The sequence below is a fragment of the Falsiroseomonas oleicola genome, assembly GCF_019029495.1.
GTDB classification, from domain to species: domain Bacteria; phylum Pseudomonadota; class Alphaproteobacteria; order Acetobacterales; family Acetobacteraceae; genus Falsiroseomonas; species Falsiroseomonas oleicola.
The window spans coordinates 186294-297009 of sequence record NZ_JAERQM010000004.1 but is presented as its reverse complement, the minus strand read 5'-3'; the positions used below and the strand labels follow the sequence as shown (position 1 = coordinate 297009).

Sequence of the window (110716 nt, the reverse complement as noted above, 5' to 3'; positions counted from 1 at the left end):
GAAACGCTGGTATGAGGAACGGCTCTCCGTGCCGGTCCATTCCATCACCTCCCCCACCCCGCGCCGGCTCTGGCTCGATCCCCGCATCCTGGACCGGCTGGCGGGGCGGCGCGTGCTGCTGGTGGATGATGTGATCTCCACCGGGACCTCCGCCTTGGCGGGACTCGATCTGCTGGCCGCGGCCGGCGTCACGCCCGTGGGGCTGCTGGTCGCCATGGCACAGGGCCATCGCTGGCAGGCCACCTGGCCGGTCACCATCCCGACCCGCGCCGCCTTCGCCACCCCCATCTTCCGCCCCTCCCCCGCCGGCTGGCTGCCGGAGGCCGGGACGGTGCCGCATCACCTTTGCCTGCCCCTTCCCGCCGAGGACCACGCCGCATGATCCGCCAGCTTCGCGCCGCTTTGCTCGGCACCGCCCTGATCGCCACCCCGGCCTTGGCGCAGGACAATATCCGCATCGGCGTGGAGGCCGGGCCGACCAGCCTCGATCCGCATTTCGCCAGCCTCATCACCAACATCGCCTTCGCGCGCCACGTCTTCCAACCGCTGATGGAACAGGACGCGAAGCAGGACCTGCGTCCGGCCATCGCCGAATCCCTGCGCCCGATCGACGAGCTGACCTGGGAGGTGAAGCTCAACCCCGCCGCCCGCTTCCATGACGGCGCGCCGGTGACGGCGGAGGATATCGCCTTCACCATCAGCCGCGCCGGGGACGTGCCGAACTCCCCCTCCTCCTTCCGCTACGCCACGCGGCCGATCACGGCGGTGGAGGCGGTGGATGCGACCACCATCCACATCCGCACCAGCCAGCCGACACCGCTGCTGCCGAACTTCCTGGCGCTGGTGATGATCGTCTCCAAGCGGCATGGGGAGGGTGCGAGCACGGCGGACTACAATGCCGGCCGCGCCATGGTCGGCACCGGGCCGTTCCGCCATGTCTCCTGGCAGCCGGGCAGCCCGGTGGTGATGGAGCGCAACCCCGCCTTCGCCGGCGCCGCCCCCGCCTTCCAGCGCGTGGAATTCCGCCCCATCCCCAATGCCGGCGCCCGCACCGCCGCGCTTCAGGCCGGCGATGTGGACATGATCGAGATCGTGCCCTCCGACGCCTTCACCCGCTTCAAGGCCGATACGGCGCGCTTCGCCACCGCCGAAAGCCCCTCCAACCGCCTGATCTTCCTGACGCTGGACAGCGACCGTGTGGACAGCCCCTTCATCCGCGGCCGCGACGGCGCGCGCATCGACAATCCGCTGCGCGACCCGCGTGTCCGCCGCGCCCTGTCGCTGGCCATCAACCGGGATGCCATCGTCAGCCGCACCATGCAGGGTCAGGCGCTGGCGGCCGGCGACCTCGGCCCGCCCGGCTATTTCGGCACTTCCCCCGATATGACGCCGCCGCCCTTCGACCTGGCGGAAGCGCGGCGCCTGCTGACCGAGGCAGGCTATCCCAACGGCTTTGCCGTGCAGATCAACGGCCCGAATGACCGCTACCCGAATGACGAGCAGGTGGTGCAGGCCATCGCCCAGATGTGGACCCGCCTCGGCCTGGCGACCACGGTGGAGACCAAGACGCGATCCATGTGGCTGAGCGAGGCGGCGCAGTTGCGCTATTCGGTGAACCTCGCCGGCTTCTCGCCCAATCCGGAACTGCTGGGGATGCTGGAGACGCAGATCCATAGCTGGAACACGACGCTCGGCCTCGGCACCGCCAATCGCGGGCGGTTCAGCAACCCCGAGATCGACGCCATCATCCAGCGCGCCCGCACCACCATCCATGACGACCAGCGCCGCGCGCTGACGCAGCAGGCGACGCGGATGGCGCTGGTCGACCAGACGGCGCTGATCCCGCTGTACTTCCCGGTGAACACCTGGGCGCTGCGCCGCGGCTTCACCTATGAGGCGCGGACCGATGAGATGACGCTGGCCTTCAGCGCCGGGCGCGCCGCGCGATGAGCGAGGCCGTCGATCCCGCCATCCGCGCCCGCGCCGTCCAGGCCGCGCGCGGCTCGGCGCCCTTCGACCTGCTGCTGGTGGGCGGCATCCTGGTGGATGTCGCGACGGGCGAATTGCGCGCGGCGGATGTGGGCATCGTCGGGCCGCTGATCGCCTCCGTCCATCCGCCCGGCGAGCGGGCCGATTCCGCCCGAGTGGAGGATGTGGCGGGGCGCTTCCTGGCGCCGGGCTTCATCGACAGCCATCTGCATTATGAGAGCAGTTGCATGGCGCCGGCGGATTACGCCGCCGTCGTGGTCCCCGCCGGCACCACCACCTGCGTCTGGGACCCGCATGAACTGGCCAATGTTCTGGGCGTGGCGGGCGTGCGCTGGGCCGTCGAGGCCTCCCGCGACCTGCCGCTGCGGACGCTGGTCGCGGCGCCGTCCTGCGTACCCTCCGCCCCCGGGCTGGAACTGGCCGGCGCGGATATCGGCGCGGCGGAAATGGCCGAAATGCTGTCCTGGCCGGAGGTGGTCGGGGTGGCGGAGGTGATGGACATGCCCGGCGTACTGCGCGGCACGGCGCATATGACGGGCATCGTCGGCGCCGGCATGGCAGCGGGCAAGAACGTCAACGGCCATGCGCGCGGGCTGCTGCATGCGGACCTGCAGGCCTATGTCACGGCCGGCGTCACCTCCGACCACGAGATCACCGCCGCCGAGGATTTTCTCCAGAAACTGCGCGCGGGGCTGACGGTGGAGCTGCGCGGCAGCCACGACCAGGTGCTGCCCGGCGCCGTCGCCGCACTGGCCACCCTGCCGCTGCTGCCGGTGAACCTCGTGCTGGCGACGGACGACATTTTTCCGGACGAACTGGTCGCCAAGGGCGGGCTGCGCGACACGATTGCCCGGGTCATCGCACGCGGGTTGTCGCCCATCTCGGCGATCCGGCTGGCGACGTTGCATGCGGCGATGCGGTTGAAGCGCGACGATCTCGGGCTGGTGGCGCCAGGGCGGCGCGCGGACATCGTGGTGCTGTCGGACCTCGCCACGGTCGCGGTGGATCGCGTGCTGGTCGATGGCGTGGTTGTCGCGCGCAGCGGCGCGCTGGTGACGGCGCCAGCGCGTCGCGTGGATGCGCCCACGCATACGATGAAGCTTGCGCCGCAGACGCCGGATGCCTTTCGGCTGCATGTGAAAGGCGTCCGGAATGGCCAGGCGAGGCTGCGCCGCATCATCGGGTCCCGCTTCACCGAATGGGGCGAGGCGGCGGTCAAGGTGACGGATGGCGTGGCCGAAATGCCGCCCGGCCATGCCGTGCTGACCATCATCCACCGCCATGGCCGCGCGCCGGCACTCCCAAAAACCTGCCTGACGGATGGCTGGGGCGCGATGCGGGGCGCCATCGCCACCACCATTGCCCATGACAGCCATAACCTGCTGGTGCTGGGCGACACGGCGGAGAACATGACCGCCGCCGCCAATGCCGTGATCGCGGCGGGCGGCGGCATGGCGGTGGCGCAGGACGGCGCGGTGACGGCGCTGCTGCCGCTGCCCATCGCCGGCCTGCTGGCCGAGACGCCCCCCGCCCTCACCGCCCGCAATTTTTCCGCCCTGCGCGCCGCGGCGGACCGCGTCTGCGACTGGCAGCCGCCCTATCGCATCTTCCGCGGCATCACCGGCATTTCGCTCGCCTGCAATGCCGGGCCGCATCTGACCGACATCGGCCTGACCGATGGCGGCACCGGGGAGGTGTTCGATCCGGCCGAGCCGCTACTGGAAGAAGGCTGACGACATGGAGCATCTCATCGTCCTGGGCGGGATCGCGGGCGTGTTCCTGCTGGCCTGCCTGAGCCCAGGGCCGGTCTGGGTGGTCATCACCTCCACCTCGATCGCCGTGTCGCGCAAGGCGGGTGTCCTGACCGGCCTCGGCGTCGCCGCCGCCACGATGACCTGGGCGACGGTGGCGATGCTGGGGCTCGGCCTGCTCACCCAGCTCGCCTGGCTGACCATCGCCATCAAGCTTGCGGGTGCGGCCTATCTCGTCTGGATCGGGGTGCAGATGATCGCCGGGGCACGTCGCCCGGCACCGGCGCCCGGTTCGCTGTCCGGCGCGACGCACGGGGGCTGGGCGGCGCTGCGGCGCGGCTATCTGTCCAGCATCACCAACCCGAAGGCGGCGGCCTTCTTCGGCAGCATCTTCGTCGTCATGCTGCCCGGCGACGCGCCCGGCTGGGTGCATGCGGCGGCGGTGCTGCTGCTCGCGATCCTGTCCGCCGGCTGGCATTGCGGCCTGGCCCTGGTGTTCTCCCTCGCCCCCATCCAGGCCGCCTACCGGCGGGCCAAGGCCGGGATCGACACCGTCGTGGGCGCGATCCTGATCGGTCTCGGACTCCGCCTCGCCGCCTCACGCTGAGGCGGTGCGCCGTGCCGGCTGCCGCCGCCGGTCCAGCATGGCGGCGAAGCCGGCCAGCGCCGCGATGCCGGCGGGAATCAGCACCAGTTCCAGCCCCAGGGCGCCGGCCGGGTGCACCGCCAGCGCGGTGGCCACGCCCCAGGACAGGAACAGGCCCAGGCAGAAGACATGCAGGCTGTGCTGCCCGATCAGCGCCAGCACGCGCGGCACCGCGCCGTGCATCCAGGGCGCCTCCCGCGGCACCAGCACCGCCACGAGCCAGGCCAGCGCCAGGGCATGGGCCAGCCGCAGCGGGCCGAGGATCGGCTTGTGCGCCGCATTCTCCAGCAGCGCGGGCGCCGGGATCGTCCAGCCATAATGGCCGAGCTTCACCCACAGGCCCGCGGCCACCACCCCCGCCGCCAGCAAGAACAGCGCCGGATGCCGCGGCAAGGGGGCAGCCCCCAGCAGCGCCCGCCGGCCACACCAGGCGCCGAGCAGGAACAGCACCTGCCAGGCGAAGGGATCGAAGCCGATCTCGGTGCCGCCGAGGCCCGGCGGGGTCAGCCCAAAAATCTGCGTCGCCGCATACAGGCCGAAGGGCGCCAGCAAGGCCCAGTCGCCGATCCGTTCCAGCAACCACAGGAAGGGCGCCAGCATCAGCATGCAGAAAACGAACAGCGGCAGGATATCCATGAAGGCCGGCTGATACAGAAGCACCAGCGTGCCGGCGATGGCGCGCAGCGGGTCCTCCGCCAGCCAGCCCCAGCCCACCGCCTCCGGCGGCACCGGGGAGGTCATGCGCGCCCAGAAGACCATGGCGGCGAACAGCACGAAGACCACCAGATGCGTCAGGTACAGCTTCCGCACCCGCCCCATCAGGTCGCGCAGCGCCGCGCCAAACCCGTCCCGCGCCCGCTTCAGCGTGAAAACGGAACCCAGCGCCAGGCCCGAGAGCAGCACGAACTGCTCCGAACTGTCCGAGACTCCCCAGCTCGCATGGATGCCCCAGAAGAACACCGCGCCGAAGGCATGGGCGATAAAGATGGAGACCTGCAGCCAGCCGCGCAGCACATCCAGCCGCAGGTCGCGCGGCGGGCGCTTCAGGGTGACGGGCGCCATGACGCTCAGGCCGCCTGCGGCAGAAGGCGGGCGCGCATCCAGGCGACGGCTGCGAAAGCTTCCTCGCGATGCGCGAACAACACCAAGGCCGCCATGAACCAGGTGAAGACCGCTTCCTTGAACAGCGTGCCGCCATCGCCATAGGGATCGATGCCGAGCGGGCTGACGACATGGAAGAAGATGGCGCCCGACATGGTGCTGAGTGACAACGCCGCGCCGACCATCCGCGTGCGCGGGATCAGCACCAGGACAGCGCAGAAGATTTCAAGGATGGCGACGAACAGCCGGAACGGCTTCTCGCCCCCCGGGGTGCCGAGCCAGTCGGACAGGATGGTGAAGAGCATGACCGAGCCTTCGTTGCCGGTCAGCTTGAACTGCTGGTACCAGGTCAGCTCATAGGCGATCCAGATCGCCGCCGGCCAGGCCAGCAGTTTCAACAGGCGGTCGGTCGTCATGGCGGGCGGCTCCGAGGAAGGATACCGCCAGCTTCGAAACCGCCCGCCCCTTGGTTACGGCCCCATCTGTGCCAATAGTGCCGGCGAAGGCTCCACGCCGAGGCCCGGCCCGTCCGGCAGGGTGTAGAAGCCCGCCTCGCAGTGCATGTGGCGGCTGCCGGTCGGCTGGGTCAGGCGCAGGTTCGGGTCGAAGATGCTGTGCTGGTATTCGTGCCAGGGCAGTTTTTGCAACGCGCTGGCGGCCTGCAGGCTGGCCGCCATGAACAGCCCGATGCCGATCGCCGCATGCGGCATGATCGCCACATGATGCGCGTGGCACAGCGCGCCAATTCGCAAAAATTCGGTGATGCCGGTATGGCCCATCTCCGGCTGGCCGATGGCCATGCAGCGATGCTGCAGGCGCGGCAGCCATTCGAAGACGGTGCGCAGCTCCTCCCCAAGCGCCACCGGCACGCCGACGCCGCGCGCGACCTCCGCAACGCCCAATATGTCCTCCGGCGCGCAGGGTGCCTCGGCGAAGGCCAGGCCGTGGGGTTCCAGGCGGCGGATCAGGCGGATCGCCTCCGCCGCGCTGTTCTTCCAATGCAGGTCGGCCATGATGCTGGCCTTGGGGCCAAGACCCTCGCGCAGCGCGGAGATCTCCGCCTCCGCCCCATCATCGGCGACGACGGCGGCGAATTTGAAACCCGCGAAGCCGCGCGCCTGCCATTCCCGGGCAAAATCCACCCGCTCGGGCAGCGTGGCGCGCGGCAGGCCGGAGACATAGGCGGGAATGCGGTCATGCCGCCTGCCGCCAAGCAGGGTGGAAACCGGCACGCCAAGCCGCCGCCCCAGCAGGTCCCAGAGCGCGATATCCACCGCCGCCAGCGCATCCAGGTAAAAGCCGCCGAAGAAGCCCCGCACGTGCATGAGGTCATAGAGATCCTCATGGATCACCGCCGGCGCCGAGGGATCGCGCCCTTCCAGCACCGGCGCCAGCACGTCGTCGACAATGGCCCGCACCGCCTCCGGTGCCACGATGCCATAGGTCTCGCCCCAGCCGGTCAGGCCCTGTTCCGTGTCGATGCGCAGCACGATGCTGCGGTCCTGGGTCGGGTAGAGCGTGCGGTTGCCGAGGCGGACAATATAGCCCGCGCGATTGACGAATTCTCCGTCCCGCAACGGTCCAAGATAGGGCACGTCGCGCGGGATTTCGATGACATACGCGGTGACGCGCGTGATACGGTCAGCACGCATCATCGCGGCTTGTGCATCGTCATGCAGGTGGCGGCAGTGGCGATCAGCTCCCCGATCTCCGCCAAGTCGCCCGCATCGAGCTTCGGCCCGGCCGCGCGCGCGCCGGTATGGTCCAGAAGGCCGCGCCGCTTCAGCACTTCCTTGGTCGCGCGCACCCGGAAGGTCATCTGGAACAGCAGAAGCGGCAGCGTCTCGGTATAGATGCGCCGCGCCTTCGCCTTGTCGCCGGACTGCCAGGCCTTCCACAGCGCCGCATGGGCATCGGCGAGTTCCAGCGCCGGCATGGTGCCGTTCGCATCCCGCGCCAATTCGTCCAGCACGAAGCGCGCCCCCGCCCCGCCCATCACGCCGTCCAGCCCACCGGAGGCTGCCGCCAGAATTCGGGAAACGTGCTGGCCGCAGGGCAGCGTTTCCTCCTTCACGTAGCGGATCGCCGGCACGCCGGCGGCCACAGCGGCCACGGCCTCCGGCGACAATGCCGCGCCGTTCGGCGCCGGGGCGTTCTGCAACATGATGACGAGGCCCGGCGCCGCTTCCGCCACCGCTGCGTAATAGGCGATGTGCCTGGCCACATCCTGCCCCGCCTGGGGCGGCGCCATGATCATCGCGGCGACGGCGCCCGCCGCCATGCCTTCCCGCGCACGGGCGGCGCTTTCCGCCGGATCGGCATGGCTGGCGCCGACGATGAAGGTCAGGCGGCCGGCGAGCTGTTCGCCCAGCACCGCCACCATCTGCCCACGCTCCGGCGCGCTCAGCGTCTCCACCTCGCTCGCCATGCCCGGGAAGACCACGCCATCGGCGCCGGATTCCACGGCGAAGTCGATCAACCTCCGAAACGCAGCCTCATCCACCGCATTCTCGGCCGTGAAGGGCGTCGGCAACACCGGAAACACGCCGGACAGCTTGGTCATGACGGACAAAAATCCTCAGCCGTGGAAGGGGGGTTCGGGCAGGCCATGGGCGCCGCCGGTCTCGATGGCGAAGACGGAGCCGGAGAGGGGCGCCTCCGCCAGCTCCGCCGCGGAAAGGCGCACCCGGGCGCTGGTGACGAACAGGGTCGCGAGGCCCGGCCCGCCAAAGGCGCAGCTCGTCGGCCGTGGCACCGGCAGGTTCAACACGCGGTCCAGCCGGCCATCCGGCGTGTAGCGGGCGACGCGCCAGCCATCCCAGAGCGCGACCCAGACCCCGCCCGCCGCATCCACCGTCAGCCCATCCGGCACGCCTTCGCCTTCCGCGAAGCTGACGAAGGGGCGGCGATTGGCGAGAGTCCCGGCCGCGAGGTCGAAGTCGAAGACATCGATGCGCCGGCGGCCGCTATCGGCCAGGTACAGCCGCGCATCATCCGGGCTGAAGCCGATGCCATTCGCCACATGCAGCCCGGCCTGCATCACCCGCGCCGTGCCATCGGCGCCGATGCGGTGCAGCGCGCCCGCATCCGGCGTGGAATCCAGCGCCAGCGAGCCCACCCAGAAGCGCCCCGCCCGGTCGCATTTGCCGTCATTCAGGCGCAACGCCGCACCCTCCGCGATCGGCGCCGCCAGCACCCGGCCGAGGCCCGACCCGTCCAGCAGGCGAAGGCCAGAGCGCGAGGCCGCGACCAGCCCGCCATCCCGGCGCGGCGCCAGGGACGCCACCAGCTCCTCCACCGGAATTACCTGGTCGGTGCCGGACTCCGGATCGCTGACATGCACGGCGGGGGCGAGGATATCGACCCAGTGCAGCCGGCCCTGGTGCCAGAGCGGCCCCTCCCCCAGCAGCGCCTCCGCCCGCACCGCCAGCCGCACGCCTTCGGACACGGTGGAGGGTCGCGGCGCCACGGTCAGGGTCATGGCGGATTGCGCGGCATTGCCGGAGATGCGGCGCGCCGCCTCCATCACCTCCCGCCCCAGCGCATGCAGGCGTGGCTCGTCCAGGCGGAAGGCGGGGCCGACCAGGCAGATGGCGCCGAGCGGCCGTGCCCGCCGATCCAGCACCGCCGCCGCCACGCCATTCACCCCCGCGGCGGCCTCCTGCAAGGACAGGGCGTAGCCCCGCACGGCCGAGAGCGAGAGGTCGCGTTCCAGCGCCGCCACATCGGTGACGGTGCGCGGCCCCGGGGCGGCGAGCGGGGACAGCGCCTCCAGCAGCGCCTGGCGTTCGGCGGCCGGAAGCTGCGCCAGCATCGCCTTGCCGCAGGCGCTGGCATGCGGCAGGGCGCGGGCGCCGACGCGGTTGACCAGCCGCACCGCCTCCTGCTCCGCCTCCCGCTGGTCGACATAGAGCACGCCGTCGCCATCCAGCACGGCGAGCCGCGCCGTTTCGCCGGCCAGCCGCGCCAGCCGTTCCAGCTCCGGCGCCGCCGTGGCGCGCAGGTCGAAACCGTCCCAGACGCGATGCGCCATTTCCAGGAAGCGGGAGCCGAGCGCGTAGGTCTGGCTGCTCGGTTCGTGGCGCAGCAGGCGCGCCTCCACCAGGGCGGCCAGGATGCGATGGGCGGTGGGGCGGGCGAGGCCGGCGCGGTCGGCGATCTCGGCGAAGCGCAGCGGTGCGGGCGCGTCGGCGACCAGGCCGAGCAAAGCGATGCCGCGTGTCAGCGCCTGGGTACCGGGCACCGCCGCCGCTTCCTCCTCCACCTCGATCGCCCTGCTGCGCGCCATGCCTCTCCCCGATTGACCGATTTCGTTCGTGTCCATATCGTGGAACCAAGTTCCAAGTCACGCAAGACACCAAGGAACAGGAGGATCAGCCCATGCGCCTCAGCCGCCGGCAGCTCGCCGCCACCACTCTTGCCGTCCTCGCCGCGCCCGCCCTCGGGCAGGCGCAGCCCGCCTGGCCCAGCCGGCCGGTGCGCTTCATCATCCCCTTCCCGCCCGGCGGCGCGGCGGACCTCGTCGGCCGCATGCTGGCGGCGCATTTCCAGCAGGCCCTCGGCCAGGGCTTCGTGGTGGAGAATCGCGGCGGCGCCGGCAGCGCCATCGGCGTGGATGCGCTCGCCAAGGCGCCGGCGGATGGCACGGCGGTGGGCATGATCAACATCGCCGCCAACGCCATCCTGCCGGCGGTGCGCAAGCTGCCTTTGCCCTACCGCCCGATCGAGGATTTTGCGCCGATTTCCAACCTGGCGGTGACACCTGCCCTACTGCTGGTGAACCCGCGCAAACTGCCGGATGTGCGCAACGTCGCGGACCTCGTCGCCGCGGCGAAGGCCCGGCCGGAGGCGATCAACTTCGGCTCCTCCGGCGTCGGATCGTCGCTCCATCTCGGCATGGAGCTGTTCATGGCCAAAGCCGGCATCCGCATGACCCATGTGCCCTTCAACGGTGGCGGGCCGCTGCTGCAGGCGCTGCTGGCGGGCACGGTGGATGTCTCGCTCGACGTCGCCGCCACCACCACGCAGCTGATCCGGGATGGGCAGATCCGGGCGCTGGCCACCACCGCCCCGGCCCGCATGGCGATCTACCCCGACCTGCCGGCGCTGAACGAGACCTATCCGGGCGCCGAGCTCGCCTCCTGGCATGGCCTGGCCGCACCGGCCGGCACGCCGGCGCCGATCCTGGCGCGGCTGGCGGCGGAAACGCAGGCCTTCCTGCGCGCGCCCGACACCCGGCAGCGCTACAGCCAGCTCAACCTGGACATGCCGCAGCACACCACGCCGGAAGCCTTCCGGGACTTCATGACCCGCGAGATCGCCACTTTTCGCGACCTCGCCCGCGCCCAGAACATCGTGGTGGAATGACCATGACGACCCGTCGCCTGATCCTCGCCGCCGGCCTCGCCGCGCCTTTCGCCGCCCCCTTTGCAACACGGGCCCAGGGCAGCTTTCCCGAACGCCCGGTGACGCTGGTGGTGGGCTATGGCGCCGGCGGCGCCACGGACATCATCGCCCGCAGCTTCGCCGAGCGTATGGCGCCGCTGCTCGGCCAGCCCATGGTGGTGCAGAACCAGCCCGGCGCCGGCGGCACCATCGCCTCCGACCGCGTCGCCAAGGCGGCGGGCGATGGCTACACGATCATGCTGATCGCCAATGCCCATGCGGTGGCGCCGGGGCTCTATCCGCGCCTGCCCTATGACACCGCGGCGGATTTCGCGCCGGTCTTCTTCGCCGGCCATTCCGCCAATGCGCTGGTGGTGCCCGCCACATCGCCCGACCGGGACCTCGCCGCGCTGGTGGCCCGGGCGCGGGCGGCGCGGCAGCCCCTGCAGACCGGCAGCGCGGCACTGGCCGGCTGGCAGCCGGCGCATCAGATCATGAAGGAGGCCTACAGCCTGACCTTCGAGCATGTGCCCTACCGGTCCGGCCCCCAGGGCCAGGCGGATCTGATCGCCGGGCGGCTGGATTTCATGGTGAGCAATGTGCTGGAGGTGGCGGAGCATGTCCGCGCCGGCCGCCTGCGCGCGCTGGCCGTCACCAGCCCGACCCGCAGCCCGATGCTGCCGGAGGTGCCAACCTTCGCCGAGTTGGGCGTGGCCGAGCTGCAGGCCGATAGCTGGTTCGGCTTCCTCGCCCCCCGCGCCGCGCCGGATGCGGCGCTCGACCGGCTGCATGCCGCCTTCACCCAGGTGGCGACGGTGCCAGAGGTTCGGGCGCGGCTGGAAGGCCTCGGGCTGATCCCGGCGCCGCTGGGGCGCCAGGATTGGGGCCGGCTGTACCTGGCGGAGGTGGAGCGCTGGTCCGCCGTGCCGCGGCGGGCGAATATCCGGGTGGAGTAGTACCGCCGCTCAGTCGAGATCCATCTCCAGGAAGATCGGCAGGTGGTCGCTGCCCTTGGCATCCGTGTCGATGCCGGCGCTGCGGAAGGCCGGCACCAGGCTGGGATGCAAGAAGGCGTAGTCGATCCGCGCGCCTTCCTCGCCCTTCCATTCGGCCAGCGTGTAGCCGGACATCTCGGCGTTGCCGGCCAGCACCCAGGAATCGGCGAACTGGCCACGCACCGCCACGCGCCCCCGGCGGCGTGTCGGGTCGCCCACCAGCATCGGGTATTCGGGGCCATCCGGGCGCAGGTTGAAGTCGCCGAACAGGATGCAGGGCTCCGGCGGCGCGGGCTCGGCCCAGCCCTCGGTCCAGTCGTCGTCGCGGCCATTGGCCCAGGCCATGCCGTCGCGCGGGGCGCTGGCCACCATCGCCTTCAGCGCCTGCACCTGCGGGATGCGGGTGCCGGGCGTCAGATGCGACAGGTGGATGGAATAGACGCGAAGCGGCCCGCCGGGCAGGTCGATCACCGCCTCCACCGCGCAGCGCTGCACATCCTGTTCCTCGGCCGGCGGCAGGAAGGGCAGCGGCAAGGTGCGGGTGGAGCGGATGGGGAAGCGGGAGAGCACGGCATTGCCGAAACGCCGCCGCCGGTTGACCAGCCGGCCGGATTCGTCGCGGTAGCTCGCATCCACGTCATAGGTCGCGCCGAAGACCATGTGCCGGCCCAGCCGCTCCGCGAACCAGGCGGCCTGATCGACGAAACCGCTGCGCGCGAAGCCGGAGGTGACCTCCTGCATGGCAATGACATCGGCGGATTCGACCTCCCGCGCGATGCGCTCCAGGTCATAGAGGCCGTCCTGGCCCTTGCCGTATTGGATGTTGTAGCTGGCGAAGCGGATGGTCACGGGCGGTTCCCTCTCGGCAGGGGGCGGAAACTGCCGCCGCGGCCCGCGCCGCGTCGAGGGTCGGAATGATGACAGTCGTCACTCCGCGATCAGATCCACCCCCACCGTCAGCTTCTGCCGCCCGCCCCCCAGCAGAATCCCCGTCACCGGGCTGACATCGCCGAAGTCGCGCCCCCAACCGAGCAGCAGATGCTCGTCGGACACCACCAGGTCATTGGTCGGGTCGAGGTCCACCCAGCCATGCTGCGGACCCATCCAGGCGCCCACCCAGGCATGGCTCTGATCCGCCCCCTGCCGGCGCTTCTGGCCCGGCGGCGGGCGGGTGCGGACATAGCCGGAGACGTAGCGCGCCGGCAGGCCGAGCGCGCGCAGCCCGGCGATCATCAGATGCGCGAAATCCTGGCAGACGCCCGCGCGCTGGGCCAGCACCTGGCTGACGGGGGTGGAGATGGTGGTGACGCCCGCCTTGAAGGCGAAATCCCGCCGGATGCGCGAACACAGTTCCCGCAGCCCGGCCATGATCGGGCGGCCGGGCGGGAAGCTCTCGGCGGCATAGACGCCGGCGGCGCGTTCGGCCGGGGCCATGGCGCTGGGCAATGCGAATTCCGCCGCCTCCCAGCCCTCCGGCCGCAAAGCGGCGGCGCGCACCTCCTCCCAGGGCAGGGTCTCGTCGGCGGGCGGCGGCGGCGGGAAATCGACCTCCACCTGCGCCTCCAGCGTCACCTCGAAGGCGTCATGCGGCGTGCCGAGGAACAGCCAGGTGACGCCATTGCCGAAATGATCCTGGCCGTCGCGGCGCTGCCCTTCCGCCGGCAGCACGGTGATGCCCGCCTGCCGCACCACCTGCCCCGGCACCACGCGCGGCGACAGGTGCAGAAGATGCGAGGCGAGGTCGACCGACCGGCCGTAGCGATAGGCGGTGCGGTGCGACAGCGTATAGCGCGTCATTTAATCGGCGGTTCCGGATTCACTCTCGCCCAGCATATGGGTGCGGACATGGCTGACATAGCGCCGCGCCACGGCGTCGGACAGGGCGGCCGTCTCCGCCTCCAGCGCATGCAGCGCCGCCGGCAGCGCCGCCGCCGCCGCATCCATGTCCGGCGCCACCAGCACCTGGTCGACCAGCGCCTGCGGCCGGGCGGCGAGGCTGGCCGCGGTGGCGGCCAGGGTGTCCTCGGCCCCGGCGATCTCCGCCAGCCGCTCCGACACGGCGGTGAGCTGGAAGGCCAAGGCGCGGGGATTGCCCGGATCGGCCAGCACCAGGTCCAGCACCGGCGCCGGCTGCACGGCCGCCAGGTAGCGGGCGCGATAGGTCAGCGCGCTGTCGCAGATCTCCAGCGCCAGCCGCAGCCCCGCCTCCAGACGCTGCGGCGGCTGGTCCAGCGCATGCGCCAGGTTGCGCGCCGTGCCCGTCGCCCGCTCGATCCGCCGGCCCAGATCGAGGAACATCCAGGCGCCGCCGCGCACCATGTTCTCCGCCGCGATGCCGGACAGGGTGGCGCAGAAGCGGATGATGGCGGTCACCGCCTGGGACAGCGCATCGACCCCCTCCACACCCAGCACCAGTCGGGCGCGGCCTTCCTGGATCAGATGCGCGAAGGCGGCCCACATGTCATGGGTCAGCCGGTCCCGCACCGCCACCTGCGGCCGCTCCACCGCCTCCAGCAGGCCGAGCAACGCACCGCCCGGTCCGGCGGCGGCCAGCAGCGCGCGCGGCAGGGCCTTGCCATCGGCCGGGCTGGCGGCGGCTTCCGCCTCGATCACGCCGGCGGCGTGCAGGCAGCGGGCCAGCGTCTTGATCTCCGCGATCTCCCGCGGCATCGCCGCGCCGCGCAGCAGCCGCGCCAGCAGGGCCCGCAGCAGCCGCGCCGCCGCGTCCAGCCTCTCGACATAGCGGCCGAGCCAGTACAGGTCGTCCGCCACCCGGCTGGGCAGGTCGCCGGAGGAACGGCGGATGTCGAGCCGTGCGCCACGGGGCATGGCCGGGCCGACGATGTCGTCCTCATCCTCCGCCAGCACCCAGACATCCTTGGCGGTGCCGCGGCGCGGCGGCGGGCCGGCGATGGCACCGCCGCCCTCCAGCAGATGGGCGAGGCCGCCGGGCATGGCCTGCCAATTGCCCATGGCGTCGCGCGCCAGGAACATGCGCAGCACCACCGGCGCCGGTTCCAGCCCCGGCCCCACCAGGCGCGGTGCGCCCGAAGGTGGCAGCGGGCGGGTGGCGGCGAACATCCAGGGCGCGGCGCTGCCCTTCTCGGAAAACACCTCCAGCGCCCCGAGCGGGGTGGATTCCCCCGGATCGAAGGCGGAGCGCAGGCGCCAGGCCTCGGGCGCCGCCTCGACCCGGGCGCGCGAGGCGGGATCGCCCATCCAGAGGGTCTCCAACCCCTGCAACTCCAGCTCCTCGTGCAGCAAGGCGCGGGCGCAGGCGGGCAGATAGGGCGCCGCGCCGGGCATCTCGGCCAGCATGGAGCCGAGCACATTCACCACCCGGACGGCGCCATCGCGCATGGTCTGCATCAGGCCCGGCACGCCGCCGCCGCCGTCGAATTCCAGCGGGTCCGACTTCTCCCCCTTCACCCGCCGCAGGATGACATCGACGCGGCGCAGCCCGCGCAGGGTCTTCAGGTAGACATGGCCGTCGCGCACCGTCAGGTCGCCGGTCTCGACCAGTTCCAGGCCGAGTTCGCGCGACAGGAACAGATGCTCCAGCCAGGTCTCCTGCTTGGCACCCGGTGTCAGCAGTGCGAGACGCGGATTGTCCACGCCGGAGGGCGCCAGGCTTTGCAGCGAGTCCAGCCAGGTGTCGAAGAAGGGCCGCAGGGAGCGGACCTGCACGGCGCGAAACGCCTCGGGCAGCACGCGGGCCAGCAGGTTGCGGTTCTCCGCCGCGAAGCCCACGCCATTGGCCCCGCCGCAGCGATCAGCCAGCACGCGCCAGACACCGTCGGGGCCACGCAGCAGGTCGGCGCCGTAGAAGGTCAGGCGGGGGAAGCTGGGCGGCCCCGGGTCGCGGCAGGGGCGCAGGAAATGCGGATTGCCGAAGACCAGCGTCGCCGGCAGCACGCCTTCCGACAGCAGGCTCTGCGGGCCATAGAGGTCGTCCAGCATCGCCGCCAGCAGCCGGGCGCGCTGGGCCAGGCCGGATTGCAGCGTGGCGAATTCGCGGGCCGAGAGGATGAGGGGCACCGGATCGCAGCGCCAGGGCCGGCGGGTGCGGCTGGCGCTATCGGCCAGCACGGTCGCCACCCCCTCCTCCTCGAAGGCGCGGTCGAGCCGCCGGCCGCGCTCCACCACCGCCGGATAGCCGAGGGAGGAGAAGGCCCCGAGCAGGCCGCGCCAATGCGTGCGGACCTGGCCGCGGCCATCCACCATTTCGTCAAGCTGCGGGGGCTCATGCTCCGCCGGCGCCGGTGCATCCGTCAGGGGGTACGCCTCAGGTCAAGGGTGCGCGGCGTGGCGCGGGAAGGCAGGCTGCGCGGCGCCGGCATCGGGCCGGGGGTGTGGCCGAAGGGCTGGAACAGGGTGCGCCGGCGCGCCTCCGCCTCATTCGCATTGACCGGGAAGGTCTGGTAGTTGCGGCCGCCCGGATGCGCGACATGGTGCTGGCAGCCGCCCAGGCTGCGTCCGGTCCAACTATCCCAGATATCGAAGGTCAGCGGCGCCTGGGCGCGCACCGTGGGATGCAGGGCGCTGGGTGGCGCCCAGGCCTTGAAGCGCACCCCGGCGACATATTCACCCTCCGTCCCCGTCGGCGTCAGCGGCACGGCGGCGCCGTTGCAGGCCAGGACGAAGCGTTCCTCCACCCAGCCGGTGACGCGGGTCTGCAGGCGTTCCACGCTGCTGTCGACATAGCGGGTGGTGCCGGCGGCGGTGGCTTCCTCGCCCAGCACATGCCAGGGCTCCAGCGCATTGCGCAGTTCCAGCTCCATCCCACGCAGGGCGATGTGGCCGACCTTGGGGAAGCGGAATTCGAAATGCGGCTCGAACCACTCGGCCTCGACCGGATAGCCGAGCGCCTTCACCTCCTCGATGACTTCCGAAAAGTCCTGGCGGGCGTGGTGGTGCAGCATGAAGTCGTCATGCAGGCGGGTGCCCCATTTGATGAGCTTCCGCTCATAGGGCCGCTGCCAGAAGCCGGCGACCAGGGACCGCAGCAGCAATTGCTGGGCGAGCGACATGCGCCAATGCGGCTGCATCTCGAAGCCGCGGAACTCCACCAGGCCGAGGCGGCCACCGGCGCGGCCCGGATCATACATCTTGTCGATGCAGAACTCGGTCCGGTGGGTGTTGCCGGTCATATCGACCAGCAGATTCCGAAAGATGCGGTCGGTGAGCCAGGGCGGCACATCCGTGCCCATCGGTGGCACCTGGGCCAGCGCCGTCTCCAGCTCATGCACCGCATCGCCGCGCGCCTCATCCACGCGGGGATGCTGGCTGGTCGGGCCGATGAACATGCCGCTGAACAGGTAAGAGAGCGACGGGTGGTTGTGCCAGAAGCCGACCAGCGACTTCAGCAGGTCCGGCCGGCGCAGGAAGGGGCTGTCGGTCGGGGTCGCGGCGCCCATCACCATGTGGTTGCCGCCGCCGGTGCCGACATGGCGGCCATCCAGCATGAACTTCTCGGCCGCCAGCCCGATCTGGCGGGCTTCCTCATACAGCGTCTCGGTGCGCGCGCTGGTCTCGGCCCAGCTGGCGGAGGGGTGGATGTTCACCTCGATCACGCCCGGGTCGGGGGTGACGGAGAAGTTCAGCAGGCGCGGATCATGCGGCGGCAGGTAGCCTTCCAGGAAGATCTTGCGCCCGGTCTCCCGCGCCGTCGCCTCGATGGCGGCGACCAGGTCGAGCCAGTCCTGCACCACGGCCAGCGGCGGCAGGAAGATATGGATCATGCCGCCTCGCGGCTCCACGCAGAGCGCGGTACGGACCACGCCCGGCTCCTCCTTCCCCGGCTCCGGCACCGGCTGTTCGACGATGCGGGCACGCGCCGGGCCTTCCTGGCGGGGGCGCAGCGGCTCGCGCCGGGCAAAGGGATCAGGCTCCGGCTCGGCCTCGATGGACTCCTCGGAAGCCCAGGGCAGGCTGTCCAGCGGCAGGCGGTAGCCCATGGGGCTGTCGCCGGGCACCAGCAGCAGCTCGCCATCGCGGAAGGACCATTTGCCGGATTCCCAGGCGCGATCCTCCCCTACGCCCGCGCGGCGCAGCGGCAGGACGGAGCCGACCTCGGCCGCCAGGCCCTGGCTGAACAGCCGGGCGAGGCGGGCGCGTTCCAGCGGGTCCTTCAGCTTGGCATCCTCGGCCACGACATTGGCCGGGAGCATCTTCTCCTTCCACAGGTAGTAGAGAACATCCTCCCGCGCCGGAATGCGCAGCGCGGGGTCGAGGCCGAGGCGGCTGGCCAGGGTCGCGGCGAAGGCGGCGGCGTCCTCGGGGGTGGCGGTGTCGCTGTCCTCGTCGCTGGCGAGCAGGGCCGGGTCGGTCCAGACCGGCTCCCCATCCGCGCGCCAATGGCAGTGCAGGCCCCAGCGCGGCAGCGGCTCCCCCGGATACCACTTGCCCTGGGCATAGGTCAGCGCGGCGCCCGGCGCCCAGAGGGGTTGCAGGCGGCGGATCAACTGGCCGGAGAGCTTGCGCTTGGTGGGACCCAGCGCGTCGGTGTTCCACTCCGCCGCCTCGCGATCGCCATCGGCCACGAAGGTCGGCTCCCCGCCCACGGTCAGGCGGACATCGCCGGCGGTCAGCGCCTCATCGACCCGGCTGCCGAGCGCCATGATCCGCGCCCAGTCCTCCTCCGTGTAGGGCTTGGTCACGCGCGGCGACTGGGCGACGCGGCGGACTTCCATGTGGAAGCCGAATTCGGTCTCGGCCTCATCCACCCCGCCGGTGATGGCGGCGGCCGAGGCGGGCTCCGGCGTCGCGGCCAGGGGGATATGGCCCTCCCCGGCCAATAGGCCGGAGGTGGCATCGAGGCCGATCCAGCCGGCGCCGGGGACATAGACCTCGCACCAGGCATGCAGGTCGGTGAAATCGACCGAGGTGCCGACGGGGCCGGTCACGGATTTCACATCCGGCACGAGCTGGATCAGGTAGCCGGAGACGAAGCGCGCGGCGAAGCCGAGATGGCGCAGGATCTGCACCAGCAGCCAGCCCGAGTCGCGGCAGGACCCCTTGCGGTTCGCCAGCACTTCCTCCGGCGTCCAGACGCCGGGCTCCATGCGGACGATATAGGCGATCTCGGTGGACAGCTTCTGGTTGAGGTCCACCAGGTAGTTCACGGTGCTCGGCGCTTCGCGCGGAATGCCCTTCAGATAGGCGTCCAGCAGCGGGCCGGGCGCGGTGACGCGGCGGAAGGGGGCGAGTTCCTGCGCCAGCACCGGGTCATAGGTGAAGGGGAAGCTCTCGGCCTCCGGCTCCACGAAGAAGTCGAAGGGGTTGATCGTGGCCATGTCGGCCAGCAGATCCACCGTGACGACGAATTCCCGCACCCGCTCCGGAAACACCACCCGGGCGATGAAATTGCCCTGCGGGTCCTGCACCCAGTTCAGGAAATGCGGCTTGGGCGAGATGTCCAGGGAATAGGACAGGATGGGCGTGCGGCAATGCGGCGCCGGCCGCAGGCGGATGAGCTGCGGCGACATGCCGACCAGGCGGTCATAGCTGTAGCTGGTGCGGTGCGTGAGCGCGGCGTGGATGCTCATGGGGCGTGGGGTGTCCGGCCGGGAGATTCACCCTCCGCTATCCCATCGGAACGGTCGGTGCCGCAAGGCCGCACATGGTTCTCCGGTGCCTCACGGGTGGACAGAACCCGCCCGGCCGCTCCACCCTGCCCATCCGATTGGCTGAGGGGGAACGCGAATGACACAGAAATACGCATTGGTGACGGGCGCAGGCTCCGGGGTGGGCCGCGCGGCCTCCCTCGCGCTGGCCGCCGATGGCTGGACCGTGGCCCTGCTCGGCCGGCGCCGCGATGCGCTGGAGGAGACGGCCGGGCTGTGCGAGGGGGGCAAGACCCTGGTGGTTCCCGCCGACGTGACCGAACCGGCCCAGATCGACGCCGCCTTCGCCACACTCGAGAAAGAGTTCGGGCGGCTGGACCTGCTGTTCAACAATGCCGGGAACAACGTGCCCGGTACGCCGTTCGAGGAGCTGACGGCCGAACAGTGGTTCAAGGTGGTGAATGTCAATCTCAACGGCGTGTTCCTCTGCGCCCATGCGGCCTTCCGCATGATGGCGAAGCAGTCGCCGATGGGCGGGCGCATCATCAACAACGGCTCGATCAGCGCCCATGCGCCGCGGCCGGGCAGCGCACCCTATACCGCCACCAAGCATGCGGTGACCGGGCTGACCAAGTCGATGAACCTGGATGGCCGCCGCTTCGACATCGCGGTCGGCCAGATCGACATCGGCAATGCCGCGACCCCGATGGCCGAGCGCATGGCCAAGGGCGTGCCGCAGGCGGATTGGACCATCAAGGCGGAGCCACTGATGAAGGTGGACCATGTCGGCCGCGCCGTGGCGCAGATGGCCGCCTGGCCGTTGGAGACCAATGTGCTGACCATGACCATCATGGCCAGCAAGATGCCCTTCGTCGGGCGGGGCTAGGGAGGAGGCGTCTGCAATGAACAAGCTGGACCTTCAGGGCCGCGTCGCCGTCGTCACCGGCGGCGCGCGCGGCATCGGGCTTGCCGTGGCGCGGCGCATGATCCAGTCGGGCGCCGCCGTCTCGATCTGGGACGCCGACCCGGCCAAGGCCGAGGAAAGCCGCGCCGCGCTGGCCGCCGATGGCGCCGTCTCCGCCCAGGTGCTGGACCTGACGGATGAACTGGCGGTGGCGGAGGCGGCGACCAAGACCGTCGCCGCCCATGGCAAGATCGACATCCTGGTCAACAATGCCGGCATCACCGGCGGCAACATGCCGGTCACCGAGATCCCCGCCGCGCAATGGCGCCGGGTGGTGGAGGTGAACCTGACCGCGCCCTTCCTGGTCTGCCAGGCGGTGGTGCCGCATCTGGTGGCGAATGGCTGGGGCCGCGTGGTCAATGTCGCCTCCGTGGCGGGCAAGGAGGGCAATCCGAACGCCGCGCATTACTCCGCCAGCAAGGCCGGGCTGATCGGCCTGACCAAGTCGCTGGCGAAGGAACTGGCGCAGAAGAACGTGCTGGTGAACTGCGTGACGCCGGCGGCCGCCAAGACCGACATCTTCAACCAGATGACGGAGGCGCATATCGCCTTCATGCTGTCCAAGATCCCGATGGGCCGCTTCGTGGAGGTGGAGGAGATCGCCGCCTTGATCTGCTGGCTGTCCTCGCCGGACTGTTCCTTCTCGACCGGCGCGGCCTTCGATATCAGCGGCGGGAGGGCAACCTTCTGACCTGCTTGATGGTAAAGTGCCACCCGCGGCCAGGCCGCTTTGGCCTGGCCGAGCGCCCGAACGGGCGCCGCCGCTTATGCGGCGAGCCAAGCGCGCGGAGCGCGCGCCCGGCACTTGAGGGCAGCATATGAGGGCGCTTCTGGCGGATATCGGGGGCACCAATGCCCGCTTCGCCCTGCTGGAGGCGGGGGCGGTCAGCGCGCCCTGCATCCTGCCGGTGGCGGGCTACCCGACCGCCGAGGATGCGATGGCGGAGGCGCTGCGGCGCCTGAAGCCCGCCGGCCGCATCGACCGCGCCGTGCTGGCCCTCGCCGGGCCGGTGCTGGAGGAACCGGTGCGTATGACCAATGCGGACTGGTCACTCTCCAGCACCGCCATCGCCGAACGCTTCGGCCTGTCGCGGGTGCGGCTGGTGAACGACTTCCTGGCGCTGGCCCATGCGCTGCCGCATCTGGCGCCCGCCGACCTGCATCGCATCGGCGGCGGCCAGGCGGTGGCGACTGCACCCATGCTGGTGCTCGGGCCGGGCACCGGGCTCGGCGCGGCCGGGCTGGTACCCTCCCCCACCGGGCCCATCGCGGTGCCGACCGAGGGCGGGCATATCGGCCTGGCGGCGGAGACGGCGCGGGAGGATGCGGTGATCGCCGGGCTGCGGGCGCGCTGCGGCCGTGCCGGGGCGGAACAGGCGCTGTCCGGCCGGGGGCTGGTGAACCTGCACGCCATCGTGGCGGCGCTGCAGGGCGCCGAGGTGCCGGAACGCGACCCGGCCGCGATCCTCGACGCGGCCGGCACCTGCCCGGTGGCGGCGGAGACGGTGACGCATTTCCTGGCCTTCCTGGCCGGCTTCGCCGGCGACATGGCGCTGGCCTGGGGCGCCCGCGGCGGCGTGTTCATCGCCGGCGGCATCCTGCCGCGCATGCTCCACCTGATGGATTCGCCGCGCTTCCGCGCGCAGTTCGAATCCAAGCCGCCGATGCGGCATTGGATGGCGGATGTGCCGCTGGCGGTGGTGACGCATCCCGCCCCGGCCTTCGCGGGCCTCGAGGCGCTGGCGCGCTTAACGGCGGATTGACCGGCCGCCCCGCACAACCTCGGGGCGATAACCGCCGCTTGTTTTTCATTTGGCGCCCCCATCAAATTGCTGCAAAGCAGCGAGGTGGCGATGCCGCGCGCCCGCCGACAAGGAGCCGAGAAGCCGATGGATACCCCCACCACCGCCACAGCGCCCGCCGCGAAGCTGGACGATGCGGCGGCGCTGCGCGAGACGATCCTGCACAAGCTGACCTACGATCTGGGCAAGAGCCGCCTTGGCGCGCGCGACCGCGACTGGTTCATCGCCACCTCGCTGGCGGTGCGGGACCGCATCGTCGATCGCTGGATCGACCTGACCCGCGCCACCTACCAGTCCGGCGCCAAGCAGGTATATTATTTGAGCCTGGAGTTCCTGATCGGCCGGCTGCTGCGGGACAATGTCAGCAACCTCGGCCTGATCGGCGCCATCCGCGACGCGCTGGAACCGCTGGGCGTGGACCCCGAGAAGCTGCGCATCGCGGAACCCGATGCGGCGCTGGGCAATGGCGGTCTCGGCCGGCTCGCGGCCTGCTTCATGGAGAGCATGGCCTCCCTCGCCATTCCGGCCTTCGGCTACGGCATCCGCTACGACCATGGCCTGTTCCGCCAGATCATCCGCGACGGCTGGCAGCACGAATTCCCCGAGGACTGGCTGAACTTCGGCAATCCCTGGGAATTCGCCCGGCCTGAGATTTCCCACACCATCGGCTTCGGCGGCATGGTGGAGGCGGTGAACGTCTCCGAGGCCAGCGTGAAGCATGTCTGGAAGCCGGGCGAGACGGTGCAGGCCGTCGCCTATGACATGCCCATCGTCGGCTGGCGCGGCGCGCATGTGAACACGCTGCGGCTGTGGTCCGCGCGGGCGACCGATGCGCTGAAGCTGGAGGCGTTCAACTCCGGCGACCATATCGGCGCGCTGTCGGAGAAGGTGAAGGCCGAGAGCATCTCCAAGCTGCTCTACCCGTCGGATGAAAGCCCGGCGGGGCAGGAGCTGCGGCTGCGCCAGGAATACTTCTTCTCCTCCGCCGCGTTGCAGGATCTCGTGCGGCGGCACATGCGCGTCTATGGCGACATCCGTTCCCTGCCCGACCGCGTTGCCATCCAGCTCAACGATACGCATCCGGCCATCGTGGTGGCGGAACTTTTGCGCATCCTGGTCGATCTACATGACATCGCATGGGACGAGGCCTGGGACATCACGCGCCGCACGATCAGCTACACCAACCACACGCTGCTGCCCGAAGCGCTGGAAAGCTGGCCCGTGCCGCTGATGGAACGTCTGCTGCCCCGCCACATGCAGTTGATCTACCTCATCAACGCCTTCCACCTGGATGAGGTGCGCGGCAAGAATCCGGAGGATGGCCGGCTGCTGTCTTCCGTCTCCCTGATCGAGGAAGGCCATGGCCGTCGCGTGCGCATGGGCCATCTCGCCGTGGTGGGTTCGCACAAGGTCAATGGCGTGTCGGCGCTGCATTCGGACCTGCTGAAGCAGACCATCTTCGCCGATTTCCACCACCTGTTCCCCGGGCGGCTGACCAACAAGACCAATGGCATCACCTTCCGCCGCTGGCTCCAGCAGTGCAATCCGGGCCTGACCGGGCTGCTGATGGAGGCCTGCGGGGCGGAGGTGCTGGACAACCCGCGGGCGCTGGAGAAGCTGCGTCCCCTGGCGACCGATGCGGCCTTCCAGCAGAAATTTGCCGCGGCGAAACGCGCCAACAAGCAGGCACTCGCCAATCTGGTGCGCGACCAGTACCAGTTGAAGATCGACCCCGATGCGCTGTTCGACGTGCAGATCAAGCGCATCCACGAATACAAGCGCCAGCTTCTGAACGTGGTGGAAGCCGTGGCGCTGTATGACGAAATCCGCAGCCAGCCGACCAAAAGCTGGACACCGCGCGTCAAGATCTTCGCCGGCAAGGCGGCCAGCAGCTACCACCGTGCCAAGCTCATCATCAAGCTGGCGCATGACGTGGCCCGCGTGGTGAACAGCGACCCCACGGTGCGCAACCTGCTGAAGGTGGTGTTCCTGCCGAACTACAACGTCTCGCTGGCGGAGATGATCGTGCCGGCCGCCGACCTGTCGGAGCAGATCAGCACCGCGGGCATGGAGGCCTCGGGCACCGGCAACATGAAGCTGGCGCTGAACGGCGCGCTGACCATCGGCACGCTGGACGGCGCCAATGTCGAGATCAAGGAACATGTCGGCGACGACAACATCTTCATCTTCGGCCTGACGACGGAGGAGGTGGCGAAGCACCGCGCCGAGGGTATCCAGGGTGCGGCAGCGATCGCCAGGTCGCGGCGGCTGAAGGAGGCGCTGGAGCAGATCGAGGCCGGTGTCTTCTCCCCGGACGATCCGACGCGCTACCGCGACCTCGTCGCCTCCCTCCGCGGGTCCGACTACTTCCTCGTGAGTGCGGATTTCGACAGCTACTACGACGCCCAGCGCAAGGTCGACGAGCGCTGGCGCGACCCCAAGGCATGGTGGAAATCCGCCGTGCTGAACACCGCCAACATGGCCTGGTTCTCCTCCGACCGCACCATCGCGGAATATGCGGATGAGATCTGGAACGTGCCCGTGAAACGATGAAGAGGTGAAGCGCCCATGATGGAAGCCTGGCGCATGCCGCAGGCCGAGCTGGAGGCGCTGCGCAATGCCCGGCAGGGCGATCCCTTCGCCTGGCTGGGACCACATCCGGTGCAGGGCGGGCTGGTGCTGCGCGCCTTCGTGCCCGATGCAACGCGGCTGGAGGTGCTGCCCGCCACCGGCGGCGCCCCCCTGCCGCTGCAACAGCGCGACGCGGATGGCATCTTCGAGGGCTTCCTGCCCGGCCGCGCCTTGCCCTTCGCCTATCGCCTGCGCGCCGCCAATGCGGGCGGCGAGTGGGAGCTGGAAGACCCCTTCCGCTTCGGCCCCACCCTCGGTGCGCTGGACGACCATCTGCTGGTCGAGGGCACGCATCACAAGCTGCATGAACGGCTCGGCGCGCATGTCGTGCGGCATGAGGGCATGCCGGGCACCCGCTTCGCCGTCTGGGCGCCGAATGCCAAGCGGGTCTCCGTCGTCGGCGACTTCAACGCCTGGGACGGCCGCCGCCACCCGATGCGCAAGCGCGTCGATAGCGGGCTGTGGGAGATCTTCGTGCCCGGCCTCGGTGCCGGCGCGGCCTACAAGTATGAAATTCTGGGCGCCGATGGGCAGGTGCAGCCGCTGAAGGCCGACCCCTTCGGCCGCGCCGCACAGCTACGGCCGGCCACCGCTTCCCTCGTGCTGGGCGACGACGCCTTCGACTGGAAGGATGCGGCCTATCTGGCCCAGCGCGGCGCGAAGCAGTCACCGGGCGCGCCGGTCTCGATCTATGAGGTGCATGCGCCGTCCTGGCGGCGGCATCCGGATGGGCGCTTCTATTCCTGGGACGAGCTGATCACGGCTTTGGTGCCCTATGTCGCCTGGATGGGCTTCACCCATATCGAGCTGATGCCGGTGATGGAGCATCCGCTGGATGAAAGCTGGGGCTACCAGCCGATCGGGCTGCACGCGCCCACCGCGCGCATGGGCGACCCGGCGGGCCTCAAGCGCTTCATCCAGGCCTGCCACGACCAGGACCTCGGCGTGATCCTGGACTGGGTGCCGGCGCATTTCCCGCAGGACCGGCACGGGCTGATCCGCTTCGACGGCCATGCGCTGTACGAACACCCCGACCCCAAGCGCGGCTTCCACAAGGGCTGGGGCACGGCGACCTTCGACTTCGGAAGGCGGGAGGTGGCGGGCTTCCTCGCCTCCAACGCGCTGTACTGGACGCAGGAATTCCATGCCGATGGGCTGCGCGTCGATGCCGTCTCCACCATGGTGCATCTCGACCACGGCCGCGCCCCGGGTGACTGGGTGCCCAACGACGAAGGCGGCACCGAGAACCATGAGGCGGTGGCCTTCCTGCGCCAGGTGAACGCCCTGGTGGCGGAACAGGCGCCGGGTGCGGCGGTGTTCGCGGAGGAGGCGACCTCCTGGCCCGGCGTCACCCATCCGGCCGAGGAAGGCGGGCTCGGCTTCCAGTTCAAGTGGAACATGGGCTGGATGAACGACACGCTGCGCTACATCGCCATGGATCCGCTGCATCGCCGCTGGCACCACAACCTGGTGACCTTCGGCATGATGTATGCGTTCTCCGAGAACTTCGTGCTGCCGATCAGCCATGACGAGGTTGTCCACGGCAAGGGCTCCGTGCTCGGCCGGCTGCCGGGCGATGACTGGCAGCGCTTCGCGACGCTGCGCGCCTATTACGGTTTCATGTGGGGCCATCCCGGCAAGAAGCTGCTGTTCATGGGCTGCGAGATCGCGCAATGGCGCGAATGGTCCGAGGCGCGGGAGCTGGACTGGTGGCTGCTGCAGTTCCCGCCGCACCAGGGCGCGCAGGCGCTGATCCGCGAGCTGAACAGGCTGCATCGTGACCTTCCCGCCCTGCATGCGGGCGATTCGAATCATGAGGGTTTTCAGTGGATCGACGCGGATGACGCCGAGAATTCGGTGTTTTCCTGGCTGCGGATGGACGGGGAAGGTGGTCCGCCCGTCGCCGTGTTGTGCAACCTCACGCCCGTTCCGCGGTTACATCATCGCTTCGGCCTGCCAGAGGCGGGTGTGTGGCGCGAGGTACTGAACACCGATGCCCATGGCTTCGGTGGGTCCGGCATGGGCAATCTGGGGCAGGTCGTGGCGGAGGATGTGCCGCTGCACGGGCTTCCGGCCTCCGCCGTGGTGGTTCTGCCGCCGCTTGCCACCATCTATCTGATGCTGGACCGTGACGAGAATGGATCAAGGGGAGAAGACCATGCCGAACAGCCGTAGCCAGGCCTCCGCGCCGCTGGCCCGCACTGCCATGGCCTTCGTGCTCGCTGGCGGTCGCGGGTCACGGCTGATGGAGCTGACGGATCGCCGCGCCAAGCCGGCGGTGTTCTTTGGCGGCAAGTCGCGCATTATCGACTTCGCGCTTTCGAATGCCATCAATTCCGGCATCCGCCGCATCGGCGTCGCCACGCAGTACAAGGCGCACAGCCTGATCCGCCACCTGCAGCGCGGCTGGAATTTCATGCGGCAGGAGCGGAACGAGAGCTTCGACATCCTGCCCGCCAGCCAGCGCGGCGATGGCCAGAACTGGTATCTCGGCACCGCCGACGCGGTCTACCAGAACATCGACATCATCGAGGATCTGGCGCCGCGCCACATGGTCATCCTGGCCGGCGACCATGTCTACAAGCAGGATTACGAGTTCATGCTGCAGCAGCATGTCGAATCCGGCGCCGATGTGACGGTGGGCTGCATCGCCGTGCCGCGCATGGAGGCGACGGCCTTCGGTGTGATGCATGTCGACAAGGATGCCCGCATCGTCGCCTTCCTGGAAAAGCCGAAGGACCCGCCGGGCATTCCGGGGCGCGAGGACCTCGCCCTCGCCTCCATGGGCATCTACGTCTTCGAAACCAAATTCCTGTTCGACCAGCTGCGCCGTGACGCGGCCGATCCGGACAGCCAGCGCGACTTCGGCCACAACATCATCCCCTACCTGGTCAAGCACGGTAAGGCGGTGGCGCATCGCTTCGAACGCTCCTGCGTCCGCTCCTCGGCGGAGGCCACGCCCTATTGGCGCGATGCCGGCACCATCGATGCCTATTGGGAAGCCAATATCGACCTGACGGATGTGGTGCCGGAGCTCGACCTGTTCGACCGCGACTGGCCGATCTGGACCCATGCGGAGGTCGTGCCGCCGGCCAAGTTCGTGCATGACGCGGATGGACGGCGGGGGGAGGCGATTTCCTCCCTCGTCTCCGGCGGCTGCATCGTCTCCGGCGGCATGGCCCGGCGGTCCCTGCTCTGCACCGGCGTGCATCTGCATTCCTACACCAAGGTGGAGGGTGGCGTGCTGCTGCCCTATGTCGATGTCGCCCGCGGTGCGCGGCTGACCAATGTGGTGGTCGATCGCGGTGTGCGGATCCCGGAGGGCATGGTGATCGGCGAGGACCCGATCGAGGACGCCAAGCGCTTCCGCCGCAGTGAGAAGGGCATCTGCCTGGTGACGCAGGCCATGCTGGACAAGCTGACCGCATGAGCCTCCGCGTTCTCTCCGTCGCCTCCGAATGCGTGCCGCTGGTGAAGACCGGCGGGCTCGCCGATGTGGTCGGCGCGCTGCCGGCGGCGCTGGCGGCGGAAGGGGTTCGCGTGACCACGCTGCTGCCGGGCTATCCGGCGGTGATGGCGGCAATGGGCAATGGCAGGGCGCTGCGGCGGATCGATGACCTGTTCGGCGGACCGGCGCGGCTGCAGCGCGGCGAGGTGGCGGGGATGGACATCATCGCCATCGATGCGCCGCATCTCTTCGCCCGCCCGGGCAACCCCTATCTCTCGCCGCAAGGCGGGGAATGGGCGGATAACGGCGTGCGCTTCGCGGCGCTGGGCGCGGTGGCCGCGCTGGTCGCCACGGGCGGCATCCGCAACCTGAACTTCGACCTGGTGCATGCGCATGACTGGCAGGCGGGCCTCGCCCCGGCCTATCTGCGCTTCGCGGCGAAGCGCGTGCCTTCGGTCTTCACGGTCCACAACCTGGCCTTCCAGGGCAAGTTCCCGCTCGCCTTGTTCCCGCTGCTCGGCCTGCCGCCGCAGGCCCTGTCGGTGGAGGGGGTGGAGTATTTCGGCACCACCGGCTTCCTGAAGGCCGGCCTCTGGTATGCCGACCGCATCACCACCGTCTCCCCCACCTATGCCGCGGAAATCCGCACGCCGGAGATGGGCATGGGGCTGGATGGGCTGCTGCGCGGCCGGGCGGAGAGTGTCTCCGGCATCCTGAACGGCATCGACGAGGCGGCCTGGGACCCTTCCAGGGACAAGCTGCTGCCCGCCAATTTCAGCGCCACCGATGTGAAGCCGCGGGCGGTGAACAAGGCCGCGCTGCAGCGCCGGCTGGGGCTGGAGGAGGATCCGGAGGCGCTGCTGTTCGGCTTCGTCGGAAGGCTGACCTGGCAGAAGGGCGTGGACCTGATTCTCGGTGCGCTCGGCACCATGCTGGGCCAGGGCGCGCAGCTTGCCATCCTCGGCACCGGCGATGCCGAGTTGGAACATGCGGCGCGCGGCGCCGCCTGGGCCAATCCCGGCCGGGTCGGGCATGAGATCGGCTATGACGAGGCCCTGGCGCGACAGATCTATGGCGGCGCCGATGTGGTGCTGGTGCCGAGCCGCTTCGAACCCTGCGGCCTCGCCCAACTCTGCGCGCTCCGCTACGGCGCGCTGCCGCTGGTCGCCCATGTCGGCGGGCTGTCGGACAGCGTGATTGATGCCAATGAGATGGCGCTGGCCGAGGGCCAGGGCACCGGCGTGCATTTCTCCCCGGTGAGCCAGGAAATGCTCCAGGCCGCGGTGCTGCGCATGGCGGCGCTGTGGCGCGACCGACCGCTGTTCCAGAAGCTTCAGGCCAATGCGCTGCGCTGCGACGTCTCCTGGCGTCGCTCCGCCAGCCGCTACGCCGCGCTCTACCGCGACGCGATTTCGCATGCGGCTTGAGGCGGCGCCCGGGCGGGCGGAACCGCTTGGCGCGCGGCTGGATTCGGCGGGGGCGAACTTCGCCTTCCCGGCACCGGGGGCCAGTGCGGTGTTCCTGTGCCTGTTCGATGCGCAGGACCGGGAGGTGGCGCGCCTTCGCCTGCCCGGCCGCAACGGGGATGTGCATCACGGCCATGTCGCCGGCCTGACGGAAGGCCAGCGCTATGGGCTGCGCGTCGAAGGGCCGTTCGAGCCCTGGCACGGCCATCGCTTCAACCCGCAGAAACTGCTGGTCGATCCCTGGGCGCGCGCGCTCGACCGGCCCTTCGCCCTGCATCCGGCGCTGTTCGACACGGGCGATGCGCCGGAGGGGACGGACAGCGCGCCCTTCCTGCCCAAGGCGATCCTCACCGCCTCCCTGCCCGCCTCCCCTGGTCACGCGCCCAGGGGCCCGCAGGTGATCTACGAACTGCATGTGCGGGGCTTCTCGCGGCTGAACCCTGCGGTGCCCGAGGCGCTGCGCGGCACCTTTGCCGGCCTCGGCCATGCGGCCAGCATCGCGCATCTGAAGCGCCTCGGCGTGACGATGGTGGAGTTGCTGCCGGCGGCCGCCTGGGTGGATGAGCGGCATCTGCCGCCGCTCGGGCTGAGCAATTACTGGGGCTACAATCCCGTCGCGTTGCTCGCGCCCGATCCGCGCCTGGCGCCGGGTGGCATGGCGGAGGTGCGCGCCGCCATCGCCGCGCTGCATGAGGCGGGCATCGCCGTGGTGCAGGATGTGGTCTTCAACCATACCGGCGAATGCGACGAGTTCGGCCCGACCCTGTCGCTGAAGGGCTTGGGCAATGCCGCCTTCCACCGGCTGATCCCCGGCGATGCGCGGCGCTATGTGAACGATGCCGGCACCGGCAATACCCTGGCGCTGGACCGGCCCTGGCCGCTGCGGCTGGTGATGGATGCCTTCCGGCATTGGGCGGAACAGGCGGGGCTGGACGGCTTCCGGCTCGACCTCGCCACCACCCTGGCCCGGCGCGATACCGGCTTCGACGGCGATGCGCCGCTGATCCAGGCGATGCGCCAGGACCCGGTGCTGCGCGAGTTGCTCATCATCGCGGAGCCCTGGGATATCGGGCCGGAGGGCTACCAGCTCGGCCGCTTCCCACCCGGCTGGGGTGAATGGAACGACCGCTTCCGGGATGATGTGCGGCGCTTCTGGCGTGGCGATGCCGGGCGCGTCGGCGCGCTGGCCGCGAGGCTGGCGGGCTCGGCGGATATCTTCCCGGGCCGCGCCCTGTCCGACAGCGTGAACTACGTGACGGCGCATGACGGTTTTTCGCTCGCCGACCTCGTCAGCCATTCCGAAAAGCACAACCTCGCGAATGGCGAGGACAACCGGGACGGCACCACGGACAACATCTCGTGGAACAATGGCGCGGAGGGGTCGAGCGACGACCCCGCCATCCGCGCCCGCCGCCAGGGCGATATCCGCGCTTTGCTGGCAACCCTGCTGCTGGCGCGCGGCACGCCGATGCTGGCGATGGGCGACGAGGCCGGGCGCAGCCAAAGCGGCAACAACAACGCCTATGCCCAGGACAATGCGATTGGCTGGTTCGACTGGGCCAGCGCCGATCAGGGGCTGGTCGATTTCACCGCCAGGCTGATCGCCGCCCGCAAGGCGCATCCCGCCTTGCATGATGCCGCGCCGCTGACCGGCACCGCTTCCGGCGGCCTGCCCGACGTCGCATGGCTGCGCCCCGATGGCGCGGCGATGGCGGAGGCTGACTGGCACGACGCGGAAAACCGCGCGCTGCTCGCGTTGCTGCACAAGGATGGCGATCGCTGCCTGCTGGCGCTGAATGCCGGGCCGGCGCGGCCGCTGGCCCTGCCGGCGCCGCGCCCCGGCCATCGCTGGACCCTGCTCGCCGACAGCGCCGATCCAACTCGGAAAGACCTGCCGACCGAATTGCCCGCGCGTGCCGTGCTGCTGCTCGCCGAGGAACGGGCCGCGCCGCTGGCCCAAAGTGATGCGGCGCTGCTCGCCCGCCTGGCCGGCGCCGCCGGAATCGACACGCATTGGTACGCCATTTCCGGTGAGCGGACGGAGGTGCCGGCCGACACGCTGCGCGGCCTGCTGGATGCGCTGGGCCTGCCGGCCCGCAATGCCGCGGCGATCCGCGACAGCCTGGCGACGCTCTCCACCATCCCGCCGCTGCCCGGCGCCTTCAGCCATCGTGGCACGGCGCCCGTGCTGCTGCCGATGCCGCTGGCCGACCGGCCGGTGATGCTGCGCATCGCCTGCGAGGATGGCAGCACCCAGCGTCTGGCCATCCCGCCGGAGGCCGGCACGACCGAACGGCTGCTGCTGCCCGATGGCCGCACCGCCGCCCGGCGCCTCGTCGCTTTGCCCAGCCTGCCGATCGGCCGCCACCTGATCTTCGACGAGGCCGCGCCGGAAGCCGCCTGCCACCTGGCCATCGCCCCCACCACCTGCCACCTGCCGCCGATCCTGGCGGGTGGCGGCCGGGTCTTCGGCGTGGCGGCGCAGATCTACGGCCTACGCGGGGCACAGGACCAGGGCATCGGCGATTTCTCGGCGGTGGCCGAATATGCCCGGATGGCGCAGGACCAGGGCGCCGCCTTCCTCGGCCTCAGCCCGCCGCATGCGCTGTTCCCCACCGACCGCAGCCGCGCCAGCCCCTACCACCCCTCCGACCGCCGCTTCCTCGACCCGATTTTTGTGGATGTCATGGCGCTGCCGGTGATGGCCGATCATGAGGCGGTGCATGCGGCGCTGGCGGCGGCGGAGCCGGTGTTCCAGCGTCTGTCGCAGCGGACATCCGTGGATCACGACGCCGTCTGGCAGGCCAAGCGCGCCGTGCTGCGCGCGGCCTGGGACGCCCTGCCGAAGGACCATCCAGCCTTCGCCGCCTTCCGCCAGGAAGGTGGGCTGGCGCTGGACCAGTTCTGCGCCTTCGCCGCCCTGGCCGAGCGGATCGGCCACAGCGATTCACGCCGCTGGCCGGAAGGCCTGCGCCATGGCGATGATTCCGGCCTGACCGCCTTCCAGGCGGAGGCCGCCGACGCCATCGGCTTCGCCGCCTTCCAACAGTGGCTGGCCGATGCCCAGCTTTCCGAGGCCGGGCAGGCCGGGGCCGGGCTGTATCGCGACCTTGCCGTGGGTGCCGCGCCGGACGGCGCCGAGATCTGGTCCGGCGACAGCCGCTTCCTGCCCGGCTTCTCGGTGGGCGCGCCACCCGACCCCTTCGCCGCCGAGGGTCAGGTCTGGGGCCTGCCGCCACCCGATCCGTGCCACGGCACGGCGGAGGGCCATGCCCCCTTCGCGCGGCTGATCCGCGCCAATATGCGCCACGCCGCCGCGCTGCGGGTGGACCATGTGCTGGGCATGCGCCGCCTGTTCCTGGTGCCGGAGGGCGCCAAGGGGTCGGAGGGCACCTATCTCGCCCAGCCCTTCGAGGCGCTGCTCGGCCAATTGGCGCTGGAAAGCCATCACGCCGGCTGCCTGGTGGTGGGCGAGGATCTCGGCACCGTGCCCCCGGGCATCGGGGAGGCGCTGCGCGCCGCCGATGTGCTGTCCTATCGCGTGCTGTGGTTCGAACGGCGGGGCCGTGCCTTCACCCCGCCCGAGGCCTGGCCGGCCCGCGCCGCCGCCTGCGTCTCCACCCACGACCTGGCGACGCTGGCCGGGTTCTGGGTGGGCGCCGACCTGGTGGAACGCGAATCGCTGGGCCTGCTGGCGGAACCCGAGTCCGCCCGCGCCGAACGCGCCGCCGACCGCGCCGCGCTGCTGGAGGCGCTGGCGGCGCATGGGCTCCTGCCGGAGGATGCGACGGCCGATGGCCCGCTGGACGACGCCCTGGCGGCTGCCATCCATGCCCTGGTGGCGATGACGCCCTCCGCCCTGCTGCTGGTGCAGGCGGAGGATCTGGCCGGGGAGACGGAGGCGGTGAACCTGCCCGGCACGGACCGGGAGCGTCCGAACTGGCGCCGCCGCCTGCCCCTGCCCGCAGGTCCGCTGGCGGCCCTGCCCCGCGCGCAGGCGATCCTGGCAGAACTGCGCCGCCTGCGCGGCTGATCGGTGCGCGACCGCCAGGCCGGGCGCGCTACGCCCCGATGGAGATCACCCGGCGTATCTCGGCGGGCGGCGCTCCGGCAGCACCGGCGGTCGTTCCCGAACTTGCCGAGGCAGCAGAGCCGCTGCCGTGCAGGTCCTGAGGGCCACCGGGGAAGGGCGCCGAAGGTTGATGCGCCGCGTCTGGATGCTGGACGATGGTCCGCCGAGGCAAATCAGCAGCAAGAAGGCGCCGACGATGGTGCATTTTTCCCCTCGAACGAAGAGGCGGAGCATGGTTATGCTGCGCCCATGAAGCGCGGGCCACTCAGAACGCGCATGGCCGAGGAGCGATGGGATGCTTGACCTGGACCGGTTCGCCGACGACTGCCGAGCGGCACTGGCTGAGGATCGAGGCGGGCACCGGGCGGTGCGCGAAGTCGTCGCACGCACGGTGGCCGATCCCAATGCCGTTCTCGCCACGCTCGGCGAGCCGAAGCGGGCTGGCGTGCATAAGCTCTACCATTCGCCCGACCTGACCATCCTGAACCTGGTCTGGGGGCCGAAGATGACGCTCATGCCGCACGACCACCGCATGTGGGCGGTGATCGGCATCTACACGGGCCGCGAGGACAACATCTTCTGGCGACGGCTGGAGGGCGGAAAGGTGGAGGCTGCTGGCGCGAAGGCGCTTGGGGTTGGCGACTGCACGGTGCTCGGCCGCGATATCATTCACTCGGTGACCAACCCGATCCCACGCCTGACGGGCGCGCTTCACGTCTACGGCGGCGATTTCTTCGCCATGGAGCGGAGTGAGTGGGACCCTGAATCACTGGCCGAGAGGCGGTACGACGTGGAGAAGAACATGCGGCTGTTCGAGGAGGCGAACGCAGCCCTTCGCTGAACGCGCAGCATCGGCGGCCGGGCGATGGATGCGCCCGGCCTGCCCGCTGCAAAAGAAGAGGCACGGCCCGGGCGGCTCCTCGCGCGACGATGGAGCCGCTCTGCTGATGCCGGCGCTTCGCGTGGCCAATACGCTCGCAGTCGGCACTGCGGCGCGAGCTGATCCGAATGTCAGGGATGATGAGATATGCAGCCCAACCACGGCGCTGATCGATACAGCGCGTGATCGGCCGGAGAAACATAAGGGCGACCCGGGCGGGGTTCGCTCTTGTGTTCGGAAATGGCGTCCCCTAGGGGATTCGAACCCCTGTTACCGCCGTGAGAGGGGCATGTCTTACTGTCTAAGACTGTATATACATGGCAAAAATCCCCCATAATCCGCCATTTTCTCATCCCGTTTTCCGCCGTTGACGTGGCTTCATGTTGGTTAGATACTGTCTGCGTATCTGTCTGACAGGGCAAGACGGGCATGGCACGCAAGACCGAAGATGCGGCGATCACGACGCGGAAGGACCGGGCCGGCCTCGCGCCCCGCCCCGGCAATCCCTATTGGCGCAGCCTCGGCCGTGGCGAGGCGCTGGGCTACCGGAAGCCCGAGACAGGCGGCGGCGTGTGGGTTGCCCGGTTGCAGAACGACAAGGGGAACTACCGGAAGGCCGTCATCGGCGCTGCCGACGATGCCGAACCATGCGCGACGCCCGGCCTCACCGTCATGGACTTCGGCAAGGCCAGCCGCGCCGCCCATGCCTGGGGCGAACAGCAGCGGAAGGTGGACAGCGGCGAGGCGGCGAGCGCCGCCAAGGCTGCCGCCAAGCCCCTGACCGTCGCCGATGCCATTGAAAGCTACTTCGCCGCCTATGCCCGTGGCCGGACGCGGGGCGGTGGAAAGGGCGCGGATCACGCGATGATGGCGGCGAAGGCACACATCCTGCCCAAGCTGGGCAGCACGCCCCTGGCAAAGCTGACCAATGCGAAGATCACCGCATGGCACGATGCCCTTGCCGACGCGCCGCCTCGCGTCCGCAGTGCGAAGGGAAAGAGCAAGGCGCGCGAAGTTGACATGGATGATGAGGACGTGAAGCGACGCCGCCGCGCATCGGCGAACCGCGTCCTGACCATCCTCAAGGCCGCGCTCAACTACGCCAAGGCGAAGATGGACTATCCGGGGGAAGACACGTGGCGGCACGTGAAACCGTTCGGGAAGGTGGATGCGCCGAAGATCGACTACCTCACCCCTGACGAAATCACCCGCTTCTGCAACGCATGCCCGGCTGACTTCCGCCAGCTTGTCACGGGGGCACTGCTGACCGGCGCGCGATATGGCGAGCTTGCCGCGATGCGCGTGGATGCCTTCGATCCGAACGCGAGCATGATCCACATCCCGCGCAGCAAGAGCGGGAAGGCCCGTCATATCGCGCTGAACGACGAAGGTGTTGCCTTCTTCGAACGGCTGACGGCAGGGCAGCCCGGCAAGGCGCACATGTTCACTCACTTGGTCATGACCAAGCAGGCGACGCGCGACGCCGCCGCCGTGTTCGAGCGCGCCCCGTGGGGCAAGTCGCAACAGGCCCGCCTCATGGCGGCGGCGTGCAAGGCGGCGAGGCTCGGCCGCCTCATTTCCTTCCACATCCTGCGGCACACACACGCTTCGCTCATGGTGCAGCGCGGTGCGGAACTCACCGTCATCGCGGAGCAGCTGGGCCACGCCGATACGCGGGTGACGCATCGGAACTACGCGCACCTTGGCCCGAGCTACGTGAAGGACAGGGTGCGCGCCACGCTGCCCAACATGGGCATCGGCGCAGCCGTGGCGGACAACGTGACGCCGCTGCGGCCGGCGAAGGCATCGGGCGCATGACCTTCACCGCCGATGATGCGCGCGGATGGCTTGCGACCGGCGGCGTGACAGGCGCCGGCACCGCAGATTGCGAAGCCGTGGCTGATCTCCTGAACGCATGGAAGAAGGGGCAGGACGCCCTTTCAGAACTTGACGACATGAACGCCAAGACGAAACTCGCGTTCGATGAGGCCCGCCGCGCCGTGACGACGCTGCGCCGCGAACTTCCAACCGTCCTTGCGCACTTCATGGCCGTCCATCAGACCGGCTCTCTGTTGGGCGGCGATCCCGCCGATATCGTAGCCGAGGGGAAGAAGGTGGCGAACCTTCTCGCAGCGGTGCATGCGGCAGATGTGCGCTGGCCAGAAGTGCCCTTCGTGACCGATTGGCACAATCTGGCGGGCGTGCTGTTGCTGGAATACCAGCGCATCACAGGGAAGGGCAGCACGTCAAAGAACGGCCGAGCCGTTCGCTTCATCCAAGAGGCCCTGTGCGCCGTAGGGGAGGACGTCAGCCTCAGCGCCATCGAAAGCGCCTTTGATGCCCGCAATGGCAAGCCGCCTGCACCCTTCGCAGAGATTGCCGCCCGCAAACGCCATCACTGAGCTTGCGGGCGGACAGCCATGCGCACCGCCGCCATCCTGTCTATCGGCACGGAGCCGGGGGCAAGCCCCGACAAGCCAAGATAGGAGATGCGCAAGTGAGCAAGGCTCGCCTTCTGACCACGACCGCCGACGCTGGGCAGCAGCAGCAGCAGCAGCAGCAGCAGCAGCAAGGCGCCGTAGCCATCGTGAACCCCTATGCCGGACGGTTCATCCCGCTTCCGAAGAACGGGGAACGCTGCCCCATCACGAACCTGTGCCGCGCCAGCCTCTACAACTACGCGGCTCGCGGGCACCTTCGCCTTGTGAAGATCGGCAGCCGCGTCCTGTTGGACGGGGAGCACGCCTTCGCATGGCTGGCGTCGCAGCCCTCGCTTGAAGTGAAGCGCATCCTTCCCGAGACGGCAGCGCGCACCCATGGCGACAGGCCGCAGTCCGCGACGCGCGCCGCCTGACGAAACCGCCGGCTCCCGCCACGTGGCGAGGATCGGCGGCGCCGCTCCCTGTCTCTCGCCCGGAACCCGAGACGATAGGCGCGCGTCACTGGCGCCGCGACGGTGAGTGCTGGCCCGAACTGTGAGGGCTGCGGCCGTGTCGAAAGTTGAAGCAGCCGTTGCCTGGGCGCGGCGGGGCTACCGGGTCTTTCCTGTGCATCCGGACGAAGTTGGCAGGGAGGGCAATGCGCGCCGTGCGAAGAAGCCGATGTGGGAGGGATGGACTTCCTGGGCATCTTCGGATGAAGCGACGATCCGCTCTTGGTGGGGTGCGAACGAGTTCAACATCGGTGTCCTGACAACCGATCTCGTGGTTGTCGATATCGACATGAAGCGCGACCGCGACGGCATGGCGTCGTGGTTCGCACTGTATGGCGGCTTCGATACCCTGACGGTGCGCACGCCCTCCGGCGGGCTGCATCTCTACTACATGGGCGCGAATGTCGCGTTGAACCAAGGCGCGCTTGGCGCCGGCCTCGATATCCGAAGCCATCATGGCTACGTGCTCGCGCCCGGCAGCACGATTGATGGCGTGCCCTATCGTGTCGAGATTGACCAGCCGTTGGCGCATGCGCCGCGCGAAGTCGTGTCGTGCTGCAAGCCGCCGGGCGAGCGCGCGGCGAACGCGCAAGAGATGTTGGTTGATGAGGATGACGCGCGCGCCGTGGCACTCGCGGTTCAGGCCATCGCGGCGACGCCTCCGGCCATCGAAGGGGAGCGCAGCGAAGCAGCCTATAAGCTGGCGTGCAAGGTCCGCGACTTTGGTATCTCGGAAGTCATGTGCCGCAGCCTCATGGCTGCATGGGGCGCCGCCTCCAATGTCGTCGGCGATGATCTTCATAGGCGGATCGGGAACGCCTATGCCTACGCGCAGAACGCCAGTGGGGCGAAGCACCCGGACGTATTGTTCAGCGGGATCACTGTGCCGCCCGCGCCCGATCTGGTGCCGCCCGAAGCTGTCGCGGCCGAACGGGGCGCCTTTGTTGCCCGTGGTGTCCGCCTGCTGTCGCCTGCGGATTGCGCGGACGTGCCGCCCGCCGGCTATGTCGTCAAGCACATGATCGCACCCCGGCAGCATTGCTGCATCTTCGGACTGCCCGGCGCGGGCAAGTCGGTCCTGGCGCCGCATCTGGCCTACGCTGTGGCGCAAGGGCGGCCCGTGTTCGGGCAGCGGACGAAGGCCGGGCCTGTGCTCTACGTCTGCGGCGAAGACGAAACCGGAATGCAACGCCGCATCACGGCACTGCGCGAGCGTCACGGAGACGCGCCGAACTTCCGGCTGGTGGTGGGCTTGCCGTCCCTTCTCGACCCCGCCAGCGGGGGCTTGGCGGCCCTGCAACATATTGTCGAGGAACACCGCCCTGTCTTGATCGTGGTGGACACGCTGGCGGCCGTCTTCCCTGGCCTACAAGAGAACGAACCTGCCGCCATGGGCGGCGCCGTTGCCGCCCTGCGATCTCTCACACGCCACGGGGCGGCAGTCGTCACGGTGCATCATTCCTCGAAAACCGGAGACACCCCGCGCGGGCATAGCGTGTTGAATGGCGATCTGGACTTCTCGGTTCGCGTCGTGAAGGACGACAGCGCGGACGGCCTCGTTGTTGGGCACATGCAGAAGAACCGCCTCGCGCCGTGCGACAGCAGCACTATCGCGTTCCGCATCGAAGGCGCGCCCCTCGGGCGCGACGAAGATGGCGACCTGATCTCCGCGCCCGTATGCACTCCCAGGACCGAAGAAGAAGCGCGCGCCGACAGGAAGGCGAACCTGACGAAGCAGGAAGCCGCCGCCGAGGCGATCATTGTCGAGATGGGCGGGCAGGAACGCGAAGTGCCTATGGACGAATTGATGCTGCGCGCATGCGAGTTCAGCGCCATCAACAAGACCAAGGACGACGCGAACCGAAAGCTTCGCGTGAAGGAAGTCATCAAGCGGCTTCACGACAAAAAGCGCATCTGGATCGGCAAGGCGGGCGGCGTCGAAACCGTCAGATACATGGGCCATGGATACGAGCGCATGGGCGACAAGCCGAAGCCGTGGGAGCCGCCGGCCAACCTGTTCCTGCCCGGTGTCGTGCTGCCCCCGCCCGCGCACGTGCCTTCTATGGCTGAGATGCTGTCCTGAAATCCATGGCAGGGCGTAGCTGCACGTTTTGTCCGAATACCCCTCTCACTCCCCGATCCCCAATCCCCCTCACCCCCGAAACCAGGGTTTTCGGGGATGAGAGAGATCGGGTTGGCGATCCCTTGGGATCACAGTGGGATCGGACTGAGATCGGAGATTGGACATAACGTCGCAAAGCATAGGTGGACGCAATGCCCACACAAGTCCGCCATAACAGAGCCCCGACATAATGTATAATTCGCTGCTCAATGTCCTATGAGGCGGCTTAGGGAAAATAAATATTTCTGTATCAATGGACATCAGTGCGTGCAGATAGACAATAAGACGCGCACAGACCTCGAAATTGCTCGATTATGCCGCCTGCTAAGGCGCTAGTTCTTCTTGACGCGCTCTTATTTATTCGTATTTCATCGGCTTCATGATCGCATTCGACCACCATTCACGGCCTTCGCCCCCGGCGGCTCCCGTGCCCTCTCGGCATTCGGGACTGCCGGCGCGCCCCGCCGTGATGGGCCAACAGCCGGGGCGCAGCGCCCGGCGGGAGGTAGCGCCGTGACCTATCCGCCCCCTCCGGTGCCGATGCCGGACGCTGCGCCGATCCCTGCGGCGCCTCGGAAGCGCGGGCGCCCGCCGGGCGCGAAGAACGTGGCCACCAAGATCGCGGAGGCGGCTGCGCGTGCCGCCTTGGATGGCATCACGCCCGATGGCGGCCCGGCCAGCGCAACCGCCCTGACGCTGCTGCAAACGCTGTATCGAGACGCACGCCTTCCTATCGAAGTGCGCATGCGGGCGGCTGCGCTGGCGGCACCGCTGGAAAGCCCCAAGCCGGCCACGACGCCCGCGCCTCCGAAGCACTTGGCGGACTTGGCGCGTCGCCTTGACGAAGCCTGGGCACGCACCGGCCGGGCGCAGGCTGCGCCTGCCGACCCCGATGAAGCCGAAGCACCCATCGTTGAAGACGCGAAGGCGGCTGCGGATCGGGCATGGCTGCGGGAGCTTTTGTCGTGATCCGCGCCTGTATCTGTCCTGCAAACTGTCTGTCTTGGCCATTCGATGCCGCCAGCGCACCAAACCATCGAACAATATAGATTTTTCGAAACCGCGTTATCGCCCTGATACGGAGGTATGCCCATGACCGACACTGTTCCGACCATCGCGACGGCCGCCACCACGGCAGCGGAGGAAGATGCGGAAATCGTCGCCTTCATCGCCAAGCACCGCGAGCGGGCGGCAGAACTTCGCGACAGGCTCACCGCCGAGCCGATCAATGCACTCGGGCGCCGGAAGCTGCGCGCCGATATCGCCGAGGCCGAGGCCGCGATTGAGGATGGCGAGGAAGCCCGCGCCGCGCTCCGGCCTCGCCTGGACGCGGAACGCGCCGAGGCAGCCTATCAGCGCGCCCGCGATGTCCATGAAGCCGCACTCCGCGACGTGGAAGCCATCGCGGCGCAGGCGCAGCGCATCGGGGAAGTGGCGCAATGGCTGGCCGGCGCCATTGCGACCACCGCCGCGAATATCGAGCGCGTCGCCCATGTCGCGAACTTGCCGCACGAGATGATCTTGCCGGGTGCCCAGCGGTTCGCCGAACACATCGTCGGGCGCTTAGTGCATGCGGGCGTGCTGGAAGTTGATCTTCCATGGCACCTACAGGCACAGGCTGGCGAATACGTCCCCGGCATCGGCAGGACCGAGGCGCGCACCACGGAACAGCTTCTTGCAACGGACATGGGCGACGCGGTGCAAACCCTCGCACTCGCGGTGAAGGCGCATGCGCCGCGCTCGCCCATGCAGCACGCCAACGCCATGGCGGAGCGGGAAGCGCGGCGCCAGCGGGAGGCGGACGAACTGCGGAAGCCCCTGCCCAAGCTGCCGGCGCCGCCGCCTGTCGAGTTCCGTTCGGCACGATGAAGCTGCGCGGCGCGCCGTGCCGTCCGGCGCGCTGTCGCGGAGGCCCCGCCCGTCCGGAACCGGGCGGGGCTGCGTGCGGCGCAATCCATTCTCCGGAGGGTCAAGCCAATGTCCTACTTCCATCGCCAGCGTGTGCCGCAGGATGACTTGGCGCAGATGTTCGAACGGATGCAGCCGCGCAGTCAGGATGCCGCCCGGCACTTCCTGCTTGACGGCATCATGCAGCTATTCGAGGCGGTTTCGGTGATGCGCATGAAGATGGACGCCATGCCTCATGCGCGCCTGTCCGACATCGGCGCAGCATCGGCAGTGCGCGAAGCCTACGTTGCCATCAACGCCGCAGCGCGCGACTACAACGCGATGTGCCAGCGGGCAGCGGACTACCAGCGCACTCCCGGCCTTCCTGCCGACTGGATCAGGTGGGCTGGTGATCGGCTCCGCGAAGCGCATCATCACATCATCGAAGCGCAGGCGCGTTGCGCGCGCGTCGCCGGCATCCCGAGCCTGCCGCCCGGCCCGCCGAACATACTGGACAGGCTCGCCCCACCGGCCCGCCAGCACGCTCCGGCGGCATCTGGTCAGGGCGATATGCGGTCCCTGGCGGATATGCTTCGGTGAACGGCACCACGCACGGCACGCGCCGCCCGCACCGCGCCACGGGACAGCCGCGCGGGCGCCCGCGCGGCGCCACCGGCACAGTGGGTTGGCGAACGCGGCATTGGCTCATTTGCTTCGGACTTCACGAAGCGATGCGCCTCCCACCGGCCGGCGCAAAGACGGCAGCCGCGCTGCAACGCGCCATCGCGGCCGGCATCGCGCCAGAACTTCCGCGCGGGAATGCGCGCACCGGTCGGCCGCGTGGACGGCCGCCCAAGTCCTGCATCATGGAGGGGCAACCCGATGTCCGATGATCTTCCGAGCCTCGCCGCGCGGCTCTACCCGACGCACGGCTCGGCTCCCGCGCCTTCCGCGTCCGCAGCGGCGGCAGCCGAGCCGCGCCAGTCCGTCGCCGATCCTGCCGCCGGCCACGCGCCCGGCGCTGCGAAGCCGGCGGCGCCGGGCGAACCTTGGAGCCGGTGGGGAAGCGAGCGCCCCGACGCGCTGCCGGCGCAGCCCAAGGGCGTGCCGCCGGAGCCTCCGGCAATCGAGGGGGCTGCCCGGCTCTACGCGGCGCCGATCCGCGCCGAGGATGCGCAGCGGATCATGGACGTTCCGTCCAATGAGGCCGAGGCGGACGCCATGGGGTTTCGTGTGGACGATGCTGCCAAGGCAGAACGTCGCGAAGCTGCCGGTGCAATGGCAGAGGCGCAGCTATCGAGCGCCGAAGCATCGGCGGCATGGGCGTGGGGGCAGCGCGCCGCCCATCCCAGCTACCAGCCGCCGACGCGGGAAGCCGGCGAGGCGGCGCTCAAGGCAACCTGGGGGAAGGACTACGCGGCAAACCTCGCCACGGCACAGGCGTTCATGAAGGCGCTCTACGCTCGCAGCCCGGCCATCCGCGACCACGTGACCAGCACCGGCCTATCGAACGATCCGGCCTTCGTCCAAGCGGTGTTCGCGGCGGCGCGGCGACGCGCACGGTAGCTGCCTCTCGCTTCGCGGGGGCGCTGCGGCGCGCATCCGCTCCGCGTGCCGTGCCGCTTGCTGCGCCTCGCCCGGCCCGGCACCGGCCCGGCCGTGCTGCCCGCGCGCGGCGCCCGACCACCCTCCCCCTCGATCTGCCGCGACCCCACCCCTGGGGGCCGGCGACCACCCGCCCGCCTTTCTGCACAGACAGCACTCGCAAGTCTTGATGCCGTGTGCAGGGCATTCCCTGCCCCACCACGTCCACAGTGGACGAAATGCACGAAGCGCCCGGCCCGCCACCCGCCATCGCCAAGCCTGGTTGGACAAAATGGCGCGGTGCATGTGGCGTGTATTCTGGCCCGGATACTCGGCGCGCCCATCCCGCACGCCAGCCCCACCACGCCCTTGCTGCAAAAATTGCGCAATGTCCGAAGGCACTATCCTATCCCGCCTGACACCTCGGGGCGTTGCCACGTCGCCGAGCCGCACGAGGTGTTACCTCGATACGGGGGGCGGCCATCGTGTCTGACTGGCACCCCTCGCACGTGCTACACTTTCCGCACACGTATCGGAGTGGACATGCCGACTTGGCTTACTACGCTTCTGTCCTTCGCTGGCGCCCTGGTGACGCTGTTTATCGGCCTCGTCGGCTGGCGCATTCAGTTGATTGGCAAGCGCCGCACCGAACTCGCCGAAGAAGCCCTTCTCGCCGTCGCGCAGGCGGTGGATGCAGTGAAGGCCATTCGCAGCCCTGCCACGTGGTCGCATGAGCAAGAAGCGGTGCGGAAGGAAGCCGGCAACGCGGTAGATCAGAAGGTGCCGGGCGAGGTGTATCGTGTGACGCTGTGGCGCATCGGCGAGAATCGCGAGAAGTTCAACGCGCTGCGCAAGCTGCAACTTCTGTGTCGCTACCACTTCGGCGACGACGCCGCCCGCCCCTTCGACAAACTTCATGCGCAGGTTCATCACGTCGCACTCGCAGCGAACATGGCCGCAGCAACGGCCCGAGATGAGCCGGAGAATCTTGTATCTTTGCGCCGTGAGATGAAGTGGGAGGCGGCCATATGGGAAGGCTATGGGCAGCCCGATGACGTGGCAGACAAGGTGGATGCCGCTCAGCGCGACCTTGAAGCGATCCTCGCGCCGCACCTGCGCGCCGATGCCGCCTTGCTGCCCATCGCGGGAGGCTGGCGCCGGGTTGCAGCTAGGCTGGCGTTCTGGCGGAAATCGGCCCGGAGCTAGATTCGCCAGCGTTCATCGCGCGGGGTGTGTTCTACACCACGGTAAGGCGCCATCTGCGTTTCCATGATGCTGTTCGCAATCCAGAGTGCTTCGTCGCGGTCAAGATGGCCGAGCGTATCGGGATGCTGTTCGAGATAGGCTTGCGCCGTGTCCGTCAGTTCGTGCGCCGCATAGCCGTCGCGCCGGAGTATCATCACTGGGCCGCGAAGGTGCGCGATGACCTTCTTGTATCGGAGGCCGCGCACGACGGGGTGGTTGCTCTGCACTGTGATCGGGTGGAAGGCTGTCGAAGGGAACATTGACACAAGCGCGGCCTCTTCCTTCGTCAGCCCGCGCAACACCTCGCCCATCTCGGCGACTTCGCGCGCCTGCTTCCGCGCGGCTGCGATGCGCCGCGCGCCGGCACCGAATAGGCTGATGACGGCCATCGCCCCGCGCACAAACAGTCCCGACAGGCCGACGATAAACGCGGCCCAAATCCAACCCCGATTCTGTTCGATCACACTGGCAGCGCCGGGCGGCGTCATAGACGCAGGGAAGTAGAGAAGCGCGGCGCTTGCGAAGGCGATGAACAGAAGAACGCGCACGTCGCCGATGATGCCGAGTGCGGTGTCGAATGCGTCCTTCATGCCGTCACGGCCGCCAAGCTACAGACACACGACCACCGTGCGCACCACGTCAATCGCCGCCGCGAGTGCGGTAGGAAGCCAGGTCTTCGGGCGTGATTTCGCTCGCGGGCACCAAGCGGTAGTGCCGTTCTTCTGCGACCTTCACCATGCCGTCTTCAAGCGTCAGTTCGAACATTGCGATAAGGTCGTTGCCGATGAACTGCGCCGACACAGGACGGCATGTCAGGTCGGGAAATTTTTCGTCGCAGCACGCGATGTCCTGCTTCGTCTGGACTACTGACAGCTTATCGTTGCCGCCCTTCGCCTGGACGGGAACCACGAACTGTTGCCCCTTGCGGTCCAAGGCAACGTAGATTTCGTCGATCTCGATTTGCCCGACGCCCTTGACGGAAGTGCGCAGGTGGTTCTGTAGCGAGTAGGCGACCACGCCCATGAACACGTCGATAAGGCGGTTATAGCGCACCTTGGCGAGTAGGGCCTGTTCGTCAGACAGCGCGTATGCGGCGATGATTTCCGGCGTTGCATCGGGGATCTTTACCGCGACCAAGTTCGGGTTCGGCGCGATGACGTTGAGCGTCACAAGCTGGAACTTATATCGGCCCTTTCCCGCGCCTTGGATCACCCATGTCTGCCCCGCCGGTTGTGTATCCAAGATCGCTTGTGAAAGCCCGCTGCGGTAGCGCGCGTCGTAAACAGGATCGGCGAAGTTCTTCGGAGGGTCGATGCCGAGTTCGGCGACAGCGCGTCGAATGCTGTCGAGTTCGAAGGGTATCTCGACCATGCCGGGCTTGAACGCGCCGTAGTTGCTATCAAAGAAAATGTGTTTCAGGAGCCGCTGATAGCGCCGCTTCTCCGCACTCGTGACCTTCTTAGCCATTCGAAACCGCCGCCAGCCGCGCGGCCTCGATATCGTTCTGTTTGCGCTTCCTTGCGCCGCTCTTCATCGTGCGACGCCCGATCACCACCTCTTCGCCGAAGTGCGACGCGGCCCCTTCCATGCCCATCGTCAGAAGCGCGGGATCGCCGAGCGCCATGGCTTCCGAGCACCGCACGGGCTTCGCGCCGAGCGCAGCCATGACGGCGGACGCGACGGCGCGCGCCAGCGGCGGCGGCACCGCGTTGCCGATCTGTCTGGCGCCGTGCCACTTCGTCGCGTGGAAGCGGAACCAGTCGGGGAAGCCGTGCAGGCGCGCCATCTCGCGCACCGTGACAAGGCGAGGCAGCGCATAGTGTATCGGGCGCGGCGAGGTGAAGGCGCCGCGCTCGGCGTCCGTGCCGGCGCGTAGGGTGTTGCTCACGCCATCGGCGGGCAGCTTGAACAAGCGGCTGATCGGTTCCACGTCGCCGCCCCTCGTCTCGGCGAACCGGCGGCGGGAAATCACCGTGTGTTCTGTCCGCATGCTGGACGTGAGCACGGCCGCATCCCATTCGCGCGGATGCCCGAAGAACCACGCATCGTTGGCAAGGCAGCGGGCGAGGCGGGCATATGCACTCGGTTCGCCCCACGCGGCGGCGTCCAGGCGAAGCGCATCGGTATCCGACAATTCGGCGAACCGCTCGGCGTCGGGGAGGTCGCCGAGCGCATCCGCGCACGACGGTCCCGGCGGCGCGTGCAGCGAAGCGCCCTTGCCGGCGCGCCGCGTGCTCGGCGTCGGGTAGGACGGGCACCGCTCACCGCGCCGCACACCCATGAGGAAGAGGCGGTGCCGATTCTGCGGGACGCCGTGCTCGGCCGCGTTCAGCACCTTCCAAGGCTGGCGGACTTCGTAGCCGGCGGCGGCGAACGCCGATACGAGTTCGTCTAGGAAGCGGCGGTGCTCCCCGACCGTCAGCCCCTTCACATTTTCGAAGACGAACGCACGTGGTTCAAGTTCGCGCACGATACGGACGAACTCGCGGACCAAGCCGTTGCGCGGATCGTCAAGGACGCGATGCCCTATAAGACTGAAACCCTGACACGGCGCACCGCCGAAGACGACATCCACCGTCCTATTGCCGATGCCAGCGGCAAGGCGAAGCTCGGCTCCCGTCACGCGCGAAATGTCGCGTGCAAAGACAGCGCAGTGCGGAAAGTTGAAGGCGTGCGTCGCCGCGTGGATGGGGTCTTTCTCCACGGCCGCCACTACGTCGAAACCGGCCTGTTCGAAGCCCAAGCTCATGCCGCCCGCGCCCGAGAACAGGTCGATACCGATTGGCCGTGCGCGGACGCGCGCCGATTCGCTCCGATTCGTCATGTTCGGAGACTACCCTCTAGCGGCGGGATTTACAGGGCGTTTCAGGCCGCGAGGAAGCGCCGCAGCCGGGCGGCTAGCTTGTTCATCTGGCGCGTCTCGCATTCCCATACGGTCGCGACGGACCATCCGGCCCTGCGAAGGGCGGCGGCCTTGCGCGCGTCGCGGGCGCGGTTCGCGGCGATCTTCGGCCCCCAATACTCGATACGGCTCTTCGAAGGGCGGCCGAGCCGGCACCCTTCGTGACCGTGCCAGAAGCAGCCGTGAACGAAGATCGCCTTGCCGTGGCGAGGGAGCACGATATCGGGAGTGCCGGGCAGGTCGCGGCGATGCAGGCGGAAGCGGTAGCCCATCGCGTGCAGCATGCGCCGAACGACAAGCTCGGGCGCGGTGTCCTTGCCGCCGACAGCGGCCATGAGCCGGCTGCGCGCTTCGGGCGTGAGGCGGTCAACCATTCCGGTGCGGCGACGCGCCTAGCTGGCGACGCTGGCGAGTGCCGCCTTGCGCTTCGCCTCGAACTCAGCGACGGCTTCCTCGAACGGCCGGGCAGGGTTCGCCAGCGGCCTGACCATCATGAGGGACGGCTTCCGGCGGACGTAGTAGCCGCCCTTCATCACGGCCAGCCATCCCGACAAGCCCTGCGCGGCAAGGGCGCGCTCCGCCTCGCTCACTTCCTCCGGCGACGGGTCCGTGTGCCGGCCCATGGTCACGTGGCGGCCGTCCGTCCCGAGCACGATCCATCGGGTTTCGAGGGCGGCGCGTTCCACGTCAGACGCCCGCCAGCGCGAGGGCGGCCGAACCGTTGCGCTCGCGCTGTTCCTCATTGGCGACGCGCACCCAATCGCGCGCCGCGTCCCCGTAGTCTTCGGGCCAGTGCGGATCGAAGGCGCTCCGCTGCCACGCCTTCGTCATCGGGTTCCACACTTCCACGGACCACCCGCCGATAACCACCGGCTGGTAGAGCCGGTGTTCCCAATTCATCGGCTGCCGTTCGCTGGTCATGAGGCGCCTTCCGGACTGACGGTTGCGGGGGTGAACTTCGCGGCGAATCCACAAGGAATCATATCGGAATCTGCGGTGCAAGCGGCACGTCGCGGCCAGATGGCAACGCGGTGCCGCCCGCCTCAAGGTCGCGCATCGTGCCAAGTTCGCAGACTGGCCCCCCGGTGATCCCGCCTTCCCGGCCACCAGTGCTTGCCGTGACAAATTGTGCAGACAGGGCCGGCGCGTCCCGAGTGGCGGAACCGCGACAAATCGTAGGGGATCGGCGCAGGCTGTATGGCACCGCCCCGGCATGGCAGAGCGCCCGTGCAGCCCGGCGACGCGCACCGCTACTGCCTACCTCTATCTGTCCGGTTTGCTGTCTGAGTTAGACAGAAACCCGGACAATCCGTCCAAACCAGCAGCTAAGTGCTTGATTTGAAATGGCGTCCCCTAGGGGATTCGAACCCCTGTTACCGCCGTGAGAGGGCGGTGTCCTAGGCCTCTAGACGAAGGGGACCCAGACAACCCGCGGCGCCGTAGCGTCGTGAGGCCCGCTCATTAGCGTCCGGGCTGGATCGGATCAAGCGGCCCGGCGGAGGTTTTTCGCGCCGCCTCCGCCGCCGGCCTCCGGCCTTCGCGGCAGGCGGCAGAACAGTGCCGCACGTTGTCCCAGTCACGCGCCCACTTCTTCCGCCAGGCGAAGGGCCGGGCGCAGCGGGCGCAGGTCTTCTGCGGCAGGTTCGGCTTGTGGTGCGCCATCACTCGGCCGCGCGCAGCTCGCCCACCACGCGGCCGCGGCCGGGCTCCAGCAGCAGCAGCCGCTCCGTCCCATCCGGCCGCGCCACCAGCACGGCAATGCGACCTTCCGCCGCGGCCACGGACAGCATCCGTGTGCCCGCCGGTTGCCCGAGCGAGGCCGGCGGCAGCGCAACCTGAACGGCCGCGCCGCCCATGCGCTGGACGAGAACCACAACCAGGCCCACCGTGCCGAGCACGATCAGAACCCCCATCACGCCGACCAGCCATTTGAGCGCCGCCACGCAACCTCCCCTTCCACCGGACCACCGCTCACGCGAAACGCGCGAGATCTTCGCCCTACCCGACGCGGCCGGCCTGCATGCCGGCCGCTTCCTGACGGATGCGATAGGCGGGCCGTCGCAGTCCCGGGTCAAGCCTCTCATCGAAGCCGGCCAGGCCAGCCGCGGCGGCGTGCGGGTGCAGGAGGAGAACCCAGGCAGCCCGTTGCATCCGAAGGCCACGCAGAACGCCGCGCCCCCCGGCCGCGCAGCATCAGGCGTTGGGATGCGCTTTTCCCGGCAAGGGGCGCCATCGGCATAGGACCTTCCTTGCCTGCCCATCGGCAGAATTGACTGGCGACGCAACGAGACATGTTTCACGAAGGGACGCCGAGGCAACCGGAAAGGAGCTGTCATGACCCGGGCAAGACCCACGCCACTTTCCGACCTTGATCTCCACGCCATCGTGGGCGGGGCGGCTGTGGGCGGCAGCGCTGGGGCGGATACGATCAATGGCGGCAGCGGGAATGACGTGCTGCTCGGCCGGGCCGGCGACGATGCGCTGCACGGCGATTCCGGCAACGACCGGCTGGATGGCGGCAATGGCGACGACGTTCTCCTGGGCGGCTCAGGCCATGACACGCTGCTGGGAGGCCAGGGCAACGACCTGTTGAGCGGCCACAGCGGCAACGACCTGATGTACGGCCATGCAGGCAACGACACGATGCAAGGTGGTTCGGGCTCGGATCGCCTTTTCGGCGGTGCCGGACATGACGAGATCGATGGCGGAGACGGCAATGACCTCATCTGGGGCGATGCCGGGGATGACAGCCTGAGCGGCGGCTCCGGCAATGACGAGATGGGCGGCGGCTACGGCAACGACACCATCGCGGGGGGGCCGGGGAACGACCTGATCTCCGGTGATGCCGGGCGCGACAGCCTGCTGGGCGGCAGCGGCAACGACACGCTTCTGGGTGGCGATGGCTTGGACACGCTGATCGGTGGACCTGGCGACGACTATCTGGATGGCGGCGCCGGTTGGGACAAGTATTTCTGGAGCGTCGGCGACGGCAACGACACGGTGGTCGGCAGTACCCTGGCCGATGGCGACATGCTTTACATCGATGCCCCCCCGGGCGAGCCGCCGATCACGGTCGAGGAATTGATCGCCGGACTGAAATTCGACGAGCTCAACAGCTCCGCCACGCTGTTCGTGACGGACAATGCGGGAGAGAAACGCTACGCCACGGATTGGAGCGGGCTCACGTTTACAGATGGCACCTTCCTGAAGATCGAATCCGGGACGCTGACGATTCGTGGCGAGACGATCCGCTTCATCAACCTCGATGGCATCTACCTCGGCCCAAATTCCAAGGTGGTGTGAGCCAGCCCGCCTGTTTCGCCCGGCCGAGGGATAGCGCGGCGCGCTTGCGTCGGTCCCCGAAGTGCGAAAGGAGGCTGGCCGATCCATCCAGGCCGGCTCGGCTTTCGCGGCGTGTCGCGGCGGCGGCCACCCAATCCGCGGCGCGGATCTCGCCCGCCGCGCGGCCGGTCCTGGCATCCAGGAACAGCACGCGCTCGGAGCCATCCGGACGTGCTACCAGCACGGCGAAGCGACCCTCGGCGCCGGCCAGTGACAGCATCCGTGTGCCGGCAGGGTGGCCGAGTATCGCCGACGACTCCGCACCACACGGCGTGCCGCCCTTGCACTGGACGGGAATGCAAGGCAGGCCCACCGTGACCGGGACGATCAACACCCATCAACCCCGACGAATCCCTTGGGCGCCGCCACGCAAACCCCCCTCCCCGACCCGGCCACCGGGTCCACCCATGAAATCCTGGCGCCGCCGGAGGCTGCTGGTCTGCGTGCCGACCGCTTCCTGACCGATTCGCTGAGCGCGGCGACGAATGGTCTCTCACGCTCCCGGGTCAAGGCTCTCATCGAAGCCGGCCAGGCCAGCCGCGGCGGCGTGCGGGTGCACGACCCGGCGGAGCCGGTGAGGCCGGGTGAAGTGTACGCCCTGCGCCTGCCGCCGCCGGAAGATGCGGTGCCGCAGCCGCAGGACATCCCGCTGACCATCCTGTTCGAGGACCGGCACCTCATCGTGCTGGACAAGCCCGCGGGCCTGGTCGTCCACCCCGCCCCCGGCAATCGCGACGGCACACTGGTGAACGCCGTGCTGGCCCATGCGGCGGAGGATCTGACGGGAATCGGCGGGGAGAAACGGCCCGGCATCGTACACCGGCTGGACAAGGACACCTCCGGCGTCATGGTCGTGGCCAAGTCCGAACGCGCCCATACCGCGCTGTCCGAGGCTTTCGCGAATCGGGACCTGGACCGGGAATACCTGGCGCTGGTCTGGGGGCTGCCTCATCCGACGGCCGGCGAGATCACCGGCGATATCGGCCGGCATCCGATGGACCGGAAGCGGATGGCCGTGGTCACCCGCAACGGCAAGCATGCGCTGACCCGCTACGCCACCGAACGCGCCTTCGGCACCGGCTGCGCCCTGCTGCGCTGCCGCCTCGCCACCGGGCGGACGCATCAGATTCGCGTGCATCTGGCGCATGTCGGCCATCCGCTGGTCGGCGACCCGGTCTATCTGCGCCGAATCCCCGCCGCGGCCCGTAACCTTTCCGGCCCCCTTCGCGAAATGCTGATGGCGTTTCCGCGGCAGGCTCTGCATGCGGCGACGCTGGGTTTTCGTCATCCGGTCACAGGTGAGGCGCTATCCTTCAGCGCCGCCCTGCCCCCGGACATGGCGGGATTGCTCGCGGCGCTGGGTAGAGATGTTACAGACAGGTAACCGAACGTAAACCTACCTTGCAGGTCGGGTTTTTCTTGATCCCGTGCCGCGATCGATCTAAGACTCTCGCAAGCCAATGTTGGGCGGGTGCCGCTTGCGCCCCCCGGCCCCGGAATCCTCCGGGGCGGGACCGCCCCTCCATCCATCACCCCGTCGTGACCGGGGTGTGTATGGAAAGGGAGGGCCCGGCCAGCGTTGGCAGAACAGCACAGCCGCCATGAGCCCCGCCGTCACGGGGGGCGTCAGGCGACCGAGGAGGCAGTTCTCACCATGGCTTCCACTTTGAGCATCCCGATGGCACCCGAGGGTAACCTCTCCCGGTACCTGCAGGACATCCGCAAGTTCCCGATGCTGACGCCGGAGGAGGAGTACTCCCTGTCGAAGCGTTGGAAGGACGAGGGCGACGAGCCCTCCGCCCATCGTCTTGTCACGTCGCATCTCCGTCTCGTCGCCAAGATCGCCATGGGCTACCGCGGCTATGGCCTGCCGGTCGGCGAGCTGATCTCGGAAGGCAATGTCGGCATGATGCAGGCGGTCCGGCGCTTCGACCCGGAGCGTGGCTTCCGTCTGGCAACCTATGCCATGTGGTGGATCCGCGCGGCGATACAGGAATACATCCTTCACAGCTGGTCGCTGGTGAAGATGGGGACGACTGCGGCCCAGAAGAAGCTGTTTTTCAACCTCCGCCGGCTGAAGGGCCAGATGGCGGCGCTGGAGGAGGGCGATCTTCAGCCTGAGCAGGTCGAGAAGATCGCGCGCGTGCTGGCGGTGCCGGAGGCGGATGTGATCTCCATGAACCGCCGCCTCGCCTCGCCCGACAACAGCCTGAACGCCCCCGTCCGCGCCGATAGCGACGGCGAGTGGCAGGACTGGCTGGTGGATGACGGCGACAGCCAGGAGACCGAGCTGGCGGAGCGGGAGGACATGTCCAACCGCCGAGAACTGCTCGGCGAGGCGCTGAAGACGCTGAACGACCGGGAACGCCACATCCTGATCGAGCGGCGCCTGAAGGACGAGCCGACGACGCTGGAGGAACTCTCCCAGCAGTACAACATCAGCCGCGAGCGGGTGCGCCAGATCGAGGTGCGCGCCTTCGAGAAGCTGCAGAAGAGCATGAAGACGCAGATCGTCGAACGACGCCTCGGCGCCGCCTGATCCGGCAAACCGTCGAAGCATCAAGCCCCGCGCCGCCCGGCGCGGGGCTTTTTCGTGTCTGGATGCAGTGCGGAAAGGGTGGAAGGGCGGGGCCAATTCGGCGTGCAATCAGGAACTTCCCCCTCGGAACGGCCTTCCTGTCCCACGCACGCTCACCGCAGGACCCTTCGCCCAGGCCATGCCCCCTGATCCCCCGCCCATTGCTCCCTTTCACCGGGTGGACCGGCCGAACGCGCCGATGGGACGGGAGGATGTGTTCTTCGCTGCGATCGAGATGACGCGGATGCCGATGGTCGTCTCGGACCCCAACCAGGACGACAACCCGATCGTCTTCGCCAATCCCGCCTTCCAGAAGCTCACCGGCTATACGGCGGAGGAAGTTCTGGGCCGCAATTGCCGGCTGCTGCAGGGGCCGGACACCGATCGGGCGACCGTCAGCCAGATCCGCGAGGCCATCGCCACCCGCACCGACATTGCGGTGGAGGTGCTGAACTACCGCAAGGATGGCACCCCCTTCTGGAACGCCCTGTTCGTCAGCCCGGTCTTCGGCAGCGATGGCAGCCTGCTGTATTTCTTCGGCAGCCAGCTCGACGTCACCCGGCGGCGCGAGGCGGAGGAGGCGCTGCGCCGCACCCAGCGGCTGGAGGCGCTGGGCCAGCTCACCGGCGGGGTCGCGCATGACTTCAACAACCTGCTTCAGGTGGTCGTGGGCTCGCTGGAGGTGATGCGGCCGCTGGTCGAGCAATCCGGCAATCCCCGCGTGCTGCGGCGGCATGAGGGGGCGCTGGAAGCCGCGCGGCGCGGCGCCATCCTGACCCGGCAGCTCCTGGCCTTTGCCCGGCGGCAGCGGCTGGAGGGTCATCCCGTCGATGTGAACGAGTCGCTCCGCGACTTGTCCGAGCTGCTCTCTCGCGCCTTGGGGGGCCTCCGGCTGCGCCTGGACCTGGCGCAGGCCCTGCCGCCGGCACGGCTGGATATCGGCCAGTTGGAGGCAGCCCTGGTGAACCTGCTGCTGAATGCCGGCGCGGCCATGTCGGGTCGCGGCGAGGTGGTGATCTCCACCCGCCACCGGGCGATGATCGAGGGTTCGGAGGTGGAGCCGGGGCCGGATGGCTTTGTCGAGCTCGCCGTGACCGACACCGGCACGGGCATTCCCGCGGCGATCCTCGACCGGGTGACGGAGCCGTTCTTCACCACCCGCGATGTCGGCCAGGGCTCCGGCCTTGGCCTGGCGCAGGTCTATGGCTTTGTGCGGCAATCCGGCGGCCATCTGCGGATCGACAGTGAGGAGGGCCGTGGCACCAGCGTGCGCCTGTTCTTCCCGGCTCTGCCGGAGGATATGGCACTGCCCGCGCCGGCGCCCCGCGCCGGACAGGATGCCAGCGCCGAACCGCCGGGCCAGGGCGAGCAGATCCTGGTGGTGGATGACAACCCCGAGGTGCTGGACCTGGCAGCAGGCCTGCTTGCCGATCTCGGCTATCAGGTGGCGACCGCCACCGATGGTCCCTCCGCCCTGCGCCTGCTGTCCGATGCGGCGCGGCACTTCGACCTGCTGTTCAGCGATGTGGTGATGCCGGGCGGATTGAATGGCATCACTTTGGCGCGGGAGGCCCGGCAGTTGCGGCCCAGCCTGCGGGTGCTGCTGTCCACCGGCTTCGTCGATCCAAGGGACGAGGCGGCCAGCGGCGGCATCCGTCCGCATGGCTTCCCCGTGATGCAGAAACCCTACCGGCGCGGCGAGGTGGCGCGACGCATCCGCCGCGCTTTGGAAGGCAACAGCGCCAAGGAGGGCTGAGAAGCGCGCCATCAGCCAGGGCGATGTCCCGTATCCGGGGGCTGGATTGGACCTGGCGCGCCGGGATGCCCATCCTCCCCACTACCAGGAAGGAGTCCCCGCCATGTCCACAACGCTTGAGACCCGGCCCCAGGCCGCGCCCTATACCATCGCCCCCGAGGCCCGCATCGGCCATGTGCATCTGAAGGTCGCCGAGCTGGAGCGCAGCCTGGGTTTCTGGCGCGACCTGATCGGGCTGGAGGTGCAGCAGCGCATCGGCGACCAGGCCGTGTTCCTCTCGGCCGGCGGCTACCACCACCACATCGCGCTCAACACCTGGGAAAGCGCCGGCGGCAGCCCGCCCGGCTTCGGCACCACCGGCCTGTACCATGTGGCGCTGCTGTATCCGGACCGGCCTGCTCTGGCCCGCGCGCTGAAGCGGCTGGCGGAGGCCGGCTGGCCATTGGAAGGCGCCAGCGACCATGGCGTGTCGGAGGCGCTGTATCTGCGCGATCCGGACGGCAATGGCGTGGAGCTGTATCGCGACCGCCCCCGCGCGGATTGGCCGATGGGCGCCGATGGCAAGCTGGCCATGTGCACCAAGCGGCTGGACTTGCGGGCGCTGCTGGCCGAGGCGGGCTGACCAGCTACCCCCGGCCTCCACCCCTGAGCGCCGCAAGCGACGCTGCGACCAGCAACGCGGCCGCGCCCAGGTAGAGCCACACGGCCGGCACCAGCGGCAGCAGCACCCCCGCCACCAGCGGCCCGACCCCCGCGCCGATATCCCGCCAGGTGGCGAGGCGGGCCAGCGCCGCCACCCTTTCATCGGCCGGCGCCCGGGCCGCCGCGACCGGCGCGGGCAGCGGCTGCAACAACCCGCGCAGCCCCACCACCAGCAGGCTGCCGATCCAGAGCCAGCCGAGCCCGATCACCGCCAGCCCCGCCGCCGATCCCAGCGAGACCGCCAACAGCAGCGGCGCCGCGCCAAACCGTTCCGCCAGCCGTCCGGCCGGCGGGCCGAGCAGCACCTCCGCCAGGTAGCGGGCCGACAGCGCCGCGCCGGCCGCCAGCGCCGCCCCCTGCGGCAGGGCGGCGGCGGCGAGGAAGGCGAGGCCGAGCACGAACAGCCCATCCAGCGCCAGGCCCTGGATGAAGGACCAGATGTCGAGCGGCTTCGGCAGCGCGAAGCGCGGCCCGCCGGCCTTCAGCCGCGCCCCCTCCCCGCCCGGCAGCCGCAAGGCGAAGGGCAGCGCCACCAGCGACAGCAGACCGAGCCCCAGGAACACCACGCGCGGCCCCGCCAGCTCCGCCACCACCGCGCCGGCCAGCAGGCCGAGCATCGGCCCGCTGGCGATGATGGCGCGCGACACGCCGCTGCGCCGCGCGGCGCCGGCGGTCTCGGCGGTGGCCAGGGCCTGGGTGGCGATGTTCATCGCGGCGAAGGACAGGCCCCAGAGCAGCCGCGCCGGCAGCAGCCACCAGACGCCGGGCAGGAAGGCGTAGCCCGCGGTGGCGCAGGCGGCGCCGAGCACCGCCAGGATGCAGGCGTTGCGTGGCCCCGACCGCTCGTAGAAACGCGCCACCCAGCCATAGCCCAGGATGCGCACCAGGCGGTTCGCCGCCAGCAGCAGCCCGGCCTCCGCCAGCGTCACCCCGAAGGCCGCGGCATGCAGCGGCAGCAGAAGGTACAGCACCGTATCGCCCGGCAGGGTCAGGCCCAGCACGAGGGAGGCATCGCGGGAGGCACGATCCGCCTCGGACCGGGTCATGCCTCCGGCGCCGTGCCGGCGCCCTCCCCCAGCGGACGGGTCATCAGCACGCTGTCCACCCAGCGTCCATGCTTCCAGCCGACCGCCGGGATCAGCCCGGCATGGGTGAAGCCGGCGCGGCGATGCAGGCCGATGGAGGGCGCATTCGCGGAGTCGCCGATCACCGCGACCATCAGCCGGAAGCCGGCTTCCGTGCAGCGATCGATCAGCGCCGCCAGAAGGGCGCTGCCGGCGCCGCCGCGCCCGGCATCGGGGGCGACATAGACGCTGTTCTCCACCGCGAAGCGATAGGCCGGGCGGGGGCGGTAGGCGCTGGCATAGGCATAGCCCAGCAGCCGTCCCGCCTCGTCCAGCGCCACCAGATGCGGGTAGCCCGCGTCCAGCACCGCGGCCCGTCGCCGCGCCATCTCCGCCGCATCGGGCGGGGTCGTTTCGAAACTGGCCAGGCCGTGCTTCACCCAATGGGCGTAGATGGCGGTCAAGGCCGGGACGTCGTCGGGGCGGCTATCGCGAAGGATGGGCATGGCGGGCAGGATGCCCTTGTGACAATTCTATGACAACCGGATGTCTAGATGAATATGACGGGCCTTCCCGCGCCGCCCGCCGACGCCCGGCGAAGCCGCTTCCGCAACATGCCGGCGGCTGATAAGCCGGCGAGGCCATCAACAGGAGCAGGCGATGCGGGTCAGCGAGGCGCGGCAATGGGATCGCCTGATGCAGATGGCGCGGCTCGGCGCCATTCCCGGGGACGGAGTGAACCGCGCGGCGCTGACCGATCTCGACCAGCAGTCGCGCCGCCTGCTGCTGTCCTGGGCCATGCCCCTCGGCCTGCAACCCTCGGTCGATGCCCTGGGCAACCTGTTCCTGCGGCTGGAAGGGACGGAGCCCGGCCTCGCCCCGGTGCTCGCCGGCAGCCATATGGACAGCCAGCCCAAGGGCGGCCGCTTCGACGGCATCTGGGGCGTGCTGGCGGCGCTGGAGGCGGTGCAGGCGATCATCGAGGCCGGCATCGCCCCGCGCCGCGCGATCGAGATCGTCGCCTGGACCAATGAGGAAGGCGGCCGCTTCGCCCCCGGCTGCATGGGCAGCATGGGTTTTTCCGGATTTCGCCCGCCCGGGACCTGGGACGATGTGAAGGACCGTGACGGACTGCGCTTCGGCGACGAACTCGCCCGCCTGCTGGCCGCCGAGTCCGACATTCCGCGCCGTCCGCTCGGCTTCACCCCGCATGCCTATGTCGAGCCGCATATCGAACAGGGGCCGCTGCTGGAGGCGGAGGGGCTGGATATCGGCGTCGTCACCGGCATCCAGGGCAGTCGCTGGTTCCTGGTGGAGATCGCCGGCAAGACCGACCATGCCGGCACCGCGCCGCTGTCGCTGCGCCAGGACGCCGTGCAGGACATGCTGCGCGCCATCAATGCGCTGAACGCCCTGATGGCGGACCCGACCGACGTGCTGCGCTTCACCGTGGGGCGGGTGGAGGTCTTCCCCAATTCCTCCAACACCGTCGCCGACCTGGCGCGCTTCAGCATCGATTTCCGGCATCCGGAGGCGGCGGTGCTGACCGAGCGTGGCGATGCCATCGCCGCCACCATCCATGGCGCCCTGAAGACCTGCCGCGCCACGGTGACCGAGACCTTTCACGCCCTGCCCGCCCGCTTCGATCCGGCGATCCAGGCGGCCATCGCCGCGGCGGCGCAGGCGGAGGGCTACGGCGCGAAGGCCCTGCCCTCCGGCGCCTTTCACGACGCGCAGTTCCTGGTGCCGATCTGCCCGACCGGGATGATCTTCATCCCCAGCCGGGGCGGCATCAGCCATCACCCGGCCGAATATTCCTCCGCCTCCCAGACCGCCAGGGGCGCGCAGGTGCTGGCGAGGGTGCTGGTGCAACTGGCGGCGGGCTGAGGCAGGCGGCATCACTCACGACGCTGTGATACAAGGCCGCCGAAGCCCGCGCAGATTTGCAGTGTTGTCGTTGCGCGGGTGCCATGGGCCGCCGCGCATGCAGCTTTCGGAAAGGGCGATGACGGTGCGGATGGGGGAAGACGGGCTCCTTGCGCAATCCCGCGACGATGTCGCGGCACGCATCGACAGGCTCGATTGGTCCGAGACGCCGCTTGGACCCCGCGGGACCTGGCCGCGTGCCCTGCACACCATCCTGCGGCTGATGCAGCATTCGGGGCAGCCCATGTTCCTGGCCTGGGGGCCGGAGCTCAGCTTCCTGTACAATGATGCCTATGCGCCGATCCTCGGCGCCCGCCACCCCGATGCCCTGGGCCGTCCCTTTCGCGAGGTCTGGGCCGAGGTCTGGGACGACCTGCTGCCGATGGTGGAGCGGGCCCTGGCCGGCACATCGACCTGGCGGGAGAATCTGCACCTCGTCCTGCACCGCAATGGCTATGCGGAGGATTGCTGGTACACATTCTCCTACAGCCCGGCCCATGACGATGCTGGCCGCATCGCCGGCATGTTCTGCACCTGCATGGAAACCACCGGCCAGGTGGTGGCGGAACGCGCGCTGCGGGCGAATGAAGGCCGTTTCCGCGCCCTGCTGGATGCGGCGCCGGCGATGATGTGGGTGACCGATCCGGACGGCGCCTGCACCCATCTCAATCGAAGCTGGTATCGCTTCACCGGCCAGACGGAGGCGACCGGCCTCGGCAAGGGCTGGCTCAGCGCGGTGCATCCCGAGGACCGCGAGGTCACCGACACCCGCTTCGCCGCGGCGGTGGCGGCGCAGGAGGCGTTCAGCCTCGACTACCGCCTGCGCCGCGCCGATGGCCAATGGCGCTGGGCGATCGATGCCGCGCATCCGCGGCTGGATGAGGCCGGGCAGTATCTCGGCCATGTCGGCTCGGTGCTGGACATCACCGACCGGCGCGTGGCGGAGGAACGCCAGACCCTGCTGGCGCGGGAGGTCGACCACCGCGCCAAGAACGTGCTGGCGGTGGTGCAGGCGGCGCTGCGCCTGACCCGCGCGCCGGATGTGCCGAGCTTCACCCGCGCGCTGGAAGGCCGCGTGGCGGCGCTGGCCCGCGCACAGACCCTGCTGTCCAACGACCGCTGGGCCGGGGCCGATCTGGAAGTGCTGCTGCGGGGCGAACTGGCGCCCTTCCTGGGTCCGGAGGACGCCGCGCAACCGCGCGCGCGCCTGCAGGGGCCCGCGGTGATGCTGCCCGCCGCCATGACGCAACCTCTGGCCATGCTGGTGCATGAGCTGGCCACCAATGCGGTGAAGCACGGCGCGCTGTCCGTCGAGGCCGGGCATTTGCTGGTGCAGTGGCGGATCGACCACGGCGTCCTGCTGCTGCGCTGGACGGAGCGGGATGGGCCGGAGATCGCCGCGCCGCCACGTCGCAGCGGCTTTGGCAGCCGCGTGGTCGATGCGACGGTGCGCGGCCAGTTGGGGGGACGCATCCGGATCGACTGGCAGCGCGATGGGCTGGACTGCCATCTCGAACTGCCGATGCGGCGCGACATGACGGAGGCCTTTCCGGTCGGCTGAGCCACAGCGCACGGCAGACCTGCGAGCCTTCCCCTTGCGGACCCGCCCCCCAGGGTTCAGGTAAGCGCCCCTTCCTGTCTGGCCAGGCGCATGAACGACCGCATCTCCCTCCCCAAGGACCGCATCAAGATCCTGCTGCTGGAAGGCATCGCCGACAGCGCCGTCGATCTGTTCGGCCAGGCCGACTACGCCACCATCCACCGCGAGAAGAAGGCGCTGGAAGGCCAGGCGCTGATCGATGCGGTGAAGGGGGTGCATATCCTCGGCATCCGGTCCCGCACCGAGGTGACGGAGGAGGTGCTGGCCGCCGCCGACCGGCTGATCGCCATCGGCTGCTTCTGCATCGGCACCAACCAGGTGGACCTGGACGCCGCGGCGCGGCGCGGCGTGGCGGTGTTCAACGCCCCCTTCAGCAATACCCGCAGCGTGGCGGAGCTGACGCTGGCCGAGGCGGTGATGCTGATGCGCGGCATCGTCGACAAGTCCAACGCCGCCCATGCCGGCGGCTGGGACAAGTCGGCCGCCAATAGCTGGGAGATGCGCGGCAAGACGCTCGGCATCATCGGCTATGGCAATATCGGCAGCCAGCTCTCGGTCCTGGCCGAGGCCTTCGGCATGCGGGTGCTGTATCACGACCACACCGGCAAGCTGCCGCATGGCAATGCCACCCCGGCGGCGAACCTCCAGGACCTGCTGGCACGTTCCGACGTGGTGACCATCCATGTGCCGGAAACGCCCGACACCATCGGCATGATGGGCGCCCGCCAGTTCGCCGCGATGAAGCCCAGCGCCGTCTTCATCAACAATGCCCGCGGCACCGTGGTGGATGTGGAGGCCCTGGCCGCCGCGCTGCGCGAGAAGCGCATCCTGGGCGCCGCGCTGGACGTGTTTCCCGAGGAGCCGAAGCGGAACGGGGAAGCCTTCGTCTCCGCCCTGCAGGGCCTGCCCAATGTCATTCTGACGCCGCATATCGGCGGCAGCACGGCGGAGGCGCAGGACCGGATCGGCCAGGAAGTGGCGCGCAAGCTGGTGGACTACTCCGACACCGGCGCCACCATGGGCAGCGTCAACCTGCCGCAGGTGCAGCTTCCCGCCCGCCCGACCGGCGCGCGCTGGACGCATCTGCACCGGGATGCGCCCGGCATCCTCTCCCAGATGAACGCCTGTTTCGGCCGGCGCGGGCTGAACATCGCGGCGCAGTACTATCAGACCGGCGGCGACCTTGGTTACGTCGTGGTGGAGAGCGTGGAGGCGCGGGCGGAGGCCGAGGCGATCCTGGCGGAACTCCGCGCTTTGCCCGGCACGGTGCGCGCCCGGCTGATCTACGAGCGGAGCTGAGGGTTCACACGGGCGCGTTCCTGCGGTAGGGCGCGCCCCCTCCCCGGCCCAAGGCGTCCTTTCATGCAGCCCGTCATCGGTATCGATTTCGGCACCACCAACAGCGTGGTGACCGCCCTCTCGGCCGATGGCCAGGTGCGCGTGCTGCGCCATGCGACGGATGACGTGTTCCGCTCCGTCCTGTGCTTCTGGCAGGGCGCCACCGGCCGCACCGAACACGCCGCCGGCCCTGCCGCCATCGAGGCCTATCTGGACGATCCGCTGGAAGCGCGGCTCATCATGTCCATGAAGAGCTACCTGGCGCAGCGCAGCTTCATGGAAACCCGCATCCTCGGCGAGGCCTGGACGCTGGAACCCCTGGTGGCGGTGTTCCTTCGCGCCCTGCTCGCCCCCTTCCGGGACGATCTGGCGGGGGCCAAGGTGGTGGTGGGGCGGCCGGTGCGCTTCGTCGGCGAAAGCGCCGATGACGTGCTGGGCGAGCAGCGCCTGCGCCGCGCCTTCGCTTTGGCGGGGGTGGAGCAGGTGCAGGTGGCGCTGGAGCCCGCCGCCGCCGGGCACCGCTTCGCCGCCGGGCTGGACCGGCCGGCCACCGTGCTGGTGGCGGATTTCGGCGGCGGCACCAGCGACTTCTCCCTGCTGCGCTTCGAGCCCGGGCCGCCGCGGCGCGTCACCGCGCTCGGCCAGTCCGGCGTCGGCGTGGCCGGCGATGCCTTCGACTTCCGCATCATCGACCATGTGATCTCGCCGCTGCTGGGCAAGGGCGGCAGCTACCGCGTGACCGGGACCGAATTGCCGATCCCGCCCGCCTGGTATGGCAGCTTCGCCCGCTGGCACCTGCTGTCCCTGATGCGGGCGCCGAAGACCCTGCGGGACATCGAGGCCGTGGCCCGCACCGCCGACCATCCGGAACAGCTCCACGCCCTGATCCGGCTGGTGAAGGATGAGGCCGGCTACGCGCTGTACCGCGCCGTCTCCACCGCCAAGGCGGCGCTGTCGCGGGCCGAAGCCACCGTGCTGCACTTCCGGCATGGCGACTTCACCGTGGCCGCCCCCATCGCCCGCGCCGAATTCGAGGGCTGGATCGCCCCGGAGCTGGCCCGCATGGACGTGGCCGTGACGGCAGCGCTGGCCGATGCCGCGCTGACGCCCGGCGAGGTGGACCGGGTCTTCCTCACCGGCGGCTCCTCCCTCGTCCCCGCCGTGCGCCGCCTGTTCGAGCAGCGCTTCGGCGCGGATCGCGTGGTGGCGGGGGGCGAGTTCGTCTCGGTGGCGGAGGGCCTGGCGCTGATGGGCGGCTAGAGTGGGCTGGCGCCGGGTTCCGGTTCCATCGGCGCCTCCATCGGGGTCTCCTCCGGGCCGGCATCCGCGCCCGCCTGCCACCCCTTGCGTTCCTCGCACAGGCGCCGTGCCAGCAACACGCTGCCGACCACCCCGGCGCCAACCGCCAGCGTGCCTACCGCGCCCGCCACCATCACCGCCCCCAGAACACCACCCGCGGCCATGCGCAGAATCATTGCCATCTCTCCTGTCGTCCGCCCGTTGGCCGTGATGCGTTCACCTTGGTTCACGCCGCATGATCCAGCCTTGTCGGGTCGCGTGCTTCAGACTTTTCGGTGAATCCACTTCGAGCCATCACGCTGCATCTGGGGTCTCGGGGCCGTCGGCGCCAGTTCACGTTCGGCCGCGCAGGAACAGACGAGACTGCCATCCGCCAGGCGGTTCGGCATGGTCGGCTCCTCGCAATGCGGGCAAAGCCGTGGTTCCAGGCGGGGAATCATGTGGAGCGCGGCGCCTCCACCGGCAGCTTGCAGGTCAGCCGCCGCAATTCCGGTGCATCCCCCGCCAGGGCCACGGCCTCGACCTGGGCGAGAAGGTCGGCCGCGGCTGGCCAGCCCGCATTCGCGGCGATGCCGCGCAGGGCATGGGCAAGGTCGCGGGCCGCTGGCGCATCGCCTCGAGTCGCGGCCGCCACCAGCCGGGGCATGCGGTCGGCCCATTCCTGGCGAAACGCCTCCGCCAGGGAATCGATGCTGCGATCCGCCCGATCCTCGGCGAGCGGCGTGTAGAGGGTGACATAGCCGCCGCCGGGCAGTGGCGCGCGGCGCAATTCCAGCCGGCTGCCATCCGGCCTCCGGCGCACCCAGCGTTCCAGCAGCGGCCCGTCCCGCAGCACGGCGATGCGCCGCGCCGCTTCCGCATCCGGATCGACCAGGCCGAATTCGCCGGCTTCCGCCTGCAGGCGCAGCACCTCCTCCATCGGCATGCCGATGCGCAGCCCATGGCGCGGCAGGCCGGCATAGTCGGCAAAGCGGGAATTCCAGCCGACCAGCCGCAGGTCGCTGTCGGTGGCCATGAAGCCGTCCGACATGGCTGCTATGGCGGCATCAAGCTGCCGGGCCTTGGTTTCCGCACGCTCCGCCAGCAGGCGCAGGTCCACATTACCTGCGGCCAGGGCTGCGGCTTCGCGCCGCATCTCGCGCAACTGGTGGGCCATGCGCAGCACCACCAACAGGCCCAGCGCGCACAACAGCGCCAGCAGCCCCCCCGCCATCCAGGACGCGGTCGGCCAGAGCGCTACCGCCTGCGCCAGGGCCGGTCGCGGCATCAGACTCAGCGCCGCGAGCCACAGGGGCAGGGCCAGCATCATCTCGCAATCAGGGATTGTCTCAGCTTGGCGGCATCTAGCCGGGCGCGCCGTCCCGAAGCAAGCCTTCCGGCCCGGACGGGCTTGCCCCCGGAGGGTCCGGTTGGCATGTTCCGCCACCTCCCACCCTTTGGCGTGATGGCGTCGTCACGGCCCCGCGGGCCGGCGACAGAGACAGGCAAGGATACAGGCATGGCCAAGATCAAGGTGAAGACCCCCGTCGTCGAGATGGACGGGGATGAGATGACGCGCATCATCTGGGGGTTCATCAAGGACCGCCTGATCCTGCCCTATCTCGACATCGACCTGAAGTACTACGACCTGGGCGTCCAGTATCGCGACCAGACCGATGACCAGGTGACGGTGGATGCCGCCAACGCCACCAAGCAGTATGGCGTGGGCGTGAAGTGCGCCACCATCACCCCGGACGAGGCGCGCGTCGCCGAATTCGGCCTGAAGAAGATGTGGCGCAGCCCGAACGGCACGATCCGCAACATCCTGGACGGCACCATCTTCCGCGAGCCGATCATCTGCCAGAACGTGCCGCGCCTGGTGCCGCACTGGTCGAAGCCGATCGTCGTGGGCCGCCATGCCTATGGCGACATCTACCGCGCGGTGGAGATGAAGGTGCCGGGCGCCGGCACGGTGAAGATGACCTACACCCCGGAAGGCGGCGCGCCGCAGGACGTCGGCGAGTTCGTCTTCAAGGATGCCGGCGTGTTCATGGGCCAGCACAACCTGAACGCCTCGATCGAGGGCTTCGCCCGGGCGTCCTTCAACTACGGCCTGTCGCGCAAGTATTCGGTGTACTTCAGCCACAAGAACACGATCCTGAAGGCCTATGACGGCAACTTCAAGGATATCTTCAAGTCGATCTTCGACGCCGAATTCGCCGCCAAGTTCAAGGAGGCCGGCATCGTCTATGAGGATCGCCTGATCGACGACATGGTGGCCTCCGCGCTCAAGTGGGAAGGCGGCTATATCTGGGCCTGCAAGAACTATGACGGCGACGTGCAGTCCGACATCGTGGCCCAGGGCTTCGGCAGCCTCGGCCTGATGACCTCGGTCCTGCTGTCCCCGGACGGTTCGACCGTCGAGTCCGAGGCCGCGCATGGCACGGTGACGCGCCACTACCGCGAGCACCAGAAGGGCCGTGAGACCAGCACGAACCCGATCGCCTCCATCTTCGCCTGGACCCGCGGCCTGGCCTATCGCGGCAAGTTCGACGGAACGCAGGATGTGGTCGACTTCGCCAATGCGCTGGAAGAGGTCTGCATCAAGACCGTGGAATCTGGCGACATGACCAAGGACCTCGCCATCCTGATCAGCAAGGACCAGCCCTGGCTCAACACCCAGGCCTTCCTCGCCAAGCTGGATGAGAACCTGAAGAAGAAGATGGCCTGAGGCCAGACCGCGTCCGGCCGGGGGGTTCGCCCCCGGCCGGATGCAAACTTCACGCCCATGCTGCAATGCAGCATATGGCGTGCTCATGCTGCACTGCGGTATAAAGGCCGCATGATGCCCTTCACCCTCGTCGACTGGGTCGCCCTGGCCATCTTCGCCGCCTGCTGGCTCGGCTATGCCACGGTGGTCGACCGGGTGCCGCGCATCCGCCGCGCCAGTGTCATCGCCGCCATGGATGGCTACCGGCGCCGCTGGATGCGGGCGATGCTGACGCGGGACAACCGCATCGCCGACATGGCGGCGATCGGCAATCTGATGAACAGCACCAGCTTCCTCGCCACCACCAGCATCTTCATCCTGGGCGGCCTTGTCGCGCTGCTGGGCGCGCCGGATCTCGGCCGGCGCGTGGTCGCCACCCTGCCCTTCGCCGCGGTGCCGGATGATTCGACCTGGGAGCTGAAGATCGGCCTGCTGCTGGTGATCTTCATCAACGCCTTCTTCGAGCTGACCTGGGCGCTGCGCCAGTTCAACTACACCTCGATCCTGGTCGGCGGCATTCCCTGCGGCCAGCCGGATGCGGAAGCGCTTTCGCTGGCCGACATGGCCGCGGAGGTCGCCAACCGCGCCGCACAGCATTTCAACACCGGGCTGCGCAGCTATTATTTTGGCCTGGCGGCGCTCGCCTGGGTGGTGCATCCGCTGGCGCTGGTCGCCACCAGCCTTTTCGTGCTGCGGGAGTTGCACCGGCGGGAATTCCGGTCGGCGGTGCGGGACGCGCTGAACGGTTAGTGGATACGAATGCCCTCGGCGGCATGCCCACGGTCCCCATGCTACATCTCCTTTCAGGAAGGGAGCGATTGTGCGAGGGCCTCGATCGCTTGCAGGGCCGCAATTCGCCCCATGAGCCGGATGAAATCGAGCGGCACGTGGTAGAGTGTGAAAGCGCCGGACTCTTTGATCGGGCGCCAAAGCGTCCGTTCGTCATCCGTTATTCGCACTATGCGTTGGGTGAGATCGTAATTTTGCCAGGGAAGCGCATCGGCTTCCAGGACGCCATTATTTGATCCAGCAGCTTTTCCTCCTCCCAGTGACATCATGATATGAGTGACCCGCCCCCTGGGCGAAAAATCGACACCCACTCCAAAGAAGAGAAAAATCCCGGGCTGCCGCGCCTGCGCTCCGCTCAAATTGTCGACGATGAATTCGTTCGGCTGCCGGCGCAGACGATTGCAATATCGTTGCAGTGGTCCATTTTGCGTGCCGCATACATCATGGCTGAATACAAGCCTGGCCGGCTGACGTTCCCATGCCCGGAGGAACCCGGCCTGGGTGCAAACGTTGATGACGCTATAGAAACAGGTGGCGTCTTCTGTCGATCGCCCTGATGCCGGTGCTGTTGGATATCCATCAGGGCATGGAACGGTGCAAGTTAGGCCACGGCGACGCGCCAACATATAATGAGCGCCCCAGTTCCCAAAAAAATCGGCACTTCGCAAGGCTATGAGCGCGGTTTCGTTTCGCTCCGCATCCAGCCGCTCTACCGCAGGAATGGGTCCCAGGCTCATCGCGCGCTGCCGCCTCTCAGGCCCATCCGGAGTTGATGGTCCAGGCGATGGAGGCCTGGCCATTGGATTGTCCGGCAACCGCCTCCGCCGTCACCGTGTAGTTTCCCTGTTGCAGCCGGCTGCCGCCCGGGTTGGAAGCCTGGCAGGGACAGCCGCCGGAACTGCTGTTGGGTTTGAATTGGTATTGCAGGACAAAGCTCGCCGCTTCACTGGCGATGCTGACGCTGCCCGCGGCCGCACCGCTGCTGCCGCTGGTCGAACTGGCACTGAACACCTGCGTCGCGCCACTCAAGGCCCCGATGACGTCGCCGACAGCTATGTCCGATATCTTTCCGGAACTGGGCGACACGGCGGTGACCTTGAACGTCGTCCCGCTGAAATTGGTGATACTCATGCTGGAATTGTCGCAGCAACTCATTTCACAACCCTCCGCCCATCAAGGTGCCGACCATCAACCCAACCGAGGCATGGCGGGGCGCGGCACGCTGCGCGCGCGCTCCTGCCGCCCGGGCATGTTGGCGAGATCATATTGCTTCGCGACCACGATACTGCTGCTGGAGACGGTCGAACCGGGGATGCCGTCGATCCCGTAAATCGTCACCACGTCCGACAATTGCCAGCGGAGGACCAGGGTTGGATTGGCGTCCTTGTTGGTGAAGGTATCCGAAACGAAGGTCTGTGTTTCCTCCGTCACCGTGCATTGCTGAAACGCGGAGGCCGAAGCATTCAGGCTGGCAGAGATTCCCGCCGAATAGGCCCCCCACCCCGCCGATGCATTCATGCCCAGCGAGGCGGAAACCTGTTCCTGCGTGGAGGAGGTCTTCTGCTTGCCGCTGGTGACCGTGTAGCTGACCTGGCGGACCTCGCCTGGCGACAGGGTGAAGGAATCGCCCATCAATGCCCAGTATTGTTCGCGCACCACATACTGCTTCGGCCGCGTGGACGCGGTCGTTATCGCAGGGATCGTGCCGCAACCCACCAGCACCGAAGGCGAGTTCTGCGGAATCAGCAGGGACTGCGTCGGTTCCGGGATGGGGCCGATGTCGTTGGGATTGGTGAGCAGGAAAAAAGCATTCTCGCTCGGGTCGAGTGGCTTGTTCCAATCCTCCGCCGGCACCGCCAGCGACGCCGCGATGAAGTAGTTCTGGACCGTGGATTGATCGATCACAAAGGCGGCGATGAAAGCGCCACTCTGCAGATTCTTGAAGACATAGGCGTCGCCAATCGCCGCAGATGAAAGCGGCGCCGACGACAACCCCATGATGGAGCCAAGTGGGACATGAAGACCATTCGTCTCCACATAATACCCTTGAATGGCAACCTGAAGCCGGTTCTTGATGAAGACCACCCCTGGCAGGGCGGCGCCGGGCTTCGAAACCAGCGTGCCGTTCAAGGCCTGTTCGTAAACCGGATCCATGCCGCGCTCTCCCTATTTTCGGGACAGCCTCGCAGATCGATGCATATATGTCATCTTTTTTCAATGCTCAACAGTATCAATAATGATAAGAAACAATATGAAATTACTCAGTCATGGTGGGATGAAGGTGTCCGGCCCGGGCGTCACCGCACCGCGAAGCCCATCCGGATGCGACGGGATGAGGCAAGGCCAGCCTTCCGAATCCTCGCGATGTGATCGGATGCCCTGAAACGGCAGGAAGATGGGAAGCGCGTCAGCCCTCGCGCTCGATCCGGCGCAGCACGGCCCAGTATTCCCGGAAAATCGCGATACGCAGCGGCCGTTCGGGGCTGCGCCGGGGCAGCAGGTCCGGGTGGAACCGGCGGGCGAATTCCCGCTTGGCGCGGCGGAAGCGTTCCTCCGAGGCAGGTGCCTGACGCGCATTCCGCAATTCAAGCCGCAGCCGTGCGACCTCCGCCGCCAGGGCCTCGGCGCGGGCCTGTTCGCTGCGCACCAGCGCCTTGCTGCGGGCCAGGCGCAAAGCCCGCCAGCGGCCGAGGGGTCGCCGCCGGGTCAAGGCGTGCAGCAGTCGCGCGACCAGCCGCCCCAGACCCCAGGCCATGAGCGCCAGCAGGATGCCCGCCGCCAGATACCCCACGATTGCCCCTGACCCTGTGGTGGGGCCGAAGCTGACGCAGAACTTCTGACGGCAAGGTTAAGCGGGCCTTCGCAAAGCCGTGACCTGGTCCAGCGGCAGCGCCTTCCCCATCACCCGCCGCCCGCCGAGGCGGCTTTCCACCGTGGTCGCCTGGCAGAGCGCGTTCAGCACCGCCTCCTCCACCGCTTCCGCCACCGCGACGAACAAAGGCGACATGCGGTCATTCGGCCAGTCGAGCGTCGCGCCGCGCCCGGCACCGCGGCGCACATCGGGATGGGTGGCGAAGGCCAGGGCATAGTCGCCGGACCCATCGGAAAAGGCCGCGCCGGTGCGGGCGATGCCGCCCATGGCGCGCCGCGCCAGGCGCTGCAGGTTGCGATCCGACAGAGGTGCATCGGTGGCCACCACCACCATGACGGAGCCATCGGCATCGGCCTGCTCCGCCGCATGCTCCGCCAGGTAGTATTTTTTCAAAAGCCGCCCTACGGGCAATCCATCCATCACCAACGCGCCGCCGTAATTGGCCTGGACCAGGGCGCCGACCATCCACCCACCCAGCGCGGTGGGCAGATGGCGTGAGGATGTGCCAATGCCACCCTTCCACCCGAAGGCCATGGTGCCCGTGCCGGCGCCGACACTGCCTTCCGCCACGGGACCTTCCGAGGCCTGGGCCAGGGCCTTCAGCATGTGCTGGTGGGTGACGCCGCGGGCACGGATGTCGTTCAGCCTGCCGTCATTGGTCTCGCCCACCACGGCATTGACGGAGCGGACGGACTCATTGCCCGGTAGCGCCAGCGTCCAATCCACCAGCGCCTCCACCGCCCGGCCGACCGCCAGCGTGTTGGTCAGCAGGATGGGCGTTTCCAGCTCGCCGAGTTCCTGGATTTGCGTGACGCCGGCCATCTTGCCGTAGCCGTTCATGGCGAAGAGGCCGGCGGGGACACGCTCGGCAAAAGGATTGCCAGGATGCGGAAGGATGGCGGTAACGCCGGTCCGCATGGCTTCGCCCTCCATCACCGTGACCTGGCCAACGCGGAGGCCGGCCACATCGGTGATGGCGTTCAGCGGGCCGGGTGCGAAGATGCCGGGGGCGAAGCCGAGGGCGCGGGCGCGGGTTGGGGCATCTTTGACTGGCATGGCCTCGGGCTGCTTCCTATACTCTGTTCATGTCGGACAAGCCCGCCCCGCCCCCAGCCCTGCCCAAGCCGTCGGAGACGCCGGCCCCGGCCGCGCCCCTGCCGGCCGGTGCCAATCCCTTCCTTCCCGGTGCGAAGCCCGTGCAGTTGGACTATCTCATCAAGTCCTACGGGCCGCTGAAATACAGCCGGCTACCCGTGGCGGGCTCCAAATAGTCGGATCATCAGCCGAAGCAGGATCAGCGCGGCGAACGCGCTGAGAACCATGCCGATCCACTGCCGCCATTCCGGCGCTGCGAGAGATGCGGCGGCCAGGACCCCGACGCAGGGTGCCAGGATGGCCGCATAGAGCGCGGCCCCGAAGCGGCGCGCGGCGGAACGCGCAGCAAGGTTGTTCCGATCGATCGCGCGGTCCAACTCATATGCCAGGAACAGATAGAGCTGCGCCGGCGGAAGCAGCTGCGCCTCCCGCTCCAGCAGGGTGGCGGGCCGCAGCGCCGGGGCCGCGATCTCGCTGCCGCGCAGCGAACAGCCGGCGATCAGGGCCGCGATGGCGGCCATGCCGCCTGTCGCCAGCAGGCCCACGGTGCCCCACCAGGGCAACCAGTCCTGCCCGGAGAAGCCCAGGGCACCGCCACCCAGCCCGGCCACCGCCACGGCCTGTGAGGCCTGCAGGAGCGCCATTGCCTTGAGGTCGAGCGATTTGCTGGCATCGATCTGGCCGAGGATCAGCGTCTGCGCCTGGCGCAGAACCTCCTGCCCCGAGGCCGGATCGATCACCCCGCTCACCCCCCGAGCGCCGCCCTGACCGCCGCCAGCGCCTCGCCGGCCTTGGCCGCATCCGGCCCGCCGGCCTGGGCCATGTCCGGCTTGCCGCCGCCGCCCTTGCCGCCGATGGCGGCGGAAGCGGCGCGCACCAGGGTCACAGCGTCCGTCTTGCCCTTCGCCGCCTCGCCAATGCCGACGAAGACGCTGGCCTTGCCCTCGGCCGTCGCGACCACGGCCACCACATCGGCGGTGCCGGAGTTGAGAATCGCCTCGACCACGCCCTTCAGATCCTTGGGCGGCATCTCACCCAGCTCGCGCAGCGCCACGCGCAGGCCGGCGATCTGCTCGACCTCCGCCGCGGCGCCGCCGGTGGCCAGCTTCTTGCGCAGGTCGGAGACCTCGCGCTCCAGCTTCTTCCGGTCCTCCAGCAGGCTGCTGATGCGGTCGGCCAGTTCAGCGGGCCGGGCCTTCAGCACGGCCGCGGCCTGGCTGAGCTGCCGGTCGCGCTCCTCCAGCAGCTTCATGGCGGCCTCCCCGGTCACCGCCTCCACGCGCCGAATGCCCGCGGCCACGGCGCCCTCGGAGACGATCCGAAAAAGCCCGATATCGCCGGTGCGCTTCACATGGGTGCCGCCGCAGAGTTCCAGCGAATAGACGCCGTGGCGTTCCACCGCCTGCGGGTCGTGGCCCATCGAGACCACACGGACCTCGTCGCCATACTTCTCCCCGAACAGCGCCATGGCGCCGACGGCCACGGCCTGGTCCGGCGTCATCAGCCGGGTCACAACCTCGGCGTTTTCCCGGATGCGGGCATTCACCTCGGTCTCGACCCAGGCGAGGTCCTCATCCGTCATCGGCGTGGGCTGGGAGACGTCGAAGCGCAGGCGGTCCGGCGCGTTCAGCGAGCCCTTCTGCGAGACATGCGTGCCCAGACGGCGGCGCAGCGCCTCATGCAGCAGGTGTGTGGCGGAGTGATGCGCGCGGATGGTGCCGCGGCGGGCGTGGTCCACTTCCGCCAAAACCGGCAGGCCCAGCCTCGCCTCCCCATGCGCCACCACGCCGTAATGGACAAAAAGCTCGCCCAGCTTCTTCTGCGTGTCGCGCACCACGATGCGGCAAGCCTCGCCGGCCGAGATCAGCCCGGCATCGCCTACCTGGCCGCCCGATTCTGCGTAGAAAGGGGTCTGGTTCAGCAGCACGGCGACCTCAGTGCCCGGCGCGGCGCTGTCCACCGGCTTGCCGTCCACCAGGATGGCGAGGATCGAGCCCTCCGCGCTCTCGGTGGAGTAGCCGAGGAATTCGGTGCCGCCGAGCTTCTCCTTCAGGTCGAACCACTGCGTCTCGGTCGCCGCCTCGCCGGAGCCGGCCCAGGCGGCGCGGGCGCGCTGCTTCTGCTCCGCCATGGCGGCCGCGAAGCCTTCCGTGTCCACGGACTTGCCCTCGCCGCGCAGTGCGTCCTGCGTCAGGTCGAGCGGGAAGCCGTAGGTGTCATACAGCTTGAAGGCGACATCGCCCGGCAGGGTGCCCTTGTCGCCGAGCTTGCCCGATTCCTCCGCCAGCAGGCCGAGGCCGCGCTCCAGCAGGGACCGGAAACGCGTCTCCTCCAGCCGCAGCGTCTCCACCACCAGGGACTCGGCCCGGAGAATCTCGGGATAGGCCGCGCCCATCTGGCGGGTCAGCGCCGGCACCAGGCGGTGCAGCAGGGGCTCCCGCGCGCCCATCATATGGGCGTGGCGCATGGCGCGGCGCAGGATGCGGCGCAGCACATAGCCGCGGCCCTCGTTCGAGGGCAGCACGCCATCGGCCATCAGGAAGGTGCCGGCGCGCAGATGGTCCGCCACCACGCGATGGCTGGTCTTCCACGGGCCGTCCGCATCCTGGCCGGTCGCCTCGGCGCTCGCGACGATCAGCGCGCGCAGCGTGTCCGTGTCGTAATTGTCGTGCTTGCCCTGCAGAATGGCGGCGAAACGCTCCAGCCCCATGCCGGTGTCGATCGAGGGGCGTGGCAGCGGCACGCGGGTGCCGGGCGGGCCTTCCTCATACTGCATGAAGACCAGGTTCCAGATCTCGATGAACCGGTCGCCATCCTCCTCCGGGCTGCCGGGCGGGCCGCCGGGGATGTGGTCGCCATGGTCGAAGAAAATCTCGGAACAGGGGCCGCAGGGGCCGGTATCGCCCATGCGCCAGAAATTGTCGGAGGTCGGGATGCGGATGATGCGGCTATCCGGCAGGCCAGCCACCTTCTTCCAGAAGACCGGCGCTTCCTCGTCCTCGGAATAGACGGTGACCAGCAGCTTGTCCTTGGGCAGGCCGAAATCGCGCGTCAGCAGGGTCCAGGCATGCTCGATCGCCTGTTCCTTGAAGTAGTCGCCGAAGCTGAAATTGCCCAGCATCTCGAAGAAGGTGTGGTGTCGGGCGGTATAGCCGACATTGTCCAGGTCGTTATGCTTGCCACCGGCCCGCACGCATTTCTGCGCCGTGGTCGCGCGCTGGTAGGAACGCTTTTCCTGGCCCGTGAAGACATTCTTGAACTGGACCATGCCGCTGTTGGCGAACATCAGCGTCGGGTCGTTGCGCGGCACGAGGGGGGAGCTTTCCACCACTTCGTGTCCGTTGCGCCGGAAATAGTCGAGGAACGTGGCGCGGATGTCGTTGCTGCTGCTCATGGTCTCGGCATGTCTCGCAAGGGGCCGTGATCGTTAGAGCAGAATGCGGCAAATCGGAAGGCGGGGCGGTGGGTTACCGCCCCGCCGGATGCGATCAGTCCCGCTCGACCTTCACGACACGGCCATCGCGGGGGTCCACATCCACCTCGATCTTGCGGCCCTGGGCGTCGCGGCCCTCCACCTCCCACTTACCATCGTCACATTCCGCCTTGTCGATGCGGACGACGCCGGCACCGCGGGCGATCTCGATGGCGCGGTTGATATCCACCTGGCCGGCACAGCGGCCGGGTGACGGCTGGGCCGGCGCCTGGGCCAAAACGGGGGAACTGGCGAGCAGCGCGCCAAAAGCCAGGGTGGCGAGGGGCAGACGAATCATGAAGCCTCCAGGATCGGGTTACGGGTCTGTCATGCAACGCCGCCGGTCAAGGAAACGTTGCCGACCTACCCGATTTTTCCGGCCCGGGTCGCCCGCTACTCCGCCGCAGCGGCCTCATCCCCCTCGCCCGCCAGCATGGCATTGGCGAGGCCGGCGGCCTGATCGCGGATTCGCTTTTCCACGCTTTCGGCCATGGCGGGATTGTCGCGCATGAACTGCTTGGCATTCTCCCGCCCCTGGCCGATGCGCTGGCTGTCGCAGCTGAACCAGGCGCCCGACTTCTCGACGATGCCGGCCTTCACGCCGAGGTCGATCAGCTCACCCACCTTGGAGATGCCCTCGCCATACATGATGTCGAATTCGATCTGCCGGAACGGCGGCGCCATCTTGTTCTTCACCACCTTCACCCGGGTCTGGTTGCCCGTGGTGGTGTCGCGGTCCTTGATGGCGCCGATCCGGCGGATTTCCAGGCGGATGGAGGCGTAGAACTTCAGCGCATTGCCGCCCGTGGTGGTCTCCGGATTGCCGAACATCACGCCGATCTTCAGGCGGATCTGGTTCAGGAACACCAGCAGGGTGTTGGAGCGGGAGACGCTGCCGGTCAGCTTGCGCAAGGCCTGGGACATCAGCCGGGCGTGCAGGCCGACATGGGTGTCGCCCATCTCGCCTTCCAGCTCGGCCCGCGGCACCAGCGCGGCGACGCTGTCCACCACCAGCACGTCGATGGCGCCGGATCGCACCAGCGTGTCGCAGATCTCCAGCGCCTGCTCACCGGCATCCGGCTGGCTGATCAGCAGGTTCTCGATATCCACGCCCAGCTTCTTGGCATAGCCGGGGTCGAGCGCGTGTTCGGCGTCGATGAAGGCGCAGGTGCCGCCCTTCTTCTGCGCCTCGGCGATCATGTGCAGCGCCAGCGTGGTCTTGCCCGAGCTTTCCGGACCATAGACCTCGATGATCCGCCCCTTCGGCACGCCGCCAATGCCCAGCGCCAGGTCCAGCCCGAGCGAGCCGGTGGAGATCACCTCCACCTCATCGGTCGCGGCCTTGTTGCCCATCCGCATGATCGAACCCTTGCCGAAGGCGCGTTCGATCTGGCTCAGCGCGGCGTCCAGGGCCTTGGTCTTGTCCATCCGGCTCGATCTCCCGAAATCCGATATCAACCTATGGGCGAAATTGAGGCAGGTCTACCACCCACCCGTCAATTCCCTGATGACCGGACTATCGCGCGGAACGGCCGCTCCGACAAGAACATTTAGGAAACTTTCATCACCCCCGTCGGCAGAATCCCGCGCAACTCGGCCACCAGCGCACCCAGGCTGTAGGGCTTGGCCAGCAGCCGGATCCGCTCCGCGGTCAGGTCCCGGCCCAGCGCCGCCTCGGCGTAGCCCGAGACCAGCAGCACCGGCAGATCCGGCCAGCGTTCGCGCAGCTTGGCCGCCAGTTCCAGCCCATCCATCCCCGGCATCACCACATCCGAGACCAAGGCCAATGGTGCCGGCGCGCCACGCGTCAGCATCTCCAGCGCTTCCTCCGCGCAGCCGGCGCTCATCACCTCGAAGCCGGCGCGGCGCAGCGCGCGTTCGGCCAGGCGCAGCAGCGGCACCTCATCCTCCACCAGCAGCACCGGCACGCTGCCATAGCTGGCCACCGGCAGGGCCGAGGCGGGCGGCTGCGCGACGCTGGGGGGCGCCACCATGGCGGTGGGCACCGGCGGATCGGCCGGCCCCTCATGCCGCGGCAGCCAGATGCGGAAGCGGGTCCCCTCCCCGCGCTTGCTGTCCACGGCGATGAAGCCGCCGGACTGGCGGACGATGCCATGCACCGTGGACAGCCCAAGCCCGGTGCCGCCCTGGTCGCGCCGGGTGGTGAAGAAGGGGTCGAAGATGCGGGGCAGCACCTCCTCCGGTATCCCGGCGCCGCTGTCGGAAACCTCCAGCAGCGCGTAGCGCCCGGCGGGCAGGACCTCATGGCCCAGCGGCTCCGGCCGCAGCACCACCGCATGGCCGGTGGCGATGCGCATGGCGCCGCCCTCCGGCATCGCATCCCGCGCATTCAGCGCCAGGTTCATGATGACCTGGTCGAGCTGAGTCGGGTCGATGCGCACGCGGCGGGACGGTTCCTCCAGATGCAAGGCCAGTTTTACCCGGCTGCCGAGCAGGCGCTTCAGCAGCTCGCCCATCGAGGCCACCGCCTCGTTCAGCTCCACCACCCGGGGCCGCAGCGCCTGTTGGCGGGCGAAGGCCAGAAGCTGGCGCACCAAAGCGGCACCACGGCCGGCGCTTTCCAGCACCTGGCGCAGCTCCGGCGCCGCATTGCCATCCGGCGCGCGGGCCAGGGCGGCTTCGGCGCTGCCGGCGATCGCGGTCAGCAGGTTGTTGAAATCATGCGCGATGCCGCCCGCCAGGGCGCCCACCGCCTGCAATCGCGCGGCGGCGGCCTGCTGTTCCGGCGGGCGCGCCGTCACCCGGCTGAGCCGCAGCACCGAAAGCCGCTCCGGCACCGGCAATGGTCGGCGATCAGCCTCCAGCGGCGGGGCACCGCCACCGGCCAGCATCACCGGCCGGCGCTGGCCACTGGCCAGCATCGCCAGCACTTCATCCCGCCCTTCCGGCGCCAGAAGCTGGCGCAGCGCCAGGCCCTCCCGCGGCGGCAACATCGGTCCGCACAGGCCGGCGAAGTCACTGTTCCAGGCCAGGATCCGATCTTCCGCATCCAGCACGGCAAGGCCTGTGCCGGCAACCTCCAGCACCGCCTGCAACAGCGGATCGGGCCCTGGATGCAGCGCCCGGCGCAGCATGGCCTGTAACTTGCGTCGCGTCTCGGTCATGCCGTTCTCCTCGGCCCCGGCGCGCGACGGCACCGTTCGTATGGTGCATATGCAATCTGTAGAGGCATGTTGACAAGACTATCAACCATGACGGGAATTTACGCCATTGCGACGCCATACATAGGCGATAATTTCTGCAACCGCCTGATAGTGCTCCGGCGGGATCTCGGTCTCCAGCTCCAGCCGCCACAAGGCCCGCGCCAGTGGCGGATTGGCAACCAGTGGCACACCAGCCTTTTCCGCCGCTTCACGAATGCGTGCGGCCACGGCGTCGACACCCTTGGCCACCAGCTTGGGTGCCGCATTGTCGCCGCCATAGGCCAGCGCGACGGCGTAGTGCGTGGGGTTGGTAATCACCACCGCGGCGCGCGGCACCGCCGCCATCATGCGCCGGCGTCCCTGGGCCTGGCGCATCTGACGGCGGCGCGCCTTCATGGTCGGGTCGCCTTCGGATTCCTTCGCCTCCTCCCGCAATTCCTGCTTGCTCATGCGCAGCTTGCTGAAATGCCGGTAGCGCACCCACATCACGTCCAGCAGCGCGATCCCGGCGAAGGCCACCAGCGCCGCCATCATCAGCCGCAAAGCCGCCGCCCCGGCGCTGGCCGGCAGCGCCCCGGGCGGTTCATGCAGCGCCGCCTGGATCTCCCGCAGGTCGCCCAGCGCATGCCACAGCGCCGCGCCGACCAGCGCCAGTTTCAGCAGGTTGCGGAGGAATTCCATCCCCGCCTCTGGCGCCACCATCCGCTTCAACCCCGACCAGGGGCTGATCTTGTCGAGCCGCGGCACCATGGACTTGGCCGAGACCAGCCCCCCGGTCTGCAGCAGCGTCGCCGCCACCGCGCCCAGCGCCGCCGCGCCCGCCACCGGCAGTACGGCCATCAGGCCGAGGCCGAACAGGCTCTTCGCCGTCTCCGCCATGGCGATCGCATGGCCGTTTTCCAGCGTGGCGCGCATCGTCCGCAGCATGCCGATCCCGCTGACCGGCAGGGCCAGCGTCGCGGCCAGGGTGGCGCAGGCCAGCGCCGACCAGCCCACCGCCTCCCGCGACATGGCGACCTGGCCATCCTCCCGCGCCTTGTCCAGGCGCCGGGGTGTTGCGGCCTCTGTCTTGTCGCCGGCCTCGCTGGCTTCCTCGGCCATGGCTCAGCGCAGCCCGGGCAAAGTGAGGAAGCTGGCGCGCAGCGCCTCGGCGAAGCTCGCGATCATCGGCGGCGCCAGCAGGCCGAGCAGCGCCAGCCCTGCCAGGATCTGCCCCGGCACCGCGACGAAGAAGGTCTGCACCTGCGGTGCGAGGCGCGCCAGCAGGCCGAGCGCCACGTTCAGCACCACCGCGCCGATCACGAAGGGCGCCGACAGGCGGAGTGCGAGGGAGAGGGAATCGGCGCCCGCCTGGGCCAGCGCCTCCGCCCCCGGCCCGGCCGGAAACGGGTCGCCGGCCGGCAGCACGGCATAGCTCTGCACCAGGGCCGAGAGCGCGATGCCATGCAGGCCGAGCGACAGCACCAGCACCACCGCCAGCAGCCCGAAGGCGCGGCCGAGCGCGGTGGCCTGCGCCCCCAGCGCCGGGTCCACCACCAGCAGCCCGCCGAGGCCGATCAGCGCGGACACCGCCTGGCCGGCCATGGCAAAGGCGGTCATCGCCAGCCGCGCCAGCCCGCCGATCCACAGCCCCACCACCACCTCCACCGCCAGCAGCCGCGCGGCTTCCGCGGGGTCGTCGGGCGCCGCCGGCAGGCCGGGGCCGACCAGGGGAAACAGCAGCGCCAGCAGCGCCACGCCCAGGCCGAGGCGCAGCGTCATCGGCACCTCCTGCTCCCCCAGCCCCGGCAGCAGCATCACCGCCGCGCCCAGCCGCGCGAACAGCAGCACCGCCTGGAAGGCGAGTGCAGGCAGCGACTGCACCAAAGCGAGGTCGGCCTCGTTCACGGCATGCCGCCGATCGCCACCATCTGGTCGAACAGACGGCCGGTCCAGGCCACCATGACGGTCGTGGTGAAGGGGCCGAGCACCAGCATCAGCACGCCGCCGATGATGAGCTTCGGCACGAAGGCGAGCGTCGCCTCCTGGATCTGGGTCAGCGCCTGGATCAGGGAGACGACAAGGCCTACCACCAGCACGGCGAGCAGCGGCGGTCCCATCACCTGGGTGGAGACCCACAGCGCCTCACGCAGCGCCTGGCCCATGGCCTGTTCCGACATCCGGCCCTCCTGGCCCAGCAGTCACGCGCCCTGCGCGTGGTTCCGGCGCGGCCTGCTGCCCCGCCGGTCAGGCACGCCCCGATCCTCAGATCGGCATACGCATCACTTCCTGATAGGCGGACACCACCCGGTCGCGCAGCGTCACCGCCGTCTGCAAGGCAAGCTCGGCGCGGGAGATGGCGAGCACGGCGTCGGAGACGCTGCCCTGGCCCATCAGCGCCTGGGTCGCGCTGGCATCGGCGCTGCGGCCGATCTGCACGCCATTTTCCATCGCCCGGGTCAGCGCCGCGCCGAAATCGGCGCCCGCCCCCTCCATCATCTGTGTGCCGAGCCCCGCGCCAACCCCGGCGGAGGCATAGGCGGCCGCAGCCCGGACGGCGCCGACCGCCATCAGCGCAGCGCCTCGATGGCGCGGGTCAGCATGCCGCGCGTGGTCTCCAGCACCGTCAGGTTGGCGCTGTAGCTGCGCTGTGCCTCCCGCATGTCCATCACCTCGACCAGCGTGTCGACGTTCGGCAGCTTGACGTAGCCATTGGCATCCGCCGCCGGATGCGCCGGGTCGAAGCGGGTCGGGAAATCACCCGGCTGGGTGGCGATGCGGGAGACGCTGACCGTCTCCGCCCCCATCGCCCGGTCGAGGCGATTGGCGAAGGTGACGGTGCGGCGGCGATAGGGGTCGGCGCCGGCGGATTCGCCGGTGCTTTCGCGGTTCGCCAGATTCTCCGCCACCACCCGCAGGCGGGTGGATTGCGCCGTCATGCCGGCGGCGGAAATGCGCAGCGCCCGATCGAGATCCATCCCCTGAACTCCTCCAGACGCCCCGCTCAGCCCTGACGGCCGAGCGCGAGGCGGAACATGCCCATGAAGCTGCGATGCACGGCCATGGCGAGGGCGTGCGCCGTATCGGTCTCGGCCATGCGCACCGCTTCCCGGTCCAGGGAAACGGCGTTGCCGTCCGGCGCCACCTCGTCCACCCGGCGATCCTCCGGCGCCTGGCCATGGGCGCTGCGGATCGGTTGCAGATGGGTGGACGCGGTGCGGGCCAGGCCGGGCGTCGTGGCGGCCGCCAGGTGCCGTGCGAAGGGCACCATGTCGTGCGGCCGGTAATTCGGCGTATCGGCATTGGCGATATTCTGCGCCAGCACCGCCTGCCGCCGGTCCAGCCAGTTCACCCGCCGCGATGCGAGATCGAGCGGATTGGCGCCGCGCCCCGGCTGGGCGGGCTGCGCGCCGCGCGCCTGGGGGCCGGCAGGGGAAAGGGGGAGAGTCGCCATGCATCCATCCTGCCCCTGAGACATGAACGAAGCGTTGCCATCTGCAACCGGAGGGCGGTGCGCCTTTCAGCCTCACGCGCATGCCTTGCCCTGGGTTTATGCGGGGTGGTGTTCAGCCTGTCTTAACGCGTCCCTGGCTAGATGAGCCCATGCACTACGCCGCCACCCATACCGAGGCTGTCCGCGCCGCCATCGAATCGATGGGCGGCACCGTGATGATGGCCCGCGCCCTGGTCGAGGGCGGTCGCCGCGTCGACCTCGAAGGCCTGGATCGCGACGCCACCGCGCTCTGCGCCGCCGTGCTGGCGCTGCGGGAGGCGGAGGCGCGCAGCCTGCGCCCGGCGCTGGAGGCGCTGCTGCACCAGGTGAACGACCTGACCGCCGAGGTCGCCCGCGCCTGAGCTGCTGAATTGCCCGATCTGCTGAATTGAGAGAGACGCGCCGGCAAAAAGCGGGCGCGAGGGGACAGGATGACCGAGACCGCAAGCCTCATCACCGCTGGGCTGACCGCCGGCGCCGCGCTGATCGCGGTGCTGGCCGCGCTGATCCTGGCCGGCCGCGCCGCACGTGCCGCCGGCCTCGGAGCGCGCGCGGGCAAGCGCCTGGCGCTGGAGGAGACCCTGGCGCTGGATGGCCGCCGCCGCGTGGTGCTGCTGCGCTGCGACGGGCGCGGCCTGCTGCTGTTGACCGGCGGAGCGCAGGATGTGGTGCTGGGCTGGCTGCCGGATGAGGGCGCGCCGCGATGATCCGCCGCCTTCTTCCCGCCCTTGCCCTGCTGCTTCTGCTACCTGGCGCGGCACTCGGACAGAGCCTCAACCTGGATCTCGGCGGCGGCCAGGCCGGAACCACGGCGCGGCTGATGCAGTTGACCGCGCTGATCGGGCTGCTCTCCCTCGCCCCCTCGCTGATCGTGATGATGACGGCCTTCACCCGCATCGTCATCGTGCTGGCCCTGCTGCGCAGCGCCATCGGCGCACCCTCCATCCCGCCCAACCCGGTCTTGATCGGGCTGGCGCTGTTCCTGACCCTGTTCGTGATGGAGCCGGCGCTGCAACAGTCCTGGCAGCAGGGCATCCAGCCTCTGGCCGCCGGCACGATCGGCGAGATCGAGGGGCTTCAGGCCGCCGCCGAACCCTTTCGTCAATTCATGGCCGCCCAGGTGCGCGATGCCGACCTGGCGCTGTTCCTCGACCTCGCGGACCTGCCGATGACCGCCGCCGCCGAGGCGCCCTGGCGCGCCCTGACCCCGGCCTTCATGGTCAGCGAGTTGCGCCGCGCCTTCGAGATCGGCTTCCTGATCTTCCTGCCCTTCCTGGTGATCGACCTGGTCGCCGCCAGCCTGCTGATGTCGCTGGGCATGATGATGCTGCCGCCGACGGTTGTGGCGCTGCCCTTCAAGCTGGCCTTCTTCGTGCTGGTCGATGGTTGGCGGCTGGTGGCCGGAAGCCTGGTGCAGGGTTTCGTTTCGGGCTGAAACCCGCGAAACCGAATAGTCGTTGCGCCGATTGTGCGCGGCGCCGCACCCTCCCGCCACGGTTGCGGGGAACATGGCCATGCTGCGCGGCTTCATCGCGATGCTGCTGCTGGCGCTGATGGCGCAGCCCGCCGCGGCGCAGGCACCCTCCCGCGCCATTCAATGCAGCGCGCCGGTGCCGCGCGACGAACCCTGGCGGGTCGGTTCCGGCTTCATGGTGATGGAGGATGTGGCACGGCACCTCAATGTCAGCGCGCCCGCTCTGCCGCTGCGGCCGGTGCGCCAGACCTCCAAGGCGGTGCCGACGCTGGAGATCACCGTGGCGCGGCCGGACTGGCTGACGCCCGCCGAATGGCGCAACGCCTTCTTCGAGGCGGTGGTCTATCCCGATGGCATCTCCCCGGTCGATCTGCGGGGGCATCACCTGCAGCGCGGCACGGTGCTGCCGCCCTCCCCCACGGATGACGAGACCACCGTCTCCGCCCTGTTCCCCACCATCGACAATGGCTGGCTGCCGTCCTCCTGGCAGGTGGTGCTGTTCCTCTGCCTGGATCCGAGCCAAGGCGAGGTGAACCTGCTGCGCGCCAATGGGCGGGAGCTGCGGGTCTATGCGCGGCAGCCGATGTTCGTCTCCACGCTGCGGCTTTCGACGGCGGCGGGGCTGCTCACCGTCCTCGCCGCCTATCTGGCGCTGGCCTATGCGGCGTCGCGCATCCATGCGCGGCAATATGAGCACAGCCGCCGGCTGCTCGGCATCGGCGCGCCCAGCGCCTTCGGCTATGCGCTGCGCCCCACCGTCATCGCGCAGGACAGTTTTGGGTATTGCAGCCTGTCGCGCTTCCAGGTGCTGCTCTTCACCCTCGTGCTCGCCGGCGTCTACGCCTATGTCATGGGGCGCACGGGGGAATTGCCCGAGCTGTCGCAATCCGTGCTGACGCTGCTGGGCGTGACGCTGACGGGCTCGACCCTGGCGCGGCTGACCGAAGGCTCCGTCATGCAGACGCCGAACCGGCTCTGGCTGTTCGGCACCGGCGTGCTGGACCCGACTCCGCGCCTGCCGCGCTGGACCGACCTGGTGGAATCGGATGGCGAGATCGATGTGACGCGGGTGCAGGCGCTGCTGTTCAGCCTGTTCGCCGCCGTCGCCCTGGTGGTCAGCGGCACCGGCGACCTGGAGAACTTCACCCTGCCGGACCAGCTTGTGACGCTGATCGGCATCAGCCAGGCCGTCTATGTCGCCGGCCGCGCTTTGCCCCGCGATTCGGCGAGGCGGCTGAACGAGGAAATCGCCAGCATCCGCGGCGCCGAATCCCGCGTGCTGGCCGACCCGGCGGATGCCGTGGCGCGGAAGGAGTTCGAGACGGCGCGCAACGCCATCGCCTCCTCGCTGCGCGACGTCTTCAGCGAACGCTTTTGCGAATCGCGCCTGCGCGGACTGCAGCCGGGCGAGAGGGTGGCGCCCCCCCTCGCCTCCTGAAGCCGCTTACCCGCGCGGCAGGTGCATGCCGATATAGGGCGGCAGGTTGAAGGCGCCGACATGGATTTCCGGCGTCCAGTAGCGGGTGGTGTCCAGCACCCCCGCCACATCGGCGCGACGGCGGATTTCCGCAACATCCACATGCCGGCAGCCGGCATCCTTCGCGGCCCAGCCCAGCGTCATGAAGCCGCCGACATAGGTCGGCACGGCGGCGACATAGGCGAAGACATCCGGGAAGAACTTGGCGCGGCGCAGCGAGGTTTCGCGCAGTTCCTCCGCCTGCATGAAGGGCACGCCGCACTGGTTCACCACAAGGCCGCGCTCCGTCAGGATGCGGGAGCAATTGGCGTAGAACTCGTCGGTGAACAGCACCTCGCCCACCCCGATCGGGTCGGTGCTGTCGACGATGATGACGTCGTAGCTGCCGGGGGCGGCCTGGCGCACATGGTCGATGCCGTCACCCACGATGACGGTGGCGCGTGGGTCGGTCCAGGCATCGCCGCCGATCGCGGGCAGATGCTCCTTGGCCAGGCGGATCACCTCGCCATCGATCTCCACCATCACCGCCTTGTCGACCGTGCGATGCTGCAGCACGCGCCGCAGCACGCCGCCATCGCCGGCCCCGATGATGAGCACGCGCTTCGCATCGCCATGCGCCAGCAGCGGCACATGGGCCAGCATCTCCTGATAGACGAACTCATCCGCCTCGGTGATCTGCACCACGCCGTCCAGGAACATCACCCGGCCATGCAGATGGCTTTCGATGATGCGGATGTCCTGGAAGTCGGATTTCACGTGCGCCAGTTCCCGCTTCACCAGGAAGCGCTGGCCCCATTCGGCGTAGAGCGTCTCGTTCAGCCAGGTTTCGTTCGTCATCATCAACCCCATGCGCGCAAAAAAGGGCGGACCCTGCGGCCCGCCCCATATCCCACCGGCCTGTCGGCCGGGTTCAGCCGATCAGGCCGCGCTTGTGCTCGGCAAGCTGCACGCGCTCCGCCAGGAAGCCCTTCTTCAGCGCCGGCAGCGCCTTGTAGGGGTCGCATTCGCCGCAGACGAAGATGTCGAGCGCGGCATAGTCGCGCTCCGGCCAGGTGTGGATCGACACATGACTCTCCGCCAGCACCAGCACGCCGGACACGCCACCATTCGGAGAGAAGTGGTGGAAGTGGCCGTGCAGGATGGTGGCGCCGGTCGCCAGCGCACCCTCGCGCAGCACCGCGTCGATATGGTCGGGGTCGTCGAGATTCGTCGCCCCCCACAGATCGATGATCAGATGCGTTCCCGCATAACGCACGCCGTTACGATGGACAAAATAGTCCTTCGTCTCCGTCGAGCGGTTCTCATCATTCTGGGCGTCGCTCGGGAGATCCGAGACCATCCCCAGTTGGACGAGAGCTTCCATGGTAAGGGCTCCTTCCAGCCAGCAGATGACCGGGATGATCGCTCGCCGCGGGAGTGCGGCTGGTCAAAGCAGATCGGGTCAAGGCGGCGGCATATGGGGCAAACCAGGGGGGGGTGCAAGCGAATTCGGGACCGGAGGCCGCAAAAAAAGCGGGTCCCCCCCCGGGGGGGGCCGGCGAACCTGCCGGTCCCCCCCGGGGGGTGGCCGGCAAATCATCGTGTCGTGGGGGTCTCCTCCCGCAACCCGTCCAGTCGGGCGGGCAGCCCGCGCGCAACATCAAGCTCGGCACGCAGCCGGGGCAGGTCCGCGAGTCCGGCCACCCGATCCGCCGTCAGCAGGTCGAAGGTGCCGGACATCGGCCCCTCCCCCATCCGCGCCTGTTCCTCCGCGCGCAGCTCCGCCAGCGCCGCATCGTCGCCGGCCAGGGTCAGCAAGGCGGCGATGCGGGCGATGATCGGCTTGTGCTGATCCGAAAGCGGCGCCGGCGGCGGCGGGGCGATGGTCGCCAGGTGCTGGCGCAGCGCCGTGGCGGCACCGGCCCAGTCCTGCCGTTCCTCCAGCAGCACGGCCAGCTCGGCCGCGGCGGCGGGACCGGCCGCGCGGAAACGCGCCGCCGCATCGGCATGCCGGCCGGTGCGCGCCAGGGCACGGGCTTCCAGCATCAGGCGGGACTGGGTCAGATCGGCCGACAGTGATTCGTTGGCGGTCTCCTCCAGCGCCTTCAGCGCGCCGGGGCCATCGGCCGCGCCCAGGGCCAGCCCGGCGAGGCGGGCACCGAGGCGGCCCTTCGATTCGGCGTCCGCCGCCCGGCTGACCGCACGGCGCAGCACATGGCTCGCCCGGTCCAGCAGGTCCAGCGCCGCCAGGCGATCGGCCAGCGAGCCCAGCGCCTGCTCCGTCGCATCGCCCGGGGGCAACATCTCGGCATGGGTGTCGTAGAGTACCACGGCGGCAACCGGCGGCTCCCGCTCCAGCGCGCCGAGCAGCGCCGCGATCTCACGCTCCCGCAGCCCTGCGGCGAGGTTCGGGAACATCGCCGCCGTCTCGCGCAGCAGGTCGAAGGCGCCGCGCGCATCGCCGGCCTGCATGCGCAGCTCCGCCAGGCGGGACCGCCCTTCCGTCTCCATCGCATCGCCGCGCCAGGCGGCCAGGGTCGGCTCCATCGCCGCGGCGGCGCCGGCGGCATCGAGCAGACCATTGGCCAGCCGCAGCTCCGCCGCACGGCGCAGCGCCAGTGCCCGGGCGCGGCGGTCGCGGCCGGCGGCCAGTGAGTCATAGGCGGCCAGCGCCGGTTCCAGCGCGCCCTCCGCCTCCAGCACGCGGGCGCGCGCGAGGGCCAAAGGCGGATCATCCTGGTCGCGGGTGGCCAGCAGGCGGCGCGCCGCGACGGATTCGCCGCCGGCCGCCAGGGCCTCCGCCGCCAACGGCGCCAGGCGCGCCTGCAAGGGCTCGGGATAGGAGAGCAGCAGTGGCAGGCCGGCGGCGACCGCCTTGGCGCCGTCCTGGCCGCGTGCCGAGGCCAGCAGGCCACGCCACAGCGCCACCTCATCGGTCTCCGGCAGGCGCGGCGCATCGAGGCCGGTGGTCTCCGCCAGCCGCCCCGCCAGCAGCGCCGCCATGGCCTGCAGGGCGCGGCTGCGCGGCAGTTCGGCCAGGACCGGGTCTTCCCGCATCGCCAGCGTCACCATGGATTGCGCTTCCTGCGGCAGGCCCAGCGCCAGCAGCGCCTCCGCCACCTGCATCCGCGGCTGGCCCCGGCCGAGCGGCGCGGCGGCGGCGACGGCGGCGGTGGCGTTGCGCAGGCGCTCCTGCAGGGCGGCGACCGCCTCGCCCGGCAGGTCGAAGCTGCGGGTCATCGCCGTCGCGGCGCCGCTCGCGGCCGGCGCCTCGGCGCCCAGCGCGAGTTCCGCCCCGGCCGAGGCACCGGCCAGGAAGCGGCCGGGCAGCGCGCGCAGCGTCACCGTATCGGCGCGCGGCAGCAACGCGGCGCCGAGCCGGGTCGGCAGCAATTCGAACAGCGCGGCGCGGCGCCCGGCGGGTACCGCCTCCGCCCCATCCAGCACCGTGCCGACCAGCAGCGCGGTGCCGGTTTCGGGATCGAGGACGGAAACGCTGCCGCCGGCGCGGCTGGCATGCAGCAGCAGGCGGGCCGGCGGGCCGGGCTCGACCTCCGGCATGATGGCGCGTAGTGCCACCTCGTCCACCGGCTGGTCGAGCAGCCAGGCATTGCCTTCACGGCGCAGGCGCGGGGCGCGCAGGAAGGTGGCGGGCAGGCGCAGCGTGGTGGCGTCGGGGCCGGTGCTCGCCTCGGCCGCGGCGAAGACCGGGTTGGCCCGCAGCGCGGCGAGGTCGAGCGGCAGCGGCGCGTCCAGCACCAGCATCCAGACGCCGCCGCGCCGGAACAGCGCCGCGCCCACCTCCGCCGTGGCGGGAATGGACAGCGCCGGGCCGGGCAGCAGGCGCACCGCCAGGCCACGCGGGGCGACGGGCGTGCCGGGCGCGGCGGCGGGTTGCGGCGCGGGTCGCAGCATGGCCTGCGGAGCGGCCTGGCTGGCCTGGGGTGCCTCGGCCAGCGCCTCCCGCGCCACCGGCGCACGGGGCGCGGCCTGCACCACCACGGGCGCCTCGGCGGGCGGCGGCGTGGCGGGCTGGAAGGGGCTGCGCTCCGCCGTGGCCGTGCGGGCCGGGGGTGTCGCGCGGGCCGGCGGCGCGGCGCGCGGGGCTGCGGGCACCACGATCTGGGCCGGCATGGGCGGTGCCGCCGGGGCGGGTGCAGGTGCGGGGGCGGGTGCAGCGGCGGCGGCGCGGCGCGCCGCGGGGCTGCCGCTGGCGGCGCCGAATTCGTCGCGGCCAGGATCCAGCACATCGACCACGATTCGGTTGCCGATGCGGAAATGGCGCATGCGCGCACCGGGCGCCATCTGGATGCGCGCGGTATCGGTTTCGGCCGTGACGCCGAGGACGTTGCGCGGCGGGCGGCGCACCGCGGCGAGATCGAAGGCGCCGGGCGCGGCGAAGCGCAGCGTCACCTGGCCATCGGATTCCTCGACCCGGTAGGCGACATTGCCGGGCCAGTCGAAGACCAGGCGGACGAAATTCGGATGCGCGCCGGTACGTAGCGCGACCCTGTCCTGCGCCGCGACGGGGCTGGCCAGAAGGCCGCCCAGCAGCAGCACGGCGACACCGGAAAGGCATTTTTGCCTGAACATGGATTTTCCTTTCCGGTCTTCCGCACCGGTGCCGTCGTCAGTCGAAATCGGCGAGCAGCTTGTCGATGTCGGCCTGGCTGACACCGGCCCCCGGAAGTTGCGGCCCATGCGCCAGGCGGCGGCCCTCGGTCTCGTCCGGATCGACCGGCGCGGCTGCCGATTCGCCCGACGCCGCATGGCCGCTGACCGCGCCGAAGCGGGACACCACCTGGTCGACGCGCGCCTCGATCGCCTTCAGCGCCGTCACCACCTTGCCGATTCGCTGGCCGGTGATGTCCTGGAAGCTGCAGGCCTCGTAGATGCGCGTCACGGCATTGCCGAGCGCCTCCGCCTCCGGCCCACCGATGCGGGTGGCGACGCCTTCCAGCGTTTCGCACACATCCAGGATCTCATTCGTCGCCTGGGCGGTGTGGTCGACGATGGCATCGAGTTCGTCGGTGGCGGAGGGGATGTGGCTCAGGGTGATGTCGTCCACCTTGAGCGAGGCGATCTCCTGCTTCGCGCGCGCCACCGTCCGGCCGAGCCCTTCAAGCTCGGCCAGCAGCGCGGCTTCCACGACGGTCAGGTCGCCGGACATGCTGCCCAGCACGGCGCGCACCGCGGATTCGATGCGCTGCCCTTCCGCCGTGGCCTCGGCCCCATGGGGGGCGCTTCCGTCAGGCATTCGCCATCACCTTCTCGATCTTGCCGCGCAGCGTCTCGGCGTTGAACGGCTTCACGATGTAGTTCGAGACGCCGGCGGCCTTGGCGGCGATGACGTTCTCGGTCTTGCTCTCGGCCGTGATCATGATGAAGGGCGTGGATTTCAGCCGCGCATCGGCGCGCACTTCCTTCAGCAGGTCGAGGCCCGTCATCGGCGCCATGTTCCAGTCGCTGATGACCAGGCCGAAATTGCCGGCGCGCATCTTCGCCAGCGCCTCCGCCCCGTCCGTCGCCTCCTCGACATTCTCGAAGTCGAGCTGCTTCAGCAGGTTGCGGATGATCCGCAGCATGGTCTTGTAGTCGTCAACGATCAGCACCGACGTGTTCTTGTCCATTGGCTCTGCGCCCTCACTGTCCAAACCACCGCCATCCTGGCGCACCGACTCTTACCAACGCGCATAGATGCGGGTGTTTTTTTGCGGCGCTGTCCCGCGCCGCCGACCTCATTGCGTGGAAATGCGCGCGGCCCGCAGCCGTGCCAGTTCCGCCGTCAGCGCCCGCGCGCGTTCGGGGCGCATCGCCCCCATCACCGGGGCGGCCTTCGCCTCCCGCATCTGGTCCATGATGCGGACCAGCACGGGCATCTCCAGCTCATCGAAGATCACCGCCGCATCGCGCGGACGCATGCCTTCATAGAGCTTCACCAGGCCGCGCATGCCGGCCTCCTCCCGCGCCGCGCGTTCCCGCTCCAGCGCCTCGAGCTGCTGCTGCAACCCGACGAGTTCCTCGACACGCTGGGCCAACCGGCGTTCGGCGGCGGCGACCATCGTCTCCCGCGCCACCGCCTGCGCCTCGCGCGCCTCGATGGCGGCGCGGCGCGCGCGCAGCGATTCCAGGATGGCGCGTTCCGCCTGCTGTTCCGGAGTCGGCTCGGCAGGTGCCGCCCGCGCGGCGGCGGGCGCGGGCGTGGCGGGGCGTGCCGGCGCGGGTTCGGCGGCGATCGCCGTCCCCTCCCCGCTCCGCCACATGCGTTCCAGCTTGGTGCCCGCCAGCACAGCCATCACCGCGAAGGCGATCGGCAGCAGGCGCGGCCGCGGCAGGCGCAGGCGACGCGGCGCGGCGGCGGGTGCCGCCGCGGTGGGCCGCGCGGCCGGATTCGGCGCGGCGGGCTTCGCGATGCGGGCCATCAGCGGCCACCCCGCAGGGCGCGCAGCAATTCACGCTCCGCCTCGCTGCGCGGCGTGGGGCCGGAGGGTTCCGCGGCCATGGCGCGGGCCGGCGCGGCCTCCATCGGCGTGGCATGTCGCGATTGCCGCACCAGCCCGTCCAGCCGATCCGCCATCATCTCCGCCCGTTCCGTCAGGAAACGCAGGTCGTCACGCAGCGGCTCCGCCACCGCGACGCGTTCGGCGACGACGCGCCCTGCCTGTTCCGCCGTCGCGCGCAGCCGGGCGAGCGTCGCCTCCGCCGCCTCGCTGGCCGCGGCGATGCTGGCGGCACCGGCTTCCAGCGCCGCACCCTCGCGCCGCAGGGCGCTGATCTGCCGTTCCAGCCGCCAGGCGAAGGGCACCGCCATCGCCAGCAGCGCCAGCAACGCCGCCTGCGCCGCCCATTCCATCATGCTCATGCCGCGTGTCCCATCGCCATCGCCTGGGTCGGAGGTTCGCGCCCGCTGTCGATGCGCACCGCCAGCTTGTTCTCGCGCCGGCCGAGCTGCCCTTCGAACAGCGCCACGTCGCCGCAGCGCAACTGCACCGGGGAACCGGGCGGGGAGGCCAGGATGATGCGGTCGCCCACCTTCAGCCGCAGCACCTGCGACAGCAGCATGGCCTGTTCGTCCAGCACCACATCCAGCGCCACATCGGTCTGGCGCAGTTCCTCCGCCAGGTGGGTTTCCCAGATGCTGTCGCGGCCGAAGCGTTCGCCCATGAACTGCTGCAGCAGCAATTCGCGCACCGGCTCCAGCGTCGCATAGGGCAGCAGGATCTCGATTCGCCCGCCGCGATCCTCCATGTCCACCCGCAGCCGCGCCAGCACGGCGGCGTTCGACAGGCGGGAGATGGCGGCGAAGCGCGGATTGACCTCCAGCCGGTCGAAGCGGAAATCCACGGGGCACAGCGGCTCGAAGGCATTGCGCAGATCGCCCATCACCACGGTGATGAGGCGTTCGACCAGCGTCCGCTCGATGGTGGTATAGGGCCGGCCCTCGATGCGCATCGCCGCCGTACCGCGCCGGCCGCCGAGCAGCACGTCCACCACCGAATAGATCAGGCTGCTGTCGACCACGACCAGGCCGTGATTGTCCCACTGCTCCGCCTTGAACACCGCCAGCATCGCCGGCAGCGGGATCGAGTTCAGGTAGTCGCCGAAGCGCAGCGAGGTCATCGCATCCAGCGAGATCTCGACATTGTCCGAGGTGAAGTTGCGCAGCGTGGTGGACATCAGCCGGACCAGGCGATCGAAGACGATCTCCAGCATCGGCAGGCGTTCATAGGCGATGAGGCCGGCGGAGATGATCCGCTCGATCCCGCTTTCGCCATTGTCGCCGGCCGGGCCGCTGTCGAAGCCGAGCAGGCTGTCGATCTCGGCCTGGTTCAGCACCCGCGCGGCATCCGCCGCCGGCACCGCCTCCCCCGGCGCGTCGTCGAAGGGGTCGGGGGCCGCGGCCTCCGACTCCAGCGACGCGCCCCAGGCAGCGGCGAGATCGTCTTCTTCCGAGGTGCCGCTCATTGGACCAGCATCTCCATGAACAGGACATCCGTGATGCGGGCGGGGGCGGCGGCGAGCGTGGCGCGCGCCATCAGCTCCTCACGCAGCCGGTGGGTGCCGGCGCTGCCGCGCAGTTCCTCCGGCCGCACTTCGCGCAGATAGGTCTGGAACAGGTCGATCAGCCGCGGCATCGCATCCGTCACTGCCGCCGCATCCTCGGCCTTGCTGATCTCCAGCTTGGCGCGCAGCCGGACGAAGACCGGGCGTCGGCCCGGGGCGTTCAGATTGCTGATGATCTCGGGCAGTTCGACGAAGGCGGGGGGGCTGCGCGGGGGTGGGGCCGCCTCGGCCTCCGCCGCCGCCGCCGCGACCTCCTCCGGCGTCGGCCCGCCCATGCCGAGCATGTTCGGCAGGATGCCGGTGAACCACAGCCCGGCGCCCGCGCCGAGCAACAGCAGGACAGGCAACAGGATCAGCAGCAGCTTCTTCTTGCCGCCCTTGCCCTTGCCCGCGGGGGCATCGCCCTCCGCCGCCGCATCCATCTTGGCTGCCGCCGCCGCCATCTTGTCGACCGTGCCTTTCGCCTCGCATGCCGGACCGCCGGCACCCCTGGGTGCGGCACAATGGCCCGAAGGGCGTTAACGAAGCCTTGCGGCGGCGCGGCCTGCCGGGTGGGGCGGCCATTTCTGCCGGGCTTCGGCAGAAGCTGCACCGGCGGGCCCTGCACCGGGGGCGGAAAATCCTGGCACGGCGCTTGCCCTACTCCCTTCAGAACCGCCCTGACGAGACCCGACCCATGGACAGCCCCGGCTATATCGTTCTGTCCCGCCTGGTGGCGCAGAGCCGCGCCGCCGCCGTGACCGCGAACAACATCGCCAATGCCGACACGCCCGGCTTCCGCGCCCAGCGCCCCCTGTTCGGCACGGTGCTGGAGCGGCAGTTGGATGCGGCGGTGCCGAGCGGTGGCCGGGACCTGGCCTTCGCGCAGGACCGCGCGACCTGGCGCGACACCATGCCGGGTGCCGTCGCCACCACGGGCAATCCGCTCGACCTGGCCCTGTCCAACCCGGATGGCTACTTCGTCGTCGAGACGGCGCGCGGCGAACGCTACACCCGCGCCGGCCGCTTCAGCCTGGACAATGAGGGCCGGGTGGTGACGCCGGAAGGCTTCCCGGTGCTGAACGATGCCGGCCAGCCGATTCGCGTGGCGCAGGGCGACAGCCGCATCGAGGTGATGGGCGATGGCATGCTGCGCACGGAAAACGGCCCGGTCGGCCGGCTGCGCGTGGTGCGCTTCGCCGATGCCCAGAAGCTGAACGCCGAGGGCGACCGCATCTTCTCCCGGCCGGAGGATATGCAGGCCGAGCCGGTGGAGCGCCCCGGCGTGGTCCAGGGCGCCATGGAGGGCAGCAATGTCCGCCCGGTGATCGAGCTGACCCGGATGACCGAGGAGCTGCGCGAATTCCAGTTCGTCTCGCAGATGGTCGAGAAGGAAGGCGAGCGCCTGGGCAGCGCCGTCGAACGCATTCTGCGCCGCCGCTGAAGTTGGTCTGAGTAAGGAATAAGAAGATGCGCAGTCTGCACATCGCTGGGACCGGTATGATGGCCCAGCAGACCAACGTCGAGGTCATCTCCAACAATATCGCGAATATGAGCACGACGGGCTACAAGCGCCGCCGCGCCGAATTCCAGGACCTGATCTATCAGAACCTGCGCCGCGTCGGCAGCCAGTCGGCCGATACCGGCAGCGTGCTGCCCTCCGGCGCCCAGGTTGGCCTCGGCGTGAAGACCGGCGCGGTCTATCGCATCTCCGAACAGGGCAGCCTGTCGCAGACCGAGAACCGCTTCGACCTCGCCATCCGCGGCAACGGGTATTTCCAGATCACCCTGCCGACCGGCGAGGTCGCCTATACCCGCGACGGCACCTTCGCCCTGTCGCCGGAAGGCGTGCTGGTGACGGCGGATGGCCATGTGGTGCAGCCGGGCATCAACATCCCGGCCGCGGCGCGCGACGTCACCATCAATGCGAATGGCGAGGTGCTGGCGAAGCTGGACGGCCAGGTGGAGCCACAGAATGTGGGACAGATCCAGCTTGCCATCTTCGCCAATGAGACGGGGCTGGAAGCGGTCGGCGACAACCTGCTGCTTGCCACCCCCGGCTCCGGCGCCGCCCAGCAGGGCGCGCCCGGGGCGCCGGGCTTCGGCCAGGTGCTCCAGGGCTTCGTCGAAACCTCCAACGTCAACGTGGTGCAGGAGATCACCAACCTCATCACCGCCCAGCGCGCCTATGAGATGAACAGCAAGGTCATCTCGGCCAGCGACGAAATGCTCTCCACCCTGTCGCGGCTGCGGTGAGCGCCATGCGACGCCTGGCATTCCTGTTCTGCGCCCTTGCCTCCGCCGCCATGGCGGAAGCGCCGGCCACGCTGCGCCCCTTCGCCACGGTGGAGAATGCGGTGGTCCGGCTGGACGACCTGTTCGATGGCCTCGGGGAACGTGGCGCCACGCCGCTCGGCCCCGCCCCGGCCCCGGGCCAGCGGCTAGTGGTGGAGGCGGCGCAGCTCGCCGCCATCGCGCGCCTCAACGATGTGGCCTGGCAGCCGAGCGGCGGCGGCGACCGGGTGGTGCTGGAACGCCCCGGCCGCGCCCTGGCGCGGGAGGAGGTGATGGAGGCGCTGCGCATGTCGCTGCAGGCCCAGGGGGTGGAGGAGGAGGCGGACCTGACCCTTCAGGCCTTCATCCCGCCCCTGGTGCCCGCCGCCGCCTTCGCCCAGGTGACGGTGGAGCAGGTGATCTACGACGAGCAGACCCAGCGCTTCAGCGCCAGCCTGGCGGTGACGGCGGAAGGGATGGCGACGCATCGCATGCGCCTGGCCGGCCGCGCCGTCATCACCCATCCCGTGCTGGTGGCGGCGCGCCGCCTGACCGTCGGCGACGTGCTGGGGCCGGAGGATGTGCGGCTGGTGCGGATGCCGGCCAGCCGGCTGCGCGCCGGGTCGGCGGAGCGGCTGGACCAGGCGGTGGGCCAGGCGCTGCGCCGCCCGACCGGGGTCGGCCAGCCGCTGCTGCTGGCGAACCTGTCACAGCCCCTGGTGATCGAGCGCGGCCAGACCGTGACCATGCAGTACGACATCCCCGGCCTGTCCGTGCTCGCCCAGGGCCGCGCCCTGGAAGGCGCGGCGCGTGGTGGCGTGCTGCCCGTGATGAACCTCGGCAGCCGGATCGTGGTGGAAGCCCGCGCCATCGGTCCTGGCCGTGTGCGTGTGGAGACCGGACGATGAAGCGCCTGCATGTCCTGCCCCTGCTGCTGCTGGCCCTGCCGGCCTGCGAGCGGCTTTCCGAGGTCGGCCGCCCGCCGGCGATGGCCGCCGTCACCAGCCCCACGGCCGCACCGGGCTACCAGCCGGTCTCCATGCCGATGCCGGCGGCGCAGCCGCCGACCCATGGCGGCAACAGCCTTTGGCGCCCCGGCAGCCGCACCTTCCTGCGCGACCAGCGGGCGGCGGCGGTGGGCGACCTGATCACCGTGCTGGTCAGCATCCAGGACACCGCCCAGCTCCAGAACACGACGGAGCGGGAGCGGGAGGGGACGGACCGGATGGGCATTCCGCGCCTGCTCGGCCTGGAAAGCTCCCTCACCCGCATCCTGCCGAACAGCATCGATCCCTCTTCCCTGGTGTCGACCAGCGGCGCGCAGACCACCAATGGCACCGGATCGATACGGCGGAACGAGACGGTGACGCTGCGCCTGGCGGCGACCGTCACCCAGACCCTGCCGAACGGCAACCTGGTGTTGGCCGGGCGGCAGCAGGTGCGGGTGAACCATGAATTGCGCGACCTGCAGGTGACGGGCGTGATCCGGCCGCAGGATATCGGCAGCGACAATACCGTGCGGCATGACCGGCTGGCGGAGGCGCGCATCGCCTATGGCGGGCGGGGCACCGTCTCCGACGTGCAGGCCCCGCGCTACGGGCAGCAGCTTCTGGATATCGTGCTGCCCTTCTGAAAAAGGGGGCGCCCCCCCTGGGGGGCCCTTTGCCCCTCCGGCTTCAGGCCGCCGCGGCGCGGCGGCGCTGCACCAGTTGCAGCAGCAGCACGCCGCCGCCGAAGACGATGCCGATGGTGTCCGTCACGAAGCCGGGCTGGATCAGCGCCAGCGCCGCGATGAACAGCGCCACCCGTTCCCACATCGGCATCGGCCGCAGCAGATAGGCGTGCAGGGAAGCCGCCAGCAGCAGGCAGCCCGCGGTCGCGCTCGCCACAGCAAAGATCACCTCGCCCCAGGTGCCGATCAGCAGCAGGGCCGGCTGGAAGACGAAGATGAAGGGCACGATGAAGCCGGCCGCGCCGATCTTCATCGCCGCCCAGCCGCTGCTCCACATATCCGTCTTGGCCAGCCCGGCGGCGGCGAAGACCGCGAGCGCCACCGGGGGCGTGATGGCGGACAGGATGGCGAAGTAGAAGGCGAACAGATGGGCGGCCGGCACCACCACGCCCATGGCGATCAGCGCCGGCACCAGCAGGGAGACCATGACGATATAGGCGGGCGTCGTCGGCATCCCCATGCCGAGGATGATGCCGGCCATCATGGTCAGGATCAGCGCGAAGATCAGGTTGTTGTCGGCGACATTCACGACGAGCTGGGTGAAGGTGATGCCGAGGCCGGTCAGCGCGATCAGCCCGATGACGATGCCGGCGCAGGCGCAGGCCATGGCGATGCCGAGTGCATTGCGCGCGCCATCCAGCATCGCATCCCACACCGCGGCGATCGTGACGTGGTGGCGGCTGTTGGCGCGCAGCGCGGCGGCCGGGAAGCAGGCGAGCGTTGCGACCAGCGCCACCAGCGGCGCGGAATAGCCGGCGAAAAGACCGACGATGATGACCAGGATGGGCAGGAACAGATGCCAGCTCTCGCGCATCACGTCGCCCAGCTTCGGCACCTCATGGTCCGGCAGTCCGGCGAGGCCGGTGCGCTTCGCCTCGAAATGCACCGCGGCGAAGGTCGCCACATAATACAGCAGCGCCGGGATCAGCGCCCAGGTGATGACCTGGAGGTAGCTGACGCCCAGGAACTCCGCCATGACGAAGGCGGCAGCGCCCATGATCGGCGGCATGATCTGCCCGCCGGTGCTGGCCACCGCCTCCACCCCCGCCGCGAATTGCGGGCGGAAGCCGCTGCGCTTCATCAGCGGGATGGTCACCTGCCCGGTCACCATCACATTGGCGACCGCGGAGCCGGAGACGGAGCCGAAGAGCGAGGAGGAAATCACCGCCACCTTGCCCGGGCCGCCGCTGTGGCGGCCGGTGAGCGCGAGGGCGAAATCCATGAACAGCTTGCCGACGCCCGACCGCTCCATGAACGATCCGAACAGCACGAAGATCACCACGAAGCCGGCCGAGACGCCCAGCGTGGATCCGAAGATGCCGTCCGTCGTCAGGTAGAGCTGGTCCAGCATGGCCAGCGGGCCGACATCGGTGAAGAAATAGGACCAGGCCAGGAAGACCATGCTGGTGATCGGCAGCGCCCAGCCGATGACACGGCGCGTCGCCTCCAGGATCAGCGCCACCAGCAGCCAGCCGCCGATGATGTCGGCGGGGCGCGGGTCGTCGATATAGGGGATGCGGTTGACCAGCCAGTCGTATTCCACGAACAGCCGGCCCACGGCCCAGATGGTCAGCGCGCAGAGCAGCCAATCCTCGGGCCCCGGCGCGCGCTGCGCGGCGTCCTTGCCCTGCCGCAGCGGGAACAGGATGAAGACCAGCGCCATGGCGAACAGCAGATGCGTGCCGCGGAAGATCACCGCCTCGGGCGGTGAGGTCGCGATGGCCCACATATGGTACACGGCCATTACGGCCGCGATGGTGCCGGCCAGCCAATGCATGGCGCGCGCATAGGTCATCGCCGCTTTCCCCGTATCCTGAACGCTGTGTAATTTGGTGTCTGGGCGGATGCATCAGGGCCGGTGCCGGGCCTGCCATGGCAGCCCGTCATCCGGCCCTTCTGGTCGTTTGCGCGCCTGGACAGGCCGGGCGCGCCGTCATGGCCTCAGCGAGAGGCCGCTTCCTGGTAGAAGCGCGCGGCGCCGGGGTGCATCGGCACGCCGATATCGGCGGCGGCGGTCACCGGGGTGCTGTCGCGCATGGCGGCCACGATGTTGCGCAGCGTGCCGACATTGTCCCAGAGCAGCTTCACCATCTGATAGACCTGATCCGGGTTGCGGTCGCAATTCGTGATCAGATGCGCGGTATAGGTGATCTGGGTCGGCGTGCCTTGCTGCTGCGGATAGGTATTGGCCGGCAGCTGCGCACCCTGATAGCCCGGGTTGATCTCCCGCATCTTGTCGACATAGCGGGACAGGTCGATGATCCGCATGGACCGCGCGCTGGCCAGGTCCATCACCGCGCTGGCGGGGATGGTGGTGCCGAGGGTGAAGACCTGGGCATGGCCGTCGCGCAGCAGGCCGACCGCATCCGTGTAGCTGGACTGGAAGCTGGCGCGCACGTCGCTGTAGCGCATGCCGGCGGCCTGCAGGATGTGCTGCGTCACCACCTCGGCCGTGTTGCCGCGCGGCTGCAGCGCAATCGGACGGCCGCGCATGTCCTCGATGGAGTTGATGCCGGAATCGGCCAGGGCGATCACCTGGAACCACTGCGGGTAGAGCGAGCCGATGTTGCAGACGTTGCTCACCGCCTCGGGGAAGGGCGCGCGGCCGGCGATGCCGTCCACGGTGCTGATGGAATTGCCGAAGGCCACCTGGGCGCGGTTGGCGCCGATGCCGCGCACATTGGCCACGCCGGCGCCCGGCAGGGTCTGCACCGTCAGGCCGGGGATGGCGCTTTCCCAGATGTTCTTCAGCGCACCCGAGATCGGCACCCAGACCCCACCCTGCGGGCCGGTCATGAAGCGAAGGGTCTCCTGCGCGGATGCGGGGGTGGCCAAAGCCACGGCACCAAGCATGGCAAATGCCGCTGCGGCGGTCCGGATGGTCATTGTTGTTCTCCCTAAGGTCATCTTGGTCGTGCCGTCGGTATTCACGAAGACGAGGCGCACGACAACCCCGAAGCCGCATGGCGCCCCCACAATCTCGCCACAAAGCAGGCCGCTTCTTCACATGGGCCGCAATGATTCGCAGGCATGTCCCACATGCTGACACACGGCTCCGCCAGCTTGGCAGGCCGCGCCTCGCCTTCCCCCCCAACCCGCCGCTGCGATACACTCCGCCGCCCATGGGCGAGGAGCGACATGTCGGGATGTGCGGACGATATCTGTTGCAGCGCACGCCAGCGCAGTTGGCGGAATATTTCGAGACGCTGAACCCGACGCCGAACCACCCGCCCTCCTGGAACATCGCCGTCACGCAGATGAGCCTGGTGGTGCGCCGCCATCCGGAAAGCGGGGAGCGTCACCTTGATGCGCTGCGCTGGGGCCTGGTGCCGCGCTGGGCGCAGGATGCGAAGGACGCGGCCAGGCTGATGAACGCCCGCGCCGAGGGCCTGGCCGAAAAGCCCTCCTTCCGCGAAGCCTTCCAGAAGCGCCGCTGCCTGGTGCCGATGGACGCCTTCTATGAGTGGCGGCAGGAAGGTGCGGCCAAGCAGGCCTATGCCGTGGCGCAGGCCGACGGGATGCCGATGGCTGTCGCCGGATTGTGGGAGGGCTGGAAACAGCCGGATGGCACCTGGCTGCGCAGCTACACCGTCATCACGACGGAGGCGAATGCGAAGCAGGCCCTGGTGCATGCCCGCATGCCGGCGATCCTGCCGCCGGAGGTCTGGGACGCCTGGCTGGGCGCCGAACCGGCCGAGCCGGAGGAACTTCTGGAACTGCTGGTCCCCTGCCCGGCCGAGGAACTGCTGGCCTGGCCGGTGGACAACCGCGTCGGCAAGGTGGCGGAGAACGACTCCCGCCTGCCGCGCCGCGACCCCAGGGCCAGCCCGCCGCCCGAGCTGGACGACGCGCCACCGGAATGGGTCGGCTGACGAAGCCGCCCGCTCAGTCGTCGCGGTGCACGCGCTCCATCCGCTCGTGTCGCTCCTGCGCCTCGATGGACATCGTGGCGATCGGGCGGGCCTCCAGCCGGCGCAGGCCGATCGGCTCCCCGCTTTCCTCGCAATAGCCGTAGGTGCCGTTCTCCACCCGCTCCAGCGCCTGGTCGATCTTGGAGATCAGCTTGCGGGCGCGGTCGCGGGTGCGCAGTTCCAGGGCACGGTCGGTCTCGACGCTGGCGCGGTCGGTCAGGTCGGCCTCGATGATGCCGCCCTGGCCCATGGAGGTCAGGGTCTCACCTGCTTCCCGCACCAGGTCACCCCGCCATTTCAACAGCTTCTGCCGAAAATACTCCAACTGAAGCGGGTTCATGAATTCTTCGTCGCTGCTCGGACGATAATCCGGCGGCAAGGTCACCAGCATGGCAGGACTTCCCCAACCTTTGCCGCCCGGGTCCCGGCGCCCGGGGTGGCGAAAGCGGCCGGACCATAGTGGCGGCAATGGGGCGGGTGCAAGGGCTCGTTTCGCCGCAAGCGTCTGATCTTCGCCCGCTTTTCAATCGGATGACGGTTCCGGGGCAGGTCGGCGCGCCAATTCCAGCCGCGCCCGCAACCGAATCTCCGCCATCAGCGCGGCCAACCCCGGCTCCAGCCCCGGCTCCACCGGGGCGGCCAGCGCTTCCAGCCGCGCCCGCCGCGCACCATCCTCCGGCCCGTCGCGCAACAGGTCGAGTTGCAGGCCGCGCAATTCGTCCAGCGCCTGGCGGGCGCGGCGGCGGGCGCGCTCGGCCGGGGGCTCCGGTGGTGCGGCGGAACCGGAATCCTGCAAGGCCAGCAGGCCGCCGAGCGCGGCGGGGCCGGACATCGCGGCGCTGGCCGCGGCTTCCCCACTCATCTCCGGCAGCGCGAAACCGCCGCCGGGGCGCCGCACCCTGCCGCCGCCCTGCACCCCACTGAACCCCGCCGGCCGCACCGGACCCACTGCCATCACATCGCCCCCTTCTGGAACCTGCGCATCCTAGCCCAAAGCGGCAAACATCGTCTTACCACACGGCAGCCCCTGCCCCACCCCGGCAATCCCTGCCGCCCGGATACCCCCGCAGGCCTGGCACGCCCCTTGCGGAAGCCATCCCGCGCCCCGTGACCCACTTCCGCGGCGGCGAGGAGGTTGATTGTGCCGAAAATTCCTTGCCCGAGCATGAGCATCCCGCGGCGTCTCCTGACGGTCCTGCTGCTGTGCCTCGCCTTGCTGCCGGCCCTGGCGCCGGCCGGCGCGCAGGGCCAGGTGCGGATCAAGGACATCGCCGATATCGAGGGGATGCGGGAGAACCAGCTGGTCGGCTACGGCCTGGTGGTCGGCCTGAACGGCACCGGCGACAAGCTGCGCAGCGCGGTCTTCACCCGGCAGTCGCTGATCGGCGTGCTGGAACGCCTGGGCGTCAATACCCGCGACCAGGAACGCCAGCTCGATACCCGCAACGTCGCGGCGGTGATGGTCACCGCCAACCTGCCGGCCTTCGCCCGTACCGGATCGCGCATCGATATCGCGGTCTCCGCGCTCGGCGATGCCACCAACCTCACCGGCGGCATGCTGCTGGTCACCCCGCTGCTCGGCGCGGATGGGGAGGTCTATGCGGTGGCGCAGGGGCCGATCGTCACCGGCGCGGTTTCCGCCCGTGGCGCCGCCGGCTCCGTCACCCGGGGCGTGCCGACTGCCGGCCGCATCGCCAATGGCGCGACGGTGGAGCGGGAGGTGGCCTATACCTTCGCGGGCGGCGACCGGCTGCGCCTGGCACTGCGCAATCCGGACCTGACCACGGCGCGCCGCATCGCCGCCGCCATCAATGCCAGCGCCGGCAGCCAGGCCGCCACGGCGACCGACCCACGCACCGTCAACGTTTCCCTGACCGGGCGCGATTCCATCGCCTTCATCGCCCAGATCGAGCAGCTTCGGGTGCAGCCGGACCAGATGGCCCGGGTGGTGATCGAGGAAGCCTCCGGCACCATCGTCATGGGCGCCAATGTGCGGCTGTCCACGGTCGCCATCGCCCAGGGCAACCTGACCATCCGCATCACGGAAACGCCGCAGGTGGTGCAGCCCAATGCGCTGGCCGGCGGGCAGACGGCGGTGGTGCCGCGCACCGGGATCGAGGTGGATGACCAGTCCGGGCGCCGGCTCGGCATCCTGCCCGGCAGCGTGACGCTGGAGGATCTGGTGCGCGGGCTGAACGGCCTGGGCGTCGGGCCGCGCGACATGATCACCATCCTCCAGACCATCAAGGCGGCAGGTGCCCTGCAGGCCGAGCTGGAGGTGCGCTGAGATGAGCATCTCCGCCCCCCAGGCCAGCACGGCGCCGCGCCCCATCGCGAGCCAGCGCGGCACCCCCAATACGCCCGAGGCGATGCGCCGCGTGGCGCGGGATTTCGAGGCCCAGGCACTCGGCGCGCTGTTGCAGCCGATGTTCCAGGGCCTGGACAGCAAAGGCCCCTTCGGCGGCGGCGCGGCGGAGGGCCAGTGGCGCCCGATGCTGGTGGACTCCATCGCCAAGGACCTGGCCAAGGCCGGCGGCCTCGGCATCGCGGATTCGGTGTTCCGGGAACTGACCCGGCTCGCCGCCGCCGCGAACTCCCCTACCCCCCACCCCACGGAGACAAGCGCACCATGATGCAGCCGCTGATCGTTGCCGCCCAACGCCTGAGCGAGGCGCTGCGCGCCGAGAACGAGGCGCTGGCCCGGCTGGACCTGAACAGCGCCGCCGCGCTGGCCCTGCCGAAGCAGCAGGCCTCCGACGCTTTCGCCGCGGCCTTCGACGCTGCGAACCGCACGAATTCCAAGGCCGTGGGCCCCGATCGCGCCAAGGCGGAGGAGCTGGCCGGGCGGCTGCGCGACCTGGGCGCGGAGAATCGCCGGCTGCTGGAACGCGCCATCGCGCTGCAATCCCGCGTGATCGAGACCATCGCCGGCGCCACCCGCCCGGCCGGCCCCGGCACCTATGGCGAGCGTGGCCGGCAGCGGGACGGGCGGCACCAGCCGCTGTCGATTTCCTCCCGCGCCTGACCGCCTTTCCGCGGGACAGAACGTCACGCGGGGGCGCTTGCCGGAAGCTGCGCGCGGGCGCAGCTTGCCGCGCATCGCATGCTCCGCCGCAACGCAACATTCCTGGTCATCTCCGCGCTGACCCTCTGCTCCGCCATCGCGGTCGCGCTGCTGCGCGGCATGGGCGCCGTGTGGCATGCGCTGGATGCGACCTGGGACCTGATCCTGACGGTGCTGCCCTCCATCATCGGCGGCCTGCTGCTTTCCGCCGCGCTGCGCCAGCTGGTGCCGCCCGGGGCGCTGGCGCGGTGGATGGGGGCGGAGAGCGGAATCCGAGGGCTGCTGGTGGCGACGGCGGCCGGCATGGCAATGCCAGGCGGGCCGGTCGCGGCATTCCCCGTGGTGCTGGTGCTGGCCCAGGCCGGGGCGGATCGCGGCGCGCTGATCGCCTTCGTGCTCGCCTGGTCGCTGAACGGCTTCCAGCGGATCGTGGTCTGGGAACTGCCGATCCTCGGCGCCGATTTCGCCCTGCTCCGCCTGATCTGCGGCCTGCCGCTGCCGGTGCTGGCGGGGCTTTTCGCGCGCTGGCTGCCGATCCGCTGGGACCCGGCCGATGCGCCCGGCATGCAGGACCGCCGATGAGCTTCGGCGTGATCGCCATCTGGGTGGTGGCACTCGGCGCGCTGGGGCTGTGCCTGCGGCGCAGCCCGGCGGTGGGCCGGCGGGCGGTGGCCGATGCGGGCACCGCGCTCTGGCGGGTGCTGCCGGTGATGCTGATGGCGCTGCCCATGGCGGCCTTCCTGGCGGAGCTGATTCCGGCCGGCTGGGCGGAACGCTGGCTCGGTCCGGATAGCGGCTTCATCGGCATTCTGCTGGCCTCCGTAGCCGGCGGCGCCATGCCGGGCGGACCCTTCGTCGCCTTCCCGCTGGTGCTGGGCTTTCTGAAGGCGGGGGCCGGGCCTTCGCAGATGGTGGCGCTGATTTCCGGCTGGGCGATTCTCGGCCTGCACCGGACGCTGGCCTGGGAACTTCCGATCCTCGGCGGGCGCTTTATCGTCGTGCGGCTGCTGGCGAGCTTTTCCCTGCCCCTGCTGGCGGGGCTGGCGGCCGAGTTGCTGCTTCCGCTGTTTCCAGGCGTGGCGCTGCGCTGAAGCGGCCTGCGCCGTTGCCGCAATCCCGCCGCTTCGGCATAGCATTCCCCACGCATGAACCACGCCATCACCTCCGAGACGGAAGACTGGACCGCGCTGCTGGCCGCGCGGCAGGGCGCAGCCGTGCCACGCGGCGCCTTCGGCGACCTGTTCACGCCGCTGCTCGCCGCGCCCGAAGCGCCGGATGGCTGCGTCGTGATCGGCCGGCTGGCGCAGACGCTGGATGGCCGCATCGCCTGCGCCAATGGCGCCTCGCAATGGATCGGCGGGCGCGGCGACATCCTGCACACGCATCGGCTGCGCGCGCTGTGCGACGTGGTGATGGTGGGCGGCGGCACCGTGCATCATGACGATCCGCGCCTGACGACGCGGGAGGTCTCCGGCCCCAACCCGGTCCGCGTGGTGCTGGACCCCCGCCGCCGCCTGCCCGCCACGCATAAGGTGTTTTCGGATGGCGCGGCGCCGACCCTGTTGGTGACCAGCGCCGAGGGTCCCGCCACCCACGGCCTGGCCGAGGTGCTGTACCAGCCAGACGGCCCCGACCTCCCCGCCCTGCTCCGCGAACTCGCGGCGCGGAATCTGAGAAGGATATTCGTGGAGGGGGGCGGGCGGACCGTCTCCGCCTTTCTCGCCGCCGGCTGCCTCGACCGGCTGCATCTGACGGTGGCGCCGATCATCCTCGGCTCCGGCATTCCCGCCTTCACCCTGCCCAGCGCCGGCCGCATCGCCGATGGGCTGCGCTTCCGCTGGACGCCGCATGCAATCGGGGAGGACATGCTGTTCGACATCGCGCTGCACCGCGCCCAGCCCGGAATCTGCGAGGAACTGGGCATCTGCGAGGAGACGACCGCACCATGAAGGCTAAGGCCCTCTGGATCACCGCCCCCTTCCAGGCGGAGCTGCGCGAACAGGAGCTGGAGGTGCCCGGCCCCGACCAGGCGCTGGTGGTCACCTCGGCCTCCGGCATTTCGCGCGGGACGGAACGGCTGGTCTTCTCCGGCCGGGTGCCGGAGAGCCAATGGCCGGCGATGCGCGCGCCGCTGCAATATGGCGACTTCCCCGCGCCGCTCTCCTATGGCTATGCCGCGGTCGGCACGGTGAAGGCGGGGCCGTCGCATCTGCATGGGCGGCGCATCTTCTGCCTGCATCCGCATCACGACGCCTTCGTGGCGCCGGCTGCCATGTGCATCCCCATCCCGGATGACGTGCCCGACCGCCGCGCCGTGCTCGGCGCGAATATGGAAACGGCGGTCAATATTCTCTGGGACGCCCGGCCCCTGGTTGGCGAGCGGGTGCTGGTGGTGGGCTGCGGCGTGGTCGGGTTGCTGGTGACCTATCTGCTCGGCCGCATCCCCGGCCTCGACCTGTGGGCCTGCGACACGGATGCCTCGCGGCGCGCCATCGCCGAGGATTTCGGCGCAAGCTTCTGCGCGCCGGAGGATGCGCCCGGCGAGCGCGACCTGGTGATCCACGCCTCCGCCAGCGCCGAGGGTCTGCGCCTAGCCCTGTCGCGCTGCGGCTTCGAGGGGCGCGTGGTCGAGGCCTCCTGGTTCGGCGACCGCCTGGCGGAATTGCCGCTGGGCGAGGCCTTTCACGCCAGGCGCCTGTCGCTGATCTCCACCCAGGTCGGCCATGTCGCCCCCGCCATGCGCGGCCGGCGCACGCATGGCGAAAGGCTGGCGCTCGCTTTGTCCCTGCTGGAGGATGCGCGGCTGGACGCGCTGCTCGGGCCCGACACCGCCTTCGCCGACCTGCCGCAGGCGCTGGACGCCTTGCTGTCGCCGCCATCGGGGGCACATCAGCCGCTCTGCCCCGTCGTGACCTATTCCAAGGAATGAGCCCTTCATGTTCAGCCTGACCGTCGTCGATCACATCATGATCGCGCATTCCTTCCGCGGCGAAGCCTTCGGCCCGGCGCAGCGGCTGCACGGCGCGACCTTCATCGTCGAAGCCGAGTTCCGCGCGCCGCAGCTCGATGACCTGCATCTGCTGGTGGATATTGGCCTGGCGAAGGATCATCTGCGCGCCATTCTCGCGCCGATGGACTACCGCAACCTGGATGCGGAGGACGCCTTCGCCGGCAAGAACACCACGACCGAATATCTCTGCCTGCATATCCATGGCCTGCTGGCCGCGGCCTGCCGCGACGGCGTGCTGGGGGATGGCGGCAAGGCGGTGACGGGCCTCAAGATCCTGCTGCGCGAAAGCCACATCGCCTGGGCCGCCTTCGAGGGGCCCGTCTGACCTTGGATATCGCCTTTCTCGTCCCCGCGCCCTTCGACGCCATCTCGGGCGGCTATGGCTATGACCGGCGCCTGGTCGCCGGGCTGCGCGCGCTCGGCCATGCGGTGACGGTGCTGGAGTTGGAGGGCACGCACCCCCAGCCCGACACCACCGCTTTGGCCAGCGCCCGGGCGGCGCTGCAAAAAGTGCCGGAGGGGGCGCGGATCATCATCGACGGCCTCGGCCTGCCCGCCTTCCAGCCGGTGCTGGAGGTGCTGGAGCAGCGCGGCGCGGTCGGCCTGATCCATCACCCGACGGCGCTGGAACACGGCAATCCCGGCCCGGTGCGCGACGCGCTGCGCGCGGCGGAACAGGCGATCTTCCCCCACCTCGCGCGCCTGGTCGCCACCAGCCCGCTGACCGCGCGGCGGCTGGAGCCGGAATTCGGCGTCGATGCCGCAAAGGTCGGCGTGGTGGAGCCGGGCACCGATCCGGCGCCGCGCAGCATGGGTTCCGGTGGGCCGGGCTGCGCCATCCTCGCCATCGGCACGCTGGTGCCGCGCAAGGGGCATGACGTGCTGCTGCGCGCGCTGGGTGGACTCTCCGATCTCGACTGGTCCCTGACCATCGCAGGTGCGCCGCGCGACAAGGTGCATGCGGATGGCCTGCTCGCCTTGGCGGAAGAGCTGGGCCTCGCCGGCCGCGTGACCTTCGCCGGGGAGGTCGACCAGCCGACGCTCGACAAACTCTGGGCCGGCACCGACCTGTTTGCGCTGGCGACGCATTGGGAAGGCTATGGCATGGCGGCGGCGGAAGCCCTAGCGCGCGGCGTGCCCGTGGCCATCACCGCCGGCGGCGCGATCGCGGAGGTGGTGCCGGTGGCGGCGGGGGTCATCTCGCCGCCCGGCAATGTCGTCTCCCTCGGCAAGGCGATGCGCCGCGCCATCTTCGACACCGATCTGCGCGCCGAGATGGCGGAGGCCGCCTGGGCCGCCGGCCAGAAGCTGCCGCGCTGGGAGGATCGCGCCACCGCCTTCCTCGCTGAACTCGACAAGGCAGGCTGAGATGGCGGAGAGTTTTGACGGCGACTGGCTGGAACTGCGCGAACCGCATGATGCGGCCGCACGCAACCTGGACCTCGCGCAACGTCTGGCGGAGGCGCTGCCGGCGCGGCCGCGCATTCTCGATCTCGGCGCCGGCACCGGGTCGCTGCTGCGCTGGCTGGCGCCGGCGATCGGCCGCGCCCAGGCCTGGACCCTGGTGGACGCCGATGGCGGGCTGCTGAGCCGCGCCTTCACCACCACCGCGGATTTCGGGGAGGCGATGGGCTGGCCCGCCACCTATGCCTCCCGCAAGACGCTGCTGGTGCATGCGCCGGGCGGGGCCTGGCGGGTGGAGGGGCTGGTCGCCGATCTGCGGGACGCGCCGAAGGGCCTGCCGCTGACGCAGGTGGATGCGGTGGTGAACACCGCGCTCTGCGACCTGGTTTCCGAGGATTGGATTTTTCGTATTGCCGCCGCCTGCGCCAAACGTCGCCTGCCCTTCTATGCCGCACTGAACGTGACGGGGCGGGAGCGCTTCGACCCGCCGCATCCGACCGATGCGCTGGTGGCGCGCGGTTTTGCGCGCGATCAGCTTCGCGACAAGGGATTTGGCGGCATCGCGCTGGGCGCGCGCGCGCCGGCGGTGATCGCCGCGGCCTTCGCGGCGCAGGGCTATGCCGTGCATCGCGCGCCGAGCGACTGGCGGATTCCGCGCCAGGACCCGGAGATGGCCGCCGCCATCGCCAGCGGCCATGCCCGCGCCGCCATGCAGCAGGATCGCCGTTCGCGGCCAAAGCTGCTGAACTGGGCGGTGGACCGCCGCGCCGAGGCAGGTCTGAACCGGCTGTCCGTGCGCATCGGCCACAGCGATGTCCTCTGCCTGCCGCCCAAGGAGTAAACAAAAATGCCCCTTCTGCTCGGCTGCATCGCCGATGACTTCACCGGCGCCACCGACCTCGCCTCCATGCTGGTGAAGAACGGCATGGCGACGGTGCAGGTCATCGGTGTTCCAACCGGACCTTTGCCGGAGGCCGATGCCATCGTCATCGCCCTGAAGTCGCGCACCACGCCGGCCCGGGAGGCCATCGCCGAAAGCCTCGCGGCGGCGGAGGCCTTGCTGGCGGCGGGCGCGAAGCAGATCTTCTTCAAATACTGCTCCACCTTCGACAGCACCGATGCGGGCAATATCGGGCCTGTCGCGGATGCGCTGCTGAAGCGGCTCGGCGCCGGCTTCGCATTGGCCTGCCCCGCCTTTCCCGCGAATGGCCGCAGCATCTATCAGGGGCATCTGTTCGCTGGCGCGCATCTGCTGAACGAGAGCGGCATGGAGAACCATCCGCTGACGCCGATGAAGGATGCGAACCTGGTCCGCGTGCTCAGCCGGCAGACGGAGGGTGCGGTGGGGCTAGTGCCCTTCTCCGTGGTGGAACAGGGATCGCAGGCGATCCGCCAGGCGATGATCCGCATGGCGGAAGGCGGGCGGCGCTACGCCATCGTCGATGCCGTGACCGATGGGCATCTGGTCGCCATCGGGGAGGCCGCGGCGCATCATCCGCTCATCACGGGCGGGTCCGGCATCGCCATGGGCCTGCCGGCGAATTTTCGGGCGGCGGGATTGCTGCCGGAACGGCCGGACGCCGCCGCACTGCCGCCGGCCAAGGGCATGTGCGCCGTTCTCGCGGGAAGCTGTTCCCGCGCCACGCTCGGCCAGATCGGCTTTGCGCGGGATCATGCGCCGACGCTGGAGTTGGATGTACTGGCGACGCCGGACGCAAAGGCCCTGGCGGCGCAGGCGCTGGACTGGGTGGAGGGCAAGCTCTCCGCCGACCATCCCGTGGTGATCGCCGCCAGCGCGCCGCCCGAGAAGGTGGCGGCGCTGCAGGCGAAGCTCGGTCGCGACGCGGCGGGGGCGCTGGTGGAACATGCGCTGGCGGCCGTGGCGCAGGGGCTGGTGGCGCGCGGCGTCGGGCGGCTGGTGGTGGCGGGCGGCGAGACCTCCGGCGCCGTAGTCTCGGCGCTGGGCGTGGCGACGCTGCGCATCGGCGCGGAGATCGACCCCGGCGTGCCCTGGACCTATGCAGAGCCGGCGAACATCCACCTCGCCCTGAAGTCCGGCAATTTCGGCGCGCGCGACTTCTTCCTGAAGGCCTTCGCGCATGTCTGAGGACGCCGCCCGCGCGCAACTCGCCGAACTCGCGAAAAGCCTGTTCGATCGCGGCTACAGCGTCGGCACCGCCGGCAATATCAGCGTGCGGCTGGCGGATGGCTATCTGATGACGCCGACCAATTCCTGCCTCGGCCGGCTGGACCCCGCGCGGATCAGCAAGCTGGGGCCGGACTGGGCGCATCTGTCGGGCGACAAGCCTTCCAAGGAAGTCTTCCTGCATCGCGCAATGCTGACGGCACGGCCGGAGGCAGGCGCCGTGGTGCATCTGCATTCCACCCACGCCACCGCCATCTCCTGCCTCGCGCCCGAGGGTGGTGATGCGGAGATCCCGCCGCTGACGCCCTATTTCGTCATGCGCATCGGCCGCCGCCTGCCCTGCGTCGCCTATTACCGGCCGGGCGATTCCGCGATGGAGCCCGCGGTGCATCAGGCGGCGCTTCTGGCAAAGGCCCTGCTGCTCGCCAATCACGGCCCCGTGGTCAGCGGCGCCAGCCTGGCCGATGCGGTGCATGCGGCGGAGGAGCTGGAGGAAGCGGCGCGCCTCGCCTTGCTGCTGCGCGGCGTGCCCGGCGTGCGGGCGCTGAACGCGGTGCAGGTGGACGACCTGCTGAAGACCTTCGGCTAAGCTACAAGGAAGCCGCGGGGTCGATCCGCACCACATAGCTGCGCCAGTCGGCGCGGCTGGCGATGCGCTCATACAGCGCGATGGCGCCCACATCGCCCTCCGGCACGATCCAGCGCAGATGGCTCCAGCCCCGGGTCGTGCCCATGGCCACCGCGGCGGCGATCAGCGCGCGGGCGACGCCCTGGCCGCGCGCCTCCGGCCGCACGAACAGGTCGTCGAGCATGCCGCAATGCCGGGCGAAGACCACCTCCGGCAGGTCGAACAGGATGGCGAAGCCGAGCGGCGTGCCGGCGGCATCCTCCGCCAGCAGCACCTCCGCGGCCGGATGCCGCGCCAGCAGCGCCGCCTGGGCCTCCGGTGTCGCGCTGGCGGCGCCGTTGAGCACGTCGCGCATCTCGGCGGCGTAGAGCGCCAGCAGCGGCGCCAGTCGGTGGCGCTGATCGCGCGGCAAGGGAGCGATGTAGCAGGTCATGGCGATGGGCCTTGAACGCGAAAAGGGCGCCGCCCGCAAGCGGACGACGCCTTTTCGCTCGAGCGGGATGACTTGAGGTGAAATTAGCGAAAAGTCTGAATCCCGGGGATCCAACAGCGCTGGACCCTGATGCGTGAACGAAGGTGAACGCATCAGGGTCCAGTGTCCCGGCTGAGGCTTAGGAGGCGGCCTCGGGCGTCGGCGCGGGCGCCTCGGCGGCAGCAGCGGCCGCGGCGGCGGCCTTCTTCGCGGCGCGGGTCGCGGCGCCCTTGCGCGCGGCGTCGGAGCGCGCCGAGGAGGCGGCCTTCGCGGCGGCGGTCGGTGACGGCTTGCGCGGCGCAGCGGCCTTCTTCGGCGCGACCGCCTTCTTCGCGGCAGCGCCCTTCTTCGGCGCGGCAGCCTTCTTCGGCGCCGGCTTCTTGGCGGCAGCGGCCTTCTTCGGCGCGGCGGCCTTCTTCACGGCCGGCTTCTTGGCAGCGGCGGCCTTCTTCGGCGCGGCGGCCTTCTTCGCGGCCGGCTTCTTGGCAGCGGCGGCCTTCTTCGGCGCGGCGGCCTT

109 protein-coding genes and 1 tRNA gene (1 of these 110 running past the window's edge) are annotated in these 110716 nt (G+C 69.6%); 57 read left to right on the top strand and 53 right to left on the bottom strand.

Translation table 11 applies throughout. From position 1 onward, the window contains the following. The 4 genes in view from JJQ90_RS15245 to JJQ90_RS15230 are tightly spaced (at most 4 nt apart) and all read left to right on the top strand, a layout consistent with a single transcriptional unit that may run on beyond the window. Nucleotides 1–382: the 3' portion of a phosphoribosyltransferase gene (locus tag JJQ90_RS15245; protein WP_216876837.1), read on the top strand. The gene continues 314 nt to the left of window position 1, outside the view; only the last 382 of its 696 coding nucleotides appear in the window; its start codon lies beyond the left edge, outside the window; its stop codon occupies nt 380–382. Beyond that, complete coding sequence (locus JJQ90_RS15240; protein WP_216876835.1) at nt 379–1950, top strand: ABC transporter substrate-binding protein; 1572 nt, start codon at nt 379–381, stop codon at nt 1948–1950. The genes JJQ90_RS15245 and JJQ90_RS15240 overlap by 4 nt, the downstream gene beginning before the upstream one ends. Then, complete coding sequence (locus JJQ90_RS15235; RefSeq protein WP_216876832.1) at nt 1947–3722, top strand: adenine deaminase; 1776 nt, start codon at nt 1947–1949, stop codon at nt 3720–3722. The genes JJQ90_RS15240 and JJQ90_RS15235 overlap by 4 nt, the downstream gene beginning before the upstream one ends. A 4-nt stretch (nt 3723–3726) precedes the next feature. Next, on the top strand, nt 3727–4347 hold the full coding sequence (locus tag JJQ90_RS15230) for a LysE family transporter (RefSeq protein ID WP_216876831.1): 621 nt from the start codon (nt 3727–3729) through the stop codon (nt 4345–4347). Here JJQ90_RS15230 and JJQ90_RS15225 read toward each other — a convergent pair. The 5 genes from JJQ90_RS15225 to JJQ90_RS15205 are packed head-to-tail and all read right to left on the bottom strand — an operon-like array spanning nt 4339 to nt 9775. Then, nucleotides 4339–5448 carry an OpgC family protein gene (locus tag JJQ90_RS15225; protein ID WP_216876829.1) on the bottom strand — a complete coding sequence of 370 codons (1110 nt, stop codon included), beginning with the start codon at nt 5446–5448 and terminating at the stop codon, nt 4339–4341. The two genes, JJQ90_RS15230 and JJQ90_RS15225, sit on opposite strands and share 9 nt — an antisense overlap. A 5-nt stretch (nt 5449–5453) precedes the next feature. Next, nucleotides 5454–5903: a DoxX family protein gene (locus JJQ90_RS15220; RefSeq protein WP_216876827.1), complete on the bottom strand. Its 450-nt coding sequence runs from the start codon at nt 5901–5903 to the stop codon at nt 5454–5456. 54 nt (nt 5904–5957) lie between these two features. Continuing rightward, entirely contained in the window at nt 5958–7142 is a 1185-nt protein-coding gene (locus JJQ90_RS15215) for a mandelate racemase/muconate lactonizing enzyme family protein (RefSeq protein ID WP_230410695.1), read from the bottom strand. Then, the gene (locus tag JJQ90_RS15210) at nt 7139–8050 is read right to left on the bottom strand and encodes a dihydrodipicolinate synthase family protein (RefSeq protein ID WP_216876825.1); all 912 of its coding nucleotides are present in this window, start codon (nt 8048–8050) and stop codon (nt 7139–7141) included. Before JJQ90_RS15210 ends, JJQ90_RS15215 begins: the two co-directional genes overlap by 4 nt. A gap of 15 nt (nt 8051–8065) precedes the next feature. Further along, nucleotides 8066–9775, bottom strand: a complete 1710-nt coding sequence (locus tag JJQ90_RS15205; protein WP_216876823.1) for an SMP-30/gluconolactonase/LRE family protein — start codon at nt 9773–9775, stop codon at nt 8066–8068. Between the two features lie 92 nt (nt 9776–9867). Between JJQ90_RS15205 and JJQ90_RS15200 the strand changes: the two genes are divergently transcribed. Beyond that, the gene (locus JJQ90_RS15200) at nt 9868–10854 is read left to right on the top strand and encodes a Bug family tripartite tricarboxylate transporter substrate binding protein (RefSeq protein ID WP_216876821.1); all 987 of its coding nucleotides are present in this window, start codon (nt 9868–9870) and stop codon (nt 10852–10854) included. A gap of 2 nt (nt 10855–10856) precedes the next feature. Continuing rightward, nucleotides 10857–11828 carry a Bug family tripartite tricarboxylate transporter substrate binding protein gene (locus tag JJQ90_RS15195; RefSeq protein WP_216876819.1) on the top strand — a complete coding sequence of 324 codons (972 nt, stop codon included), beginning with the start codon at nt 10857–10859 and terminating at the stop codon, nt 11826–11828. A 9-nt stretch (nt 11829–11837) separates the two neighbouring features. On the opposite strand, the gene JJQ90_RS15190 is transcribed toward JJQ90_RS15195, so the two are convergent. The 4 genes from JJQ90_RS15190 to JJQ90_RS15175 all read right to left on the bottom strand — a co-directional run bounded on the left by JJQ90_RS15190 (nt 11838) and on the right by JJQ90_RS15175 (nt 19414). Beyond that, nucleotides 11838–12716, bottom strand: a complete 879-nt coding sequence (locus tag JJQ90_RS15190; RefSeq protein ID WP_216876817.1) for an endonuclease/exonuclease/phosphatase family protein — start codon at nt 12714–12716, stop codon at nt 11838–11840. Nucleotides 12717–12794: 78 nt separating this feature from the next. Further along, nucleotides 12795–13664: a transglutaminase family protein gene (locus JJQ90_RS15185; protein WP_216876815.1), complete on the bottom strand. Its 870-nt coding sequence runs from the start codon at nt 13662–13664 to the stop codon at nt 12795–12797. Next, nucleotides 13665–16091 carry a circularly permuted type 2 ATP-grasp protein gene (locus JJQ90_RS15180; protein ID WP_216876812.1) on the bottom strand — a complete coding sequence of 809 codons (2427 nt, stop codon included), beginning with the start codon at nt 16089–16091 and terminating at the stop codon, nt 13665–13667. Between the two features lie 47 nt (nt 16092–16138). After that, nucleotides 16139–19414: a transglutaminase family protein gene (locus JJQ90_RS15175; RefSeq protein WP_216876810.1), complete on the bottom strand. Its 3276-nt coding sequence runs from the start codon at nt 19412–19414 to the stop codon at nt 16139–16141. 157 nt (nt 19415–19571) lie between these two features. Here JJQ90_RS15175 and JJQ90_RS15170 point away from each other — a divergent pair, with 157 nt between their 5' ends. The 18 genes from JJQ90_RS15170 to JJQ90_RS15085 all read left to right on the top strand — a co-directional run bounded on the left by JJQ90_RS15170 (nt 19572) and on the right by JJQ90_RS15085 (nt 44426). After that, entirely contained in the window at nt 19572–20318 is a 747-nt protein-coding gene (locus JJQ90_RS15170; protein WP_216876808.1) for an SDR family oxidoreductase, read from the top strand. A 16-nt stretch (nt 20319–20334) separates the two neighbouring features. Next, nucleotides 20335–21087, top strand: coding sequence for an SDR family NAD(P)-dependent oxidoreductase (locus JJQ90_RS15165; RefSeq protein ID WP_216876806.1), 753 nt, complete (start codon nt 20335–20337; stop codon nt 21085–21087). A 127-nt stretch (nt 21088–21214) separates the two neighbouring features. Continuing rightward, nucleotides 21215–22159, top strand: a complete 945-nt coding sequence (locus JJQ90_RS15160) for a glucokinase (RefSeq protein ID WP_216876804.1) — start codon at nt 21215–21217, stop codon at nt 22157–22159. 126 nt (nt 22160–22285) lie between these two features. After that, complete coding sequence (locus JJQ90_RS15155; protein ID WP_216876802.1) at nt 22286–24751, top strand: glycogen/starch/alpha-glucan phosphorylase; 2466 nt, start codon at nt 22286–22288, stop codon at nt 24749–24751. A gap of 15 nt (nt 24752–24766) precedes the next feature. After that, a complete protein-coding gene (glgB, locus tag JJQ90_RS15150) occupies nt 24767–27004 on the top strand; it encodes a 1,4-alpha-glucan branching protein GlgB (RefSeq protein WP_216876800.1) in 2238 nt (745 codons plus the stop codon). After that, a complete protein-coding gene (gene glgC, locus JJQ90_RS15145; RefSeq protein ID WP_216876798.1) occupies nt 26988–28259 on the top strand; it encodes a glucose-1-phosphate adenylyltransferase in 1272 nt (423 codons plus the stop codon). The genes glgB and glgC overlap by 17 nt, the downstream gene beginning before the upstream one ends. Continuing rightward, on the top strand, nt 28256–29704 hold the full coding sequence (gene glgA, locus JJQ90_RS15140; RefSeq protein WP_216876796.1) for a glycogen synthase GlgA: 1449 nt from the start codon (nt 28256–28258) through the stop codon (nt 29702–29704). Before glgC ends, glgA begins: the two co-directional genes overlap by 4 nt. Then, nucleotides 29694–33776 carry a glycogen debranching protein GlgX gene (gene glgX, locus JJQ90_RS15135; protein WP_216876794.1) on the top strand — a complete coding sequence of 1361 codons (4083 nt, stop codon included), beginning with the start codon at nt 29694–29696 and terminating at the stop codon, nt 33774–33776. The genes glgA and glgX overlap by 11 nt, the downstream gene beginning before the upstream one ends. Before the next feature lie 334 nt (nt 33777–34110). After that, nucleotides 34111–34656: a cysteine dioxygenase family protein gene (locus tag JJQ90_RS15130; RefSeq protein WP_216876793.1), complete on the top strand. Its 546-nt coding sequence runs from the start codon at nt 34111–34113 to the stop codon at nt 34654–34656. Nucleotides 34657–35124: 468 nt separating this feature from the next. Then, a complete protein-coding gene (locus tag JJQ90_RS15125) occupies nt 35125–36513 on the top strand; it encodes a tyrosine-type recombinase/integrase (RefSeq protein WP_216876792.1) in 1389 nt (462 codons plus the stop codon). After that, nucleotides 36510–37097, top strand: coding sequence for a hypothetical protein (locus tag JJQ90_RS15120; RefSeq protein WP_216876791.1), 588 nt, complete (start codon nt 36510–36512; stop codon nt 37095–37097). Before JJQ90_RS15125 ends, JJQ90_RS15120 begins: the two co-directional genes overlap by 4 nt. A gap of 95 nt (nt 37098–37192) precedes the next feature. Then, nucleotides 37193–37549 (top strand): hypothetical protein, encoded by a 357-nt coding sequence (locus JJQ90_RS15115; protein WP_216876790.1) that lies wholly within the window; start codon nt 37193–37195, stop codon nt 37547–37549. Nucleotides 37550–37685: 136 nt separating this feature from the next. Beyond that, nucleotides 37686–39710 (top strand): AAA family ATPase, encoded by a 2025-nt coding sequence (locus JJQ90_RS15110; protein WP_216876789.1) that lies wholly within the window; start codon nt 37686–37688, stop codon nt 39708–39710. A 552-nt stretch (nt 39711–40262) separates the two neighbouring features. Further along, nucleotides 40263–40718, top strand: coding sequence for a hypothetical protein (locus JJQ90_RS15105; RefSeq protein ID WP_216876788.1), 456 nt, complete (start codon nt 40263–40265; stop codon nt 40716–40718). A gap of 123 nt (nt 40719–40841) precedes the next feature. Next, the gene (locus JJQ90_RS15100; protein WP_216876786.1) at nt 40842–41618 is read left to right on the top strand and encodes a hypothetical protein; all 777 of its coding nucleotides are present in this window, start codon (nt 40842–40844) and stop codon (nt 41616–41618) included. Nucleotides 41619–41726: 108 nt separating this feature from the next. Next, nucleotides 41727–42236, top strand: coding sequence for a hypothetical protein (locus tag JJQ90_RS15095; protein ID WP_216876784.1), 510 nt, complete (start codon nt 41727–41729; stop codon nt 42234–42236). 282 nt (nt 42237–42518) lie between these two features. Beyond that, nucleotides 42519–43202: a hypothetical protein gene (locus JJQ90_RS15090; protein ID WP_216876782.1), complete on the top strand. Its 684-nt coding sequence runs from the start codon at nt 42519–42521 to the stop codon at nt 43200–43202. 561 nt (nt 43203–43763) lie between these two features. Further along, on the top strand, nt 43764–44426 hold the full coding sequence (locus JJQ90_RS15085; protein ID WP_216876780.1) for a hypothetical protein: 663 nt from the start codon (nt 43764–43766) through the stop codon (nt 44424–44426). Here JJQ90_RS15085 and JJQ90_RS15080 read toward each other — a convergent pair. The 9 genes from JJQ90_RS15080 to JJQ90_RS27320 form a co-directional block, all read right to left on the bottom strand. Further along, a complete protein-coding gene (locus tag JJQ90_RS15080; RefSeq protein ID WP_216876778.1) occupies nt 44423–45055 on the bottom strand; it encodes a super-infection exclusion protein B in 633 nt (210 codons plus the stop codon). The genes JJQ90_RS15085 and JJQ90_RS15080 overlap by 4 nt on opposite strands. Before the next feature lie 49 nt (nt 45056–45104). Then, on the bottom strand, nt 45105–45932 hold the full coding sequence (locus JJQ90_RS15075; RefSeq protein WP_216876777.1) for a hypothetical protein: 828 nt from the start codon (nt 45930–45932) through the stop codon (nt 45105–45107). Then, entirely contained in the window at nt 45925–47289 is a 1365-nt protein-coding gene (locus JJQ90_RS15070; RefSeq protein ID WP_216876776.1) for a DNA cytosine methyltransferase, read from the bottom strand. Before JJQ90_RS15070 ends, JJQ90_RS15075 begins: the two co-directional genes overlap by 8 nt. A gap of 41 nt (nt 47290–47330) precedes the next feature. Continuing rightward, the gene (locus JJQ90_RS15065; RefSeq protein WP_216876775.1) at nt 47331–47741 is read right to left on the bottom strand and encodes a very short patch repair endonuclease; all 411 of its coding nucleotides are present in this window, start codon (nt 47739–47741) and stop codon (nt 47331–47333) included. Between the two features lie 18 nt (nt 47742–47759). Beyond that, nucleotides 47760–48053, bottom strand: a complete 294-nt coding sequence (locus JJQ90_RS15060; protein ID WP_216876774.1) for a hypothetical protein — start codon at nt 48051–48053, stop codon at nt 47760–47762. A gap of 1 nt (nt 48054) precedes the next feature. Beyond that, nucleotides 48055–48288 carry a hypothetical protein gene (locus JJQ90_RS15055; RefSeq protein WP_216876773.1) on the bottom strand — a complete coding sequence of 78 codons (234 nt, stop codon included), beginning with the start codon at nt 48286–48288 and terminating at the stop codon, nt 48055–48057. Between the two features lie 423 nt (nt 48289–48711). Then, nucleotides 48712–48787, bottom strand: a tRNA-Glu gene (locus JJQ90_RS15050). A gap of 41 nt (nt 48788–48828) precedes the next feature. Beyond that, nucleotides 48829–49029, bottom strand: a complete 201-nt coding sequence (locus tag JJQ90_RS15045; RefSeq protein ID WP_216876772.1) for a DUF2256 domain-containing protein — start codon at nt 49027–49029, stop codon at nt 48829–48831. Continuing rightward, nucleotides 49029–49310 carry a DUF6476 family protein gene (locus JJQ90_RS27320; protein WP_329959449.1) on the bottom strand — a complete coding sequence of 94 codons (282 nt, stop codon included), beginning with the start codon at nt 49308–49310 and terminating at the stop codon, nt 49029–49031. Before JJQ90_RS27320 ends, JJQ90_RS15045 begins: the two co-directional genes overlap by 1 nt. A 391-nt stretch (nt 49311–49701) precedes the next feature. On the opposite strand from JJQ90_RS27320, the gene JJQ90_RS15035 reads away from it, so the two are divergent. The 5 genes from JJQ90_RS15035 to JJQ90_RS15015 all read left to right on the top strand — a co-directional run bounded on the left by JJQ90_RS15035 (nt 49702) and on the right by JJQ90_RS15015 (nt 55665). Next, nucleotides 49702–50670 (top strand): calcium-binding protein, encoded by a 969-nt coding sequence (locus JJQ90_RS15035; RefSeq protein ID WP_216876771.1) that lies wholly within the window; start codon nt 49702–49704, stop codon nt 50668–50670. A 394-nt stretch (nt 50671–51064) separates the two neighbouring features. Further along, nucleotides 51065–52093: an RluA family pseudouridine synthase gene (locus JJQ90_RS15030; RefSeq protein WP_377098996.1), complete on the top strand. Its 1029-nt coding sequence runs from the start codon at nt 51065–51067 to the stop codon at nt 52091–52093. Nucleotides 52094–52363: 270 nt separating this feature from the next. After that, the gene (rpoH, locus tag JJQ90_RS15025; RefSeq protein ID WP_216876768.1) at nt 52364–53248 is read left to right on the top strand and encodes an RNA polymerase sigma factor RpoH; all 885 of its coding nucleotides are present in this window, start codon (nt 52364–52366) and stop codon (nt 53246–53248) included. Nucleotides 53249–53426: 178 nt separating this feature from the next. Then, nucleotides 53427–55043 (top strand): histidine kinase famiy protein, encoded by a 1617-nt coding sequence (locus JJQ90_RS15020; RefSeq protein WP_216876766.1) that lies wholly within the window; start codon nt 53427–53429, stop codon nt 55041–55043. 103 nt (nt 55044–55146) lie between these two features. Then, nucleotides 55147–55665: a VOC family protein gene (locus JJQ90_RS15015; RefSeq protein WP_216876764.1), complete on the top strand. Its 519-nt coding sequence runs from the start codon at nt 55147–55149 to the stop codon at nt 55663–55665. A 4-nt stretch (nt 55666–55669) separates the two neighbouring features. Here JJQ90_RS15015 and JJQ90_RS15010 read toward each other — a convergent pair whose 3' ends face one another. Then, nucleotides 55670–56791, bottom strand: a complete 1122-nt coding sequence (locus JJQ90_RS15010) for an MFS transporter (protein ID WP_216876762.1) — start codon at nt 56789–56791, stop codon at nt 55670–55672. Then, nucleotides 56788–57315 (bottom strand): GNAT family N-acetyltransferase, encoded by a 528-nt coding sequence (locus tag JJQ90_RS15005; protein WP_216876760.1) that lies wholly within the window; start codon nt 57313–57315, stop codon nt 56788–56790. Before JJQ90_RS15005 ends, JJQ90_RS15010 begins: the two co-directional genes overlap by 4 nt. Before the next feature lie 154 nt (nt 57316–57469). Between JJQ90_RS15005 and JJQ90_RS15000 the strand changes: the two genes are divergently transcribed. The 4 genes from JJQ90_RS15000 (at nt 57470) to JJQ90_RS14985 (ending at nt 62933) form a co-directional block, all read left to right on the top strand. Next, on the top strand, nt 57470–58696 hold the full coding sequence (locus JJQ90_RS15000; RefSeq protein WP_216876757.1) for a hydantoinase/carbamoylase family amidase: 1227 nt from the start codon (nt 57470–57472) through the stop codon (nt 58694–58696). A gap of 118 nt (nt 58697–58814) precedes the next feature. Further along, nucleotides 58815–60296, top strand: coding sequence for a sensor histidine kinase (locus tag JJQ90_RS14995; protein ID WP_216876755.1), 1482 nt, complete (start codon nt 58815–58817; stop codon nt 60294–60296). 90 nt (nt 60297–60386) lie between these two features. Next, a complete protein-coding gene (serA, locus tag JJQ90_RS14990; protein WP_216876753.1) occupies nt 60387–61634 on the top strand; it encodes a phosphoglycerate dehydrogenase in 1248 nt (415 codons plus the stop codon). Between the two features lie 63 nt (nt 61635–61697). Continuing rightward, nucleotides 61698–62933 (top strand): Hsp70 family protein, encoded by a 1236-nt coding sequence (locus JJQ90_RS14985; protein ID WP_216876752.1) that lies wholly within the window; start codon nt 61698–61700, stop codon nt 62931–62933. On the opposite strand, the gene JJQ90_RS14980 is transcribed toward JJQ90_RS14985, so the two are convergent. Both JJQ90_RS14980 and JJQ90_RS14975 read right to left on the bottom strand, forming a co-directional pair. After that, nucleotides 62930–63148, bottom strand: coding sequence for a hypothetical protein (locus tag JJQ90_RS14980; RefSeq protein WP_216876750.1), 219 nt, complete (start codon nt 63146–63148; stop codon nt 62930–62932). The two genes, JJQ90_RS14985 and JJQ90_RS14980, sit on opposite strands and share 4 nt — an antisense overlap. A 260-nt stretch (nt 63149–63408) precedes the next feature. Beyond that, nucleotides 63409–64278 (bottom strand): PAS domain-containing protein, encoded by an 870-nt coding sequence (locus tag JJQ90_RS14975; protein ID WP_216876748.1) that lies wholly within the window; start codon nt 64276–64278, stop codon nt 63409–63411. Nucleotides 64279–64470: 192 nt separating this feature from the next. Between JJQ90_RS14975 and JJQ90_RS14970 the strand changes: the two genes are divergently transcribed. Together JJQ90_RS14970 and JJQ90_RS14965 are read left to right on the top strand one after the other, a co-directional pair. Beyond that, on the top strand, nt 64471–65682 hold the full coding sequence (locus tag JJQ90_RS14970; RefSeq protein WP_216876746.1) for an NADP-dependent isocitrate dehydrogenase: 1212 nt from the start codon (nt 64471–64473) through the stop codon (nt 65680–65682). Nucleotides 65683–65793: 111 nt separating this feature from the next. Continuing rightward, nucleotides 65794–66471, top strand: coding sequence for a DUF599 domain-containing protein (locus JJQ90_RS14965; RefSeq protein ID WP_216876744.1), 678 nt, complete (start codon nt 65794–65796; stop codon nt 66469–66471). Between the two features lie 53 nt (nt 66472–66524). Here the strand turns inward: JJQ90_RS14965 and JJQ90_RS14960 are convergent, their stop codons facing one another. The 5 genes from JJQ90_RS14960 to JJQ90_RS14940 all read right to left on the bottom strand — a co-directional run bounded on the left by JJQ90_RS14960 (nt 66525) and on the right by JJQ90_RS14940 (nt 70438). Then, nucleotides 66525–67247 carry a hypothetical protein gene (locus tag JJQ90_RS14960; RefSeq protein WP_216876742.1) on the bottom strand — a complete coding sequence of 241 codons (723 nt, stop codon included), beginning with the start codon at nt 67245–67247 and terminating at the stop codon, nt 66525–66527. A 16-nt stretch (nt 67248–67263) separates the two neighbouring features. Next, nucleotides 67264–67641, bottom strand: coding sequence for a hypothetical protein (locus tag JJQ90_RS14955; protein WP_216876740.1), 378 nt, complete (start codon nt 67639–67641; stop codon nt 67264–67266). A gap of 57 nt (nt 67642–67698) precedes the next feature. Then, the gene (locus tag JJQ90_RS14950; protein WP_216876738.1) at nt 67699–68664 is read right to left on the bottom strand and encodes a hypothetical protein; all 966 of its coding nucleotides are present in this window, start codon (nt 68662–68664) and stop codon (nt 67699–67701) included. Nucleotides 68665–68917: 253 nt separating this feature from the next. After that, the gene (locus tag JJQ90_RS14945) at nt 68918–69301 is read right to left on the bottom strand and encodes a hypothetical protein (RefSeq protein ID WP_216876737.1); all 384 of its coding nucleotides are present in this window, start codon (nt 69299–69301) and stop codon (nt 68918–68920) included. A gap of 57 nt (nt 69302–69358) precedes the next feature. Further along, the gene (locus JJQ90_RS14940; RefSeq protein ID WP_216876735.1) at nt 69359–70438 is read right to left on the bottom strand and encodes a P1 family peptidase; all 1080 of its coding nucleotides are present in this window, start codon (nt 70436–70438) and stop codon (nt 69359–69361) included. Nucleotides 70439–70467: 29 nt separating this feature from the next. On the opposite strand from JJQ90_RS14940, the gene JJQ90_RS14935 reads away from it, so the two are divergent. After that, nucleotides 70468–70653, top strand: coding sequence for a hypothetical protein (locus tag JJQ90_RS14935; protein WP_216876733.1), 186 nt, complete (start codon nt 70468–70470; stop codon nt 70651–70653). Here JJQ90_RS14935 and JJQ90_RS14930 read toward each other — a convergent pair. The 11 genes from JJQ90_RS14930 to JJQ90_RS14880 form a co-directional block, all read right to left on the bottom strand. After that, nucleotides 70630–71217, bottom strand: coding sequence for a hypothetical protein (locus JJQ90_RS14930; protein ID WP_216876731.1), 588 nt, complete (start codon nt 71215–71217; stop codon nt 70630–70632). The genes JJQ90_RS14935 and JJQ90_RS14930 overlap by 24 nt on opposite strands. Nucleotides 71218–71222: 5 nt before the next feature. Next, nucleotides 71223–73871, bottom strand: a complete 2649-nt coding sequence (gene alaS, locus JJQ90_RS14925) for an alanine--tRNA ligase (RefSeq protein WP_216876729.1) — start codon at nt 73869–73871, stop codon at nt 71223–71225. A 94-nt stretch (nt 73872–73965) separates the two neighbouring features. Next, entirely contained in the window at nt 73966–74247 is a 282-nt protein-coding gene (locus JJQ90_RS14920; RefSeq protein WP_216876727.1) for a PepSY domain-containing protein, read from the bottom strand. A gap of 95 nt (nt 74248–74342) precedes the next feature. Continuing rightward, nucleotides 74343–75377, bottom strand: a complete 1035-nt coding sequence (recA, locus tag JJQ90_RS14915; protein WP_216876725.1) for a recombinase RecA — start codon at nt 75375–75377, stop codon at nt 74343–74345. A 122-nt stretch (nt 75378–75499) separates the two neighbouring features. Further along, complete coding sequence (locus JJQ90_RS14910) at nt 75500–77074, bottom strand: PAS domain-containing sensor histidine kinase (protein WP_216876723.1); 1575 nt, start codon at nt 77072–77074, stop codon at nt 75500–75502. Nucleotides 77075–77155: 81 nt separating this feature from the next. Then, the gene (locus tag JJQ90_RS14905) at nt 77156–78214 is read right to left on the bottom strand and encodes an EscU/YscU/HrcU family type III secretion system export apparatus switch protein (RefSeq protein WP_216876721.1); all 1059 of its coding nucleotides are present in this window, start codon (nt 78212–78214) and stop codon (nt 77156–77158) included. Between the two features lie 3 nt (nt 78215–78217). After that, nucleotides 78218–79000, bottom strand: a complete 783-nt coding sequence (locus tag JJQ90_RS14900) for a flagellar biosynthetic protein FliR (protein WP_216876719.1) — start codon at nt 78998–79000, stop codon at nt 78218–78220. After that, nucleotides 78997–79272: a flagellar biosynthetic protein FliQ gene (locus JJQ90_RS14895; RefSeq protein ID WP_216876717.1), complete on the bottom strand. Its 276-nt coding sequence runs from the start codon at nt 79270–79272 to the stop codon at nt 78997–78999. The genes JJQ90_RS14900 and JJQ90_RS14895 overlap by 4 nt, the downstream gene beginning before the upstream one ends. 85 nt (nt 79273–79357) lie before the next feature. Then, nucleotides 79358–79663 carry a flagellar hook-basal body complex protein FliE gene (locus tag JJQ90_RS14890; RefSeq protein ID WP_216876715.1) on the bottom strand — a complete coding sequence of 102 codons (306 nt, stop codon included), beginning with the start codon at nt 79661–79663 and terminating at the stop codon, nt 79358–79360. Then, entirely contained in the window at nt 79663–80070 is a 408-nt protein-coding gene (flgC, locus tag JJQ90_RS14885; RefSeq protein WP_216876713.1) for a flagellar basal body rod protein FlgC, read from the bottom strand. Before flgC ends, JJQ90_RS14890 begins: the two co-directional genes overlap by 1 nt. Before the next feature lie 26 nt (nt 80071–80096). Further along, nucleotides 80097–80546: a flagellar basal body rod protein FlgB gene (locus JJQ90_RS14880; RefSeq protein ID WP_216876712.1), complete on the bottom strand. Its 450-nt coding sequence runs from the start codon at nt 80544–80546 to the stop codon at nt 80097–80099. Nucleotides 80547–80695: 149 nt separating this feature from the next. Here JJQ90_RS14880 and JJQ90_RS14875 point away from each other — a divergent pair, with 149 nt between their 5' ends. The 4 genes from JJQ90_RS14875 (at nt 80696) to JJQ90_RS14860 (ending at nt 83497) form a co-directional block, all read left to right on the top strand. Next, nucleotides 80696–80947 carry a hypothetical protein gene (locus tag JJQ90_RS14875; protein ID WP_216876709.1) on the top strand — a complete coding sequence of 84 codons (252 nt, stop codon included), beginning with the start codon at nt 80696–80698 and terminating at the stop codon, nt 80945–80947. 69 nt (nt 80948–81016) lie between these two features. Further along, nucleotides 81017–81292, top strand: a complete 276-nt coding sequence (locus tag JJQ90_RS14870) for a flagellar biosynthetic protein FliO (RefSeq protein WP_216876707.1) — start codon at nt 81017–81019, stop codon at nt 81290–81292. Beyond that, nucleotides 81289–82020: a flagellar type III secretion system pore protein FliP gene (gene fliP, locus JJQ90_RS14865; RefSeq protein WP_216876704.1), complete on the top strand. Its 732-nt coding sequence runs from the start codon at nt 81289–81291 to the stop codon at nt 82018–82020. The genes JJQ90_RS14870 and fliP overlap by 4 nt, the downstream gene beginning before the upstream one ends. Nucleotides 82021–82099: 79 nt before the next feature. After that, nucleotides 82100–83497 carry a hypothetical protein gene (locus JJQ90_RS14860; RefSeq protein WP_216876702.1) on the top strand — a complete coding sequence of 466 codons (1398 nt, stop codon included), beginning with the start codon at nt 82100–82102 and terminating at the stop codon, nt 83495–83497. A gap of 6 nt (nt 83498–83503) precedes the next feature. On the opposite strand, the gene speE is transcribed toward JJQ90_RS14860, so the two are convergent. The 9 genes from speE to JJQ90_RS14815 all read right to left on the bottom strand — a co-directional run bounded on the left by speE (nt 83504) and on the right by JJQ90_RS14815 (nt 92022). After that, nucleotides 83504–84376 carry a polyamine aminopropyltransferase gene (gene speE, locus JJQ90_RS14855; RefSeq protein WP_377098976.1) on the bottom strand — a complete coding sequence of 291 codons (873 nt, stop codon included), beginning with the start codon at nt 84374–84376 and terminating at the stop codon, nt 83504–83506. A 70-nt stretch (nt 84377–84446) separates the two neighbouring features. Continuing rightward, nucleotides 84447–84899 carry an adenosylmethionine decarboxylase gene (gene speD / locus JJQ90_RS14850; protein WP_216876699.1) on the bottom strand — a complete coding sequence of 151 codons (453 nt, stop codon included), beginning with the start codon at nt 84897–84899 and terminating at the stop codon, nt 84447–84449. Nucleotides 84900–85111: 212 nt separating this feature from the next. Next, entirely contained in the window at nt 85112–88108 is a 2997-nt protein-coding gene (locus tag JJQ90_RS14845) for a hypothetical protein (RefSeq protein WP_216876697.1), read from the bottom strand. 37 nt (nt 88109–88145) lie between these two features. Continuing rightward, entirely contained in the window at nt 88146–88772 is a 627-nt protein-coding gene (locus tag JJQ90_RS14840; RefSeq protein ID WP_216876695.1) for a protein phosphatase CheZ, read from the bottom strand. After that, nucleotides 88765–89145 (bottom strand): response regulator, encoded by a 381-nt coding sequence (locus JJQ90_RS14835; protein ID WP_216876693.1) that lies wholly within the window; start codon nt 89143–89145, stop codon nt 88765–88767. Before JJQ90_RS14835 ends, JJQ90_RS14840 begins: the two co-directional genes overlap by 8 nt. A gap of 108 nt (nt 89146–89253) precedes the next feature. Continuing rightward, a complete protein-coding gene (locus JJQ90_RS14830) occupies nt 89254–89937 on the bottom strand; it encodes a MotE family protein (protein ID WP_216876691.1) in 684 nt (227 codons plus the stop codon). Beyond that, complete coding sequence (locus JJQ90_RS14825; RefSeq protein WP_216876689.1) at nt 89937–90377, bottom strand: DUF6468 domain-containing protein; 441 nt, start codon at nt 90375–90377, stop codon at nt 89937–89939. Before JJQ90_RS14825 ends, JJQ90_RS14830 begins: the two co-directional genes overlap by 1 nt. Next, the gene (fliM, locus tag JJQ90_RS14820) at nt 90374–91480 is read right to left on the bottom strand and encodes a flagellar motor switch protein FliM (RefSeq protein WP_216876687.1); all 1107 of its coding nucleotides are present in this window, start codon (nt 91478–91480) and stop codon (nt 90374–90376) included. The genes JJQ90_RS14825 and fliM overlap by 4 nt, the downstream gene beginning before the upstream one ends. Continuing rightward, complete coding sequence (locus tag JJQ90_RS14815) at nt 91477–92022, bottom strand: flagellar basal body-associated FliL family protein (RefSeq protein ID WP_216876685.1); 546 nt, start codon at nt 92020–92022, stop codon at nt 91477–91479. Before JJQ90_RS14815 ends, fliM begins: the two co-directional genes overlap by 4 nt. Nucleotides 92023–92255: 233 nt before the next feature. Between JJQ90_RS14815 and JJQ90_RS14810 the strand changes: the two genes are divergently transcribed. The 4 genes from JJQ90_RS14810 to flgH are packed head-to-tail and all read left to right on the top strand — an operon-like array spanning nt 92256 to nt 95465. Next, a complete protein-coding gene (locus JJQ90_RS14810) occupies nt 92256–93002 on the top strand; it encodes a flagellar hook basal-body protein (RefSeq protein ID WP_216876683.1) in 747 nt (248 codons plus the stop codon). Between the two features lie 26 nt (nt 93003–93028). Next, nucleotides 93029–93814: a flagellar basal-body rod protein FlgG gene (flgG, locus tag JJQ90_RS14805; RefSeq protein ID WP_216876681.1), complete on the top strand. Its 786-nt coding sequence runs from the start codon at nt 93029–93031 to the stop codon at nt 93812–93814. Nucleotides 93815–93819: 5 nt separating this feature from the next. After that, on the top strand, nt 93820–94740 hold the full coding sequence (gene flgA / locus JJQ90_RS14800) for a flagellar basal body P-ring formation chaperone FlgA (protein WP_216876679.1): 921 nt from the start codon (nt 93820–93822) through the stop codon (nt 94738–94740). Further along, complete coding sequence (gene flgH / locus JJQ90_RS14795; protein ID WP_216876677.1) at nt 94737–95465, top strand: flagellar basal body L-ring protein FlgH; 729 nt, start codon at nt 94737–94739, stop codon at nt 95463–95465. Before flgA ends, flgH begins: the two co-directional genes overlap by 4 nt. A 43-nt stretch (nt 95466–95508) precedes the next feature. On the opposite strand, the gene JJQ90_RS14790 is transcribed toward flgH, so the two are convergent. After that, entirely contained in the window at nt 95509–97359 is a 1851-nt protein-coding gene (locus JJQ90_RS14790; protein ID WP_216876676.1) for a TRAP transporter permease, read from the bottom strand. Nucleotides 97360–97505: 146 nt separating this feature from the next. Further along, nucleotides 97506–98450: a TAXI family TRAP transporter solute-binding subunit gene (locus tag JJQ90_RS14785; protein WP_216876675.1), complete on the bottom strand. Its 945-nt coding sequence runs from the start codon at nt 98448–98450 to the stop codon at nt 97506–97508. Between the two features lie 236 nt (nt 98451–98686). On the opposite strand from JJQ90_RS14785, the gene JJQ90_RS14780 reads away from it, so the two are divergent. After that, nucleotides 98687–99436: an SOS response-associated peptidase gene (locus tag JJQ90_RS14780; RefSeq protein ID WP_329959448.1), complete on the top strand. Its 750-nt coding sequence runs from the start codon at nt 98687–98689 to the stop codon at nt 99434–99436. A gap of 13 nt (nt 99437–99449) precedes the next feature. Here the strand turns inward: JJQ90_RS14780 and dksA are convergent, their stop codons facing one another. Beyond that, nucleotides 99450–99863 carry an RNA polymerase-binding protein DksA gene (gene dksA, locus JJQ90_RS14775; RefSeq protein ID WP_216877302.1) on the bottom strand — a complete coding sequence of 138 codons (414 nt, stop codon included), beginning with the start codon at nt 99861–99863 and terminating at the stop codon, nt 99450–99452. A 135-nt stretch (nt 99864–99998) separates the two neighbouring features. After that, the gene (locus JJQ90_RS14770) at nt 99999–100430 is read right to left on the bottom strand and encodes a flagellar assembly protein FliX (RefSeq protein ID WP_216876673.1); all 432 of its coding nucleotides are present in this window, start codon (nt 100428–100430) and stop codon (nt 99999–100001) included. 210 nt (nt 100431–100640) lie between these two features. Between JJQ90_RS14770 and JJQ90_RS14765 the strand changes: the two genes are divergently transcribed. From JJQ90_RS14765 to otnC, 12 genes are all read left to right on the top strand, one after another. After that, nucleotides 100641–101762, top strand: coding sequence for a flagellar basal body P-ring protein FlgI (locus JJQ90_RS14765; RefSeq protein ID WP_216876672.1), 1122 nt, complete (start codon nt 100641–100643; stop codon nt 101760–101762). Between the two features lies 1 nt (nt 101763). Further along, entirely contained in the window at nt 101764–102108 is a 345-nt protein-coding gene (locus JJQ90_RS14760) for a rod-binding protein (RefSeq protein ID WP_216876671.1), read from the top strand. Next, nucleotides 102105–102500: a hypothetical protein gene (locus JJQ90_RS14755; protein ID WP_216876670.1), complete on the top strand. Its 396-nt coding sequence runs from the start codon at nt 102105–102107 to the stop codon at nt 102498–102500. Before JJQ90_RS14760 ends, JJQ90_RS14755 begins: the two co-directional genes overlap by 4 nt. A 78-nt stretch (nt 102501–102578) precedes the next feature. Then, on the top strand, nt 102579–103121 hold the full coding sequence (locus tag JJQ90_RS14750; RefSeq protein ID WP_216876668.1) for a hypothetical protein: 543 nt from the start codon (nt 102579–102581) through the stop codon (nt 103119–103121). After that, complete coding sequence (locus JJQ90_RS14745) at nt 103118–103630, top strand: permease (RefSeq protein ID WP_216876666.1); 513 nt, start codon at nt 103118–103120, stop codon at nt 103628–103630. The genes JJQ90_RS14750 and JJQ90_RS14745 overlap by 4 nt, the downstream gene beginning before the upstream one ends. A 54-nt stretch (nt 103631–103684) precedes the next feature. Next, a complete protein-coding gene (locus tag JJQ90_RS14740; RefSeq protein WP_216876664.1) occupies nt 103685–104488 on the top strand; it encodes a RibD family protein in 804 nt (267 codons plus the stop codon). Next, nucleotides 104485–105468, top strand: coding sequence for a zinc-dependent alcohol dehydrogenase (locus JJQ90_RS14735; RefSeq protein ID WP_216876662.1), 984 nt, complete (start codon nt 104485–104487; stop codon nt 105466–105468). The genes JJQ90_RS14740 and JJQ90_RS14735 overlap by 4 nt, the downstream gene beginning before the upstream one ends. 7 nt (nt 105469–105475) lie before the next feature. Then, nucleotides 105476–105874, top strand: coding sequence for a 6-pyruvoyl trahydropterin synthase family protein (locus tag JJQ90_RS14730; protein ID WP_216876660.1), 399 nt, complete (start codon nt 105476–105478; stop codon nt 105872–105874). A 2-nt stretch (nt 105875–105876) separates the two neighbouring features. Then, complete coding sequence (locus tag JJQ90_RS14725) at nt 105877–106917, top strand: glycosyltransferase family 4 protein (RefSeq protein WP_216876658.1); 1041 nt, start codon at nt 105877–105879, stop codon at nt 106915–106917. A 1-nt stretch (nt 106918) separates the two neighbouring features. Next, on the top strand, nt 106919–107794 hold the full coding sequence (locus JJQ90_RS14720) for a class I SAM-dependent methyltransferase (protein WP_216876657.1): 876 nt from the start codon (nt 106919–106921) through the stop codon (nt 107792–107794). Nucleotides 107795–107800: 6 nt separating this feature from the next. After that, the gene (otnK, locus tag JJQ90_RS14715) at nt 107801–109060 is read left to right on the top strand and encodes a 3-oxo-tetronate kinase (RefSeq protein WP_216876656.1); all 1260 of its coding nucleotides are present in this window, start codon (nt 107801–107803) and stop codon (nt 109058–109060) included. Beyond that, nucleotides 109053–109688 carry a 3-oxo-tetronate 4-phosphate decarboxylase gene (otnC, locus tag JJQ90_RS14710; protein ID WP_216876655.1) on the top strand — a complete coding sequence of 212 codons (636 nt, stop codon included), beginning with the start codon at nt 109053–109055 and terminating at the stop codon, nt 109686–109688. Before otnK ends, otnC begins: the two co-directional genes overlap by 8 nt. 1 nt (nt 109689) lies before the next feature. On the opposite strand, the gene JJQ90_RS14705 is transcribed toward otnC, so the two are convergent. Together JJQ90_RS14705 and JJQ90_RS14700 are read right to left on the bottom strand one after the other, a co-directional pair. Continuing rightward, nucleotides 109690–110160, bottom strand: coding sequence for a GNAT family N-acetyltransferase (locus JJQ90_RS14705; RefSeq protein ID WP_216876654.1), 471 nt, complete (start codon nt 110158–110160; stop codon nt 109690–109692). Nucleotides 110161–110338: 178 nt separating this feature from the next. Further along, on the bottom strand, nt 110339–110716 hold a 378-nt coding region (locus tag JJQ90_RS14700; RefSeq protein ID WP_216876653.1), incomplete at its 5' end, for a hypothetical protein.

Excerpts from the sequence above, each read along its gene's own strand:
- JJQ90_RS15240 (WP_216876835.1), top strand. The coding sequence starts at position 379 with ATGATCCGCCAGCTTCGCGCCGCTTTGCTCGGCACCGCCCTGATCGCC.
- JJQ90_RS15235 (WP_216876832.1), top strand. The coding sequence starts at position 1,947 with ATGAGCGAGGCCGTCGATCCCGCCATCCGCGCCCGCGCCGTCCAGGCC.
- JJQ90_RS15230 (WP_216876831.1), top strand. The coding sequence starts at position 3,727 with ATGGAGCATCTCATCGTCCTGGGCGGGATCGCGGGCGTGTTCCTGCTG.
- JJQ90_RS15225 (WP_216876829.1), bottom strand. The coding sequence starts at position 5,448 with ATGGCGCCCGTCACCCTGAAGCGCCCGCCGCGCGACCTGCGGCTGGAT.
- JJQ90_RS15220 (WP_216876827.1), bottom strand. The coding sequence starts at position 5,903 with ATGACGACCGACCGCCTGTTGAAACTGCTGGCCTGGCCGGCGGCGATC.
- JJQ90_RS15215 (WP_230410695.1), bottom strand. The coding sequence starts at position 7,142 with ATGATGCGTGCTGACCGTATCACGCGCGTCACCGCGTATGTCATCGAA.
- JJQ90_RS15210 (WP_216876825.1), bottom strand. The coding sequence starts at position 8,050 with ATGACCAAGCTGTCCGGCGTGTTTCCGGTGTTGCCGACGCCCTTCACG.
- JJQ90_RS15205 (WP_216876823.1), bottom strand. The coding sequence starts at position 9,775 with ATGGCGCGCAGCAGGGCGATCGAGGTGGAGGAGGAAGCGGCGGCGGTG.
- JJQ90_RS15200 (WP_216876821.1), top strand. The coding sequence starts at position 9,868 with ATGCGCCTCAGCCGCCGGCAGCTCGCCGCCACCACTCTTGCCGTCCTC.
- JJQ90_RS15195 (WP_216876819.1), top strand. The coding sequence starts at position 10,857 with ATGACGACCCGTCGCCTGATCCTCGCCGCCGGCCTCGCCGCGCCTTTC.
- JJQ90_RS15185 (WP_216876815.1), bottom strand. The coding sequence starts at position 13,664 with ATGACGCGCTATACGCTGTCGCACCGCACCGCCTATCGCTACGGCCGG.
- JJQ90_RS15180 (WP_216876812.1), bottom strand. The coding sequence starts at position 16,091 with ATGGTGGATGGCCGCGGCCAGGTCCGCACGCATTGGCGCGGCCTGCTC.
- JJQ90_RS15175 (WP_216876810.1), bottom strand. The coding sequence starts at position 19,414 with ATGAGCATCCACGCCGCGCTCACGCACCGCACCAGCTACAGCTATGAC.
- JJQ90_RS15170 (WP_216876808.1), top strand. The coding sequence starts at position 19,572 with ATGACACAGAAATACGCATTGGTGACGGGCGCAGGCTCCGGGGTGGGC.
- JJQ90_RS15165 (WP_216876806.1), top strand. The coding sequence starts at position 20,335 with ATGAACAAGCTGGACCTTCAGGGCCGCGTCGCCGTCGTCACCGGCGGC.
- JJQ90_RS15160 (WP_216876804.1), top strand. The coding sequence starts at position 21,215 with ATGAGGGCGCTTCTGGCGGATATCGGGGGCACCAATGCCCGCTTCGCC.
- JJQ90_RS15155 (WP_216876802.1), top strand. The coding sequence starts at position 22,286 with ATGGATACCCCCACCACCGCCACAGCGCCCGCCGCGAAGCTGGACGAT.
- glgB (WP_216876800.1), top strand. The coding sequence starts at position 24,767 with ATGATGGAAGCCTGGCGCATGCCGCAGGCCGAGCTGGAGGCGCTGCGC.
- glgC (WP_216876798.1), top strand. The coding sequence starts at position 26,988 with ATGCCGAACAGCCGTAGCCAGGCCTCCGCGCCGCTGGCCCGCACTGCC.
- glgA (WP_216876796.1), top strand. The coding sequence starts at position 28,256 with ATGAGCCTCCGCGTTCTCTCCGTCGCCTCCGAATGCGTGCCGCTGGTG.
- glgX (WP_216876794.1), top strand. The coding sequence starts at position 29,694 with ATGCGGCTTGAGGCGGCGCCCGGGCGGGCGGAACCGCTTGGCGCGCGG.
- JJQ90_RS15130 (WP_216876793.1), top strand. The coding sequence starts at position 34,111 with ATGCTTGACCTGGACCGGTTCGCCGACGACTGCCGAGCGGCACTGGCT.
- JJQ90_RS15125 (WP_216876792.1), top strand. The coding sequence starts at position 35,125 with ATGGCACGCAAGACCGAAGATGCGGCGATCACGACGCGGAAGGACCGG.
- JJQ90_RS15120 (WP_216876791.1), top strand. The coding sequence starts at position 36,510 with ATGACCTTCACCGCCGATGATGCGCGCGGATGGCTTGCGACCGGCGGC.
- JJQ90_RS15100 (WP_216876786.1), top strand. The coding sequence starts at position 40,842 with ATGACCGACACTGTTCCGACCATCGCGACGGCCGCCACCACGGCAGCG.
- JJQ90_RS15095 (WP_216876784.1), top strand. The coding sequence starts at position 41,727 with ATGTCCTACTTCCATCGCCAGCGTGTGCCGCAGGATGACTTGGCGCAG.
- JJQ90_RS15090 (WP_216876782.1), top strand. The coding sequence starts at position 42,519 with ATGTCCGATGATCTTCCGAGCCTCGCCGCGCGGCTCTACCCGACGCAC.
- JJQ90_RS15085 (WP_216876780.1), top strand. The coding sequence starts at position 43,764 with ATGCCGACTTGGCTTACTACGCTTCTGTCCTTCGCTGGCGCCCTGGTG.
- JJQ90_RS15080 (WP_216876778.1), bottom strand. The coding sequence starts at position 45,055 with ATGAAGGACGCATTCGACACCGCACTCGGCATCATCGGCGACGTGCGC.
- JJQ90_RS15075 (WP_216876777.1), bottom strand. The coding sequence starts at position 45,932 with ATGGCTAAGAAGGTCACGAGTGCGGAGAAGCGGCGCTATCAGCGGCTC.
- JJQ90_RS15070 (WP_216876776.1), bottom strand. The coding sequence starts at position 47,289 with ATGACGAATCGGAGCGAATCGGCGCGCGTCCGCGCACGGCCAATCGGT.
- JJQ90_RS15065 (WP_216876775.1), bottom strand. The coding sequence starts at position 47,741 with ATGGTTGACCGCCTCACGCCCGAAGCGCGCAGCCGGCTCATGGCCGCT.
- JJQ90_RS15055 (WP_216876773.1), bottom strand. The coding sequence starts at position 48,288 with ATGACCAGCGAACGGCAGCCGATGAATTGGGAACACCGGCTCTACCAG.
- JJQ90_RS15045 (WP_216876772.1), bottom strand. The coding sequence starts at position 49,029 with ATGGCGCACCACAAGCCGAACCTGCCGCAGAAGACCTGCGCCCGCTGC.
- JJQ90_RS15035 (WP_216876771.1), top strand. The coding sequence starts at position 49,702 with ATGACCCGGGCAAGACCCACGCCACTTTCCGACCTTGATCTCCACGCC.
- rpoH (WP_216876768.1), top strand. The coding sequence starts at position 52,364 with ATGGCTTCCACTTTGAGCATCCCGATGGCACCCGAGGGTAACCTCTCC.
- JJQ90_RS15020 (WP_216876766.1), top strand. The coding sequence starts at position 53,427 with ATGCCCCCTGATCCCCCGCCCATTGCTCCCTTTCACCGGGTGGACCGG.
- JJQ90_RS15015 (WP_216876764.1), top strand. The coding sequence starts at position 55,147 with ATGTCCACAACGCTTGAGACCCGGCCCCAGGCCGCGCCCTATACCATC.
- JJQ90_RS15010 (WP_216876762.1), bottom strand. The coding sequence starts at position 56,791 with ATGACCCGGTCCGAGGCGGATCGTGCCTCCCGCGATGCCTCCCTCGTG.
- JJQ90_RS15005 (WP_216876760.1), bottom strand. The coding sequence starts at position 57,315 with ATGCCCATCCTTCGCGATAGCCGCCCCGACGACGTCCCGGCCTTGACC.
- JJQ90_RS15000 (WP_216876757.1), top strand. The coding sequence starts at position 57,470 with ATGCGGGTCAGCGAGGCGCGGCAATGGGATCGCCTGATGCAGATGGCG.
- JJQ90_RS14995 (WP_216876755.1), top strand. The coding sequence starts at position 58,815 with ATGACGGTGCGGATGGGGGAAGACGGGCTCCTTGCGCAATCCCGCGAC.
- serA (WP_216876753.1), top strand. The coding sequence starts at position 60,387 with ATGAACGACCGCATCTCCCTCCCCAAGGACCGCATCAAGATCCTGCTG.
- JJQ90_RS14985 (WP_216876752.1), top strand. The coding sequence starts at position 61,698 with ATGCAGCCCGTCATCGGTATCGATTTCGGCACCACCAACAGCGTGGTG.
- JJQ90_RS14980 (WP_216876750.1), bottom strand. The coding sequence starts at position 63,148 with ATGATTCTGCGCATGGCCGCGGGTGGTGTTCTGGGGGCGGTGATGGTG.
- JJQ90_RS14975 (WP_216876748.1), bottom strand. The coding sequence starts at position 64,278 with ATGCTGGCCCTGCCCCTGTGGCTCGCGGCGCTGAGTCTGATGCCGCGA.
- JJQ90_RS14970 (WP_216876746.1), top strand. The coding sequence starts at position 64,471 with ATGGCCAAGATCAAGGTGAAGACCCCCGTCGTCGAGATGGACGGGGAT.
- JJQ90_RS14965 (WP_216876744.1), top strand. The coding sequence starts at position 65,794 with ATGATGCCCTTCACCCTCGTCGACTGGGTCGCCCTGGCCATCTTCGCC.
- JJQ90_RS14960 (WP_216876742.1), bottom strand. The coding sequence starts at position 67,247 with ATGAGCCTGGGACCCATTCCTGCGGTAGAGCGGCTGGATGCGGAGCGA.
- JJQ90_RS14955 (WP_216876740.1), bottom strand. The coding sequence starts at position 67,641 with ATGAGTATCACCAATTTCAGCGGGACGACGTTCAAGGTCACCGCCGTG.
- JJQ90_RS14950 (WP_216876738.1), bottom strand. The coding sequence starts at position 68,664 with ATGGATCCGGTTTACGAACAGGCCTTGAACGGCACGCTGGTTTCGAAG.
- JJQ90_RS14940 (WP_216876735.1), bottom strand. The coding sequence starts at position 70,438 with ATGCCAGTCAAAGATGCCCCAACCCGCGCCCGCGCCCTCGGCTTCGCC.
- JJQ90_RS14935 (WP_216876733.1), top strand. The coding sequence starts at position 70,468 with ATGTCGGACAAGCCCGCCCCGCCCCCAGCCCTGCCCAAGCCGTCGGAG.
- alaS (WP_216876729.1), bottom strand. The coding sequence starts at position 73,871 with ATGAGCAGCAGCAACGACATCCGCGCCACGTTCCTCGACTATTTCCGG.
- JJQ90_RS14920 (WP_216876727.1), bottom strand. The coding sequence starts at position 74,247 with ATGATTCGTCTGCCCCTCGCCACCCTGGCTTTTGGCGCGCTGCTCGCC.
- recA (WP_216876725.1), bottom strand. The coding sequence starts at position 75,377 with ATGGACAAGACCAAGGCCCTGGACGCCGCGCTGAGCCAGATCGAACGC.
- JJQ90_RS14910 (WP_216876723.1), bottom strand. The coding sequence starts at position 77,074 with ATGACCGAGACGCGACGCAAGTTACAGGCCATGCTGCGCCGGGCGCTG.
- JJQ90_RS14905 (WP_216876721.1), bottom strand. The coding sequence starts at position 78,214 with ATGGCCGAGGAAGCCAGCGAGGCCGGCGACAAGACAGAGGCCGCAACA.
- JJQ90_RS14895 (WP_216876717.1), bottom strand. The coding sequence starts at position 79,272 with ATGTCGGAACAGGCCATGGGCCAGGCGCTGCGTGAGGCGCTGTGGGTC.
- JJQ90_RS14890 (WP_216876715.1), bottom strand. The coding sequence starts at position 79,663 with ATGGCGGTCGGCGCCGTCCGGGCTGCGGCCGCCTATGCCTCCGCCGGG.
- flgC (WP_216876713.1), bottom strand. The coding sequence starts at position 80,070 with ATGGATCTCGATCGGGCGCTGCGCATTTCCGCCGCCGGCATGACGGCG.
- JJQ90_RS14880 (WP_216876712.1), bottom strand. The coding sequence starts at position 80,546 with ATGGCGACTCTCCCCCTTTCCCCTGCCGGCCCCCAGGCGCGCGGCGCG.
- JJQ90_RS14875 (WP_216876709.1), top strand. The coding sequence starts at position 80,696 with ATGCACTACGCCGCCACCCATACCGAGGCTGTCCGCGCCGCCATCGAA.
- JJQ90_RS14870 (WP_216876707.1), top strand. The coding sequence starts at position 81,017 with ATGACCGAGACCGCAAGCCTCATCACCGCTGGGCTGACCGCCGGCGCC.
- fliP (WP_216876704.1), top strand. The coding sequence starts at position 81,289 with ATGATCCGCCGCCTTCTTCCCGCCCTTGCCCTGCTGCTTCTGCTACCT.
- JJQ90_RS14860 (WP_216876702.1), top strand. The coding sequence starts at position 82,100 with ATGCTGCGCGGCTTCATCGCGATGCTGCTGCTGGCGCTGATGGCGCAG.
- speE (WP_377098976.1), bottom strand. The coding sequence starts at position 84,376 with ATGATGACGAACGAAACCTGGCTGAACGAGACGCTCTACGCCGAATGG.
- speD (WP_216876699.1), bottom strand. The coding sequence starts at position 84,899 with ATGGAAGCTCTCGTCCAACTGGGGATGGTCTCGGATCTCCCGAGCGAC.
- JJQ90_RS14845 (WP_216876697.1), bottom strand. The coding sequence starts at position 88,108 with ATGTTCAGGCAAAAATGCCTTTCCGGTGTCGCCGTGCTGCTGCTGGGC.
- JJQ90_RS14840 (WP_216876695.1), bottom strand. The coding sequence starts at position 88,772 with ATGCCTGACGGAAGCGCCCCCCATGGGGCCGAGGCCACGGCGGAAGGG.
- JJQ90_RS14835 (WP_216876693.1), bottom strand. The coding sequence starts at position 89,145 with ATGGACAAGAACACGTCGGTGCTGATCGTTGACGACTACAAGACCATG.
- JJQ90_RS14830 (WP_216876691.1), bottom strand. The coding sequence starts at position 89,937 with ATGGCCCGCATCGCGAAGCCCGCCGCGCCGAATCCGGCCGCGCGGCCC.
- JJQ90_RS14825 (WP_216876689.1), bottom strand. The coding sequence starts at position 90,377 with ATGAGCATGATGGAATGGGCGGCGCAGGCGGCGTTGCTGGCGCTGCTG.
- fliM (WP_216876687.1), bottom strand. The coding sequence starts at position 91,480 with ATGAGCGGCACCTCGGAAGAAGACGATCTCGCCGCTGCCTGGGGCGCG.
- JJQ90_RS14815 (WP_216876685.1), bottom strand. The coding sequence starts at position 92,022 with ATGGCGGCGGCGGCAGCCAAGATGGATGCGGCGGCGGAGGGCGATGCC.
- JJQ90_RS14810 (WP_216876683.1), top strand. The coding sequence starts at position 92,256 with ATGGACAGCCCCGGCTATATCGTTCTGTCCCGCCTGGTGGCGCAGAGC.
- flgG (WP_216876681.1), top strand. The coding sequence starts at position 93,029 with ATGCGCAGTCTGCACATCGCTGGGACCGGTATGATGGCCCAGCAGACC.
- flgA (WP_216876679.1), top strand. The coding sequence starts at position 93,820 with ATGCGACGCCTGGCATTCCTGTTCTGCGCCCTTGCCTCCGCCGCCATG.
- flgH (WP_216876677.1), top strand. The coding sequence starts at position 94,737 with ATGAAGCGCCTGCATGTCCTGCCCCTGCTGCTGCTGGCCCTGCCGGCC.
- JJQ90_RS14790 (WP_216876676.1), bottom strand. The coding sequence starts at position 97,359 with ATGACCTATGCGCGCGCCATGCATTGGCTGGCCGGCACCATCGCGGCC.
- JJQ90_RS14785 (WP_216876675.1), bottom strand. The coding sequence starts at position 98,450 with ATGACCATCCGGACCGCCGCAGCGGCATTTGCCATGCTTGGTGCCGTG.
- JJQ90_RS14780 (WP_329959448.1), top strand. The coding sequence starts at position 98,687 with ATGGGCGAGGAGCGACATGTCGGGATGTGCGGACGATATCTGTTGCAG.
- JJQ90_RS14770 (WP_216876673.1), bottom strand. The coding sequence starts at position 100,430 with ATGGCAGTGGGTCCGGTGCGGCCGGCGGGGTTCAGTGGGGTGCAGGGC.
- JJQ90_RS14765 (WP_216876672.1), top strand. The coding sequence starts at position 100,641 with ATGAGCATCCCGCGGCGTCTCCTGACGGTCCTGCTGCTGTGCCTCGCC.
- JJQ90_RS14760 (WP_216876671.1), top strand. The coding sequence starts at position 101,764 with ATGAGCATCTCCGCCCCCCAGGCCAGCACGGCGCCGCGCCCCATCGCG.
- JJQ90_RS14755 (WP_216876670.1), top strand. The coding sequence starts at position 102,105 with ATGATGCAGCCGCTGATCGTTGCCGCCCAACGCCTGAGCGAGGCGCTG.
- JJQ90_RS14750 (WP_216876668.1), top strand. The coding sequence starts at position 102,579 with ATGCTCCGCCGCAACGCAACATTCCTGGTCATCTCCGCGCTGACCCTC.
- JJQ90_RS14745 (WP_216876666.1), top strand. The coding sequence starts at position 103,118 with ATGAGCTTCGGCGTGATCGCCATCTGGGTGGTGGCACTCGGCGCGCTG.
- JJQ90_RS14740 (WP_216876664.1), top strand. The coding sequence starts at position 103,685 with ATGAACCACGCCATCACCTCCGAGACGGAAGACTGGACCGCGCTGCTG.
- JJQ90_RS14735 (WP_216876662.1), top strand. The coding sequence starts at position 104,485 with ATGAAGGCTAAGGCCCTCTGGATCACCGCCCCCTTCCAGGCGGAGCTG.
- JJQ90_RS14730 (WP_216876660.1), top strand. The coding sequence starts at position 105,476 with ATGTTCAGCCTGACCGTCGTCGATCACATCATGATCGCGCATTCCTTC.
- JJQ90_RS14720 (WP_216876657.1), top strand. The coding sequence starts at position 106,919 with ATGGCGGAGAGTTTTGACGGCGACTGGCTGGAACTGCGCGAACCGCAT.
- otnK (WP_216876656.1), top strand. The coding sequence starts at position 107,801 with ATGCCCCTTCTGCTCGGCTGCATCGCCGATGACTTCACCGGCGCCACC.
- otnC (WP_216876655.1), top strand. The coding sequence starts at position 109,053 with ATGTCTGAGGACGCCGCCCGCGCGCAACTCGCCGAACTCGCGAAAAGC.
- JJQ90_RS14705 (WP_216876654.1), bottom strand. The coding sequence starts at position 110,160 with ATGACCTGCTACATCGCTCCCTTGCCGCGCGATCAGCGCCACCGACTG.